This window comes from Nitrospirota bacterium, from assembly GCA_016195565.1.
Taxonomy (GTDB): Bacteria; Nitrospirota; Thermodesulfovibrionia; order Thermodesulfovibrionales; family UBA1546; genus UBA1546.
In genome coordinates this window covers 1-115343 of record JACPZK010000002.1, presented here as the reverse complement: position 1 = coordinate 115343, position 115343 = coordinate 1, and the positions used below count along the sequence as shown (strand labels likewise).

The 115343-nt window shown below is 43.6% G+C and carries 116 protein-coding genes, 2 tRNA genes and 1 pseudogene (1 of these 119 running past the window's edge); 51 read left to right on the top strand and 68 right to left on the bottom strand.

Going from position 1 to position 115343, the window contains the following annotated elements:
- From HY035_00620 to HY035_00590, 7 genes are all read left to right on the top strand, one after another.
- On the top strand, positions 1 to 314 hold the 3' portion of the coding sequence (locus HY035_00620) for a hypothetical protein (protein ID MBI3376893.1). The gene continues 304 nt to the left of window position 1, outside the view; the window shows 314 of its 618 coding nt (coding positions 305-618); its start codon lies beyond the left edge, outside the window; it ends in the stop codon at positions 312 to 314.
- Between the two features lie 148 nt (positions 315 to 462).
- A complete protein-coding gene (locus HY035_00615; GenBank protein MBI3376892.1) occupies positions 463 to 1611 on the top strand; it encodes a tetratricopeptide repeat protein in 1149 nt (382 codons plus the stop codon).
- Between the two features lie 70 nt (positions 1612 to 1681).
- Positions 1682 to 2302: a hypothetical protein gene (locus tag HY035_00610; protein ID MBI3376891.1), complete on the top strand. Its 621-nt coding sequence runs from the start codon at positions 1682 to 1684 to the stop codon at positions 2300 to 2302.
- Between the two features lie 108 nt (positions 2303 to 2410).
- Entirely contained in the window at positions 2411 to 2725 is a 315-nt protein-coding gene (locus tag HY035_00605) for a DUF4258 domain-containing protein (protein MBI3376890.1), read from the top strand.
- Complete coding sequence (locus HY035_00600; GenBank protein MBI3376889.1) at positions 2722 to 2964, top strand: type II toxin-antitoxin system MqsA family antitoxin; 243 nt, start codon at positions 2722 to 2724, stop codon at positions 2962 to 2964. Before HY035_00605 ends, HY035_00600 begins: the two co-directional genes overlap by 4 nt.
- A gap of 104 nt (positions 2965 to 3068) precedes the next feature.
- Positions 3069 to 3263, top strand: coding sequence for a DUF2281 domain-containing protein (locus HY035_00595; GenBank protein MBI3376888.1), 195 nt, complete (start codon positions 3069 to 3071; stop codon positions 3261 to 3263).
- Positions 3248 to 3580 (top strand): type II toxin-antitoxin system PemK/MazF family toxin, encoded by a 333-nt coding sequence (locus tag HY035_00590; GenBank protein ID MBI3376887.1) that lies wholly within the window; start codon positions 3248 to 3250, stop codon positions 3578 to 3580. Before HY035_00595 ends, HY035_00590 begins: the two co-directional genes overlap by 16 nt.
- Positions 3581 to 3737: 157 nt before the next feature.
- On the opposite strand, the gene HY035_00585 is transcribed toward HY035_00590, so the two are convergent.
- Genes HY035_00585 through HY035_00555 form a run of 7 tightly spaced genes read right to left on the bottom strand, consistent with a single transcriptional unit; the run spans position 3738 to position 8767 of the window.
- Positions 3738 to 4097 (bottom strand): DUF86 domain-containing protein, encoded by a 360-nt coding sequence (locus tag HY035_00585; GenBank protein MBI3376886.1) that lies wholly within the window; start codon positions 4095 to 4097, stop codon positions 3738 to 3740.
- Positions 4094 to 4372: a nucleotidyltransferase domain-containing protein gene (locus HY035_00580; GenBank protein MBI3376885.1), complete on the bottom strand. Its 279-nt coding sequence runs from the start codon at positions 4370 to 4372 to the stop codon at positions 4094 to 4096. Before HY035_00580 ends, HY035_00585 begins: the two co-directional genes overlap by 4 nt.
- 14 nt (positions 4373 to 4386) lie before the next feature.
- Entirely contained in the window at positions 4387 to 4569 is a 183-nt protein-coding gene (locus HY035_00575) for a hypothetical protein (GenBank protein ID MBI3376884.1), read from the bottom strand.
- Between the two features lie 8 nt (positions 4570 to 4577).
- Positions 4578 to 5588, bottom strand: coding sequence for an anthranilate phosphoribosyltransferase (gene trpD / locus HY035_00570; GenBank protein ID MBI3376883.1), 1011 nt, complete (start codon positions 5586 to 5588; stop codon positions 4578 to 4580).
- 57 nt (positions 5589 to 5645) lie between these two features.
- Positions 5646 to 5837: a hypothetical protein gene (locus HY035_00565; GenBank protein ID MBI3376882.1), complete on the bottom strand. Its 192-nt coding sequence runs from the start codon at positions 5835 to 5837 to the stop codon at positions 5646 to 5648.
- Position 5838: 1 nt separating this feature from the next.
- Complete coding sequence (locus HY035_00560; GenBank protein ID MBI3376881.1) at positions 5839 to 7527, bottom strand: hypothetical protein; 1689 nt, start codon at positions 7525 to 7527, stop codon at positions 5839 to 5841.
- Positions 7514 to 8767, bottom strand: a complete 1254-nt coding sequence (locus HY035_00555; GenBank protein MBI3376880.1) for a HEAT repeat domain-containing protein — start codon at positions 8765 to 8767, stop codon at positions 7514 to 7516. The genes HY035_00560 and HY035_00555 overlap by 14 nt, the downstream gene beginning before the upstream one ends.
- Before the next feature lie 207 nt (positions 8768 to 8974).
- On the opposite strand from HY035_00555, the gene rsxC reads away from it, so the two are divergent.
- From rsxC to HY035_00510, 9 genes are all read left to right on the top strand, one after another.
- Positions 8975 to 10282, top strand: a complete 1308-nt coding sequence (rsxC, locus tag HY035_00550; protein MBI3376879.1) for an electron transport complex subunit RsxC — start codon at positions 8975 to 8977, stop codon at positions 10280 to 10282.
- A gap of 119 nt (positions 10283 to 10401) precedes the next feature.
- Positions 10402 to 11448: an RnfABCDGE type electron transport complex subunit D gene (locus tag HY035_00545; protein MBI3376878.1), complete on the top strand. Its 1047-nt coding sequence runs from the start codon at positions 10402 to 10404 to the stop codon at positions 11446 to 11448.
- 100 nt (positions 11449 to 11548) lie between these two features.
- Entirely contained in the window at positions 11549 to 12130 is a 582-nt protein-coding gene (locus HY035_00540) for an FMN-binding protein (protein ID MBI3376877.1), read from the top strand.
- The gene (gene rsxE / locus HY035_00535) at positions 12127 to 12765 is read left to right on the top strand and encodes an electron transport complex subunit RsxE (protein MBI3376876.1); all 639 of its coding nucleotides are present in this window, start codon (positions 12127 to 12129) and stop codon (positions 12763 to 12765) included. The genes HY035_00540 and rsxE overlap by 4 nt, the downstream gene beginning before the upstream one ends.
- 9 nt (positions 12766 to 12774) lie before the next feature.
- Positions 12775 to 13362: an RnfABCDGE type electron transport complex subunit A gene (locus tag HY035_00530; GenBank protein ID MBI3376875.1), complete on the top strand. Its 588-nt coding sequence runs from the start codon at positions 12775 to 12777 to the stop codon at positions 13360 to 13362.
- 86 nt (positions 13363 to 13448) lie between these two features.
- Complete coding sequence (locus HY035_00525) at positions 13449 to 14627, top strand: Fe-S cluster domain-containing protein (protein ID MBI3376874.1); 1179 nt, start codon at positions 13449 to 13451, stop codon at positions 14625 to 14627.
- A 245-nt stretch (positions 14628 to 14872) separates the two neighbouring features.
- A tRNA-Ser gene (locus HY035_00520) sits at positions 14873 to 14962 on the top strand.
- A gap of 62 nt (positions 14963 to 15024) precedes the next feature.
- Entirely contained in the window at positions 15025 to 15204 is a 180-nt protein-coding gene (locus HY035_00515; protein ID MBI3376873.1) for a hypothetical protein, read from the top strand.
- Positions 15205 to 15212: 8 nt separating this feature from the next.
- Entirely contained in the window at positions 15213 to 16616 is a 1404-nt protein-coding gene (locus HY035_00510) for an amidophosphoribosyltransferase (protein ID MBI3376872.1), read from the top strand.
- On the opposite strand, the gene purL is transcribed toward HY035_00510, so the two are convergent.
- Entirely contained in the window at positions 16617 to 20726 is a 4110-nt protein-coding gene (gene purL, locus HY035_00505) for a phosphoribosylformylglycinamidine synthase (GenBank protein MBI3376871.1), read from the bottom strand.
- A gap of 417 nt (positions 20727 to 21143) precedes the next feature.
- Between purL and HY035_00500 the strand changes: the two genes are divergently transcribed.
- Positions 21144 to 23273: a HAMP domain-containing protein gene (locus HY035_00500; protein MBI3376870.1), complete on the top strand. Its 2130-nt coding sequence runs from the start codon at positions 21144 to 21146 to the stop codon at positions 23271 to 23273.
- Positions 23274 to 23359: 86 nt separating this feature from the next.
- On the opposite strand, the gene HY035_00495 is transcribed toward HY035_00500, so the two are convergent.
- Both HY035_00495 and HY035_00490 read right to left on the bottom strand, forming a co-directional pair.
- Positions 23360 to 24034, bottom strand: a complete 675-nt coding sequence (locus HY035_00495) for a DUF1573 domain-containing protein (GenBank protein ID MBI3376869.1) — start codon at positions 24032 to 24034, stop codon at positions 23360 to 23362.
- A 43-nt stretch (positions 24035 to 24077) separates the two neighbouring features.
- On the bottom strand, positions 24078 to 24503 hold the full coding sequence (locus HY035_00490) for a rhodanese-like domain-containing protein (protein MBI3376868.1): 426 nt from the start codon (positions 24501 to 24503) through the stop codon (positions 24078 to 24080).
- A 444-nt stretch (positions 24504 to 24947) separates the two neighbouring features.
- On the opposite strand from HY035_00490, the gene HY035_00485 reads away from it, so the two are divergent.
- Positions 24948 to 25151: a hypothetical protein gene (locus tag HY035_00485; protein MBI3376867.1), complete on the top strand. Its 204-nt coding sequence runs from the start codon at positions 24948 to 24950 to the stop codon at positions 25149 to 25151.
- 60 nt (positions 25152 to 25211) lie between these two features.
- A complete protein-coding gene (locus HY035_00480) occupies positions 25212 to 25406 on the top strand; it encodes a YwbE family protein (protein MBI3376866.1) in 195 nt (64 codons plus the stop codon).
- 255 nt (positions 25407 to 25661) lie between these two features.
- Here HY035_00480 and pdxA read toward each other — a convergent pair whose 3' ends face one another.
- Entirely contained in the window at positions 25662 to 26636 is a 975-nt protein-coding gene (gene pdxA, locus HY035_00475; GenBank protein MBI3376865.1) for a 4-hydroxythreonine-4-phosphate dehydrogenase PdxA, read from the bottom strand.
- Between the two features lie 255 nt (positions 26637 to 26891).
- Here pdxA and selB point away from each other — a divergent pair, with 255 nt between their 5' ends.
- Positions 26892 to 28772, top strand: coding sequence for a selenocysteine-specific translation elongation factor (selB, locus tag HY035_00470; GenBank protein ID MBI3376864.1), 1881 nt, complete (start codon positions 26892 to 26894; stop codon positions 28770 to 28772).
- Positions 28773 to 28793: 21 nt separating this feature from the next.
- On the opposite strand, the gene HY035_00465 is transcribed toward selB, so the two are convergent.
- From HY035_00465 to HY035_00405, 13 genes are all read right to left on the bottom strand, one after another.
- Positions 28794 to 29906, bottom strand: a complete 1113-nt coding sequence (locus tag HY035_00465; protein ID MBI3376863.1) for a 3-dehydroquinate synthase — start codon at positions 29904 to 29906, stop codon at positions 28794 to 28796.
- Positions 29896 to 30405 carry a shikimate kinase gene (locus HY035_00460; GenBank protein MBI3376862.1) on the bottom strand — a complete coding sequence of 170 codons (510 nt, stop codon included), beginning with the start codon at positions 30403 to 30405 and terminating at the stop codon, positions 29896 to 29898. Before HY035_00460 ends, HY035_00465 begins: the two co-directional genes overlap by 11 nt.
- A gap of 266 nt (positions 30406 to 30671) precedes the next feature.
- On the bottom strand, positions 30672 to 31865 hold the full coding sequence (gene aroC / locus HY035_00455) for a chorismate synthase (GenBank protein ID MBI3376861.1): 1194 nt from the start codon (positions 31863 to 31865) through the stop codon (positions 30672 to 30674).
- 14 nt (positions 31866 to 31879) lie between these two features.
- A complete protein-coding gene (gene pilQ / locus HY035_00450; GenBank protein MBI3376860.1) occupies positions 31880 to 34093 on the bottom strand; it encodes a type IV pilus secretin PilQ in 2214 nt (737 codons plus the stop codon).
- Positions 34090 to 34638 carry a pilus assembly protein PilP gene (locus HY035_00445; protein MBI3376859.1) on the bottom strand — a complete coding sequence of 183 codons (549 nt, stop codon included), beginning with the start codon at positions 34636 to 34638 and terminating at the stop codon, positions 34090 to 34092. The genes pilQ and HY035_00445 overlap by 4 nt, the downstream gene beginning before the upstream one ends.
- A complete protein-coding gene (pilO, locus tag HY035_00440; protein ID MBI3376858.1) occupies positions 34635 to 35228 on the bottom strand; it encodes a type 4a pilus biogenesis protein PilO in 594 nt (197 codons plus the stop codon). Before pilO ends, HY035_00445 begins: the two co-directional genes overlap by 4 nt.
- 1 nt (position 35229) lies before the next feature.
- Complete coding sequence (locus tag HY035_00435) at positions 35230 to 35772, bottom strand: PilN domain-containing protein (protein MBI3376857.1); 543 nt, start codon at positions 35770 to 35772, stop codon at positions 35230 to 35232.
- Positions 35769 to 36821 (bottom strand): type IV pilus assembly protein PilM, encoded by a 1053-nt coding sequence (gene pilM / locus HY035_00430; protein MBI3376856.1) that lies wholly within the window; start codon positions 36819 to 36821, stop codon positions 35769 to 35771. The genes HY035_00435 and pilM overlap by 4 nt, the downstream gene beginning before the upstream one ends.
- 128 nt (positions 36822 to 36949) lie before the next feature.
- Positions 36950 to 37828: a tRNA pseudouridine(55) synthase TruB gene (gene truB, locus HY035_00425; protein ID MBI3376855.1), complete on the bottom strand. Its 879-nt coding sequence runs from the start codon at positions 37826 to 37828 to the stop codon at positions 36950 to 36952.
- Positions 37829 to 37912: 84 nt separating this feature from the next.
- Entirely contained in the window at positions 37913 to 38383 is a 471-nt protein-coding gene (locus HY035_00420) for a 2-C-methyl-D-erythritol 2,4-cyclodiphosphate synthase (GenBank protein ID MBI3376854.1), read from the bottom strand.
- Complete coding sequence (gene ispD, locus HY035_00415; GenBank protein MBI3376853.1) at positions 38380 to 39105, bottom strand: 2-C-methyl-D-erythritol 4-phosphate cytidylyltransferase; 726 nt, start codon at positions 39103 to 39105, stop codon at positions 38380 to 38382. The genes HY035_00420 and ispD overlap by 4 nt, the downstream gene beginning before the upstream one ends.
- A 183-nt stretch (positions 39106 to 39288) precedes the next feature.
- Positions 39289 to 40233 (bottom strand): TRAM domain-containing protein, encoded by a 945-nt coding sequence (locus tag HY035_00410; protein MBI3376852.1) that lies wholly within the window; start codon positions 40231 to 40233, stop codon positions 39289 to 39291.
- A gap of 148 nt (positions 40234 to 40381) precedes the next feature.
- Positions 40382 to 41851, bottom strand: a complete 1470-nt coding sequence (locus tag HY035_00405) for a DegQ family serine endoprotease (GenBank protein ID MBI3376851.1) — start codon at positions 41849 to 41851, stop codon at positions 40382 to 40384.
- 104 nt (positions 41852 to 41955) lie between these two features.
- On the opposite strand from HY035_00405, the gene HY035_00400 reads away from it, so the two are divergent.
- The 3 genes from HY035_00400 (at position 41956) to HY035_00390 (ending at position 46512) form a co-directional block, all read left to right on the top strand.
- Positions 41956 to 45360, top strand: coding sequence for a DNA polymerase III subunit alpha (locus HY035_00400; protein ID MBI3376850.1), 3405 nt, complete (start codon positions 41956 to 41958; stop codon positions 45358 to 45360).
- A 65-nt stretch (positions 45361 to 45425) separates the two neighbouring features.
- Positions 45426 to 46403, top strand: a complete 978-nt coding sequence (locus HY035_00395) for an acetyl-CoA carboxylase carboxyltransferase subunit alpha (GenBank protein MBI3376849.1) — start codon at positions 45426 to 45428, stop codon at positions 46401 to 46403.
- Positions 46404 to 46425: 22 nt separating this feature from the next.
- A tRNA-Leu gene (locus tag HY035_00390) sits at positions 46426 to 46512 on the top strand.
- A gap of 4 nt (positions 46513 to 46516) precedes the next feature.
- On the opposite strand, the gene HY035_00385 is transcribed toward HY035_00390, so the two are convergent.
- From HY035_00385 to HY035_00360, 6 genes are all read right to left on the bottom strand, one after another.
- Complete coding sequence (locus HY035_00385) at positions 46517 to 47746, bottom strand: HD domain-containing protein (protein MBI3376848.1); 1230 nt, start codon at positions 47744 to 47746, stop codon at positions 46517 to 46519.
- A 1-nt stretch (position 47747) separates the two neighbouring features.
- Positions 47748 to 48101 (bottom strand): STAS domain-containing protein, encoded by a 354-nt coding sequence (locus HY035_00380; GenBank protein ID MBI3376847.1) that lies wholly within the window; start codon positions 48099 to 48101, stop codon positions 47748 to 47750.
- Positions 48094 to 49764 (bottom strand): ATP-binding protein, encoded by a 1671-nt coding sequence (locus HY035_00375; GenBank protein MBI3376846.1) that lies wholly within the window; start codon positions 49762 to 49764, stop codon positions 48094 to 48096. The genes HY035_00380 and HY035_00375 overlap by 8 nt, the downstream gene beginning before the upstream one ends.
- Position 49765: 1 nt before the next feature.
- Positions 49766 to 51772 (bottom strand): diguanylate cyclase, encoded by a 2007-nt coding sequence (locus tag HY035_00370; GenBank protein ID MBI3376845.1) that lies wholly within the window; start codon positions 51770 to 51772, stop codon positions 49766 to 49768.
- A 150-nt stretch (positions 51773 to 51922) separates the two neighbouring features.
- Positions 51923 to 52240, bottom strand: a complete 318-nt coding sequence (locus HY035_00365) for a thioredoxin fold domain-containing protein (GenBank protein ID MBI3376844.1) — start codon at positions 52238 to 52240, stop codon at positions 51923 to 51925.
- A gap of 27 nt (positions 52241 to 52267) precedes the next feature.
- Positions 52268 to 52720, bottom strand: a complete 453-nt coding sequence (locus HY035_00360; GenBank protein MBI3376843.1) for a hypothetical protein — start codon at positions 52718 to 52720, stop codon at positions 52268 to 52270.
- Positions 52721 to 52840: 120 nt separating this feature from the next.
- Between HY035_00360 and HY035_00355 the strand changes: the two genes are divergently transcribed.
- The 3 genes from HY035_00355 (at position 52841) to rpoD (ending at position 57376) form a co-directional block, all read left to right on the top strand.
- Positions 52841 to 53800, top strand: a complete 960-nt coding sequence (locus HY035_00355) for an NGG1p interacting factor NIF3 (protein MBI3376842.1) — start codon at positions 52841 to 52843, stop codon at positions 53798 to 53800.
- Positions 53801 to 54138: 338 nt separating this feature from the next.
- Positions 54139 to 55827, top strand: coding sequence for a DNA primase (locus HY035_00350; GenBank protein ID MBI3376841.1), 1689 nt, complete (start codon positions 54139 to 54141; stop codon positions 55825 to 55827).
- A complete protein-coding gene (rpoD, locus tag HY035_00345) occupies positions 55811 to 57376 on the top strand; it encodes an RNA polymerase sigma factor RpoD (protein ID MBI3376840.1) in 1566 nt (521 codons plus the stop codon). Before HY035_00350 ends, rpoD begins: the two co-directional genes overlap by 17 nt.
- Before the next feature lie 181 nt (positions 57377 to 57557).
- On the opposite strand, the gene HY035_00340 is transcribed toward rpoD, so the two are convergent.
- The 4 genes from HY035_00340 to mnmG form a co-directional block, all read right to left on the bottom strand.
- Entirely contained in the window at positions 57558 to 58217 is a 660-nt protein-coding gene (locus tag HY035_00340) for a bifunctional precorrin-2 dehydrogenase/sirohydrochlorin ferrochelatase (GenBank protein MBI3376839.1), read from the bottom strand.
- Positions 58214 to 58969, bottom strand: a complete 756-nt coding sequence (locus tag HY035_00335) for an outer membrane protein assembly factor BamD (protein MBI3376838.1) — start codon at positions 58967 to 58969, stop codon at positions 58214 to 58216. The genes HY035_00340 and HY035_00335 overlap by 4 nt, the downstream gene beginning before the upstream one ends.
- Positions 58970 to 59056: 87 nt before the next feature.
- Complete coding sequence (locus HY035_00330) at positions 59057 to 60466, bottom strand: diguanylate cyclase (protein ID MBI3376837.1); 1410 nt, start codon at positions 60464 to 60466, stop codon at positions 59057 to 59059.
- 5 nt (positions 60467 to 60471) lie between these two features.
- On the bottom strand, positions 60472 to 62361 hold the full coding sequence (mnmG, locus tag HY035_00325) for a tRNA uridine-5-carboxymethylaminomethyl(34) synthesis enzyme MnmG (protein MBI3376836.1): 1890 nt from the start codon (positions 62359 to 62361) through the stop codon (positions 60472 to 60474).
- Positions 62362 to 62516: 155 nt separating this feature from the next.
- On the opposite strand from mnmG, the gene HY035_00320 reads away from it, so the two are divergent.
- From HY035_00320 to HY035_00290, 7 genes are all read left to right on the top strand, one after another.
- Positions 62517 to 63008, top strand: a complete 492-nt coding sequence (locus tag HY035_00320; protein MBI3376835.1) for an NYN domain-containing protein — start codon at positions 62517 to 62519, stop codon at positions 63006 to 63008.
- Between the two features lie 46 nt (positions 63009 to 63054).
- On the top strand, positions 63055 to 63930 hold the full coding sequence (locus HY035_00315; GenBank protein ID MBI3376834.1) for a phosphatase PAP2 family protein: 876 nt from the start codon (positions 63055 to 63057) through the stop codon (positions 63928 to 63930).
- 200 nt (positions 63931 to 64130) lie between these two features.
- On the top strand, positions 64131 to 65054 hold the full coding sequence (locus HY035_00310; GenBank protein MBI3376833.1) for a sulfite exporter TauE/SafE family protein: 924 nt from the start codon (positions 64131 to 64133) through the stop codon (positions 65052 to 65054).
- Between the two features lie 9 nt (positions 65055 to 65063).
- Positions 65064 to 65507: a hypothetical protein gene (locus tag HY035_00305; protein MBI3376832.1), complete on the top strand. Its 444-nt coding sequence runs from the start codon at positions 65064 to 65066 to the stop codon at positions 65505 to 65507.
- 1 nt (position 65508) lies between these two features.
- Positions 65509 to 66357 (top strand): universal stress protein, encoded by an 849-nt coding sequence (locus HY035_00300; GenBank protein ID MBI3376831.1) that lies wholly within the window; start codon positions 65509 to 65511, stop codon positions 66355 to 66357.
- Between the two features lie 150 nt (positions 66358 to 66507).
- Positions 66508 to 67101, top strand: a complete 594-nt coding sequence (gene recR / locus HY035_00295; protein ID MBI3376830.1) for a recombination protein RecR — start codon at positions 66508 to 66510, stop codon at positions 67099 to 67101.
- Positions 67102 to 67108: 7 nt separating this feature from the next.
- Positions 67109 to 67522 (top strand): hypothetical protein, encoded by a 414-nt coding sequence (locus HY035_00290; protein ID MBI3376829.1) that lies wholly within the window; start codon positions 67109 to 67111, stop codon positions 67520 to 67522.
- A gap of 12 nt (positions 67523 to 67534) precedes the next feature.
- On the opposite strand, the gene HY035_00285 is transcribed toward HY035_00290, so the two are convergent.
- The 9 genes from HY035_00285 to HY035_00245 all read right to left on the bottom strand — a co-directional run bounded on the left by HY035_00285 (position 67535) and on the right by HY035_00245 (position 78093).
- Positions 67535 to 68815: an amidohydrolase gene (locus tag HY035_00285; GenBank protein ID MBI3376828.1), complete on the bottom strand. Its 1281-nt coding sequence runs from the start codon at positions 68813 to 68815 to the stop codon at positions 67535 to 67537.
- A 67-nt stretch (positions 68816 to 68882) separates the two neighbouring features.
- On the bottom strand, positions 68883 to 70463 hold the full coding sequence (gene metG / locus HY035_00280) for a methionine--tRNA ligase (GenBank protein ID MBI3376827.1): 1581 nt from the start codon (positions 70461 to 70463) through the stop codon (positions 68883 to 68885).
- 26 nt (positions 70464 to 70489) lie between these two features.
- Positions 70490 to 71404, bottom strand: coding sequence for a stage 0 sporulation family protein (locus HY035_00275; GenBank protein ID MBI3376826.1), 915 nt, complete (start codon positions 71402 to 71404; stop codon positions 70490 to 70492).
- Positions 71405 to 71454: 50 nt separating this feature from the next.
- Positions 71455 to 72441: a DNA polymerase III subunit delta' gene (holB, locus tag HY035_00270; GenBank protein MBI3376825.1), complete on the bottom strand. Its 987-nt coding sequence runs from the start codon at positions 72439 to 72441 to the stop codon at positions 71455 to 71457.
- A 300-nt stretch (positions 72442 to 72741) separates the two neighbouring features.
- A complete protein-coding gene (locus tag HY035_00265; GenBank protein MBI3376824.1) occupies positions 72742 to 74085 on the bottom strand; it encodes an insulinase family protein in 1344 nt (447 codons plus the stop codon).
- Complete coding sequence (locus tag HY035_00260; GenBank protein MBI3376823.1) at positions 74082 to 75389, bottom strand: insulinase family protein; 1308 nt, start codon at positions 75387 to 75389, stop codon at positions 74082 to 74084. The genes HY035_00265 and HY035_00260 overlap by 4 nt, the downstream gene beginning before the upstream one ends.
- A gap of 149 nt (positions 75390 to 75538) precedes the next feature.
- Positions 75539 to 76831 (bottom strand): adenylosuccinate lyase, encoded by a 1293-nt coding sequence (locus HY035_00255; protein ID MBI3376822.1) that lies wholly within the window; start codon positions 76829 to 76831, stop codon positions 75539 to 75541.
- A 298-nt stretch (positions 76832 to 77129) separates the two neighbouring features.
- Entirely contained in the window at positions 77130 to 77552 is a 423-nt protein-coding gene (gene nusB / locus HY035_00250; protein MBI3376821.1) for a transcription antitermination factor NusB, read from the bottom strand.
- Positions 77553 to 77631: 79 nt separating this feature from the next.
- Positions 77632 to 78093 (bottom strand): 6,7-dimethyl-8-ribityllumazine synthase, encoded by a 462-nt coding sequence (locus tag HY035_00245; GenBank protein ID MBI3376820.1) that lies wholly within the window; start codon positions 78091 to 78093, stop codon positions 77632 to 77634.
- 114 nt (positions 78094 to 78207) lie between these two features.
- On the opposite strand from HY035_00245, the gene HY035_00240 reads away from it, so the two are divergent.
- Positions 78208 to 78906: a diacylglycerol kinase gene (locus HY035_00240; GenBank protein MBI3376819.1), complete on the top strand. Its 699-nt coding sequence runs from the start codon at positions 78208 to 78210 to the stop codon at positions 78904 to 78906.
- Positions 78907 to 79049: 143 nt separating this feature from the next.
- Here HY035_00240 and HY035_00235 read toward each other — a convergent pair whose 3' ends face one another.
- The 3 genes from HY035_00235 to HY035_00225 all read right to left on the bottom strand — a co-directional run bounded on the left by HY035_00235 (position 79050) and on the right by HY035_00225 (position 84726).
- Positions 79050 to 82370, bottom strand: a complete 3321-nt coding sequence (locus HY035_00235) for a diguanylate cyclase (GenBank protein MBI3376818.1) — start codon at positions 82368 to 82370, stop codon at positions 79050 to 79052.
- On the bottom strand, positions 82367 to 83365 hold the full coding sequence (locus HY035_00230) for a response regulator (protein ID MBI3376817.1): 999 nt from the start codon (positions 83363 to 83365) through the stop codon (positions 82367 to 82369). Before HY035_00230 ends, HY035_00235 begins: the two co-directional genes overlap by 4 nt.
- Before the next feature lie 155 nt (positions 83366 to 83520).
- Complete coding sequence (locus tag HY035_00225) at positions 83521 to 84726, bottom strand: 6-phosphofructokinase (GenBank protein ID MBI3376816.1); 1206 nt, start codon at positions 84724 to 84726, stop codon at positions 83521 to 83523.
- 180 nt (positions 84727 to 84906) lie between these two features.
- Here HY035_00225 and HY035_00220 point away from each other — a divergent pair, with 180 nt between their 5' ends.
- The 11 genes from HY035_00220 (at position 84907) to HY035_00170 (ending at position 92363) form a co-directional block, all read left to right on the top strand.
- Complete coding sequence (locus HY035_00220; GenBank protein MBI3376815.1) at positions 84907 to 85635, top strand: DUF72 domain-containing protein; 729 nt, start codon at positions 84907 to 84909, stop codon at positions 85633 to 85635.
- Between the two features lie 123 nt (positions 85636 to 85758).
- Positions 85759 to 87402, top strand: coding sequence for a DNA repair protein RecN (recN, locus tag HY035_00215; GenBank protein MBI3376814.1), 1644 nt, complete (start codon positions 85759 to 85761; stop codon positions 87400 to 87402).
- Entirely contained in the window at positions 87399 to 87659 is a 261-nt protein-coding gene (locus tag HY035_00210; GenBank protein MBI3376813.1) for a ferredoxin family protein, read from the top strand. The genes recN and HY035_00210 overlap by 4 nt, the downstream gene beginning before the upstream one ends.
- A 119-nt stretch (positions 87660 to 87778) precedes the next feature.
- Positions 87779 to 88057 (top strand): integration host factor subunit beta, encoded by a 279-nt coding sequence (locus HY035_00205; GenBank protein ID MBI3376812.1) that lies wholly within the window; start codon positions 87779 to 87781, stop codon positions 88055 to 88057.
- Between the two features lie 300 nt (positions 88058 to 88357).
- On the top strand, positions 88358 to 88762 hold the full coding sequence (gene rpsF / locus HY035_00200; protein MBI3376811.1) for a 30S ribosomal protein S6: 405 nt from the start codon (positions 88358 to 88360) through the stop codon (positions 88760 to 88762).
- 3 nt (positions 88763 to 88765) lie between these two features.
- Positions 88766 to 89170: a single-stranded DNA-binding protein gene (gene ssb, locus HY035_00195; GenBank protein MBI3376810.1), complete on the top strand. Its 405-nt coding sequence runs from the start codon at positions 88766 to 88768 to the stop codon at positions 89168 to 89170.
- A gap of 161 nt (positions 89171 to 89331) precedes the next feature.
- Entirely contained in the window at positions 89332 to 89541 is a 210-nt protein-coding gene (locus HY035_00190) for a 30S ribosomal protein S18 (GenBank protein MBI3376809.1), read from the top strand.
- 3 nt (positions 89542 to 89544) lie between these two features.
- The gene (locus tag HY035_00185) at positions 89545 to 89826 is read left to right on the top strand and encodes a DUF507 family protein (GenBank protein MBI3376808.1); all 282 of its coding nucleotides are present in this window, start codon (positions 89545 to 89547) and stop codon (positions 89824 to 89826) included.
- Complete coding sequence (locus HY035_00180) at positions 89823 to 90107, top strand: DUF507 family protein (GenBank protein ID MBI3376807.1); 285 nt, start codon at positions 89823 to 89825, stop codon at positions 90105 to 90107. Before HY035_00185 ends, HY035_00180 begins: the two co-directional genes overlap by 4 nt.
- Complete coding sequence (locus tag HY035_00175; GenBank protein MBI3376806.1) at positions 90041 to 92080, top strand: GGDEF domain-containing protein; 2040 nt, start codon at positions 90041 to 90043, stop codon at positions 92078 to 92080. The genes HY035_00180 and HY035_00175 overlap by 67 nt, the downstream gene beginning before the upstream one ends.
- Position 92081: 1 nt before the next feature.
- Positions 92082 to 92363: an HNH endonuclease gene (locus tag HY035_00170; protein ID MBI3376805.1), complete on the top strand. Its 282-nt coding sequence runs from the start codon at positions 92082 to 92084 to the stop codon at positions 92361 to 92363.
- Between the two features lie 88 nt (positions 92364 to 92451).
- Here HY035_00170 and HY035_00165 read toward each other — a convergent pair whose 3' ends face one another.
- The 8 genes from HY035_00165 to HY035_00130 all read right to left on the bottom strand — a co-directional run bounded on the left by HY035_00165 (position 92452) and on the right by HY035_00130 (position 99194).
- The gene (locus HY035_00165; GenBank protein MBI3376804.1) at positions 92452 to 93342 is read right to left on the bottom strand and encodes a hypothetical protein; all 891 of its coding nucleotides are present in this window, start codon (positions 93340 to 93342) and stop codon (positions 92452 to 92454) included.
- Between the two features lie 490 nt (positions 93343 to 93832).
- Positions 93833 to 94165 carry a winged helix-turn-helix domain-containing protein gene (locus HY035_00160; protein ID MBI3376803.1) on the bottom strand — a complete coding sequence of 111 codons (333 nt, stop codon included), beginning with the start codon at positions 94163 to 94165 and terminating at the stop codon, positions 93833 to 93835.
- On the bottom strand, positions 94166 to 94375 hold the full coding sequence (locus HY035_00155; GenBank protein MBI3376802.1) for a hypothetical protein: 210 nt from the start codon (positions 94373 to 94375) through the stop codon (positions 94166 to 94168).
- The gene (locus HY035_00150) at positions 94350 to 94985 is read right to left on the bottom strand and encodes a TraR/DksA C4-type zinc finger protein (protein ID MBI3376801.1); all 636 of its coding nucleotides are present in this window, start codon (positions 94983 to 94985) and stop codon (positions 94350 to 94352) included. Before HY035_00150 ends, HY035_00155 begins: the two co-directional genes overlap by 26 nt.
- An 86-nt stretch (positions 94986 to 95071) precedes the next feature.
- Entirely contained in the window at positions 95072 to 95728 is a 657-nt protein-coding gene (locus HY035_00145) for a molecular chaperone TorD family protein (GenBank protein MBI3376800.1), read from the bottom strand.
- Between the two features lie 9 nt (positions 95729 to 95737).
- The gene (locus tag HY035_00140) at positions 95738 to 96313 is read right to left on the bottom strand and encodes a 4Fe-4S dicluster domain-containing protein (protein ID MBI3376799.1); all 576 of its coding nucleotides are present in this window, start codon (positions 96311 to 96313) and stop codon (positions 95738 to 95740) included.
- A gap of 12 nt (positions 96314 to 96325) precedes the next feature.
- Complete coding sequence (locus tag HY035_00135; GenBank protein MBI3376798.1) at positions 96326 to 98827, bottom strand: molybdopterin-dependent oxidoreductase; 2502 nt, start codon at positions 98825 to 98827, stop codon at positions 96326 to 96328.
- Between the two features lie 13 nt (positions 98828 to 98840).
- Entirely contained in the window at positions 98841 to 99194 is a 354-nt protein-coding gene (locus HY035_00130) for a hypothetical protein (protein ID MBI3376797.1), read from the bottom strand.
- A gap of 231 nt (positions 99195 to 99425) precedes the next feature.
- On the opposite strand from HY035_00130, the pseudogene HY035_00125 reads away from it, so the two are divergent.
- The 4 genes and pseudogenes from HY035_00125 to HY035_00110 all read left to right on the top strand — a co-directional run bounded on the left by HY035_00125 (position 99426) and on the right by HY035_00110 (position 102957).
- Positions 99426 to 99587 (top strand): annotated as a pseudogene (locus HY035_00125) (DUF559 domain-containing protein).
- On the top strand, positions 99571 to 102069 hold the full coding sequence (locus HY035_00120; GenBank protein MBI3376796.1) for a methyl-accepting chemotaxis protein: 2499 nt from the start codon (positions 99571 to 99573) through the stop codon (positions 102067 to 102069). The pseudogene HY035_00125 and the gene HY035_00120 overlap by 17 nt, the downstream one beginning before the upstream one ends.
- A gap of 15 nt (positions 102070 to 102084) precedes the next feature.
- Positions 102085 to 102285, top strand: a complete 201-nt coding sequence (locus HY035_00115) for a hypothetical protein (protein ID MBI3376795.1) — start codon at positions 102085 to 102087, stop codon at positions 102283 to 102285.
- 339 nt (positions 102286 to 102624) lie between these two features.
- A complete protein-coding gene (locus HY035_00110; GenBank protein ID MBI3376794.1) occupies positions 102625 to 102957 on the top strand; it encodes an RNA-binding protein in 333 nt (110 codons plus the stop codon).
- A gap of 32 nt (positions 102958 to 102989) precedes the next feature.
- On the opposite strand, the gene HY035_00105 is transcribed toward HY035_00110, so the two are convergent.
- The 6 genes from HY035_00105 to HY035_00080 form a co-directional block, all read right to left on the bottom strand.
- Positions 102990 to 103835, bottom strand: coding sequence for a DUF89 family protein (locus HY035_00105; GenBank protein ID MBI3376793.1), 846 nt, complete (start codon positions 103833 to 103835; stop codon positions 102990 to 102992).
- Positions 103835 to 104329 carry a 5-(carboxyamino)imidazole ribonucleotide mutase gene (purE, locus tag HY035_00100; GenBank protein MBI3376792.1) on the bottom strand — a complete coding sequence of 165 codons (495 nt, stop codon included), beginning with the start codon at positions 104327 to 104329 and terminating at the stop codon, positions 103835 to 103837. The genes HY035_00105 and purE overlap by 1 nt, the downstream gene beginning before the upstream one ends.
- Positions 104330 to 104406: 77 nt before the next feature.
- Positions 104407 to 105693 (bottom strand): phosphoribosylamine--glycine ligase, encoded by a 1287-nt coding sequence (purD, locus tag HY035_00095; GenBank protein ID MBI3376791.1) that lies wholly within the window; start codon positions 105691 to 105693, stop codon positions 104407 to 104409.
- A gap of 2 nt (positions 105694 to 105695) precedes the next feature.
- Positions 105696 to 106298, bottom strand: coding sequence for an IMP cyclohydrolase (locus tag HY035_00090; GenBank protein MBI3376790.1), 603 nt, complete (start codon positions 106296 to 106298; stop codon positions 105696 to 105698).
- The gene (radC, locus tag HY035_00085; GenBank protein MBI3376789.1) at positions 106299 to 107003 is read right to left on the bottom strand and encodes a DNA repair protein RadC; all 705 of its coding nucleotides are present in this window, start codon (positions 107001 to 107003) and stop codon (positions 106299 to 106301) included.
- A gap of 69 nt (positions 107004 to 107072) precedes the next feature.
- Positions 107073 to 108509 (bottom strand): serine/threonine protein kinase, encoded by a 1437-nt coding sequence (locus tag HY035_00080; GenBank protein MBI3376788.1) that lies wholly within the window; start codon positions 108507 to 108509, stop codon positions 107073 to 107075.
- Positions 108510 to 109110: 601 nt separating this feature from the next.
- Between HY035_00080 and HY035_00075 the strand changes: the two genes are divergently transcribed.
- Positions 109111 to 109413, top strand: coding sequence for a BrnT family toxin (locus tag HY035_00075; protein ID MBI3376787.1), 303 nt, complete (start codon positions 109111 to 109113; stop codon positions 109411 to 109413).
- A complete protein-coding gene (locus HY035_00070) occupies positions 109410 to 109679 on the top strand; it encodes a BrnA antitoxin family protein (GenBank protein ID MBI3376786.1) in 270 nt (89 codons plus the stop codon). Before HY035_00075 ends, HY035_00070 begins: the two co-directional genes overlap by 4 nt.
- A 60-nt stretch (positions 109680 to 109739) precedes the next feature.
- Here the strand turns inward: HY035_00070 and prfA are convergent, their stop codons facing one another.
- The 8 genes from prfA to HY035_00030 form a co-directional block, all read right to left on the bottom strand.
- Positions 109740 to 110801: a peptide chain release factor 1 gene (prfA, locus tag HY035_00065; GenBank protein ID MBI3376785.1), complete on the bottom strand. Its 1062-nt coding sequence runs from the start codon at positions 110799 to 110801 to the stop codon at positions 109740 to 109742.
- Positions 110794 to 111672, bottom strand: coding sequence for a DUF1385 domain-containing protein (locus HY035_00060; protein MBI3376784.1), 879 nt, complete (start codon positions 111670 to 111672; stop codon positions 110794 to 110796). Before HY035_00060 ends, prfA begins: the two co-directional genes overlap by 8 nt.
- 238 nt (positions 111673 to 111910) lie before the next feature.
- Positions 111911 to 112120: a 50S ribosomal protein L31 gene (rpmE, locus tag HY035_00055; GenBank protein ID MBI3376783.1), complete on the bottom strand. Its 210-nt coding sequence runs from the start codon at positions 112118 to 112120 to the stop codon at positions 111911 to 111913.
- Positions 112121 to 112205: 85 nt separating this feature from the next.
- Positions 112206 to 112499, bottom strand: coding sequence for a PilZ domain-containing protein (locus HY035_00050; protein MBI3376782.1), 294 nt, complete (start codon positions 112497 to 112499; stop codon positions 112206 to 112208).
- Positions 112496 to 113878, bottom strand: a complete 1383-nt coding sequence (gene accC, locus HY035_00045; protein MBI3376781.1) for an acetyl-CoA carboxylase biotin carboxylase subunit — start codon at positions 113876 to 113878, stop codon at positions 112496 to 112498. Before accC ends, HY035_00050 begins: the two co-directional genes overlap by 4 nt.
- A gap of 99 nt (positions 113879 to 113977) precedes the next feature.
- The gene (locus HY035_00040) at positions 113978 to 114118 is read right to left on the bottom strand and encodes a hypothetical protein (GenBank protein ID MBI3376780.1); all 141 of its coding nucleotides are present in this window, start codon (positions 114116 to 114118) and stop codon (positions 113978 to 113980) included.
- Complete coding sequence (locus HY035_00035) at positions 114115 to 114666, bottom strand: transposase (GenBank protein ID MBI3376779.1); 552 nt, start codon at positions 114664 to 114666, stop codon at positions 114115 to 114117. Before HY035_00035 ends, HY035_00040 begins: the two co-directional genes overlap by 4 nt.
- Positions 114663 to 115343, bottom strand: a 681-nt coding sequence (locus HY035_00030) for a putative metal-binding motif-containing protein (GenBank protein ID MBI3376778.1), incomplete at its 5' end; no start/stop codon positions are given. The genes HY035_00030 and HY035_00035, both read right to left, overlap by 4 nt.

Here is a 115343-nt window from a genome sequence, read left to right as displayed (position 1 = left end):
TGGGCGAATTTATGAGAATAGATTTTTTAGTGGCTAAGTATAAATGGGAATTAGATGCGATTTGTACTGCAGTTAGCATGGAAGGAATTCCTCTAAATGTTGTAACTAAACCTTATCTTACGGCTTTGAAATTAAGGTCTACAGGGTACAAGGATTCAAGTGATGTTGTGACTCTGGTGAGTCTTATGACCGCAGACGAAAAAGAAAAAACTTTTGAACTTGCAAAACTGATTGGCAGGGATAAGAAATTGAGCAAACTGCTTTCTCCTCCAGAAGAAGAGCCCACCGGGGATATCAAAGAGGAGTTAATTTAAAAATTTCTGGAGTCCTTTTTGTCATTGCGAGCAACTATCGGGAGCGTGGCAATCCCATCGGGTTTAAATAGACATTCTCTTTGTTATTTTCACGAAAGTGGGAAGGTGAATTTTACCTTGATTTTTATTCTGGAGGGGATTATATTTCATGAAAGACTACATTAGATATTTGAGGGATGAAATGCGCTATTTCATAAAAATTATTCTCGTAGTTGTTTTCAGCATATTCCTGTTTGCCGGATTATCCCACGCCGAGAAAGTTACCTTTGTAAAAGAATACACATATCAGGCGAGCGAGCTTGACAGCAAGGCGTCATGCAGGACTATTTCGCTTGAGATGGTAAAGAGGTTGCTTCTTGAGGAACTTGGAACATATCTGATAAGCGAGACAGAAGTAAAAGATTTCAAACTCACAAAAGAACAGGTAAAGACTTACAGCGCAGGAATTGTAGGCGCTGAGATTATAGAGGATAAATGGGACGGGAAAACCTACTGGCTTAAAGCAAAAGTCTCGGCAGACCCGAAGGAAGTAGCAAAGGCATTAAAGAAAATAATGGATGAGCCGTTTAAGGGAAAAGAACTTGAGGAGACGAGAAAAAAGGCTGAAGAACTGACAAAAGAAGTGGAGAGACTAAACAAAGAGCTTGCTAAAGCTAACAATAAACAGCCGAGCAAAAAAATTCAGCAGGAATATAAAGCGACGATACAGGGGTTAACTGCGGTTGAGTGGTTTAATAAAGGCTATGAGGCTGCTAGTGCTGAACGATGGAAAGAAGCATTAGATGCATATACCAAAGCCATAGAACTCAAGCCTGATTATGGGGCGGCTTATTTCATTCGGGGAAGGGCTTATTTGGAATTAGGCAATCACCAACAGGCGATTAATGAGTTTTCCAAAGCCATTGAACTGATGCCTGATTATATTGATGCTTATTATACTGAGGCTTATTATGCTGAGGTTTATTACAGTCGTGGCGTAGCTTATAGCAAGCTTGGTAACTATCAGCAGGCAATAAATGACTTTTCTAAAGCCATTGAACTGATGCCTGATTATGCTAATGCTCATCACAATCGGGGAGTTTGTTATGCAATCGTAGGCAACCACCAGCAGGCAATTAATGACTGCACCAAAGCCATAGAACTCAAGCCTGATCATGCAAGGGCTTATTTCATTCGGGGAAGTGCTTATAACGATCTCGGCAACTATCAGCAAGCGACGAAGGATTATCAAATAGCAGCACGACTGGGATATAAGCTTGCACAAGAATTTCTACGCGAAAAGGGCATAAGCTGGTAGCAGGAATAAATGAACAGAGGGCAAATTTGATGACATACAACTTTTCCTTAATTCGAGGAGATAAAACCATATGAATGACAATAATTGTATATCTATCATTGCCGCCATTCTTGGAAGTATTTTGGGAGGAGGCATTACAGGGTATTTTACTTTGCGTGGTGTCAAACAAGCCCATCAAAATGATTTGGAAAAACAAAAGAAAGATAGAGAAACTCTTGTCAGAAGCTTGCTACAATCTTTACATGATGAAATCGAAACGCTATGGGAAACTTATATGAAAGGAATCGGCGTCAAATTAGAAGCTCTTAGTGATAATCAACCATTCCTTTTTTATTATCCTGTAACTCAAGAATATTTTACAGTTTACACTGGAAATTCTTTTTTGATTGGTCAAATAGATAATAATGACCTGCGAAAAGCAATAATCACCACATATACCTATGCAAGGGGTTTGATTGACTCATATCGATTTAACAACGACTTACTTCAAAAATATGAATACTGGTTTTTTCTTTTTCAAGAGACAAAAAATCCACAACATGCAACCAATAGAGATGCGTACATGGATTCCCTGATTAAGTACGCCAAGGACTTGAAAGAATCACATAGCGAACTAAAAGAAGATGCAAATAATGTATTGCGTATGCTTAGGAAGCAAGGCGTTTTATCTGAGCGAAGGCAGGTTACATAAAATATTAAACAAATCCGCCATGCACATTTTTAATCTGCTGCGGGAAGTCGCTGATTTAATCGCTTATCTCATGGCAATACCTCTTGCCATTAAAGTATAATTAAGTAAATGAACAGGGATGTATTGCGAAGCGCAATTGAGAATGGTTATATTGAGTGGCAGAGACACTCTCTTGAGCGAATGTTTGAAAGAGGCATTTCAAGAGAAGACGTTAAGGAGATTCTAAGAAAGGGAGAAATCATTGAGGACTATCCTGATGATAAGCCGTATCCAAGCGCATTGTTTTTAGGATGGATAAACGAAGAACCTCTCCATGTTGTTGCAGCAATTGACTTATTGACAGGATGGGGTTTTGTTATTACAGCATATAAGCCTGATTTAGAGCATTTTGAATCAGATTATAAGACAAGGAGGCAAAAATGACATTCAAGAACTTCCCCGATAAATGCCCGCTTTGCGGAGGCGCAAAAAAGGAAGGGAAAACTACGTTTACTGTTGACTTAGGCTTTGGCGTGGTCGTTGTAAGAGATGTGCCTGCAACAGTATGCTCGCAGTGCGGCGCAGACTGGATCGAAGATGCCATTTCTGCAAGGTTAGAAGGAATTGTGAACGAGGCGCGTAAGAGACATCATCTGGTTGAAGTTACAACGATGACTGCATAGTCATATTTTTAATCTGCTGCGGGAAGCCGGAATGCTAAAGGCAATAAGAGAAAAACTGGTTTTAATCTGTTATAATTAGCTGTAACCGTTTAGGAGGGAAAGCGATGAGCAAGAAGGAATTGCTTTTAAGCGAGATAGAACAGGTTCCAGAACCCTTGCTGGACGAGGTGCTGGATTTCGTTTATTTTTTGAAGGCAAAAATAATCAAGGAAAGGCTTGATACCGCTATTGCAAGCGAGTCGTCACTCAAAAAAGATTGGCTGCTGCCGGAGGAAGACAAGGCGTGGCAGAGCTTGTAAAAGGCGATGTAGTTGTTGTGCCCTTTCCTTTTTCTGACCTCTCTCAAGCAAAAAGGCGCCCTGCCTTAGTCGTTTCAAAATTAGAAGGCGATGATGTGATTCTCTGTCAGATAACCAGCCAATCCATCAAAGATAATTATGCAATACCGCTTGATGATAAGGATTTTGAGGCAGGCAGTTTAAAACAGCCAAGCAATATAAGGCCTAATCGCATCTTTACGGCAGACAGCCATATTGTCCTATACAAAGTCGGCAATCTTACAAAAGAAAAACTCAATGCGATTATTGAAAAGGTGGTTGAAATAATCCGGGGATAAGAAGGCAGGGTATTATAGCCTTCAGTAAAAGCGAATAAATCCAACAGGCACATTTTTTATCCGCTGCGGGACACAAAATCTTCTCCTCACTCTCTTCCGCAATTTTCTAACCGGTAAAACACCTTGTCAAAGCTGAGATTAGTGCTGAAAATGCAGCTTATTTTTTTGACGGGCGAGATGAAATGATTGCCTTCAATTTTTTCTTTAACGCAGGCAGGTTTTCCTGAACAACATACCATACAATCTCAAAATTCACGGTATCATACGCGTGGATAATCCGGTTTCTCATGCCGATTATCTTTCTCCACTCTATTTCACTATGCTTTTTTCTAAAGGAATCGGTTAGCTTTGATGACGCCTCGCCTATTATCTCAAGATTTCTTACGACAGCGTCCATAAGCAATTCGTTCTTCATAAAATCGTCTTTGACGACGCTTTTACAAAACCTGTTTATTTTTGTAATTGCAGAAAGGATGTCATCAACATAAACCAGATTGTCCTGCGTTATTCTTTTCACAGTATAGCGGTCAGATCTTTCTCAATATAATGTTTAAGCCGGGGTTTAATTGCACGCAGTATCACAACATCTATATCTTTACCTGTTTCATCTTCCAGTTCCTGCTCCACGCCTACAAGATCAAGCAGCGAGAATTTACCTTTCGGGGGCTCGATAGCGATGTCTATATCGTTATATCGACCTTTTCTTGCAAAACTGCCGAATAAGTAAGCCTTCTTTATCCCATGCTCGCTTAATACTTCCTTTATTATCTCGATAATCTGTTCGCGTTTCATAGTCTTGCCTCTCATTAACCTGCTAATTTATTACATTTATTTATTATACCAGAAGAGCCTATTGCGTGTTTTATTTCTTTGTCTGTTTCTTTCTCATATGAAATGACCTTAGGCTTTTTCTTTGGAGTCCATCCATGCTTGTGCGGCTTACAGAGTGCACAGCCGTTGGATTTTTTATCTTTATAAACTTTCCCCATTGCATCTTTTAAAGCGAATTCGTAACCTTTTTAATTTCTTCCAGTTTCTTCATAGCCTTTCCCGAATCAAGCGCCTCTGCCGCCATTTCCGCTCCGCTTCTGAAATCTTTTGCTTTCCCTGCAACAACAAGAGCGGCAGAGGAATTCATGAGAACCACATCGCGTTTGGGGCCCTTTTCTCCGTTGAGGATAGAGAGTGTTATGCGTGCATTAGCATCCTTGTCAGCTCCGACAAGGTCTTCGAGTTTGCCTCTTTTGATGCCAAAATCCTCCGGCGAGATAAAGAAGTTTTCAACCGTATTATTTGCATATCTTGAAACCCGCGTCCCGTCAGTCAGTGTTATTTCATCAAGCCCGTCTTCTCCATGCACAACCATTGCATCATAAGCGCCGAGATTGCCTAAAACATTGGCAAGCGGCTCTGTAAGTTTGCCCGCAAACACGCCGAGTATCTGCCTCTTTGCGCCGGCAGGATTTGTCAGCGGGCCGAGTATATTAAATATTGTCCTTAGCCCCAGCTCTCTTCTCGGGCCTATCGCATATTTCATTGCAGGATGAAACAGCGGCGCAAACAGAAACCCGAATCCTGTTTCAAATAGGCATTTTTCAACCTTTTCCGGTGGAAGGTCTATCTTAACGCCGAGCGCTTCGAGCACATCCGCGCTTCCGGACTGGCTTGAGACAGAACGGTTCCCATGCTTTGCAACAGGCACTCCGCACGCAGAGACGACTATTGCAGTTGTTGTTGAGATATTAAATGTATGCGCCATATCTCCGCCTGTGCCGCATGTGTCAAGCACGCCTTCAGGGGCTTTAATAGTCGTTGCCTTTTCGCGCATAATCCGAGCTGCGCCTGTTATCTCATCAACTGTCTCGCCCTTAATGCGCAGGGCAGTAAGGAAGGCGCCTATCTGGGCATCTGTTGCCTTCCCCTCCATAATCTCTCTCATGCACTCCGCCATCTCAGCCTCGGAGAGGTCTATGCTGCTTACAATAATATTAATCGCCTCTTTTATCATGTCGCTTTAAAATCTCCCACTTTTTTGCCATTCCGCATTGATGCGGAATCTATCATTTTATATTCTCTGGATTCCTGCTTCTTCTGTAAGTTCGTTATAGTTTGGCACTAATGGAACATAAGAAACACTGCCTTCCACAATAAACGGTATTTCTCTTATTCTCCATGCCTCTATTCCAAGTTCAACTACATCCTTTGGATAGGCTGAGAGGAAATTTTTAATCTGATTTATATAGTTCAATTGTTTCATTTTAATAACATCGCCATTCTAAAATTTGTTGGAAAGTAACGAATTTGCCAAACATACTTTCATAACCACCACAGAGTGAAAGATAATAACTCTCATCACATACCACTAAAGGTGGTGTCGTATAAGTTGGAGTAATACATTGTAGGGTTGTTGGGCAAGTGTGGTTTGGGGTGTCTGGGTATATACATATTGGATACCACCGTTCAAAATAAGAATATCTGCCTCTTATTTCTGATACATCTATATGGAATCTGGCGATGCACCTACACACCCCAATATCAGCTGTGCATTGGGTTTGGGTTTGACTCAACAGCACCCATTGTCCCCCATCCGCAACCCTTACATCCTGCGTTGCAGAAGTTCCACAAACTGCACAAGTTGCAGTAACAGCAAGTGAACCACAAGCTGTAGCGCCGGCAGTAAGCAATCCGGTTGAACTGATAGTCGCTCCTGTACCAGATACACTCCATTCAACGTTACTCGGACAACCGGTTGTAGTATATTGCTCGCTACTGTTTCTTGTTATTGTTTCAGTACCGGAGATGGTAAGGGGACCCGTGTTAATACTGAATTGATGTTGTGCAACTTCGGAAACATTTCCATCTTCATCTTCAACGCTGACATATAAAGTATGTTCGCCATCAGAAGGATATTGACCATTTGCAAGTTTCCCATCCCATGTTACTGAATAAGCGCCTTCCCAAGGCAAGTCTGTTCCAGAAAACAGATCAAAGGATTTTCCTGTGCCATATTCAGGGCTTATTATCGCCTCACTGTCTACCGTCATAAAAATTTTTACTGTTTTCTTACGGTTTTCAAGTATTTTGAAACTAATCTGGAAGTCAGACTGAGTATTGCAATTTGAAGAAGAGGTAATATCGAGATCCTTTACTAAAGGTGGACGTTTTTCTGAAAATTCTTTTAACTTTGCTTTAGTATCAATATATGCTAAATAAAGCTGCTCATAAGCAATAAAGGCGCTGTTTCCGTCTCCAGTGTACCAATCTTTCCCTTTATCATTCCCGGGGATTAGATCCTTTGGCCATTTTCCTTTACCATAAGTCCCCCAAGTTGATAGAAGATTGTAAGAGTTCGGCCCGTCTTTCTGAGAAGAATCGTTTACGTCGGCAGTAGTTTCATCGCCATCATCATCGTCCTCGTTGTCGGCAAGCCAATATTTCCAATAGCGGCCTTTATTATCATATCCGCCCCACGAAGATATTGTACCTGGAGAGTAAACGTGGTTCGAATCTGCAAAAGACTCCAGACTGTCAGTCCAATGGCCCCAGACCCAATGAGCACATTGTTTCTGATGGGCCGGAACAAACATATCCTGTCTGAGATGCAAATAATAGCCGAAATAATCATAAGCATTTCTGAAGTTTGAAGCCTTATAATTGTTCTTAGCCGTATCTTCCCAGTACTTATAAGGACCTTCCCAATACTCAATGCCCGTTCTTGGATCGGTATGCGATCCTTCGGTAGCGCTTCCCTCAACTACGCCGTTACCTCCATACATTCCTCTATACATATCAAGATCAGGATAATCATATATTCCCAAATCATTGATTGCATCGTTTGTAATGTGTCTGTGGTTTTCATCCCCTATGCTGTTCCATGCGTACACTGTAAAGGGGAAAATCAAAAAGAAAAGTATTAAGATTGTTTTTACAGTTTTATTTGTAGTCATACTTATCCCCTGACGATTCAATCTCTTTTATTAACTCATCCAATGAATATTCTAATAAATAGCCTCTTTCTTGTGCTCTTTTAAGTTCCCTATCTATTTTTCCTTTAAGATGTTCTTTACTGTGTTGTTTTTTTAACCGATTATATTGTTCTTCTCCTAGCTTTTGTCTGTCTTTTTCAAAAAACTCTAATGTAACTTTATCCCTTTTTATTATATTTTTAATATTCTGTTTAAATGAAAAATCTTCTGATTCAATCGTACTGTCCTTCTTATATTTATAAACCTTGCCTGTTATTTTCCATAAGGCCCGTGCCGCCTGATGGCGCATAGATCCATCTTTATGTTCAAGTAATTTTTCCAGCTTCGGAATTGCGCCTTTTTCTTTTAGGTTTCCTATTAGCTCTACAACGCTCCATAAAACACCTTTGTCCTCTTTATCTAAAAGTTCCATTGCAGTCGGAAGGTACTTTTCTTTATTGGCTTTTACTAATGCATAAAGCGTAGCGATACGTACGACATTGTCTTTATCTTTCAGCATCCTTTCAAAATCCGGATATGCTTCCTTAACATCCATTGCAGCAAGCGCTTGAACGGCCGCTAACCTTAAATCATTATCTTCTTCATGCAGCAGTGTCATCAGTGTGGGTATTGCATTCCTATCTCTCATTTTCCCTATAGCATAAGCTGCATTTTTACTTCTTCTGTCTTTTTCCGGCTGTTTCGGGAGAAGTCCTAACAAACTTTTTTCCTTCGCCAATTTAATAAGTTTAGGCAAGGCAGGTGCGCCTATCTTTGCCAAGGGGCTTTGTCCAAACTCCAATATCATGAGATCAGGATTTTCTAATAAAGGTTCAATAGCTCTTTCGTCACCAATTTCTCCTAACATCATGGCTGCTATCGCCTTCACTTTGTCGTCTTTATGCTTTAAGTTTTTAATTATTTTAGGGACCGCCTTTTTTTCTCTTATTTTCCCCAGAACTTCCATAGCAACACATTTATTCTCCACATCTTCGTCATCAAGCAAATCCATTAGCAACTGTATTTCTTTTGCTGTTTTTGGCGTAGTTTCTCTAAGCAGTTCTAAGTATTCTGACTTTTCCTCTTTATCCTTCGACCCTTTAAGCTCTCCTATCAACACGTTGAGGGATTTCCCACCCTGCTGTGCCTGAGTGTCAATCCCGCCTGCAAGTGCAAAAACCAAACCCAAAATCAAAATGCCTGAAAATTTTCTTTTAACCATTTTCCTTCTCCTATTTCTTGGGGGTTTATAAAATCAATCAATTTCACCGCCATTTTATCACAACTCTTGACATATTTCTATTTTTAATGTTATTAATTGTAGGCTTTTTGCCCCGCGGTAGCGCCAGTGATTAGTGCCAGTGTCAGTAATTTTTAAAACCGACACTCTACGCTGACACTAACTACTAAAATGTGGAGGAATTTCATGATGGCTCTTGCAACATTTAAAGGCGGCATACATCCGCCTGATAAGAAAGACATTGCAAAAGACAGTGCCATTAAAGAAGCAAAATCCCCGCAGAGAGTCGTCATTCCTTTAAGCCAGCACCTCGGAGCGCCGTGCAAACCCATAGTCAGCATCGGACAGGAAGTCAAAAAAGGCGAAGTCATCGGAGAGCCCGGAGGCTTTGTATCAGCGCCTGTCCACTCATCCGTTTCAGGAAAGGTGATTGCAATAGCGGAATTTCCGAATACAATGGGCAGGATGGTAAATTCCATAGTTATAGAGAATGACTGCAAAGAAGAATGGACTTCCCTTAAAGATAATCCTGATTACATCAAACTGTCTGCCGATGAACTGAAAGAAAAGGTAAAGGCTGCCGGAATTGTCGGCATGGGCGGCGCTGCTTTTCCGACGCTTGTTAAGCTCTCTCCTCCGAAAGAAAAACCGATTGATACAATAATTATTAACGGCGCTGAGTGCGAGCCCTATCTTACCGCTGATTACAGGCTGATGCTCGAAAAATCCAGCGATATAGTTGAAGGCCTGAAAATACTCATGCGCATCCTCGGAGTGAATAAAGGATTTATCGGGATTGAGAACAACAAACCCGATGCGATTGATAAGATGAAAGATGCGGCAAAGAATGAGCCGAACATTGAAGTCTGCGGGCTTGAAGTTAAGTATCCGCAGGGCGCTGAAAAAATGCTTATAAGCGCTCTCACCGGAAGAGAAGTTCCACCGAGAGGGCTTCCGATGGATGTCAGGGTTGTGGTGCAGAACGTGGGAACTGCGCTTGCTGTATATGAAGCGGCAAGATACGGCAAGCCTTTGATAGAAAGAGTCGTTACTGTAACAGGAGAAGGCATAAAAACCCCTGCGAATTTAATGGTAAAGATAGGCATGCTCATCTCTGATATTGTTGATCAGTGCGGCGGCTTTAAAGACAGCGCAGGCAAGGTAGTGTCTGGCGGCCCGATGATGGGCTTTGCCCTTTCAACGCTTGATGTGCCTGTGACAAAAGGCACCTCAGGAATACTTGTTATTCCTAAGGAAGGCGTTGTGCACACTGAAGAATTCGGGCCCTGCATAAGGTGCGGAAGGTGCATTGATATATGCCCTATGGGCCTTATGCCGTCAATGTTGAGCATCCTTTCTGAGAAGGGACATTACGAGGATGCAAAGGAATATAACCTTTTTGACTGTTTTGAATGCGGCTCATGCGCGTTTGTATGCCCTTCAAAAAGGCCGATTGTACAATTTATAAGACTGGCAAAGTCGCTGACAAAACCATGAAGATGGTTTAAAAAATAGTTGTCTGTTGTCATTCCTGCGAAAGCAGGAATCCAGAGAGGAAAAAACATAGATTCCGCATCAAGTGCGGAATGACAGAAATTAAGGTAATCGGAGATGCGATGGAACCTGTAAAGAAAGAACATGAACTGATAGTAACTGTAAGCCCTCATGTCAGGGATGAAGAGACTACAAGCCGCATCATGTGGACCGTGAACCTGTCTCTGCTTCCTGCATTCTTCATGGGTTTTTATTTCTTCGGCTTAAAGGCGCTCTTTATTACTGCCTTATGCATAATATCATCAGTCCTTTCAGAGTATTTCTTCCAGAAAGCCGTCAAAAAGAAACTGACTGTCAATGACGGAAGCGCATTTCTCACAGGGTTACTGCTCGGCATGAACCTTCCTTCGTCGCTGTGGTCGTTTAATCCGTTCACAATCCATGTCCCGATAATCGGTTCAGTTATTGCAGTGGTCATAACAAAACAATTTTTCGGAGGACTCGGATACAATATCTTTAACCCTGCGCTCATTGGCAGGGCTTTTCTTTTAATCTCATTCCCGAAGGCAATGACTATCTGGACAGAGCCCACAGCGGCATTTCTGGCTCTTGACGCAAAGACAACCGCAACTCCCCTCGGAATATTAAAGGAAGACGGGCTTGCAAAATTAATCGAGGCCTTCGGCGATAAGCTTAATCTTTACGCAGAACTTTTTAACGGGCACAGGGCAGGCTCCATCGGCGAGACATCAGTGCTGGCATTATTAATCGGCGCGGGATTCCTGCTTTACAAGAGATACATCACATGGCACATTCCTTTTTCATTCTTGGGGACAGTTGCCGTGCTTGCATGGATATTCGGAGGCAAAAGCCCTGAGACAGGAAAGATGCTCCTCTTCGCAGGCGACCCTTTGATACACCTTTTGAGCGGCGGCCTTATGCTCGGCGCATTCTTCATGGCAACCGACTATGTGACATGCCCCTCTGTAAGAAAGGGGCAGATAGTATTCGGAATAGGCTGCGGTGCGCTCACAATGCTCATAAGGATAAAAGGCGGCTATCCTGAAGGCGTTATGTTTGCAATCCTTCTTATGAACTGTTTTGCTCCTTTGATTGACAGGGCCATGAAATCCGATGTCTTCGGTGCGGTGAAGGAGAAAAAGAAATGAACCTTCAATGTCATTGCGAGGACGAAGCCCGTGGCAATCTAAGAGAGATTGCTTCGCTTTCAGCTCGCAATGACGGGAAGAGGCGATTTGAGGTGAAAGAATGAAGGAGATGCTTAAGATAACAGCCAGTCTGGTAATTATCTTTGTAGCTGCCGGGCTTGTAATGGCATTTGTCTTTGCCAAGACAGCGCCTATTGTGAAGATTAAGAAAGAGCAAGAAGAAACAGCAGCCAGGAAAAAGATGATGCCTGATGCGGATAATATAATTGAAACCGGGAAATGGGAGCCGTACGGGAAAAAAGGAAAATATTTTGAAGGTAAAAAGGGAGATGAGACAATAGGATACCTCATCTCCACATACGGCAAGGGATATTCAAGCTATATAAATATACTCGTGTCAGTCGGAAAAGATATGAAGGTCAAGGGAATCGGCATACTCGGACACGGAGAGACGCCGGGACTCGGCGATGAGATAGAGCAGGACTACTTCAAGAAACGCTTCGAGGGCAAATCTCTGGAACAGCTTGAAGTGGTTAAGGTGGAAGGCACAGACAAGATTCAGGCAATCTCAGGCGCAACAATTTCAAGCCGCGCAGTTACAAAAGGCGTTAAGGAAGCAGTAAAACTCCTGACTGAAAAATATTCGGCGCCCAAATCAGCAGCCGGTGAGGTGAAAAAATGAGCAACTCTGAAAACAAAATAAGCTATATCAGTTTAATCAAGAACGGAATCTTCTCCGAAAACCCGATATTCAGGGTTGCCCTGAGCCTCTGCCCTGCGGTTGCCGTCACAAGCGGAGTGAAAAACGGTTTTATGATGGGCCTTGCAGTGCTTTTCGTTCAGATAATGGTCAATGTCACTGTTTCCATAGTCAGGAAATTCATACATCCCAAGGTAAGAATCCCGTCCTACATGTTCATAATCGCCACCTGGGTTACCGTGACAGACCTCTCAATGGCTGCATTTGTTCGGGACATATATGCGCAGATGGGGCTTTACATAAAACTCATTGTAGCCTTTGCAATAATACTTTCCAGGGCAGAACTCTTTGCAAGCAAACAAAAGGTTACGCCTTCATTCTTTGACGGCCTTGGGAACGGAATAGGATTCCTCTTTGCGCTTGTCATCATCGGCTTTTTCAGAGAGCTCCTCGGCAAAGGTTCGCTCTGGGGTTACTCGATAGTTAACACAAAACCGTTGTTGATTATGATCCTGCCGACAGGCGGGTTTTTTGCAGTTGGAATTCTCATGGGGCTCTTTAACTGGATAGACACAAAATTCTTCGGAGGCGGCGGCGCTTCCGGGGGCGGACATTAGGAGGCAGAAATGGAATTCGGAAAACTCTTTGAACTATTTATATCAGCCGCCCTTATAAACAACTTTGTTTTTACGAGATACCTCGGCCTCTGCATCTTCTTCGGCGTTACAAAGAAGATGGATACATCGATCGGCATGAGCATTACATTTACATCCGTCATGGTCATAAGCGCTGCGCTCAACTGGATTATTTATAAGTTTATCATGATTCCATTGGGACTCGGATTCCTTGAGATAGTTATATTCATAGGCGTTGTTGCGGGATTTGTTCAGGCAGCAGACACCATAATGAAGAAAGTGTCGCCGGGACTGTATTACAAGCTCGGCATCTACCTTGCTTTGATAACGACAAACTGCATAATTCTTGCCGTGCCTTTGCTTAATGTCAGCGAAGGTTACAGTTTTATAGAGAGCATGTTTTTTGGCTTTGGCTCAGGCGTTGGGTTCAGCCTCGCAATGATAATAATGGCAAGCATAAGGGAAAAACTGGAGCTTGCAGATGTGCCAAAGGCATTTCAGGGACTGCCGATATCATTCATAATAACAGGCTTGATTGCGCTGGCTTTCATGGGCTTCTCTGGCCTGATTACGCTATAGCCGGAGCAGAAGAACAGAAGAGCAGTAGTGCAACAGTTTTTATTTTCTGTTGCTGCTGTTTGTAATAAAAGTTAGAGGAGTGACTTATGTTTAATGATTCCAAAATAAAAAAGATAACTATTATTGCTCTTTCATTCTACTGCTCTATTGCGCTTCTGCTCTTCTGCTCTATTGCTTTTGCCGGAGTCGGCGGTGAGATAGATGTCTCAGGCCCGATAAACATTAAGGAGCTTCTGATTTTTACATTCCTTTTCCTCGGCGGCCTTGGAATCGTATTCGGAGTGGGGCTTGCATTTGCGGCGGCAAAATTCGCCGTAAAAACTGACCCCAAGGTTGAACAGGTGAGGGATGTTCTTCCGGGCGCAAACTGCGGGGCCTGCGGATTTGCAGGGTGTCAGGGATATGCAGAGGCTGTTGTAATAAATCCTGATGTGGCGCCAAATCTCTGCGCTCCGGGCAAAGGCAGCGTTGCCTCAGCAGTTGCAAGGATAACAGGCAAGGCTGCATCTGCGTTAGAGCCTAACTTTGCAAGGATAATGTGTCAGGGCAGCTGGCCTAAGTCAGTCAAGAGATTCAGATACGAAGGCGTTCAGGATTGCAGGGCTGCGATACTTGCAGGAGGCGGTGACAAGGCATGCAGATACGGATGCCTCGGATACGGAACATGCGCAAGGGTATGCCCGTTCGGCGCAATAACAATGAACGATGACCATCTTCCTGTTGTTGATATAGTGAAATGCACAGGCTGCAGGAAATGCGAAGCAGCATGTCCGACAAAGGTCATAGAAGTCCTTCCTGCATCAAGGCAGGTCTTGGTTGCCTGCCATTCAAAAGACAAAGGCGGCGACACAAGAAAGAACTGTCAGGTCGGATGCATTGCATGCGGCATCTGCGTTAAGGTCTGCCCGTTTGATGCGCCTTCTGTTGAGAACAACCTTTCAAGGATTGACCTGAACAAGTGTAAGGTATGCGGCTTATGCGTTCCAAAATGCCCGACAAAGGCAATCAGAGATTACATCCCTCACAGGTCCAAGGCATTCATAATGGACAACTGCATCGGGTGCCACACATGTGCAAAGGTCTGCCCTGTTAATGCGCCTTCAGGCGAGCAGAAGAAAAAGCATTCAATTGATAAAGATAAATGTATCGGCTGCGGAATCTGCACGGCAAGGTGTCCTGTTCAGGCAATAGACGGGACATTCAATGCATCAGAAGTCTTTGCAGCAGCGGCAGAAAAGAAAAAGAAAAAGGCTGAAGCAGCGTAAGTAAAATATCCGATCTGTCATTCCCGCGAAAGCGGGAATCCAGTAATTAAAGGAACTGGATTCCGTGTCAAGCACGGAATGACGAGTAAATGTAAACTAATAATGCCCTCTTTTGAGGGCTTTTTATTTTAGTAGCGTTTAGAATGACTTGTCTTAAAAAAGGTATTTTTGATATTATTAACAATCAGGATTCTTAATTTTCAAATTTTAACTTTAAACTCTTAACTCTCAACTTGTTTTTAAATGGAGGGGTGGCCGAGCGGTTGAAGGCGACGGTCTTGAAAATCGTTGTAGGGGCAACTCTACCGTGAGTTCGAATCTCACCCCCTCCGCCAGTTAATTTTGCCCTTGTAATTCTCCGAAAATTTGTCTTATACTGCTTTTCATGAGAGAGCGTATGGATCATATTAAAAATATGGGGTGTGTCCCCAATTACTACACCCAGTCGGATATGTTTATGGCTCTTGTTGGCGCAATAACAGCATTAATCTTACTATCAAGAGTCCATGACAAAGCGCTATCTTCAGACCTTTCCGGCCCTTCGCATCTGACCACATCGCCGCATTATATATGCTAAAATAAGGAATGAAGTTCCACGATATACACGAGGAATGCGGAGTCTTCGGGGTTTACGGACATTCCGAGGCGTCCAACCTTGCATATCTCGGCTTATATGCGCTACAGCACAGGGGGCAGGAAGGCGCAGGCATCTGCTCTTCTGACGGCAGACATCTTCATCTTGAGAAATCAATGGGGCTTGTCGCCGACATCTTCAGCGAAAAGCGCCTGAAAAAACTTCCCGGCCATATCGCAATAGGTCATAACCGTTATTCAACAGCAGGAAGCAGTGTTCTTAAAAACGTCCAGCCGATACTGGCAAATTTTGCCCTGGGGCCATTGGCCATAGCTCACAACGGCAATCTTGTGAATGCCGGAGAGATAAGAGAAGAACTTGAAAAAGAAGGCGCAATATTCCAGTCAACATCCGACAGCGAGGTTATAGTGCACCTCATAGCGCATTCAAAAACTGGAGACTTTTACGAAAGGGTAATTGAGGCGTTAAGGCAGGTCAGCGGGGCCTTCAGCCTTCTGATACTGAGGGAAAGAGAACTGATCGCTGTGAGAGACCCGTATGGTGTAAGGCCCCTGAGCCTCGGACAGGTTGACGGCGCATACGTCGTAGCATCAGAGACATGCGCACTTGACCTTATCGGCGCAACATATATCCGCGATGTCGAGCCCGGAGAACTCCTTATCATCAATGAGAACGGTTTAAAGTCAATGAAGCCATTGACTGCTCTGAGACAGGCATCCTGCATATTTGAGTTTATATATTTTTCGCGCCCTGACAGCTATATCTTCGGCGGGAAAAATGTTAATGAGATGCGAAAGAAATTCGGAGCCCAGCTTGCGAGGGAATCAGGCGTTGACGCTGACCTTGTGATTGCAGTGCCTGATTCAGGCGTGCCTGCTGCAATAGGATTCGCAGAAGAAAGCAAACTTCCATTCGATTTCGGCCTCATAAGGAACCATTACATCGGCAGGACATTTATAGAGCCGAAACAGAGCATAAGGCATTTCGGCGTTAAGATAAAACTTAATCCCGTAAGACAGCTTCTTGAAGGCAAAAGGGTAATAGTGATAGATGACTCTATTGTCAGGGGCACAACAAGCAAAAAGATCGTTAAGATGCTGCGTGAGGGCGGAGGCGCAAAAGAGGTTCACATAAGGATAAGCTCTCCTCCTACTGTAGGGCCGTGTTTCTATGGCATTGACACACCTACAAGGCAGGAGCTTATTGCATCTTCACATAGTGTTGAAGAGATAAGAAAATTCATGACTGCCGACACACTTGCCTATCTGAGCCTTGAAGGACTGAAGAACATAGTCCCGGAATCACATAACTTCTGCACTGCATGTTTTGATGACAACTATCCGATAAGCTTTCCGGGCGAGCGCCTGGCGCAGATGGAGCTTTTTCTTAAGTAATTATTTTCCCTCGCACCACTGCCTTGCATTCTGAAATAACCTGAGCCACGGCGACGCCTTGAGTTCTTTTTTCCATTCTTCAGGCATCCACGCCCAGTTCCATTTGAGGAAGGTCCTTTCAGGATGAGGCATAATTGCAAGGTGTCTTCCGTCAGGAGTGCATAAAGCAGCGATTCCGTTTACAGAGCCGTTTGGATTAAACGGGTATGTGTTTGTAATATTCCCGCCATCATCAACATAGCGCACAGGCGCAAGGGAGTCTTTTTCTACTTTATTGAGAATGTCTTCTTTTGGGAAATAAGCCCTTCCCTCTCCATGTGCAACCCAGATTCCGAGAGTAGAGCCTTCCATTCCCTTAAGCATAATTGAAGGGCTTGGAAGTATCTTTACTGCTGAAAATCTCGACTCAAATCTTCCTGAGACATTATGGATAAACCTCGGCTGGTATTCGTCTTCAATCCCCTGCCACGGAATCCATCCAAGCAAGGCCGCAAGCTGGCAGCCATTGCATACGCTGAGGCTGAATGTGTCAGGCCTGTTGTAAAATTTCTGAAACTGTTCGTAAATCTCTTTATTGAACTTTATAACACCTGCCCATCCCTTTGCGGAATCAAGGACATCTGCATAGCTGAATCCGCCTACAAATGCTATGCCCCTGAAGCTGTCAAGATTCACCTTTCCTTCAAGGAAATCAGTCATTGTGGTATCCCACACATCAAACCCTGCCTGATAGAAAGCTGACGTCATCTCCCTGTCACTGTTGCTTCCTTCCTCACGGACTATTGCAACAGAGGGCTTTCCCGCCTTTTTTATAATCTCAGGAGAAGTCTGTTCAGGAATGAATGAAAGATTGAAACTGTATCCCTTCCTGTCAAAGATGACCTTTTTCTCCTCATCTGCACAGTCGTGATTCATCTGAAGCCTTTCCAATTGATAACTCGTCTCTTCCCATATCCCTCTGAGAATTCTCATGTCCTCGTCTAAAACAGTTTGGAGTTTGGAGTTTGGAGTTTGGAGTGATATTTTGATTCTTTTTTCGGCAGTGGTTTTACCAATAACCTGATACGGGATTTTCTGTTTCTTGAGTTCTGCTGTTATCTTTTTCTCATTCTTAGGGAGATATTCAATAACCAATCCTAACTCCTCGGAAAAAAGCATTGGTATAATTTCATCTTGAATCTTGAATCTTGAATCCTGCATCTTGAAGTTTATCTCCATTCCGCAATTCCCTGAAAATGCCATCTCAAGAATTGTTGTGATTAATCCTCCGTCGCTCCTGTCATGGCCTGAAAGTATCAGGTCTTTTGATATAAGTTCCTGAACTGCGTTAAATGCCCTCTTCAGTAATTTCGGATCATCAACGTCAGGCGATTCATTGCCAATCTGGTTATAAACCTGTGCAAGTGAAGTTCCGCCAAGCCTGTCTCTGTTGTTCCCGAGATCAATAAATAAAAGTTTGCTCTTCCCGGGCTGCTTGATATCAGGCGTAATAACTTTAGTGATGTCAGGGCATGTCGCATAGGCAGAGATTACGAGCGTGCCGGGTGATTTGACGGTCTCCGTCTTATCCTTTGAGGCTACCTTTGCAGCCATTGAAAGGCTGTCTTTTCCGCCGTCAATTGCAATGCCGAGTTCAAGCATTATCCCTCGCACTGCAACTGCCGCATCATAAAGCCTTGCGCCTTCGCCGTGAAGTTTTGCAGCCCACATCCAGTTGCCAGAGCATTTTATATCTTTAAGTTTGCTTATCTTTGCCCAGACAATATTCGTTAATGCCTCTCCGACAGAAAGCCGAGCAGTAGCAGATGGATTGATGAGGGTCTTTATAGGCTGCTCGCCTATGGAAATAGCTGCCCCTGTAAGCCCGAAATGACTCTGGGCAATTACCGCCGCATCAGATACTGTAAGATGCAAAGGCCCTGCGCACTGCTGCCTTGCAATGAGTCCTGTAACGCTTCTGTCAACCTTGTTTGTAAGGAATCTCTTTGAGCCGACAGAGACAAGCCTCAAAACCCTGTCCAGCGCATCCCTTACAGTAATGTCCTCGGGAAGTTTAAGAGGTTCAAGTTTCGGCTGAACCCTTTCAAGTTTGAATGTCTTCTGCGGCATGTCGCCGAGGATTTTTTCTAAATCGAGATTAACAGGCGCGCCTCCGTCATTTTCATCATGAAGCACAATATATCCGTCGCCTGTAATCTGTCCTATGAATGAGAATGGAACTTTTTCCCTCTTGCAGAGTTCTTCAAATATATCTGCCTTATCAGGTTTGATGAGAAGCGCATTCTGTTCCTGATACTCTGCGCCCCATATCTCAAGCACAGAGAGCGTGTTGTCTCCGATCTGAATCTTTCTTATCTCAATCTTTGCGCCCGCAGGATAGATTATCTCTTTTACGACATTGCAGTTTCCGCCTGCTCCCTGATCGTGGATGCTTATTATCGGATTATCACTGCCAAGCTCAACGCATGCCCTTATTACCCTGTTAAGTTTCTGCTCCATCTCTGCATCACCGCGCTGGACAGCATTGAAATCAAGCTCTGCAATATTTTCTCCCTGAATCATGCTTGAGGCAGCGCCTCCTCCCATTCCTATCCTGTATGCAGGGCCGCCTATCTTTGTGACGAGCATCCCCTTTTCAGGCTGCCCCTTTTCAATATGCCTTGCATCCATCTGGCCGATTCCGGCAGTGAACATGATGGGCTTAATCCATTCCCTTCTTTCGCCGTTAGCAAGCCTCATTCCGAATGACCGCGTAAAGCCCTGAATAACAGGCTCGCCGAATTTGTTGCCATAATCAGATGCGCCGTTGCTTGCCTCAATCTCTATCTGTAAAGGCGATGCGAGGTTGTTCGGATATTCAAATGATTCATCTTCCCATGGGAGTTTATATCCGGGAATTCTGAGATTTCCAACGCAGTATGCTGCTGTGCCTGCTATAACATGGGCGCCTTTTCCTGTTGCCTGAACATCTCTAATCCTTCCGCCTGTTCCTGTCTCAGCGCCGGGGAATGGCGCAACACCGCTTGGAAAGTTATGTGTCTCTGCCGTAAAGATTACGTGATATTTAAGGCTTGCCTCTTTGAATCTTGAATGCCTTCCGACATTTTGAGGGATAATCGTCTTAATCTCGTACCCCTTAATGCCGCTTGAATTATCCTTGAATGCAATCACACTGTTATTTGGATTTGTCTTTAATGGCTGTTTTATAATCTGCATCAGGTTTTCAGGAATTTCTTTCTCGTCTACTATTAATTTCCCCCTGAAAAACCAGTGCCGTGAATGTTCGCTGTTTGACTGGCTTAAATCAAAGCATTCAACATTTGTCGGATTGCGTTTCAGGTCTTTTACAAAGAGGTTGTAGTAATATTCTACGTCCCAGTCATCAAGTCCAAGGCCCATCTCAACGTTTATCTTTCTTAATGCAGATGTGCCTTCCTCAATTAAGGGCACTACATAAGCAGGCTCAGGCTTAATCCCAGTTTCAAATGTTTCCAGAGTCTTTGGATAAGGACATTCGGTCATACGGTCGTGAACTAAACTTAAAAAAGTATTTAGTTCGGAGTTTGGAGTTTGGAGTTCGGAGGTTGTTTTCTGACTCCCGACTCCTGACTCCTGACTCCTGACTAATTTGTATCTCCTCGACCTCTCTATTCTCGTAATCTTCTTTAATCCGCAGGCATGGCATACAGATACAGCATTCGTTGACCATGCTGTTGTGAAATTCATGCGGGGACCGACCTCTATAATCAAGGAATTGTCATTGCGAGTGGAGCGAAGCAATCTCGTTTTATCGCTCAGGGTAGGCTCCGGCGTGGCAATCTTGATGTTTTGAGATTGCTTCGTCGCTTTGCTCCTCGCAATGACATCTTCAGAGATGTAGGCTAAAAAGCTTCTATCCCCAAAATTCTCAGGCTCAAATGTCTCTTCCAAAAGCCATCTGAGGGTATTCAGTTCTTCACTTGTAAGCGGAGCAGTTGTCTCAATATTAAAGCAGTGCTCTGTCTCTATATCATTAATATCAGATGCAACGCACTGTCTGAGAATCGGAAGAAGGTTTTTCTTCTTTGTCTCAGAAAGCGCCGGTTTTCGGTAGAAGTGCAGCAAGCTCATAGTATTGAATTATAACATGGGATAAAAGGCTTTTTGGCTGCTTTTCAAACTCTGAAACTTTGATACTCTGACACTATGCTGCTTAAAGTCTTTTGCTCTATTGCACTTGTTTCCTGCTTGCCTTTTTTGAGGGGAGAGGGATAAGATAGGGGAAATTCAGAGATTTAAAAAATAAGGGGATGTGCCCCGGATTAATTTTTTAAAGCAAAAATTCCATACATTTTTCAACACGCTTTGATGATATGTTTACTTTAATTTTCTTCGAACAGAAAAATTTACACTACCTCCTTGATTTAAAACAGCGTATTCTTTATGAAAATTCATTATAATATAAGTATATAAATATAGATTTCAGTTCCTTTTAGAAAGTAAGCTGATTACTGGATTTAATTCTTTAAAGCTGGAGGAAGAAAAAATATGTTTTTTAAAAAGGTAAAAATATCACAAAAAGTGCTGATTGGGGTTATATTATCGCTTGTTGTATTTATAACCTTTACAATCGGAATAATTATAATGGGGAAAAAACAATTAAATACACTTGAAGAAATTTATTCCCAAAAAGTTGTGCCGCTTGACAACCTCAGAAAGATGCAGCTTATCTTCAGGGAGCTTGAGTATCGCATGGCCGCTGTGACATCAGATTTAGTTGCAGCAATAGGTTCGGGGGAGCATCTAAAGATATCGCTAAATGAAGTGGACAGATTATGGAGCGATGTGAAGGGCAAAATCACTGATGATGCCTTACTAAAAGATAAGGATAATTTTGAGAAGGGGTACAGCGGATTTAAAAAAGTAGCTGTTAAGCTGCAAGGTGTTTACTTTAGTAATAATCCAAAGGGGGTACCAGGCCTTATAGACGAATATCTTGATTTCAGGCCTCTGATATTTAAGTCGATAGATAAAATGGCTGAGGCTCAGGAGAAGGCAGTAATTGAATATTATACGGAGAAACAGAAAGTTATAGCTAATATTAACCGGCTTGTTATAATTACATCACTCTTCCTGATTGCCGTCTTCCTTTTCTTCGGGATTACCATAAATCGTTCTATTACCAGACCTATTAACGATACAGTCGTTGTGCTTAAAGATATAGCTGAAGGCAAAGGTGACTTGACCAGAAGGCTCGCCATCGCCTCGGAAGATGAGATTGGCACCCTTGCCGGATGGTTTAATAAATTTACAGAAGGCATGCAGAATATGGTAAAAGGCCTTCTTGAAGTTTCCCGCGAAGTCTCTTCCGCATCTAATGCTATTGGACGCTCCTCAAAACTGGTTCAGGATTCAGCAAAAACACAGATGGAGGCGATTGAGACAACATCAGCTTCTACCGAAGAGATGTCAGCTTCTATTAAAGCGGTAGCAAATGATATAGAAGAACTCCACAGATTTACAGAAGACACTTCGTCATCGTCTTTTGAAATGGCCGCCGCCGCTACAGAGATTGCGAAACATTCTGAAGAACTTGACTCACTAACGGCCGGAACAGCATCATCTATAAACCAGATAGCAGCATCGTTAAAAGAGGTAGCTTCCGGTGTAGAAACACTCTTCAGAGAAACTGAAGATGTTGTTGCAACCATAACTGAAATGAGTGCATCAATTACTGAGGTCAGCGCATTTTCAAAGGAAGAGGCAGTCATGTCTGCAAAAGTTAAGAATAATGCTTCTGTACTTGGGCTTAAGGCTGTGAAAATAACGAGGAATGGGATAGAAAAAATAAAAGATGAGATTTCTTCAACAGTAGAGGTTGTTGGCAAACTTGGAGATATGTCAATTGACATAGGGAATATAGTAGAAGTTATTAACGGGATATCTGATACTACTAACCTCCTCTCCTTAAACGCTGCTATTCTGGCAGCACAGGCAGGTGAACATGGAAAGGGCTTTGCCGTTGTAGCTGATGAAGTAAAAGGACTTGCCGAGAGGACTGCTGTTTCTACCAAGGAAATCGAAGAATTGATAAAAAAAATACAGGAAAAGGTAGCTGAAGCAGGGAGTTCAACAGGTCGCGTCTTAGAAAGAGTTTCAGAAACCGAAAAATTATCAAAAGATGCTGAGGACGCCCTTACTACAATTATAGACAGCTCAGGAATATCACTTGAGATGGCAAAAAGGATTGAAATTGCAATAGATGAGCAAACGAAAGGTGTTGGACAGATGGCAACAAATATCCAGAGGGTCAATATGATGGCAGAAGGGATTAAAAAGGCTACAAATGAGCAGAATAAGGCATTAGAGCATATTCTGCTTTCAACAGAGAATGTAAGAAGATTTACGCAAATGGTAAAAAAATCTACTGCAGAACAATCGGCAGAAAGCAGTTCGATATCTAAAGTAATAGCTGACGCATCTCAAAGGATGAAGGCTATAACACATGCTACTGCTGAACAGAAGAATGCAGTCGGGAATATTCTAAACGCAATCGAAACCCTGATGGCAGAGGCTGAGAAGAATGTTAGCCTGGCCACAGAACTTGATAGAATGGTAGACAACCTTGAAACTCAGGGGACCTTGTTAAACAGGCAGGTTGAAAGTTTTCGTGTATAGATGCGGCCTGTTGCAAGGAATGATATTATAATCTCAGGGGCCAGCAGGAAATTGTTTGAGCAGTACATTGCCAAAATGCGGGCGCCTTATTTTTGCTTTTTTAAAAAATCTATAAGTGAAGATATTTGTTCAGGCGAGAGCGGCCCCCCATTAGTTTCGGCAAACCCCGGCATTGAAGTATTGGTTATCCCGTCTGAAATTGATTTTTCAAGCGACTCCTTACTCAAATGTTTATAGGTTGAATAGTTTTTATGGCACATAAAACACACAGCGTTATAGAGTATTTCACCCTGTTTTGATTTTATATCCGTTCCTACATGGCATTTTCTGCAGTCTCCATGGAAGATAGCGCCTGCGTTTGCAACTCCGTTGCCGGAATGCTTGACCAATGCCCTCAGCTTAAGAACGAACGGAGTCGCAGAGATATCGGTTACGACCTCGATTGTTTTCATTACCTTGCCTATTTTCCCCGTGGTATCGATAGTAACCCTGATAATACCTGTATCACCTCTGCCGATACTTCCGTTAATTACAACTGCATTAACGCACCCACAGGAAGGTTCAAGAGAAATGATATTCAATGGTTTGGTTGTCGTGTTCTTTAAGGGGATGTCAAATGATAATAAGCGGCCTTCTTCTAATGTTCCTAAATTGTATTCATTCTTATCAAAAATAAAACGGCTATCTTCGCCATAGGCAACATCTCCAATACCCAGAAAACACAGGAGGAATAAAATTATTTTGCAAGAGATATCAATCATTGTTTAAGCAGGGGAGGTATTAACATACACCCCCTGCTTAAGGTTACTCAACAGGATAACCCTTTGATTTCCACCCAACAGAGCCATCATTACGATACCAGTAGACTTTTTTGTACCCTGCCTTAATAAGAAGGACTGATGCTTTATAGGATTTCCAGCACCTTGGTCCATTGCAATACACAATAATAGGCGCATTCTTGTCAGCAGGAAATTTGCTGAGGTCAAGCTCATCCTTTTTTGCATCAAAATCGACTACATGTTCGCTTTTTTCGTCGTATGGAACGGAAACAGCGCCAGGGATGTGTGCCTCAACATATTCTGCCTTCTTTCTGACGTCAAAGACCTTCATCTTGCCATGGTTTGCCTTAACCCAGCCATCATCTACCACGGTTGCGCCCTGAAGGGTTGCAGGGGTAAGAGGTTTTTCCGCCGCCATTACAGATCCTGCAATGAAGACCATTGACACCATTGCCGCGAGTGCTAATAGAGTCTTTTTCATAGTTGCCTCCTTAAGTTAGATATCCTGCGGGATATTGCAGGATCCTTATATGCGATTATTTATTAAAATATACTGCAAATCAATAAAAAATGCAAACACATATATTTGCAAAAAAATTGCTTTTTGTCCTTTTGATGTTATTGTTAACTTTTACGTTAGGTTAAATTTCCCGGTGGCGATACCGAAAAGGCAGGATAACTTCCCGCGCTTCCGCACTATCATATTTTTGAACTTCTTCCGCACTTCTGACTTTTGCTCTATTGCACTTGTTTCCTGCTTGCCTTTTTTGAGCGGGGCGGGATAAGATAAGAAAAAATTTGAGGATTTCTGAAAATATGGTTATTTCTCCGGCATCCTCATCAACGCCTCTACCTTATTTAAACATTCACAGCATTCATTGAAAAAGGAGTGATTATGGCAAAACACACAGTATCAATCGACGAAGACACGCGTCAGAGGATCCACACATTGCCAAGGGGCATAAACTTCTCAGCCTTTATGCGAAAGGCAATCAATATTTTTGTTGAGGAGCTTGAGAAAAATCCTGATCTGGAGCCTGAAAATTTCATCATCACCTGCACTGCACGGAAAGATACATCAGATAAAAAAAGAAGATAAGGGCACAGGAAAATTAAGTAAGATTATGGAGTCAAAAAATGACTCACAGGAGAGCACTTTATGGACGGGACCAGACGCGCAGATATAAAACGTGGATTACGTGTTTCAATCGTGCTGAAAAAAGACCAGCAGACAGGGAAGCTCACTGAAGGAATTGTAAGGGATATTTTAACTAATTCACCCGCACATCCGCATGGAATCAAAGTTCGCATGGAAAGCGGAGAAATAGGCCGCGTAAAAACGATACTTGCTTAAACTGTTCTGCCCCTTTAATACTCTGACACTATTGAATGCGGTCTTGCCTTTTTTGAGGGGTGAGGGATAAGATAGGGAGAAAATTTAGGGATTTAAAAAATAAGGGGATGTGGAGCTTGTCGGGAATCCTTCTTTTAAAAGGGGAAATATTTTGGACAAGCCGGAATGCCACTACATAAAAGTGTAAAGAAGTGTTACGGACAGGACAGTAGAAATACAGAATGGGAAACTTTAAGTTATTAATTCCCTCCAAATCTACACTTCAAGCCTTGATGCCAGTTTTATTGCCTCAAGCATGCTTGAAGGATTGGCTATTCCTTTCCATGCAATGTCATAAGCTGTTCCGTGGTCAGGCGATGTCCTTACAAATGGCAGTCCAACTGTAACATTTACCCCTTTGTCAAAGGCAATCATCTTCAACGGTATCAGCCCCTGGTCGTGGTACATGCATACCACCATGTCAATCTGACCATTATACGCTTTGTTGAATACGGTATCCGGCGGATAAGGGTCTGTAACAGGAATCCCTAATTTTTTTGCCTCTTCAATTGCGGGGATAATCGCATTGCTTTCTTCACTTCCGAATATCCCTGCTTCTCCTGCATGTGGATTTAATCCTGCAACTGCAATCCTCGGATTTTCTATCCCCAACATATCGCATGCTTTCTTTGCAAGCTTTATGGTTTTTAATACGCTTTCTCTTGTAATCATGTCCGGCACGCTCCTGAGCGGAGTATGTATCGTGACAAGAATCACCCTTAAAGGCTCGCCGACAAGCATCATTGCGTAATCTTTTGTGTCTGTAAGCTCAACAAGCATTTCAGTGTGGCCATGCCATTTCATGCCTGCCATCTTCAATGCCTCTTTTGAAATAGGCGCAGTAACAATTCCGTCAACTTTTTTATTCAGAGCGAGTTCAACTGCTTTTTTGATATAAATGACACATGCCTTTCCGTTTTTTGCAGTTGCCTTACCTTTTTCAAAACCTCCAGATGTTCTCTCATCAATAAGCTCAATTGTCCCTATTCCTGATGTGCATTCATCAGGTGATTCGATGATTCTTAATTTCAGAGGAAGGTTAAGCAGGTCTATCGCCTCCTGCATGACAATTCTGCTTCCGATTACGAGGGGAGCGCAGAAGTCTCTTATCTCAGCGCAGTAAAGGGCTTTGGCAATTATCTCAGGCCCTACTCCGGCTGCGTCGCCCATTGTTATCGCAATCTTTTTCATTTGTAAATGTGTCCTTAAATGGAGGCTATAACTGTCTTTCGGCAATATTAAACTGCCTTAACATTAGAGCAATAGCGCAGCAGCTCAGTAGAGCAGTCGTTTTTAGTGAAACTTGTTTTTGACTACTGGACTGCTGCTCTACTGCTCTGTAGCTCAAAAACAGACCCGTGAATCTTGCCTCAATCCAGCCATAGCCCCGGTCTGTTTTTCTTCCTTGTCTTACATATATAAAGATTACTACAATATAGTGAATTTATGCACTATGTAATACTCGGCACAGCAGGACATATCGACCACGGCAAGAGCGCATTGGTCAAGGCGCTGACAGGCATAGACCCTGACAGGCTGAAAGAAGAAAAAGAGCGCGGCATTACGATTGACCTCGGCTTTGCAGACCTTGCTTATCCTGACGGACTTACAGTAGGCATTATTGATGTTCCGGGACATGAGAGGCTTGTAAGAAACATGCTTGCAGGCGCGGGAGGCATTGATATTGTCATCCTTGTTATTGCGGCAGACGAAGGAATAATGCCTCAGAGCAGAGAGCATCTTTCAATATGTAATCTCCTTAAAATCAAATCGGGACTGATTGTTATTACAAAGGCAGACCTTGTTGAAGATGACTGGATAAAACTTGTTTCAGAAGAAGTGAAGGATTTTGTGAAAGGGACATTCCTTGAAGGAGCGTATATAATCCCTGTTTCATCAAAGACAGGGAAGAATATAGAACTCCTAAAGGAAAAAATCAGAGACGTTGCCCTAACAGTAAAACCAAAGCTGACAAAAGGGCTCTTCAGGCTTCCCATTGACAGGGTTTTTACGCTGAAGGGATTCGGCACTGTAGTTACCGGCACTGCCATCTCAGGAAGTATTTCTGTTGATGATCCTGTTGAGGTGCTTCCGGCAAATATAAACAGCAAGGTGCGCGGCCTTCACAGCCACGGGAAATCAATAAAGACTGCTTATGCAGGCCAAAGGGTTGCAATAAATGTTTCCGGAGTAGAAAAAGAAAGCCTGAAAAGAGGGGATGTTGTTGTCGTTCCCGGGAGATTTTCTCCTGCAAAGGCTGTAGATGCAAAAATAGAACTTCTTGAAGATGCGCCTGTTTTAAAAAACAGAAGCCTTGTCCATTTTCATTCAGGAACATCTGAAATGATTGCAAGGGTAATACTGTATAACCTTGAGGAAATAAAACCCGGCGAAGGCTGCTACTGTCAATTGAGGCTTCATGAGCCTGTTATTGTAATGTCAGGAGACAGGTACATTATAAGGAGGTTCTCTCCTGTTGAGACAATCGGCGGAGGCGAAATTCTTGACGCGCATCCGGGCAGGAGGAAGAAGGCTGAGGGGATAGAAGACCTGAAAATTTTGGAACTCGGAACACTTGAGGAGAAGATAGGAGTGAAGATAAAAAAGGCGGGCATAAATGGAATGCCTGTTACTACGCTGGAAGGCTGGATAAATGCGGATGTGCCTGCAATACAGGATGCGGTAAAAGCGCTGGAACAGAAAGGCGTGATAGTGCAGCATGAAAATATTCTTATTCACAGCGTTGCAGTAAATTCAATCAGGGCAGGCATTGATAAAATCCTGAATGCCTTTCATAAACAAAATTCCTTGAAAACAGGCATGCCGAAAGAAGAGGTGAGGGCGCAGCTTAAGATTGACCAGAAAATCTTTAATGCGCTTACAGCAACAATGAACAATGTTGTAATAGACAAAGACCTCATGCGCCTTTCATTCTTTAAAGTCTCATTGTCAGAGGTTGATAAAGGCATTGAGACAAAGATTCTGAATCTGCTTGAGCAGGCAGGCTTTCAGCCTCCGCTGAAAGAAGAGATTGCAAAGACCTTAAATCTTCAGCAGAAACAACTTGATGATATCCTCAAGCTAATGGCAAAACAGGGAAGCCTTGTGAGGGTTAACGAGACAATGTATATAACAAAGTCTGTTTACGAAAAGATAATTGATGCGCTGAAAAACTTCTTCAGCAAAAAGAAGGAGATGACAGTTGCGGAGTTCAGAGACATCCTGAATACCTCAAGAAAATACGCCCTTCCGATTCTTGAATATCTTGATACGCAAAGAATCACAATGCGCGTCGGGGATGCGAGGAAGTTTTTGGGGAAGGGTTGAGAAAAAATAAATGAAAAGTCCTCAGTTTGTCTTTAAGGCCTCTCTTATAATCTTTCCCTCGATTCCATTCTGAATCCTCACCTTTCCAATCCGCTCGGGTAGTATAAATTTCAACTCTCCTGCAACTGCTTTTTTATCAAGCTGCATGGATGCAAGGAGAGTGTTTCGATTTATCCTAACCGGTATTTTAGTTGGAAGCCCATAGGATTCGATCAATGACTTTATTCTCTGAACGGTTTTCTCTTTGAGAAGCTTCAGGCTTTCAGCTATTTCTGCTTCGATAAACATTCCGATGGCAAGAGCCTCACCATGAAGATATTTTTTATATCCGGTCACTGTCTCTATTGCATGGCCTATCGTATGCCCGTAATTCAATATCGCCCTCAACCCTGCTTCCCTCTCATCTTTTGAGACGGCCTCAGCTTTAATCTCGCAGGAGCGTTTGATTATGTGAGTTAATGACTTCTTGTCAAGCCTCAGGATTTTATCTCTGTTATTCTCTAAAAACGCAAACAGTTTCACGTCCCATATCACGCCGTACTTGATTACTTCGGCAAGCCCAGCAAGCAATTCTTTTTGAGGAAGGGTTTTCAATGTATCAATATCTATCCATACAAGTTTTGGTTGGTAGAATGTGCCTATCATGTTTTTGCCGAGCTTGTGATTAACGCCTGTCTTGCCTCCGACTGAACTGTCAACCTGAGCAAGCAGTGTTGTTGGAATCTGGATATAATCAATTCCCCTCATGTATGTTGATGCGACAAAACCTGTTATGTCTCCAATGACTCCACCGCCAAGCGCGATGAGAGCAGATTTTCTGTCAAGCCTGTGTCGGAGAAGTTCTCCATAAATCTTCTGAACTATACTTATGTCCTTGTATTTTTCTCCGTCAAGGATGATTACAGGGATGGCGTCAAATCCTGATGACCTTATGGAATTCAGAACTTTTTTGCCGTAAAGCCTATATACGGTCGGATTGCTTATGATTGCGGTTTTTGGGCTTGAGTTGAAAGATTTCAGCTTAGGACCAATCTTTTCAAGAATCTTGCTTCCGATGCAGATGCCGTAGCTTCTCTCTCCAAGGTTAACTCTTATCTTTTTCACTTTAACATCCTCAAATGCATTAGCCAACATTCTTAACTAATTTTATTATTTCCTCCGCAATCACAAGAGGCGTCTTGTTCTCTGTATCTATCATTATATCCGCTTTTTCATAATAAGGCATTCTGAATTCAAGAAGCTCCCTGATCTTCTTTAAAGGCTCTTCCACCTGAAGCAATGGCCTGTCGTTATTGTTGCTTGTCCGTTTCAGTATGGTCTCAGGTGCGGCTGTAAGACAGATAATTACTCCATTCTCTCTCAAGGCATCCACATTCTCCTGCCTTAAGACAGCGCCGCCTCCCGTTGAGATAATAACATTTTTGTTTTTAGAAAGTTTTTTTATCATCTCCGTCTCAATATCCCTGAACCCAGGTTCTCCGAACTGTTTAAATATCCCGGTGATTTTCATCCTCTGAGATTTCTCTATTTCTGTATCAATGTCTATTACCTTCCAGCCGAGAACTTTTGAAAGTTCTTTGCTCGCCTCGGATTTGCCGGTTCCCATAAAACCGGTCAGCACAATATTTTTCATAGTGTATTTTTCATTATATTTTTGATTATGTCAATCGCATTATTTAAACGCATTTTTGGAGTTAATTTATCGATTATTCAGAAACGGACTAAATGTTTTTACGTTGTCATTACGAGCGACCAACGGGAGCGTGGCAATCTCAAATTATAACTGCGAGATTGCTTCGTCGTTTCACTCCTCGTAATGACACTCTACTTAATGCGTTTGTATTAACATTACCGAAAGACAACCGTCTCTTACAAATATTCCGAGCAGACAAGATTCTGTCAGAATTTAGAAAGATATTTAATGTAGGATTTATAGTTCCTCTTAACCTCTGCTGTGCTGTCGCCGCTGAATTTCTCAAGGAAGGCGTCAGCTATAACAAGCGCTGTCATCGCCTCGCCGACAACGCCTGCAGCAGGCACAGCACAAACATCAGAACGTTCGTAAGCAGCTTTGATCGGCTTCTTTGTATTGATATCAACTGAACCAAGTGGCTTTCTTAATGTGGGTATTGGTTTCATTGCCGCCCTTATTATTATCGGCATCCCGTTTGTCATTCCGCCTTCAATCCCTCCGGCGTTATTTGTTTTCCTATAAAACTTTGGACTTTTATAAAATATCTCGTCCATTACCTCTGACCCGGATTTCCCGCCCATTTCAAAACCCATGCCGATTTCAACACCTTTAATAGCCTGAATGGACATCAATGCCTGAGCAAGTTTTCCGTCAAGCCGTTTGTCCCATTGTATATGGCTGCCGAGGCCGACAGGGATGCCTGTTGCAAAGACCTCAAAGATTCCACCAAGAGAATTTCCTTCTTTTAGAGCCTTGTCTATTAGTTGAACCATATTTTTTGATGAGGGTTTATCAGGACATCTCACAGGAGATATTTCAGCACTCCTGAACGATTCTAAAAGTTCTTTTTCTGAACTTTTAATTTTTAATTTTGAACTTTGAACTTTCCCTATTTGTATGACATAGCTGCCTATCTTGATGCCGAATTCAGATAGAAACCTCTTTGCTATTGCTCCAAGAGCGACCCTCATTGCTGTTTCCCTTGCGCTTGAGCGCTCAAGAATATTCCTTATATCATGCGTGTCATATTTAACTGCGCCGGCAAGGTCAGCGTGCCCGGGCCGTGGGCTGGCAACTAACCCCCATTTGTTTCCCCCCTTATTTAAGGGGGGAGTGAGGGGGGTTACACTCATAATATCCTGCCAGTTCTGCCAGTCTTTATTTTCTATAAGGAGGGCTATTGGAGAGCCGATTGTCTTGCCAAAGCGGGCGCCTGACAGCACTTGAGCGCGGTCAGCCTCTATTTTCATTCGTCCGCCACGGCCGTGGCCTCCCTGTCTTCTTCTTAGGTCACTGTCTATGTCGCCGGAAGAAACAGGAAGCCCTGAGGGAATCCCCTCAAGAATTCCTATAAGGACTTTGCCGTGCGATTCTCCTGACGTAAGGTATCTGAGAGCCATCGCAGAATAAATTTTTACGGCTTAGTTACAATTGTTGGAGTTATGAATATAAGGAGTTCCTTAACATTAGGCCCTGTCTGATCCTTTTTCTTAAATAGCCATCCTAAAATCGGTATCTTGCTTAATAGCGGCACCCCTTCCTCTGTTTCTGTTGTACTTGTTTTATAAATTCCTCCCAGCACTAATGTCTCACCATTTTTTACTAATGCCTTTGTGGTTAAACTCTTTTTATTTATAACAGCAGAAGCACCAGCAGTACCAGCCTGGAGTGCATCATCCGTTGCAAGTATGTCTATCTGTATATAACCATCAGGTGTAATCTTTGGTTTGACTGTTAGGCTTAAAGTTGCAGTTTTTTCCTCTGTCTTTGTCCCTTCAGAGCTTGTGGTCGGAACAAAGAAGGTTTGTCCCTGTTGAATAGTGGCTGATTCATTATCCATTGTCAATATCTTTGGGTTTGATAATGTCCGTGCTTGACTGACTGATTCAAGCGCTGAAAGCGACAGGTTCACCTGCACAGAGTTTGCGCTGCCTAAACTTAAACCTAAGACACCGCCGGGATTTGTGGTAGAGGACCCTGCAGTTACTATAGGAGTATTCACAGAAAATGTCCCGCTGTTAATCTTAACATCGCCGAAACCAACACTAGGCTTCCCGTCTCCGGTTTGTCCTCCCCATCTTATCCCAAGTGATTCGCTGTAATCGCTGCCCACCTCTACTATCTTTGCCTCTATCATAACTTGCGGTTTTGCAATATCCATTATTTTTACAAGCTCTTTTATTTTGTTAATGTTTTTCTGTGTGTCCTTGATAATAAGAGCATTCATCCTTGTATCCATCGTTATACTGCCTCTATCTTTAGTGACCAGTTTGGCATTAGTAATAGCAGCGCTAATATCGCCGGCAGTGGCATAATTTATACGTAATATCTCCTGAGTAATGTCCTCTGCTATTTCTTCGGCTGCCTTAGCTTTTGTCTTGTCTTCAGAGATTTTGGTAAACGTAGCAATCGGCGCAATCCATACTATGTTGCCTTCCACAGATTTCCCAAGGCCGAAGGTCTGCAGTATTATGTCAAGCGCCCGCTCCCACGGCACATTCATGAGTTTCAAGGTAATCTTGCCCTTTACAGAAGGATCAATCACAAAGTTGTACCCGCTTATATCGGCAAGAAGCCTGAATATCGGCCCTATATCTGCATCCTGAAAATCAAGAGAAATTTTCTGCCCTTTGTATTTGCCTTCTTCAGCAGGTTTTTCAGCAGAAGCAGCTGAGTTTTTCATCGCTACCTCAGCAACCTTTGTTTCTCCCTCAGATGTCTTTGCAGCGTATTTTTCTTTTTCGGGAAGTTGGAATAAGACTATCACAGAATCCTCTATTGAGGTGACAGTAAAGCTTGTCTTTTCTTTCATGTCAAGCACAATTCTTGTTTTGTTTTTATATTTTCCTGACCGTATGCCCTTAAGCGGCGACTGTGCTTTCGGTAATGGAGCTTCAAGTGTGACATTAGACATGTCTAAAACTGTTCTGTTGTCAAGTTCAAAAACATTAGGGTTTAGAGAGCCGTTGCCTTTTATTGTCAGCTTCAGGACATCCTGCTCTTTTTCAATGGTTACCTTTACAATTGATGTTGCAGGCGGAAGCTCTTTTTGTGCAGATGGTTTTTCTTCTGGTTGTGCAATTTCTGTTGTTTTGGCTTCCTCTGCTCCGCCTAAGGCGGATGGCGTTTCAGCCGCTTTTTCAGTCGTCTTTGCTTTAAGTTCTTCTTCCAGATTAATTATGTTGAGTGTCAGCAGGGTTCCCTTGTAGGCAGGCACAATACCGGCAGGTGAGGAGAGGAGTATTTCAAGTTTACTTAACAGCGGCTCTTCCGTTTGAGACGGCATAATCTCTGTTATACCCGCTTTCTCTGATTTGATTTTGCCTGAAACAATGCCAAGCCGCACATCCGGAAGTTCCACAATTGCTTTATACGGGTCAGAAGGCTTGTATATTGTATATTTGAATGGCTTATCTGCATTGATATTAAGCGTATTGTCTGTTATGTCTATTGCAGTCAGCGTGGCGATTTGCCTTTCTTCCTTTACGCTGGTTGTAGTTGCGCATCCTGAAGCGAGCATTAGAGTTGCCAACAAGAAGACACAGATAACGGACGGTAGAGAAGATGCCGCCGCCCATTTTTTTATGTTTTCTGGTTTCTGTTTCCTGGTTTTTAATTTTTGTCTCATTTTTCCTCCCCTTCACGGAGTTTCAAAATTGTTTCTTTCGATTTAAGTTGTCCCTTGTAATCTTTTATTTTTTCCATGATAACGATATGATTCTTGTCTATCCTTTGTACCTTCCCTTCGTGCAGCCCGATTGTCATGCCCTCTCTTAAAGTATATGCCTTTCCGTCAGGCAAAACTACCTCTGCAAAATGACCTTTATCATTCCATACAATGCCTAATATCTTGATTGCGCTGATATCATAATTTTCAAGAGGGGCCTGCCCCTTCCTGGGTTTTTCTGCCGCAGTTACAATGAGAGAAACAAACGGATCTCTTTTACCCTTTTTATCGTAAGTGATTACTTCATCCGCTGCTTTAGTCTCTTTTGCCTCGGCGCTCTGTGGAGCGGCCTCCTGAGCAGTTTTTGCAGCAGCTGACTTGGAAGGAGCAGTTTTTTTATCACACGCCCCCAGAAAGAAAAGTGATGCGAGAATAAGGCAAACAATAAGGAATAAATCTTTTCTGCGTTCTGAATTTTGTTCTATGTTTTTTTGATTCTGTATCATTTGGTCTTCTCTTTCACTGCTGAAAAGGTTGTTGCTTTTACTGTTATGTTTAATGCAGCCTCTTCTTTTCGCACCTTCGGGTCCCCGAGTTGTATATCAGAAACATTGACAATCCTGTTTAATCGTGTCAGGCTGCTGAAGAAGGAGCCAAGGTTGTGGTAAGTTCCGGAAAGGGTTAAGGAAAAAGGAATTTCCTCAACTATACCGCTTGCGTGCGCTTTTTTTACCTCTGGTTTCCATGTCAATATATCTATATCCGCTTTTACAGCCATCTCGGCTATCTGCTGAATCAGCGTAGATATCCCTTCTTCTTCCGGAAGTTTTTCCTGAAGTTCTTTGATCTCTTTAATAAGCTTGTCATTTTCTACCTTAAGAACATCCAGTTTTGCCGCCTTTGTTTTATTTTTGGCTATCTCATTTTCCTGTACAGATATTTTAGCGTTTGCATCTTTTATTTCCTTTGTTTTAGGAAAATACACAAGCATTACAAACAGTATAGCAATGATTACTGCCGGAGCAGCGGCTATGGCTATTCTTGCGCCTTTGGGCACCTTTTTTAGATCAAATTTTATGTCAAGTTTAAGGGCCACGTTATCCTTCTTTCACCTTGCACGTTATATTAAACTGATAAGTTACGACTTTGCCTGCAGCTGACTTCTGTGTTCCATGAAGTTTTACGTCGGTAAAAAGCTCTGACTTTTTAAGATTCTTTTCATAGCTGACAACATCCTCATTTGTGAATCCGGTACCGCTTATCTTTATGTCATTGCCTGATACAGACATGGACTGAAGCCAGACGCCATTCGGCAGCACATTGCCCATCTCTGAAAGGATTTTCACAGGGAGGCTCTGGTTTTTTTTGAGTTGCTTTATTATGCCTTTTCTTTTTTCAAGCGTCTGTTTCTGGGTTTCATAGTTTTCTACTTCCTTTATCTTGTTCTTCAGGTCCGCTATTGTAGCCTCGTTAGTCTTTTTTTGCTGTTGGAGCGAGGCCAATTGGGAACTTTTATAGTAGAAAAGATACCCTGAGGCAATGATTGCCGCTAAGGTGAACAGAACGCTATTGATAATAAATACCGGAACCGCCTTGGGCTTTTTCTTGCGCTTTATTTGCAGGAGGTTTACTCTTATCATCTGTCGCCTGCCCTCCTTAAGGCAAGTCCTACGGCAATAGCTGCCATAGGCGCCATTTCCTGTATATATGAAACATCAAATTTTTTAGGTATTGAGATATTTTTAAACGGCTCTGCCGCCTTTGATTCAACCCCGATTTTTTCCGAGAGGACCCTCGGAAAATCTTTTATGAGTGCGCCGCCGCCGCTCAGTATTATCTCATGTATGTCCTCATGCAGTGTAGTGCTTTTGTAATAATCCAACGAGCGTCCTATCTCATTGATTAAATCCTCAGCGGTATTCATAACCACGGAATATGCGTCTCTGGGAGACACGCCTTCTATGGCCTCTCCTCTTTTAAGTCTTTCAGCGTTTTCATAAGTAATGCTGAATTCCTTTTGAATGGCTTCTGTGTACAGATTGCTTCCAAGAGAGCTGTCTCTTGTGAACACGGAAACCCCGTCCTTGAGGATGTTTATATTTATTGTGCTTGCTCCGATATTGACCAGCGCCACATTTCTGTTCGGTTCAATCTCGTAATTGATTTCATACATGTTTTCAAGGGCAAAGGCAGTTACGTCCACTATTATCGGATTCAGGCCTGCCTCTTTTACAGCTGCAACATATTCATTGATTATGTCTTTTTTAACCGCGGCGAGTATAACATCCATCTGCCCGGGCTCTTCTCTGGGGCCGAGTATCTGAAAGTCAAGGTTCACGTCCTCAATGTCAAACGGGACGTACTGTTCCGCCTCAAATTTTATTGATTCGGCAAGCTCATCCTCTGACATCTCATGAAGCGATATACGCTTTATAATCACTGAGGCATGCCCTGAGATTCCTATTACTGCATCTTTTGTTTTTACGCGGGCTTTTTTTGTGAGTTCCTTGAGGGCTTCTACCAGCCTGAGTGAGTCTATGATGGCGCCGTCAACTATAATCTCAGGCGCTATCGGAAGCGTATCAAAAAGTTCCAGCTCGTAGCCCTTCTTAGTGTCTTTGACCTGCACTACTTTGAAATAGCTGGAGCCTATGTCCAGGCCTATAGAGCCTTTGCTGCCAAAAATCATAACTTAATAAATACCAGAAAATACGTAACTTGTCAAGTTATTTTTTTATGTGAATTTTCCAGACATATCGAAAGCTTTCACAGAATTTTTAAGATATTGGTTTAAGAATTGGCAATTCAGCCATACTACTAAAGGATGTGCAGCAGCCGCTCTATTTTTATCCCTGAGCCTGTTGACTTGCCTATTGCAAACAATTTACCGTCAGGATTTTTAAGCCTCAGATACGAATCTGCCGGTAATTCAGGCAAATTCTCCGATGCAATCATGGCCCCGTTTGCCATCCTGATAAAGTCACGGCTGCTGAGGATAATATCTTTAAAATGGCTGAGTGAAGCGTCAATGGAACAAACAGCTTTTTCTTTATGAGGCAATTCGTCAAAAGCGGCTGAGTCCTTAAGCATAAAATCTCCTATTTTTGTCCTCTTAAGTTCAACAACATGCGCTCCCATTCCAAGCGCTGTTCCTATGTCATCACACAGCGTGCGGATATATGTTCCTTTGGAGCATAGCGCTCTTATCTCCAGAAAAGGAGGGGCAAAACCGATCATATCAAGCTTATATATATTTACGCTTCTATGCTGCCTTTCTATTTCTATGCCTTTGCGTGCAAGCATGTAGAGAGGTTTGCCTGAAACCTTTATTGCAGAATACATAGGAGGGATTTGTTCAATATTGCCTCTGAAGCGCTCAAACACGGTTTCTATAAGATTCTTATCCACAGAGAAATCAGGCGCTTTATAAATTATTTTTCCTTCAGAGTCTAAGGTATCTGTGCGTTCTCCGAGTTTCATTACGGCAATATATTCTTTGTCGGCGTCTGCGAGAAATCTTGTTATTTTTGTCGCCTCGTTCAGGCATACAAGCAAGATACCTGTAGCAATCGGGTCAAGCGTTCCTGCGTGCCCGGCTTTTCTGGCAGCGAAGATACGCTTGACCTTTGTGACTGCCTGCTGTGAGGTCAGTCCTTTTGGCTTGTTGAGGTTTATAACTAAATTTTTGTTGTCCATCGGTCAATGACAAAATTAACCCCCTCTTCCCCCCTTAATTTAAGGGGGATGAAAGGGGGTTATTGCAGAGCAGTGTGATATATATCAGGGTTTCCCGAGCAGGCATACAGCGTATGCCGCAATGCCTTCGCCCCTGCCCGTAAAACCCATTCCTTCGTTTGTCTTTGCCTTTATATTAATAAGGTCTGCAGGAAGCCCTGCACCGCTGAGAGCCTTTTTCATGGAATCAATGTATGGCGAGAGCCTTGGTCTTTCCGCAATTATTGTTGAGTCTATCCACAGGACTTCAAACCCACCACGATTTACCATCTCAATTACATTCTTAAGCAAGGCAATGCTTGATGCGTTTTTCCATGCCGGTTCTGTGTCAGGAAAGTGTTTTCCTATGTCTCCGCGGCCAAGGGCTCCGATTAGAGAATCTATTATTGCATGGCAGAGGACATCCGCATCCGAATGCCCTGCCAGCCCCTTTTCAAAAGGTATTTCTACTCCTCCGATAATGAGCTTGCGGTCATTAATAAGCCTGTGTGAGTCATATCCAAAGCCCGTTCTCATGATACGCTTTCAGTCCTCTTTTTTAGAAAAAGTTCCGCTATATCCAGGTCTTCGGGAGTTGTTATTTTTATGTTGCTGTAAGAGCCCATTATTGCTTTTACTTTGCCTCCGTATTTCTCTACTATTGCTGAATCGTCTGTTGAGTAGAACCTCTCGTCCATTGCTTTTCCGTATGCCTTCATCAGCACAGAATATTTAAAGACCTGAGGCGTCTGTATCGCCCAGAGAGATTTCCTGTCTAAAGTTTTTTGGACAAGAACTTCGGTTAACCCCTGAGACCCGAAACTTAGAATTTTTTTAATCGTGTCTTTAAGCGGCACCCCTACAACAACACCGTCAATTCTCCCGAGTTGTCTTATTGATTCTTCAACGATGGATTTTTCAATGAGAGGCCGCACGCCGTCATGTATCAGCACGGCATCTGTTTCCTTGTCTATCAAAGCAAGTGCGCCGTACACAGAGTCCTGCCTCTCTCTTCCTCCAACTGCAATCCTTTTAACCTTTGAGCATTTAAATTTCTCTAACAGATCACATCCAAGCGCCATATCGTCTTTTTTAAAAACAGGCAGTATCTCTGCAATCTCGTTAATGGATTCTAATACCTCAAAAACCCATGCAACCAGCGGTTTATTCCCGAGCATCCGGAACGGCTTGTTGCCTCCCTGTCCGAATCTTTTTCCGAGCCCGGCTGCCGGAACAATGGCTATAACTTTTCCTTTCACTGCATTCCTCTCTACTCTACGAGTCGTAGACTATTTAGTGTCTGTCCATAAATTGCACATTTACATTAATGTCATTCCCCGACTTGATCGGGGAATCCAGTGTTTTCACTATGTTCTGGATTGTCCGGTCAAGCCGGACAATGACAAAAACTTACTTTATGGACAGACACTATTTTACCGCCCTCAATTCTCTCTCTCGTAATCCTCTTTTGTCTTGGAGAATATCATCCTGCCTGCTGTTGTCTGGAGGACACTTGTCACAGTAACGTCAACATTTTTACCGATAAGCCTCTTGCCGTTTTCTATAACAACCATCGTGCCGTCGTCAAGATATGCTACCCCCTGATTATGCTCTTTCCCTTCTTTGATGACAAAGAGTTTTATGGTTTCGCCGGGAAGGACAACAGGTTTCAGGGCATTTGCGAGTTCATGTATGTTCAGGACAGATACTCCCTGAAGTTCGGCAATCTTGTTGAGATTAAAGTCATTGGTTATTACTTTTGCGTCAAGCATCCGCGCAAGCGCTACGAGTTTTGAATCAACTTCTTTTATTTTCGGAAAATCCTCATCAACTATTTTTACAGTCACATTGGACATCTTCTGGAGCTTGTGCAGGACATCAAGCCCTCTTCTGCCCCGCCCCCTTTTAAGAGGGTCAGGAGAATCCGCAATGTACTGCAGCTCCTGTAGAATAAACTGCGGCGTTATAAAGGTCCCTTCTATAAACCCTGCTTCACATACGTCTGCAATACGGCCGTCTATTATTACACTTGTATCCAACAGTTTGAGGTCATCCTCAATCCCCTGTCCTCTGAAAATCCTGAGTATGCCTGATATGGTAAGTTCCTTACCCCGCCTGAGACCTATCAGCAATCCCGTATACCCGAATAATGCATTCAGAAGAAATGCGGTTGTCGCATAATCCGGAACAATTATTTTCAGAGGAAAAAGCGCCAGATTTGCAAATAAAAGGCCTGCTGACACGCCGAATATTCCGCCAAGCACCACACCGATTGAAATTTTTTTAAGAGCGGCTTCCGTAAAAAGGGTAAGCGCTCCGGCTGCCGCACCCCACACAGCGCCGATAACTTGCGAATCATATTTACTGCCAAGCAGATAACCTGCCATTAAAAAGACTGCAAATACAGCTATTCTTAAAACAATAAAAATCACTCTGATTACCTCCTTTCTATTTATAAATAAAACCAAAAAAAGAAAAATTAAAAATTATTATCTCCTAAATTTTACACTTTAAATTTTTAATTTTTCTTTTTCCCTATGATGCCTTTATTGCCGTATAAAATTTTTGCCCGCCTCTGTTAATGAAGAGCAACACTGTTGCGCCCGGCTTTATAGCAGAGGCAATCTTATTAAAATCATTGATAGTGGCTACCTTTTTAGTGTCTATTTCATGGATGACATCCCCTTTCCTTAGTTTAGCCTCATCCGCCGCGCTTCCGGCCTCTACCTTTAAAAGCACCACGCCCTTCTCGTCTCTGTTCAGTCCTAACTGCTGGGCAATCTCCTTTGTCAGTTCTACTACTTCAAGTCCTGCCAGCGCTTCACCTCGTCTGGCATCCTCGGGAACTGACTCAATCTTTGCCTCTTCGGGCTCTTTCGGAGACTCTGTTATTGTTACAGTAATATTATATTCTTTCCCTTTTCTGAGTATTTTGATATTTACCTGCACGCCTGCCTTGGTCTGGGCAACTGTATTCCTCAGGCTATCGGCATCTTTTACTTTTTTACCGTTATATTCAAGGACTATGTCGCCGCGCATTATGCCTGCCTTTTCAGCGGGGCTGCCTTTTACAACATCGCCGACCAGCGCTCCATCCGAGTCCTTTATCCCAAATTTCTCTGCAAGCTCAGGAGTTAATCTTTGTATTGAGACTCCGAGCCAGCCTCTTGTTTTCTTGCCGTACTTTATAAGGTCTTCCATTACAGACCTCACGAGATTGCTCGGCACCGAAAACCCTATGCCCTGATACCCTCCTGTCTTTGAAAATATTGCTGTATTTATGCCGATAACTTCTCCCTTGATGTTTACAAGAGGGCCGCCGGAATTGCCCGGGTTAATAGCAGCGTCTGTCTGTATGAAGTCTTCGTAGTCTGTGATTCCCACGCTTGCTCTTCCCACTGCGCTTATTATGCCCATTGTTACTGTGTGGCTCAGGCCGAACGGATTGCCGATAGCAAGGACGAATTCTCCGACCTGCAGCTTATCGGAGTCTGCCCATGCGGCTGTCGGCAGGTTCTCGGCATTAATCTTTATTACTGCTATGTCTGTTTTCGGGTCCGCGCCGACAATTTTTCCCTTAAAGCTTTTTTTATCATAAAGTGTCACCTTTATCTCTTCAGCCTGCTCAATCACATGATTGTTTGTGATTATATAACCGTCGCCTGAGACAATAACACCCGAGCCCAAGCTCTGCTCTTTCCATTTTTTTGGCGAGCCAAAATCATGAGACGGGCCGAAGAAATTAAAAAACGGGTCGTCAAAAAAAGATGGCGCCTCTCTCTTAACAACCTTTGTTGTTGAGATATTCGCAACAACAGGAGAGATACTGTTTGCTATCTCGGAGAATGCCTTTGAGGTCTCTATTATCTGGCTCGGCACTCTCGGGGATACTGTGACAGCCAGCCGTGACGGGCCGGTAATCCTGCCAAAGATATAAAATGAAATCCCTGCAAGGAGAAATCCTGACAGCAGTACAATTATGCCAATTAATATTTTTCTTTTCATATGTTTTTAATTATAATCGCAATAACGAGTCATTGTAAAGATAATGGGTTATAAGCGTCATAGATAAGGTTGACTTGACAGCTTTCATATAGTTAATATTTTCTATGCATTCACATTCGGACTATGTCCCCTTGCACCTCCACACGGAATACAGTCTCTTAGACGGAGCGATTAAAATAAACGAGCTGGTTGCCCTTGCGTCCTCTTACAGGATGCCTGCCCTTGCCATAACAGACCACGGGAATCTCTTCGGCGCTGTTGAGTTTTATAAAAAGGTCTCAAAGGCAGGGATTAAACCTATCATTGGCTGCGAAGTTTACATTGCTCCTAAAAGCCGCTTTGACAAAAACAGCGCAGAAAACGACGAGAAATCCTTTCATCTCATACTGCTTGCTAAAGATAACGCAGGCTACAAAAACCTTGTCACGTTGGTTACAAGGGCATATACAGAAGGCTTCTATTACAAGCCGCGGATAGACATGGATATCCTTGAGCAGTACAGCGGAGGGCTTATAGGCCTTTCAGCCTGCCTCAAGGGCGAAATACCCTATTATCTGCAGAGAGGAATGCTTGACAGGGCCAGGGAAAAGGCGCTTGTTTATAAACACGTACTCGGCCCTGATAATTTTTATCTGGAGATACAGGCAAACGGCTTGCCTGAACAAATAGAGGTTAACAAACAGCTTATAGAGCTTTCGCGGGAACTCCATATTGGCCTTGTTGCAACAAATGATTCCCATTATCTCAAAAAAAGCGATGCAAAGGCTCACGAAGTTCTCCTCTGCATCCAGACAGGTAAAACACTTAAAGACCTGAACCGCATGAAATTCAGTTCCGATGAATTTTACTTTAAGTCGCCTTCAGAGATGAAAGAGATCTTTAAGAATATTCCGGAAGCTGTTAAAAATACAATAACCATTGCTGAAAGATGCAATGTTGAATTCAAACTCGGGGAAATCCTTCTTCCGCAATACAAGGCCGAAGGCGGCGAAGATCCCTATCTTTTGCTTGCAAAGCTTGCAGCCGCCGGCCTTGAAAGAAAAATCGGGAAAGACGCTCCTCAGCTTTACAGGGAAAGGCTCCAGACAGAATTAAATGTTATAAGAAAAATGGGTTATGCCTCTTACTTCCTGATAGTTTGGGATTTCATACGTTACGCAAGAAGCAATAACATACCCGTAGGGCCCGGAAGGGGGTCAGCTGCCGGAAGCCTTGTCTCTTACTGCCTTGACATAACAGAGATAGACCCCCTTAAATACGGCCTGCTCTTTGAGCGGTTTCTGAATCCTGAAAGAATAAGCATGCCTGATATTGATGTTGATTTCTGTCAGGACAGAAGGGGAGACGTAATATCTTATGTGTCAGACAAATACGGAAAAGAGCATGTTGCCCAGATAATAACATTCGGCACAATGGCTGCAAAAGCGGCTATAAGGGATGTGGGCCGTGCGATGGATATACCCTATGCTGAAGTTGATAAAATCGCAAAACTTGTTCCGAACCAGTTAAAGATAACCATTGAAGAGGCATTAAGGCTTGAGCCGCAGCTTAAACAGGCCTATGACTCAGATGAAGGCGTGAAAGGACTTCTCAACATAGCAGTAAGACTTGAGGGGCTTAACAGACATGCATCTACACATGCCGCAGGCGTGGTAATTTCGCCGGCCCCTCTGACCGATTATACGCCTCTTTACAGAAACCCGGCTGACGAAAGCATCGTGACCCAATTTGATATGGAGTCTCTGGAAAAAATCGGGCTCCTTAAATTTGATTTTCTTGGGCTGAAAACGCTTACGGTCATTGAGAAAACATTGGAGTATATCAAGCAGACAGGCAGAGGCCTTAATCTTAATGACATACCGTTCAATGACAAAAAGACATATGATCTGCTCAGCTCAAGCCATACAACAGGCGTATTCCAGCTTGAAAGCGAGGGGATGAGGGACATTCTCATAAGGATGCAGCCTAACAGGTTTGAAGACCTTATCGCTCTTGTTGCGCTTTACCGTCCCGGGCCGATGGCCTGGATAGATGACTTCATCAAATGCAAGAAGGGAGAGAAAAAGATTAGCTATGTCCTGCCGCAGCTCAAGGAGATACTTGATGAGACCTACGGGATTATCCTGTATCAGGAACAGGTAATGATGATAGCAAATAAGATTGCGAATTTCACCATGGGCCAGGCAGACATCCTCAGGCGGGCCATGGGGAAAAAGAAGCTTGAAGAGATGATGGAACAGAAAGAGAGTTTCGTCAACGGCGCAGTCAAAAACGGCATTGCCGAAAAAAAGGCAGCCAAGCTTTTTGAAAAAATGGAACCCTTTGCCCAGTACGGCTTCAACAAGTCCCACTCAGCTGCCTATGCATTCATCGCGTACCAGACAGCATATCTTAAGGCGCATTATCCTGTTGAATTCATGGCAGCCACTCTCAGTCTTGACGTAAACGACACCGACAAGATAGTAAAGTCAATCAACGAATGCAGGAATATGAAGATTGAGATACTTCCGCCTGACATAAACCTTTCCGGACGGGAGTTCAAGGTTATAGGCAACTCAATACGTTTTGGGCTTGAGGCTGTAAAGGGTGTAGGAGGCGCGGCAATAGAGTCTGTCCTTGAAGTCCGGAAAAGCGGAGAGCCGTTCAAATCAATTGCAGACCTCATCCAAAGAGTTGATTCGCGAAAGGTTAACAAGAAAGTCCTTGAAAGCCTTGTGAAGGCAGGCGCATTTGACTCTATAGGCATTTCAAGAGGGACTGCGATGCGCGCTGTCAACGATATTCTGAGCAGCAACGGCAAGGGTTCAAGGCATAGCGGCCAGCAGAGCATTTTTGGCGATGAAAAATTTGAACCGGAAATTTCATCTGAGGAATGGGATGAAGCAGAACTGCTGAAAAATGAGAAGGATGCCCTTGGTTTTTACATAACCGGCCATCCGCTTATGAAATACAGGGGAAGGCTGGCTGCCCTGAACATAAAAAAGACCTCTGAGACAGGCAGTATGTCTGACAGGGAAGAGGTCCAGATCGCAGGCGTAATAGCATCCATTAAGAAATTTCAAAAAAAGGGCACAACGGATACAATGGCATATCTGACAATAGAAGATGAGGAAGGCAGCGTGGAAGCCATAGCCTTCGCGGACATCTACAGAAACAGCCTTGGACTTCTTAAGAAAGACATGCCGGTGATTGTGAAGGGAACCATTGACAGGACAGAAAAGGGCATTAAGCTCCTGTTGAGAGAGATATCCGGGATTGACAGCATGGCTTCAAAAAATGGCTTAAAATGCGAGATTAGTATAAAATATCCCATTGTTGACAGTTTAACCCTTGAAAATATTCGGGAAGCGCTGTCAGGCAGTTCAGGGGAATGCCCTTTATATTTAAAAATGGATTTGCCTGACTCTGAGGTGTTTATTGCCACAGGGTTTCAGATAGATCCAAGCAGCATGCTGATAGGCAGGCTTGAAGGGATACTCGGGAAAGGAGCAGTGAGGATAACAAGTTGAAAGTTTAAAGTTAAAACCCTTTAACTCTTCACTCTTAACTTATCACTCTTAACTCATAATTTACTATGAGATATTATCTTGAGTTTGAAAAATCCATAGAAGAGCTTGAGCTTAAAATAGAGGAGCTTAAAAGTCTTTCTAACAGGAAAGACATGGATATAACCTCGGCTGTAAAAAAGCTTGAGAAAAAGGCAAAAGAACTCCGCTCTGAAATCTTTTCCAATCTCACCCCGTGGCAGAAAACGCTTCTTGCAAGGCATCCTGACAGGCCGTATACCCTTGACTATATAGACATGCTTTCAGAAGATTTCATAGAGCTTCACGGCGACAGGAGGTTCTCTGATGACCCGGCAATAGCCGGAGGTTTTGCAACTATAAACGGCGTGCATGTAATGATTATAGGCCACCAAAAGGGAAGAGGGACAAAGGAGAGGATATACAGAAACTTCGGGCAGCCGCAGCCGGAGGGCTATAGAAAGGCTCTGAGGCTTATGAAACTTGCAGAGAGATTTAAAAAACCTATAATCACGCTTATAGACACCCCGGGTGCTTATCCAGGCATAGGCGCTGAAGAGAGAGGACAATCAGAGGCAATAGCAACAAATCTCATGGAGATGTCAAAAATGAAGACTCCTATAATCTCTGTTGTCATCGGCGAGGGCGGAAGCGGCGGAGCCCTTGCATTGGGAGTTGCAGACAGGATTTATATGCTTGAGCATTCTGTTTATTCAGTCATATCACCTGAGGGCTGCGCTGCAATATTATGGAGAAAAGACGGAGATCTTACTCCGGAGGAGTTCTCAAAGTCCGCGGATGCGCTCAAGCTTACCGCACAAGACCTTCTCGGGTTTAAGATAATTGACGGGATAATACCTGAGCCGCTTGGCGGCGCCCACAGAGACCCGGAAGCAGTTGCGAAAAATATTTCTGAGATAATAATGCAGTCAATAGAAGAGCTTGGCGGCAAGAGCGGCGGAAAGCTCATAGATGAAAGGTATAAAAGGCTCAGGCGGATCGGAAGTTTTGACGTTGCTGAAGCTTAACCGCAATGCTTTAGAAGATTAAGCCGGTGTGGTGGAACTGGCAGACGCGCCGGACTCAAAATCCGGTGGGGGCGACCCCGTGAGAGTTCAAGTCTCTCCACCGGCACCAATTTTTATGCAGACAGTTCTGCAATAATGCCCTCAAGAAGGGTGATTATGATAGCAGGGTCAAACTCCTTATCAAGATGAGGCAGTATCTGCGCCTCTTTACTCTGACCTTTAAGCTCTTTCTGCAACACCCTGAAAAAGATATTTGATATTTTGCTGTCAAACTGTGTTCCGAGGCATTTCCTTACTTCCTTCAGCGCTTCTGAGAGATGGAGTTTTTTTCTGTAGGGCCTGTCTGTTGTCATTGCATCAAATGCATCCGCTAATGCAAGTATCTTTACGCCGTCGCTCAGTCCTTCTCCGCTCAGTGAATCAGGATAGCCCCTGCCGTCAACCCTTTCATGGTGGTGTTTCACAAAGTGCACGAGGTCTTTCCACGGAAAATTTATCTTTGAAAGTATGTTGTATGAGATCTGGGGATGCCTTTTTATTTCGCTCAGCTCGGACACTGATAGGTCTTCCCCTTTATTTATCACTCCCCTGTCAATTGTTATCTTTCCTATGTCATGGAGCAGGCCTGCCACATATATCGCCTCGACGTCCTTTTCCTTCCAGCCAAGCTCCATTGCTATGGCAACAGCATATCTTGAAACTCTGAATGAATGATTCTTTGTATATACATCCTTGGCGTCGATCGCAGCGGCAAATGCCTGAATGGTGTCATGGTATATATGCCTCATATTTTCATATAGCCTTTTGTTTTCATTGACCTTGCTTGAAAGGCTTTTGAAAAGATTCGAGTTATGAAGTGTAATGGCTATCTGATTGGCTATAATCTTAAGCACATCTTTCTCGGTTTTAAGATAACCCTCTCTCGAAAGCCTTTTACCGAGAATTATCGCGCCTACAAACTCGTCCTTTGCAAACAAAGGGATAAAGGTCTTTGCCTGAGTCTTCTTAAACAAATCTTTGCTTTGGCCGTAAAAAGCATCCTTGCCGGAAGTGTTTATGGCGTGCGGCTCATTCTTTTCAATGGCCTTTACGGCTTTTGTCTTAATCTGCATGCTTATACCGTCAACATCTTTCAGGCCTTTGGATGCAAGAAGTTCGAGTTTATAACGCTGCGGGTTATACCTGAGAAGGGCGGCCTTCGGCACCGAAAACGTTCCAGTTATTACATAAAGGGCTGTCTTCATCCGCCTGCTAAAATTATCAGAAGATGTTACTTCCTGCCCGAGGTCAACCAGTGATGATATGCTGAAGAGCAGCCGCGTTAAATCATCTTTTTTCTTCATCTCAATCTTTATCTTTCAGAAAATCAAGGGCGTCCTTTTCTTCCTTAAAAACTTTTACGTGCCGTGTAATACCAAGCATCTCAAATACATCGCTGTGAACTCTTTTCATATTCGTAAAACAGAGAAGCCCCTTATACTCCGATGCCTTCTGAACAATGCCTGTGAAGATTGACGCTCCAATGCTGTTTATGAACTGCACAGCGGAGAAATTTATTATTATCTTTTTTATCCCTTTATCAAGGAACCTCTCGCATTCATGCTCAAGGCCCTCTGCTCCGAGGTCGTTTACATATCCCTTCGGCGCGATAACAGCCACGTTTTGCGCTGATTTTACGGACACCGAGAAATTATCCACTTGACGCTGTGTCCTCCTTATTAATTCCGGCTGCTCTCAAAAGGTTTTTAACCAAAACCACCTTTGTCCCTCGTTCTGTCTTCTCAAAGCTCACTGAATCAACAAAGTTTTTCATAAGTTTTATACCCCATCCCCTGCCGGCATGCTCCTTAAGCCCTCTTCCAACAAAGGGTTCTCCTGTCTCTTGAGATACAAAATCCCTGCCAGAGCTTTCAATGGATATCTCTGCCAGGTCTTCAGCAAAATTAAAACTCAAATAGATATTCTTATCTTCTCCTTTGCTATGCTCCATGGCATTTATGCATGCCTCGAGGACAGCCATCTGAAGCTGACCGATGACATCCTCATCCAAATGCAGATTTTTACCTATCTGCTCAAGGCACTGAGCCGCAACAAGTTCAGCCTCCCTGACCATTGGTATTGTCATTTCAAAAGATGTGCCCTTAGACTTAGTATCTGCTGCCTTTTCAAGCAGTCCTATTTCAATATCTCTATAGGATTTACCGCGAACCTCCTTCATGTAGAGACAGTCTATAAAGTCTATTAAAACCCTATCTTCAGGCGCTCTGAAGACACCAAATTCTCCTCTAACAAAACCTGCGCGATAAAGGGCGGTAGTGATTACTTCCGTATCTCTCTCGCTTAAAGAAAAGGCCTTTGAAATTCTATGCTGTGTAAGAGATTCTCCTGTATGATAAATCCTCTTGGTGATCTCAAGAACCTTTCTCCTTTTACCTAACTCAGGGAAAAAACTTTTTAGGACTGATAACCAGTAAAAGTATATATTCCCATCACTAATCTCATTTATGTAAATCCTCCAGCAATCTCTCTCTTCTGATTTTTTACTCAGGCCCGCTGCCCTTGCGACACATTTAATGTAAAAGGGGTTGCCTCCAAGATGATTAAGGAAGGTATGGGGCTCTAAACTAATCTTAATGCCGTGCCCATCAAGCCAGGAGGAAAACATCAGAGCAGCATCTTCTAATTGGAGGGGTTGCACATCCATCCTCGTAAGAGCGCCTATGACAGGCATTTCTTGAATCTCAGCCTGATTGCCGGTAATCAAATGCGGCGCCTTTCTAAAAGACAGCGGCATTTCAAAGAGGGCGGCCAGCATCGGGGCAGCATTGCCGCTAATATGGAAATTATTCAGCCGTTGAAACTCGTCTATCATTACTACTACAGGCATCCCTGTAGCAAGGGTTGATTGATGCGGTACATTTAATGCAATGCGAAGGGAATCCATAGGTTCATGATACTGGATATATTCGTCAAGGATCTCAAGCGCCCAAAAGGCATTTCTCTCCTCTAAAATAGAGGTTAAGCCATCTATTGATAAACCCTCGCGATATATCAGTGATGATTCCTTGTTCTCAAAGGCAAGTCTCTGGCAGATATAACGCATTAGATAATCCCTCGAAAACTCTGACACAGACACTATTGCGCTGTTTATAGAATAGTAGAAGGGGGCTATCTTATCCTGTTTCCAAAATAGCTGGTTAAACAACTGCTTGAGAAGCTCTGTCTTGCCAACGCCTCTACTCCCTGAAAGAAAGATGCTTTGTGTACTGCCCCTCTCTACTTCAAGGGACCTGCGGTATAGGCCTACCAGTTCTTCTTTTCTGCCAAAAAAATCTTTTTCAGGGAGTGTTCTTAAGGGCATCTTACGAAAACACCTCTATTCTATTTCCGCCTCTATTTTTAGCAAGATAGAGGGCCTTGTCAACATTTCCAAGAAGCAGTTCACTTATCTTACCATCTTCCGGATAAGAAGCGACGCCGATGCTTATTGTAAGAGTTAAGCCTCCCGGCAGTGATTTGATCTCTGCCACATCACTCCTTAATCTTTCTGCTATACTGACAGCTAATGTCTTGCCTGTTTCCGGCAGTATTATTACAAATTCGTCTCCGCCGTAACGAGATGCTATATCCACAGACCTCACAGATCTCAATATAGATTCTGCTGTAGCCTTAAGCGCCTTGTCGCCAATAGGATGGCCAAATGTGTCGTTATAACCCTTAAACCCATCTATATCCACCATTAGAAGACTTAAAAGCCGGTCATGTCTCTGAGAACGCAATAATTCTTCTTCTAATCTTTCACTCAGGTATCTGCGGTTTAGCAAACCTGTGAGGGGGTCTGTTATAGCTAATTTTCTCAACTCTTTTGTTTGTGTATAAAACACATTCCTCTCCATAACAATAGCGGCCTGGGTTGCAAAGGCTTGAATGAGTTCTAAGTCCTCTTTATTGAAGATCTCACCTGTTGTCTTATCTGATAGATTCAGCACTCCAATGACGCGGCCTTGTATCGTTATAGGCACGCTGACAAATGACCTTGTCTTATACGGCAGTCGGTTTTTCTGGTTAATCCTTGGATCGTTTTCAACATCCTCGACAAGGAATGGTTCACCGAGTTCGGCTACTTTCCCGGCTATGCCCTCACCCTTTTGAATCCTGAGTTTTTCTGTTATGCTGTCATTCATCCCTCTTTTTGCCTTAAGAAGCAGCGTCTCGGTTTCATGGTCAAGCAGCATCAGGGATCCCTGTTCTGCCCTGAGCAACTCAGCAGACTTATCAAGAATTGTCTGTAACAGTGTCTCATAGTTTAGGATAGGTGTTAAGGTCTTTGTTATATCTGACACAGTAGCAAATCTATCAAGTTTTCTATACAGTTTACGGTGTAATCTTTGATTTTCTATGGATATTGCTGTTTGCGTACAGAATCTATTAATAATAGCTATATCGCTCTCTTTAAGCTGGTTGTCAAAGATACCCAAGATACCTTCTAATCTCTGATTGACCAAGATGGGGAAAAAATAAAAGACATTTGTGTCTTCCGGAAAGTCAACCCTGCCGGTCATATAGGGTTCCATTGATGAAACAAACGGCTTACCTTTCAGGAGTTCTTGTACTATGATATCATGCTCGCTGATGCTGAAGGTCTCTGCCGCCCTATCATTCTTCTTCAGGCTGTAAAGGCTCTTATAGCTGCCGCGCTCTTTGTCTAATGAAAAAATTGCAATATACTTAATGTCAAGAAGTGTAAATAGATTAGCTGTCATATATTTATAAAGTGTCTCCGGTTGCTCCTGTGAAGCAACACCCCACATGCCAAGGACTTTTTTCAGGCTATCCACCTTTTTCTTAAGTGTAATGGTTTCCTGAGTGTTTTTTAAAAGTTGAGCTATAGAACTATCCACAAGACTGCATGCATTTCTTGCATCTTCAGCAGTAGTAAATTTAAGGGGACCTGTTACAGGAAAAATTTCAACTTTAGAAAAGCTTAAATGTTTTATAAATTCGCGGAAATCTCCGTAGGTGGGAAATGACCCCTGTCCTAAGATTACTACCTTGTCACCCATATATTCGACTGGGAAGGCAAAACTCATTATTTTTGCATAACACTTGTAGGTTATTGGATGGCATTTACTAAAAGCTTCCATCATAGTGTTGTGGCAGTAGGTATCGCATTTAGACCTAAAATCAGGCGCAGAGAGCAAACCCCTGCACATTGGACAATACTCCTCAGTAGAAAAAATTGGGTTCCCATCCTCTGAATAGATTCTCAGATTAAATCCTGTAGTATCAGAAAGGGCCTTGAAGCGGCCTTTCCAGCTTTCTGATAAAAAAAGGTTTTGCAGGTGTCTTGCCCTATCAGCGCTAAACACTTTTCCTCTGACACATAATAAGTTAGCAAAAGATTATCATAAACTTCACATTGCGTCAACACGAATAAACATAGAACACTCATACCCTCTTAATTACATAGGGTGCATAAAGGAGGCGGACAAAAAAATTATTTGAAAATATTTTGTTGTTTAAGGTTTTCTGTCAATCCGCGAGATTAAGGCATCGGCAGCCATTGCGCCGGGGACGATACTTCCGTCAGGGAATATAATTGCAGGAGTGCCTGTGATACCGAGACTTTCTCCGAGTTTTAGATTTTCATCTATCTCTTTGGTTTTGCATTCAGGAGGAGGAAGTTTTTTGCCGTCAAAGTTGTCTTCCAGAAGTTCTAAGGACTTTTTGCATACTATTGTCATTGATTTTTCATAAGCCTTCGGATGCAGCTTTACCAGAGGAAATAGCTTCAGATAAAATGCTATATCTTTTCTTTTCTCTAAAACCTTCTTCATCTCCAGATGAAGTTTTCCGCAGAATGGTCAATCAGGGTCTGTAAAGACAATCACCTTCTTGGGTGCGTTTGCATCGCCCATTACCAAAGCGCCGTCAAGAGGTATCTTTGATACGTCTATTCTATTGAGATTGGAAAGTCTTTCGCCTGTGAGATTATTTCTTGCCTTGAGGTCAAATATGTCGCCTGAGATGAGAAGTTCTTTTGAAAGGCCAACATAGACTATCCCCTTCTGCCCCCTTACTTCAAAAACTATCTCCCATACACCTTTGACAGGGCCGGGGTTTATTTCAAGAACCTTGGAAGCAGGTATGCCTCCCTGAACTATATTTTGTGCTTCGTCTAAGGATAGCTTATGGCATTTTGTGCAGTCATGGTCAGCATTGCCGCCTCCGTACGACAGCGGCACATTCAGCATAAATGCAGCAGCGAATACAAAAATGAGAATAATATATTTACGCATGACAACATAATATAACATACTTACCCCTGCCGGTGGTAGCATAAAATAAATGCTCAAATTTTTCTCGTTGAGCGATTGACAAACAGAAAAGACAACAAATAGAATAAACCATTCAATCTCCGATAAAAAGGATTAAAAATGACACTTAATGAACTCTACAAAAAGGCTGTATCCACAGGCATTGAGAATGACCCCCGCGGAAAAGATGCTGTCCTGAAAGAACTTGATGCAAGGAAAAAAGATTTTGAGAAACTCAGGGAAGACGAAAAAGAATTTTTTGACAGCGAAACACTTGAAAACCCGTATTCTGATTCAAGGATATTAAACGGCACCGGCGAAGAAAAGATAAAATCCGCCCTTGTCGGAATAGATATAGAGGTCGGAGAGTTATTGCTTGCCGAAAACCTGAAGGCAAAAGGGAAGAGCGTAGACCTGCTAATCTCTCATCATCCTGAGGGCAGGGCATACGCAAATCTCTATTCTGTCATGCAAATGCAGTCGGACATATTGCATAGGTTCGGAGTGCCAATAAATATAGCTGAAGACCTTATGGAGGGCAGGATAAAAGAGGTTGAGAGAAAACTTATGCCTGTTAACCACACAAGGGCGGTTGATGCGGCAAAGCTTTTGGGTGTTCCGTTCATATGCCTTCATACCCCTGCTGACAATATGGTTGCAACTTATCTGCAGAGGCTTTTTGACGAAAAGAAACCTTACAGGGTTTCCGATGTGATGGAGGCTTTGAAGGGCATACCTGAATACAGGACGGCAAGTTTTAACGGCGCAGGCCCTAAGATATTAATCGGCTCTAAAAACAGAAGGGCAGGCAAAATATTTGTTGACATGACAGGCGGAACAGAGGGTTCAAAGGAAATATTTGAAAGCCTCACAGCAGGCGGGGTAAACACAATCGTCGCTATGCATCTCAGCGAAGAACACCGTAAGGAAGCTGAGAAGAATCATCTCAATGTTGTTATTGCAGGGCATATTGCAAGCGATAACGTCGGCATTAACTTGCTTCTGGATGAATTGTCTCGTAGTTCATCGCTTGAGATTCTTGAGTGTTCAGGCTTTAAGAGAGTCAGCAGAATTAAATAATCATGTATTTATTTAAAAAATATATCCAGGGAGGATATAGCATTCTTGCTCATTCCATTTGTGATAAGCAAGGTTGTCTTTCGTTTCCTGCGAGATTTTTCGACAGTTCTAAACTCATTCCGCTACATCCTCGAAACTCGACCTTTGGTCTCAGACAGCCGAGGATGTGGCCGCTGCATTTCGTTAAGAACCGTTACCGAAAAATCCCGAAAGTCACTCAAAACAACCCTGCTTATCAATACTGCCGAGTGATTTTTAGTTGGCTATTGGAATATCGGCAAAAAAAACCGCTCAAATACCATATCCTCCCTGTAATAGTCGTCTGGGGACTATAATTTATGAAAACAGACAGAATCCTTGAGGATATAAAATCACGGCTGGATATAGTAGAACTCGTTTCGGATTATATAGAACTCAAAAAGGCAGGACAGAACTATAAGGCGAACTGCCCTTTCCATGCAGAAAAAACCCCTTCGTTCATGGTAAGCCAGAGCAAGCAGATATTCCATTGTTTCGGGTGCGGAGCAGGAGGAGACATATTCGGTTTTGTTATGAAATATGAAAATCTTAATTTTCAGGAGGCGCTCAAGATGCTTGCCAAAAAGGCAGGCGTACAACTTTCGGGCTACAGGTTTGAGGACGGCCTGGCTGAAAGAAAAGAAAGGCTTTATGTTATTCAGAAAGAGGCATTGAATGCATTTACAGGGAATCTCAAAAAATCAAAGACGGCTCTTGCGTATCTTGACAAGAGGGGAGTGGCTCAAGAAATGACTGAGACATTCTCTATCGGGTATGCGGACAGGGGGAGAAAGGTTCTTTATGACCATTTGAGGGCCAAGGGGTTTGATGATTCGCTCATCACACAATCAGGACTTGTCTTCACCGGAGAAAGCGGAATGCACGATGTTTTTAGAAACAGGATTATGTTCCCGATATTCAATATACAGGGGGATGCTGTCGCTTTTGGCGGAAGGGCTATTGATGACTCAATGCCGAAATATCTCAACTCTCCGGAGACGTTACTGTTTAAAAAGAGCGAAACCCTTTACGGACTTAATGCTGCAAAGGATGAGATACGGAAAAAAGGTTATGCAATGATTGCTGAAGGGTATCTTGATGTAATTATGTGCTACATGCACGGCTTTCTGAATGTGGTTGCTCCTCTGGGCACTGCGCTGACAACAGGACATCTCCAGAAACTTGGAAGGTTTACAAAGAAAGTTCTTCTGGTTTTTGACAGCGATGCGGCAGGTATTGCAGCCGCGAAGCGGTCGCTGTCAATTCTCTATAAGCATGGATTCAGGAGCAAGGTATTGCTTCTTCCCGAGGGAGACGACCCTGACAGTTTTCTCAGGAAAAACGGAAGCCGCGCATTTCAGATTAAACTGTCAAAGGCAGAGTCAATGGTGGATTTTATTCTTAGATTGAAGGGAGATAAGCCAGACAATGTCAGGACAGCTATCGGGATAATAGACAATGCAAAGGATTTAATACTGAGAGAAGAACTGTTCAAGGAATTATCGGAAAAGTCAGGGATACGGGAAGCTGTTCTCAGAGGGGAGACTAAAAGGTATGAGCAAAGAGCAGGTATCGGCAGAGCGCCTGCTGCGGCAAAAACTGCTGGTTTCCTGTACGATGAGGAAGTTTTGCTTCTTAGCGCTATAGTCGCATTCCCTGACAGGGCGCCGTATATTTTTGATAAGCTCAACATTGAAAGAGTGTGCAGTCCCGCAGTAAGACAGATTTTTCAGGAAATTAAACCTTCAGCCGAAAGGTTGAATATGAATACAATGCTCGGTATTCTAAATGATGAAGGAAAGGCGGTTATCACAAGGCTGTCGCTTAATCCCGGGTTTGATATCGAACATGTTGATAATAATATAAGGGATTGCCTGAGAAAGATGGCGCACTGCGAAATAGAAGAAAGAATAAGGGACGCTAAGACCGCGGGTGATTTACGGCTTCTGAGCAGTCTCTTAGCGGAAAAACAAAAAATAACAAGGAGAAAAGATGAGAGAACAGCCTGAGTATTTTGAAGGGGACGAAGACAGGGAAAGGCTTTCTTTACTGGAGGATGCTCTGGAAGACGAGGCAGTAGAAGAGGCGAGAGAAAAGCCTCTCCTTCAGGATATGGAATATGATCCTGTAAAGATATATTTGAAAGAGATGAGCAGTGTCCCCCTTCTCACAAAAGCGGGGGAAGTTGAGATAGCAAAAAGAATTGAAAGCGGCAGAAGGAAAGTAGCTGAGATTATTTTTGCCCTGCCGTTTACAGTCAAGAAACTGATCGAATTGGGAGAGCTGATTGAAAAAGGCAATGCGCCGCTGGCAGAAATAATACAGGACGGCGAGGAGGCATTCGAAGAAAACCTTTCTGCTGAAAGGAAGATATTCTTTAATGTAACAGCTCAGATAAAGAAACTGCATGAAAAGAGAGAGGCGTGCCTAAAAAGGCTTGAAGCTGAAGGCAGTTTGGGAGGGGAAAAAGCGGGTCGTATGCTTGGGGATAATACGACTAAAATACTGGACAATATAGATAAGCTGAGGTTAAAAGAAGGTGCAGTGATTGCTTTTTCCGAGGAAATAAAAAATGCAATTTCCGGCATTGAAGAAACAGACAAAAAGCTGTCAGCTGTCAGAAAAAAGCTCAGACAGAACGGCATTAATGCTGATATAGGCAAAGATATAAAGGCGAAGAAAAACCTGAAGGGCGGCTCCGGAGCTCTAATTAACGCCTACAATGAATGCAGGGAAGAGCTGGCAAAAAAAGAAGAAGCGCTCGGCATTAAGGCGGAAGAGACAAAAAAGACGCTGAAGCTTCTAATGGAAGGGGAACAGCAAATTCTTGAGGCTAAGAAAGCGCTTATAGAAGCGAACCTGAGACTTGTTATCAGCATAGCAAAAAAATACATGGGTAAAGGGTTGAGCTTTTCTGACCTGATACAGGAGGGCAATATAGGCTTAATGAGGGCGTGTGATAAGTTTGAATACCAAAGAGGATACAAATTCAGCACTTATGCAACATGGTGGATAAGACAGGCGGTTACGAGAGCGATTGCAGACCAGTCGCGGACAATAAGAATCCCGGTTCATATGGTTGAGACTATAAACCGCATAACAAAGACAACAAGAGAACTGGTACAGGAACTTGGAAGAGAGCCTGTTACAGAGGAAATTGCTTACAAGGTGGAGTTGCCGGCGGAAAAAGTCAGGAGTATATTAAAGGTGGCAAGAGAACCTGTATCGCTTGAAACCCCTATAGGAGACGATGAAGACAGCTATCTCAGTGATTTTATTGAGGATAAAACTGCGTTGTCTCCCCTCGATGCGGCAATACAAAAGGACCTGAAGGCTCAGATAGACAAAACTCTCTGCACTCTCAATGAAAAGGAACAGAAAATTTTAAGGAAAAGGTTCGGTATAGGAGACGACACAGCGCCTCAAACGCTCGAAGAAGTAGGGAAAGAATTTGAAGTTACGCGGGAGAGGATAAGACAGATAGAGGTAGGCGCAATCCGGAAACTAAGGCATCCTTCAAGAAACCAATGGCTAAGAGAGTTTATAGGCCGTTCGTGAAAGGGATATTACTAATGACCGCATTAATACAAACGCAATAAGTAAGGTGTCATTGCGAGGAGTGAAACGACGAAGCAATCTCATAGCTACAAGTAAGATTGCTTCGCTCCCGTTGGTCGCTCGCAATGACAATCTAAAAGTATTTATTGAGTTTGTATTAGTAATTGCAGGGCTGTAAAAATTATGAACGCAGTTTTTTCCATGCGTTCAATGACAGCCCTCTCAAAAATTTTATCCTTTCCTTGTTGTTCTTAATCCCGGATAAAGCCTTTACACGCATTTTTTTAATATAGTTCAGATGCTTTTCAAATTCATGTCCGCGTCCGTATATCCCTTCAAGCTCTTTCCTGATAGTTCTTGCAAGGGAAGGGCTTATGCCTGATGTTGAGACAGCAATCGTTAATGGGCCCCGCCTTACGACAGACGGCACTATAAAATTGCAGAGCAAAGGTTTATCAACGACATTTACAAGATATGGGGCGTCCTCTGAGATTTTCCTGTTTGTTTCGTTAGAGTCTGTAGCAGCTATGACGAGGAATGCATTTTTAAGGTCGCACTTTTTATATCTGCGGGGGATATATTTTATGTGTCCTCGCAGGTGCTCCTTTTTAAGCCTCCCTGTGCATTCAGGGCTTATTACTGTTATCTTTGCGCCGGACTTGAGCAGCGGCAGCGCCTTCCTTTCCGCTACCCTGCCCCCGCCGGCAACTATGACTTTCTTGCCTTTAAGATTCAGCAATACTGGATAGTAAACAGGCGTGAGGCGTGAGGCGTGAGGCGTAGCAGACGATGAGAGTTCCGGATTTGATTTGCGCTTAACGCTTAACGCTTTACGCTTCACGGTTTAATGGATAACAGCTCTTTCTTTGCCTGAGGGATAAGGCTGTTTTTAGGATGCTTCTCTATGAGGAGTTTAAAATATTCTTCTGCCTTGTCTTTTTCCCCGAGTTTTTTATGAGACATTGCCAGATGATACAGGACGCCGGCCTCTTTTTTAAATTCCGGAAATTTCCGGAGCACTCCCTGAAATCTTTTAATTGCGGCGCTGTAAGAATCCTTTTTGTAATAAAATGTGCCAACCAGAAATTCGTGCTCCGCTATCGTATTTTTGCATTTTTCAATCCTTACCTCTATGAGATCCCTGTAGGGATTTCTCGGGAACATTCTCTTTAGCCTCTCAAATTCTTCAAGCGCCTTTGATGCTCCTCCGTATCCGCGGTCAGGCCCCTCTATCTGATTAAAATAAATCATCGCTATCTGGAACTGGGCATAGGATGCGTATTTATGCTCAGGGTAAATATCCATAAATTTTCTGTATTCTTCAACTGCACGGTCGGGCTCTGCTTCTTTTGTATACGAATCGGCAATCCTGAGCTGCGCCATCGGAGCATACTTTTTTGTCAGGTCCCTGTTTTTAATCTCAAGGAGCGCGGTCCTGGCCTCTTCGTACTCCTGCTTGTCCATCAGTTCATTTGCCTTTGCGAAGGACTTCTGGCCGTCAAATACTTCTGCGGGTTTTGTCACAGGCTTGCCCGAACACGATAATACGGATATCAGAGGTATAAGCATAAGCGCTGTCTTTATTTTTTTCATATTCTTATTTAAGCCTGTAGAAGGGTTTTTAGTCAAGAGAGGTCCGCTGTTCAGAATCCCCCAGCCCCGGGTCTTTAAGAATGGCGTCTATATTTCTTCGGGTATTTCTTTAATTATGCCTGAGATGGTTTCCTGATAAGTGCAGACCACATTTCTGCCGCGGTCCTTTGCAAAATACAGCGCCTTGTCAACTTTTTTTATCAGGTCTTCTTCCAGAGCTGCGTCAGTAGGATAACATGCTACTCCCGCGCTTATAGTAAGCAATAGCCTTTCGCCGCTTTCTGACATGAATTGATGCTCGGCTACTGCGCGCCTTATCCTCTCTGCGACAATCACTGCGCCGTCGCATCCTGTCTCAGGCAATATAATTATAAACTCCTCCCCGCCGTACCTTGCAGGGAAATCAACGGTTCTTAATTCGTTTCTTATAATCTTTGATATTTCTTCCAATGCAAGGTCTCCTGTCTGATGGCCGTAAATGTCATTGAAAGACTTAAAATGGTCGATGTCAAGCATAATTAAGGAGAATGTCTTGAAATACCTCTCTGCCCTGTTTGTTTCTTCAGACAGTTTTTCCTGAAAAGCCCTGTGATTGTATAGCCCGGTAAGCCCGTCTGTTACGGCAAGCCGCGCAAGCACTTCATGAAGGACCAGCGACTGAAAAGCCTGAAACGCAAAACTGAAAAGCGTGTCTTCATCATCCAAAGTGAAACCGCCGTTCTTGTTTATTGTGACCAGGAGCGCCGACATCTTATTTTTTGACGAGCGAAGCGGAACAGCCATAAAATTTCTGACAGCCGGATGATCAGGAGGAAATTCCGCTGTAGCCTCATTTATCCTTAATACGGATGAGGTTTTTGCTGCCTTTCCGAGAGGACCTGCAAGCATTGCCCTGGCACAGTCAAGAGATACGGGAGCATTTCCTTTAATTGTAGTCTTGAAAAGTTTAAGCTTTTTTGATTCTCCTTCAAATATAAAAATTCCACTGTGCTCTGCCTTCAGGAGGCTTCTTGTCATTTCAAGAAATGTCTGGAGAATTGATTCAAATTTAAGTTCTGAGGTTATGAATCCCATCATCTCAGAAAGCATTGTAAGGGACCGTATGACGTTCTGTTCCTTTTCTGATACATCTTTAAGCGCTGCTTCTCTTGTCTGCAATACCGAGGACATCCTGTTAAAATTATCTGCAAGATCTTCAAACTCATCTTCTGTCTTAATATCAATCCTATTGTTGAAATTTCCTTCATTGATTGCGGTTATTATTGCTGAGCTGCCCGAATGTATATTTTTAAGCGGCAGGACGATGTTCTTTGTTACATATTTCTTCAGGAAGATGAGTGCAATTATCGCAATAGCCAAACAGCCGGCAAGGCATAGCATGAGCGCTGTTGTGCCTTCAAACAAGTGATGGGCAAGAAAGTAAAAAGCAACATATGCTGCCGCAAAAACTGCAATGATTATCAGGCTTATGACATTGAATTTTTTTTCTATTCTCATAGGTTTTAAGAGGGTCTTTGCGTCTCTCTATGTCTTCTTCTTTTCTCTATGCTTATCAGCAGAAGCGACAGCGCTGCCGGCGTAATCCCCGGAATCCTGCCTGCCTGCCCTATGTTTGCAGGCATTATCTTCTGAAGTTTTTCAAGAACCTCTGTTGAAAGCCCGTTTATGGAAGCATAGTCAAAATTGTCAGGTATTTTTTTGCCTTCCATCTTTTTGAGCTTTTCTGCCATTTCTGTCTGCTTGAGGATATATCCCTCGTATTTTACCTGTATCTCAACCTGATTCTCTATGTCAGTCGCCAAAGTCTTTTCCGGGGGGGAGAGCGTTCTGATAAGATTATATACAATCTCAGGCCTTTTTAAAAGCTGTTCAAGGCTTATATTTTCTGACACAGGAGAGGCATTAATCGCGGTAAGAGTCTCATTAACCAGCGATGGGTTAAGCCTTGTTTTCTTAAGCCTTTCAATTTCTTCTGAGATACGTTTCTTTTTTTCTTCAAATCTTTTGAAATCACTGTCACTGATAAGCCCTATGCTGAACCCCTTTTCCATCAGTCTCAAATCAGCATTATCATGCCTCAGAAGCAGTCTGTATTCTGCGCGTGAGGTGAACATCCTGTATGGCTCTGAGGTGCCTTTTGTTATGAGGTCGTCAATCAAAACTCCAATATAAGCCTCATGCCTTTCAAGTATTAAAGGTTCTTTTCCCTGAATTTTCAGCGATGCATTAATCCCTGCCATCAGACCCTGCGCTGCCGCCTCCTCATATCCGGAAGTCCCGTTAATCTGTCCTGCAAGGCAAAGCCCGCCAATGCGTTTCGTCTCAAGATTGTGCTTGAGCTGTGTAGGATACACAAAGTCATATTCAATGGCATAGCCCGGCCTCATTATCTCTGCATGTTCAAGTCCAGGAATCGTCCGCACGAGTCTTACCTGTACATCATAAGGAAGGCTTGTGGATATTCCATTTGCATAATATTCTTTTGTCTCCAGCCCCTCAGGCTCAAGGAAGACCTGATGCCTCGGCTTTTCGGAAAAGCGTATAACCTTATCTTCTATTGAAGGGCAGTATCTCGGCCCGACTCCCTGTATCTTTCCGCTGTAAAGAGGTGAACGGTCCAAATTTTCGCGGATTACCGAGTGAGTTTCAGGATTCGTATATGTTATAAAACAGGGAAGCTGCGGATTCGTTATCTTCCCTGTGCTGTGGGAGAACGGAACAGGAGGATCATCCCCATACTGCGGCTCTGTCTTTGAAAAATCTATTGTCTTTGCGTCAAGCCGCGGAGGAGTTCCTGTCTTAAGCCGTCCCATCTCAAGGCCGAGTTTTTTTAATGATTCTGATAAGCCGATAGAAGGGAACTCTCCTGCCCTGCCCGCAGAGAAGTTCTCAAAACCTATGTGCATTAATCCCTTGAGGAAGGTCCCTGTTGTCACTATAACAGCTTTAGCTCCGTAGAATATCCCCAATGAGGTAAGAATGCCTTTTACTTTTCCGTCTTCCACAGTAATTTCATCTACGAATGCCTGCTTTATATCAAGATTTTTTTGAAACTCAAGAACCTTTCTCATTGCAAGTTTATACAAGACCCTGTCTGCCTGTGCCCTCAAGGACCACACAGCAGGGCCCTTTGACTTATTCAGTATCCGGAACTGAATTCCTGCGCTGTCAGTTATCTTTGCCATTTCCCCGCCGAGGGCGTCTATCTCTCTGACGAGATGCCCTTTTGCTAAGCCTCCTATTGCAGGGTTGCACGGCATCTGCGCGATTGTATCAAGGTTAATGGTGAAAAGGCATGTGGAAAGACCCATTCGCGAGGAAGCAAGCGCAGCCTCACATCCCGCGTGTCCAGCGCCGACAACAATTACGTCATAATCACGGTCTTTAAACATAAAGTATATTATACAATGTAAAATACCTTAGCTACACAGTTCTGTCATTCCTGCGGAAGCAGGAATCCAGACGTTGGCATTGTGAAAACAGCGAATTCTGGATTCCGCATCAAGTGCGGAATGACGGAAAGAAACAGAAATAAAGGGAGGGCGCTATTTCTCACATTCTTATAGACGGTTACAATCTCATCGGCATACACCACAGAGACCTTGAAAGCCAGAGGCAGAGGCTTGTGGAGCGGCTTGCTGAATACAGGAAAATAAAAGGGCATGAAATCACTGTTGTATTTGACGGATGGAAAAGCGGAAGCGGTGATGAGTCCCATTCAGTAATAGGGGGTATCAAAGTAATCTACTCAAGGCTCGGAGAAAAGGCAGATGCCGTGATAAAAAGAATCATATCCTCTGAAAAAAAACAGTGGATTGTTATAACCTCTGACAGGGAGATTGCTGACCATGCATGGGCAAATGGCTCTGCTGTTGTCTCATCAGGTGAGTTCTCGGATATACTTGAAAAGCCCTTAAGGGTTGAGACAGGCGAATTTGACCTGATTGACGAAGATGAATATGAAGTGCCTAAAAAGGGAAGCCCCAGAAGGCTTTCTAAAAAAGAGAAGGCAAAAATAAGGGCGCTCAGCAAATTGTAGCCGCTGATGAATAAAAAGGCAGGGTTCCTGCCTTTATTAAAATTGAATGAAAAAGTTATTTAATTTAAGGCCTGCTGATGCTGTGACAGTGGTATTTGTCAGCATATTACTGCTGCTCACAATCGCATTTAACTCTGCTATTCCGAAGAGACTGCTCTTAATCTCAATATACACCGCACTCCTTATTTCGCAATTCATAATTATAAGATTCAGGGACAGGAACAGATTCCTGAGAATAACTTATGACCTTGTATTTCCGATAATATGCGTCATCATACTCTTTGACAGTCTTGAATGGGTTGTCCATTACGTAAATCCCAGGGATATAGACCCGCTGCTTGTAAGGCTTGATTACATGATTTTCGGCAACCATCCTACTGTCATGCTTGAAGCAATAATGAATCCATTTCTGACGGACATTCTTCAGACAGCATACTCTACATATTATTTTCTGCCTGTGGTTTTCGGTATAGCGCTGCTAAGGAACAACCAGAGAAAAGAGTTTGACAGGTCGCTGTTTCTTATCCTGTTCTGTTTTTACCTCTCATATCTTGGTTATATAATCTGGCCTGCGCTCGGCCCGAGATTTGCGCTTGCTCATTTACAGACGCAGAGGCTCGAAGGATTTTTTATGGCGGAGCCGATGCAGAATCTGTTGAACAGGCTTGAAGGCATAAAACGTGATGCGTTCCCGAGCGGGCATACAGGCGTTGCGCTGACAGTGCTGTATCTTGCATATAAATACAAGAGAACTCTATTCCTGATTTATCTGCCTGTTGTAAGCCTTCTGCTATTCTCCACCGTCTATTGCCGGTATCATTATGTTGTGGATGTCATCGCAGGGATTATCCTTGCGGCTGCGGCAATATTTTTCGGAGAGACATATTACAAATGGCGGGAGAAAAGGCCGGATAAAACATGAAGCAAATGTATTCTTATAGGTTCATAAAAATTTAATATCCGCTTTCTCTTGACCCTCTGAATGTCATGGAGTTAATATATAAACCGTTTCAATAATTAAACACGTCATTGCTAAATGAAACAATATTTTTGAGGCAAGGAGGGAATGAATTGATTCATTCAAGGAAAGTTTTAAAGATTTTGATTGTTGTTCTTTCAATAATGGCTATATGCGTCAGCATATCTGCTTTTGCGTCAGAAACTCAGGAGGTTGCAAAGGAAACCGCTTCAGCATCAACCGCTCCATGGTGGGTTTGGCCCTTGGCTTTATTTGTTGTTACCTTTATCTTAGGCATCCTTGCTGTTCTTGGAGGTGTTGGAGGAGGCGTTCTTTTTGTCCCCATCATAGGCGGTTTTTTCCCGTTCAATATTGATTTTGTAAGGGGCGCCGGGTTGCTCGTTGCTCTTGCGGGAGCTCTCGCAGCCGGGCCGGGCCTCTTGAGAAGAAACCTCGCGAGCCTTCGCTTGGCATTGCCGGTGGCGCTTATCGCATCGTCAGCCGCAATCGTTGGTGCAATGATCGGTCTTGCTCTCAAACCAAACGTGGTCAATACCCTTCTCGGAGCGACAATACTGTTCATTGTAGCGATTATGGTCACAGCTAAGAAGTCCGACTTCCCCAATGTTGCGAAACCGGATAATCTGTCACAAAGCCTTCATATTATGGGGATATATAGAGAAGAATCTTTGGGAAAAGACATTGAGTGGCAGGTTCATAGAACTCCTCAGGGGTTGGCTCTATTTATAGTCATCGGTGTAATGGCCGGCATGTTCGGACTTGGCGCCGGCTGGGCCAATGTCCCTGTTTTAAACTTATTGATGGGAGCCCCGCTTAAAATATCTGTTGCAACAAGCAAATTTCTTCTTTCCATAACTGACACTTCAGCAGCATGGGTTTATCTCAATCAGGGTGCAGTATTACCGATGATTGTTGTGCCTTCGATTGTCGGCATAATGCTCGGCTCGATTGTAGGCGTTAAGATACTTGTAAAGTCAAAACCTAAGGCCATTAAATCGATGGTTATCGGCCTGTTGTTTTTTGCAGGGCTCAGGGCACTTCTAAAAGGCCTTGAGATCTGGAAATAGGAGGATAAGATGACAGAAGATAAGAAAAAAGTATCGGAAGAACAGCTTGCATATGCAGGTGTTTTAAATAGCGGGATGTGGATTGGGCTTGCCCTGCTTATAGTTTTCTTTATCGTCTATATATCAGGATTGCTGCCAAGTTACATACCTATCGGGGACCTTTCTAAAACTCCTCCGGGTTCAAAGATAGCATACTGGAGCATGAGAGCTCACGATTTCAATCAGGCATTCAATGTGCCGACCGGCTGGGGCTGGATCAAACTGGCGGGCAATGGGGATTATCTCAACTTTGTTGGAATAGCGATGCTTGGAGGCCTGAGCATTTTATGTTATCTCGTTATATTGCCTATACTTATTAGGAAAAAAGACACTTCATATGTTGTAATTGCAGCGCTTGAAGTGGCTGTCTTGCTCCTTGCAGCAAGCGGCATATTAAAAGCAGGAGGGCATTGATATGAGCAACAGAATGGATTACATGGGGCCGCTTAAAAATATTCTCCTCGCTACAGACGGCTCAGAATACAGTGAAGGCGCAATAAAAGAGGCAATTTATCGGGCAAAATCATGCATTGAAAAGCTTTCGGTGATTTATGTGTTGGAGGTCAATCCCGAGCTTGAGACAGAAGGCCCAAAAATTGTGGAAAAAATGGAAATTGCCGCAAAGGAGCATCTGGACAGGATAAGGAAGATGGCTGCGCAGGATAACGTCGAATGCGAGGTTATTGTAAGGAGGACGGACCAGCCGTATAAGGCGATAGTAGAGGAGGCAGAGAAGATAAAGAGCGATGTAATTGTTATGGGCAGGCGTGGGAGAACGGGTCTCAAAAAGATTCTCATGGGAAGTGTGACTGCAAAAGTGATAGGGTACTCCCCATGCAAGGTTCTTGTGGTGCCAAAGGATTCAGAGATAAAGGTGGACAATATAATGGTCGCCACAGACGGCTCAAAATACTGTGAAGTAGCTGAGAGAGAGGCCGTCAGCATGAGCAAAAGATGCTATCCCAAGGTCAAAAAAACCTTTGCCCTTTCCGTTGCCCCTACCGGCAGTGATCTGCCACGTGCACAGGCAAATGTGGAAAGGGTGATGGAAAAGGCTAAAGAGCAAGGCGTTGAGATAGAACCGCTTACGATAGTAGGAAGACGATACGAGATGATTTTAAAGACAGCAATGGAGAAGAGTGTGGATATAATTATCATGGGGACATATGGCAGAACCGGTATTGAAAAGCTTCTAATGGGCAGCGTTTCCGAGAGGGTGGTCGGTCTTTCCCATTGTCCTGTGCTTGTTGTTAAAGCAAAATAACTGCGCACCATTTTTAGCGATACAATAGCCGCTGAAATAGCCTCGTATATTTTACATTTTGCGTAGAAGAAAACCAGTATCGTTTTTTTAAGAAGCGCTTCTATTGACAACGAAAGATTGTAAACGATATTCTAAAGAGGCTTGGTGATTATGGCGCAGGGAATAATAGAAAACCTCATAAACGAACTTACAAAACTCCCGGGGATAGGAAGAAAGACCGCGCAGAGGCTTGCCTTTTTCATACTTACGCTGTCTGAAGAAAGCGCAAAAGACATAGCCAAAGCTATTAATGATGTGAAGGAAAAGGCAAGGTTCTGCAGCAGGTGTTTTAACATTACGGATACAGAGGTGTGCAGTATATGCAGGGACGAGTCAAGGGACAGAACAAAGATATGCATTGTGGAGGAGCCGAGCAACATCCTTGTCGTTGAAAGGGCAAAGGCATTTAACGGCCTTTATCATGTCCTTCTCGGTTCAATCTCGCCTATAGACGGGATGATGCCGGACAGACTAAAGATAGCCGAGCTTGTGGAAAGGGTGAGAGGCGACAGCGTAGCAGAGGTAATACTTGCGACGAATCCGAATACAAAAGGAGAGATGACGGCACAGTATATAAAAGATGTCCTGAAGCCCTTCAGTGTAAAAGTTACACGAATTGCATACGGCCTTCCCATCGGAAGCGATATTGAATTTGCCGACGAGGTAACTTTAAGCAAGGCGCTTGAGGGAAGAAGGGAGATGTAAAATACCTATGAAAAATAAAATCAGGATTATTTTCTGGAGTATGCTTGCTGCAATTGCACTTTCTGCTTGTATGCCCGCGATGTCTGTGCGTGTGGAATTTGATGACAGTATCAACAAGTATAATAAGTTTTTGTCTTCGCAGAGTTTTGATGCCGCAGGCTTTTTTGCCTCGGAGAGCATTGCAAAGGAATTCAGCGCAAGGGTAAAAGCGGCGAAGAATATTAAAGTGGTAGACCGCCGCATCTTACGAATACAGTATGATGAAGAAAACGGCACTGCTCAGGTTGAAGTAGAAATAGACTACTATTCCCTTTCTTCATATAGAATGAAGACTCTGCTGGACCTTCAGAAGTGGGCGTATGTGACTGAAAACGGCTTTAAGCGCTGGAGGCTGATGAGCCTGTTGCCTGAGTTTCTTTAATACACCCTTCCCTTAGGGTCGCCCTTGTATTCTAATCTTTCCCCGCCAATCTCTGGCTTTAGATAATATCTCCTCTTCATCAGCAGTGCAGAGCCTGCCTTTATCAACAACAAGTTTCCCGTTAACAAATACTGTCTCTACATCTGATGCCCGCGCCGAATAGACTATGTGTGAATAAATATCATACAAAGGCGTAAGATGAGGTTTGTTCAGATTTATTATCGCTATGTCTGCCGCCTTGCCTTTCTCAAGGCTGCCTGTAATGCCTCCAAGTCCAAGGGCATCAGCGCCACATTTTGTCGCCATGAGCAAAGCTTTTTTTGCATCCAGAACAGTAGGGTCATTTGAGACCGCCTTATGCACTTTTGCGGCAGTTGACATCTCGCTCAGGATATTAAGGTCATTATTGCTTGCAGCCCCGTCTGTTCCGAGACTTACCTTTACGCCTGCCCTAAGCATCTCAGGCACAGGCGCAATGCCTGAACTCAGCTTGAGATTGCTCTCTATGCAGTGAGAAACTCCGACTTTATGTTTTGCAATAGCCTCTATATCTTTTTCATCAACCCAGACGCAGTGGGCTGCAATAATGTTCTCATCAAGAAGGCCGATTTTTTTTAGATGCTCAACAGGAGTTAAGCCGTATTTCCCCTTTATCTCTTCAACCTCCCACTTTGTCTCTGAGAGATGCGTGTGAATCATGACATTGTATTTATCGGAAAGTTCCTTTACTTTTTTGAGAGTCTCAGGGCTGCATGCGTAAGCTGAATGAGGCGCAATGCACGGCACAACCAAATCATCGCCTTGCCATTCCTTTATAAATCTTTCCGCCTTGCTTAAATATTCATCTGCCGAATTGCCTGCAATTGTGGGGAAGTCAACTATTCCTGCGCCAAGAACAGCCCTCATGCCGATTTTTTTCGCAGCTATGCTTGAGGCATCCTCAAAAAAATACATGTCATTGTATGTTGTAATCCCAGCCTTAAGCATCTCAAGACAGGCCAACTCTGTTGCATCGGATACAAATTCAGGGCTGAGCCACTTATTCTCAGCAGGCCAGATATGTTCCTCAAGCCATTCCTTTAATGGCAGGTCGTCTGCCATGCCCCTGAAATAAACCATTGCCGCATGGGTGTGCGTGTTTATTAGTCCCGGTAGCACTGCCGTGTTTTTGCCGGTGATTATATTTTTTGAGGAATATTTTTTTGAGACGGTATCATAATCACCGATATCCGAGATATTTCCTTCCAGAATAGCAAGTGCGCCGTTCCTCAGGACAGTCTGGTCTTTGTCCATTGTGATGATATAATCAGCCTGAATAATATAGTCAGCAGTTTGCAAACGATTCACCTATTCACCATACTTATTTCTTTGTCTCAATTCTCGGGAAAAGGTGTTCTGCTTTAGAGACTTTTATTTCATATGATGGTTTCCAGTCCCATTCAAAAATTTCAGGGCTGTACTGTCTTGCCTCATCAACCAAAGATTTTAAGCCAAGCTGTATCCATATCTTCCCGGCGGTATCGGGCATAAAAGGATAAAGCGAGAGCGCTGTGATTCGCAAGGCATTCCAGATATTGAACATAACGATTTTCAATTGATCCGTATTCTCTTTTGCGAGTTTCCACGGCTCTTTCCTTGCTATATAATTATTCGCCTCTCCGATTATATTCCAGATATTTTCAAGCATCAGGCTGAAGTGCAGATGGGACCAATATTCTTTTCTGTGCACATTCATATGTGCATAAGCGCACTGCTCTTCAAGCTCACTTGATGCGCTTGCATCTATGCTTCCAATATCAATTGCTCCTCCAAAATATTTCTCTGCCATTGCACTGAATCTGCTTACGAGGTTGCCGAGGTCATTTGCGAGGTCTGTATTTATACGGTTAATGAGCGCCTGCTCTGAAAAATCTCCGTCAAGCCCGAAAGGCACCTCGCGGAACAGGAAATACCGCAGGGCATCCACACCGTATTTTTCGACCAGGGCATTGGGGTCGACCATGTTTCCGAGAGACTTTGACATCTTCTTTCCATGAACTGTCCACCACCCGTGCGCGAAGATGTTTTTTGGAAGGGGAAGGTTTAATGCCATGAGCATTGTGGACCAATACACAGCATGGGTAGTAAGGATATCCTTTCCCACAAGATGGTGGTCAGCAGGCCACCAATCTCCGGAGTTAAGAGTTAAGAGTTGAGAGTTGAGAGTGGTTGGAGCAAGATATTTTGTTGCCGAAAAATAGTTTACCAAGGCATCAAACCAGACATAGGTGACAAAGTTTTCATCGAACGGCAATGGAATTCCCCATGAAAGTCTGCTCTTTGGCCTTGAGATGCAGAGGTCTCCGAGGACATTATTCCTCAGAAATCCGAGAACCTCATTTCTCCTCGTGTCAGGGAGTATGTAGGAGGGGTTCTCTTCTATATATTTGATGAGCCTTTCCTGATATTTCGACATGAGGAAGAAATAGTTCTCTTCATGTATCCGGTCAACAGGCCGGCCGCAGTCGGGACAGTTGCCTTCCACCAGGTCCTTTTCAGTCCAGAAACGCTCATCAGGAGTGCAGTACCAGCCGGAGTATTCCCTTTTTTCAATCTCTCCTCTGTCCCGGAGCATCTGAAGAAGTCCCTGCACACTCTTGATGTGTGCGTCATCAGTTGTCCGGATAAATGCGTCATTGGATATGTTCAGCCTTTTCCAAAGATTCCTGAAATTGTCCACCATGATGTCTGCATGTTCCTTCGGGGTGCGTTTCTTTTCCGCGGCTGCCTTTTCCACCTTCTGGCCATGTTCGTCTGTGCCTGTAAGAAAAAAAACTTCTTTTCCTTGCAGTCTGTTGTATCGTGAGAGAATATCCGCTGCAATGGTTGTATATGCGTGGCCTATGTGCGGGATATCATTGACATAGTAGATAGGAGTTGTAACGTAGAATCTCTGTTTCATTTAAGGGTTCTTATAGACGGGCTTTATCATTTTTTATGGAATTTTCTCCAGCGCCACCTTTTGCGCTTTCTGTGTTCCTGCCCGGTCTCTTGTTTTTGTCCTGCTGTATTTTCCTTGGCAGTTTCTGTCTGAGGTTTATCAGGAGAAGCAGGGGCAGCGCTCTGGGGAGCAGGGGCTGGTGTTTCTATATGTCTCGAAACAGTTTCTATTACGGTTTCCGGTTGAGACGCACCTTCTCTTTCATCCTCAAGAGGCGTGTTCTCTTCCATGACCATTATCTCATCCTTGGGTTGAATCCCGGCTGATTCATCAGGAATTTCATAGCTCAGGCAGCACATAAGCCTGCCGCAGATTCCTGACAGCTTGCTCATATTAAGCACGAGTTCCTGCTGTTTTGCCATTTTGATGGATATTGGCTCAAATGACGTAAGAAATGTCTTGCAGCATAGTTCTCTGCCGCACATTCCAAACCCTCCGACTATCTTTGCCTCATCCCTTACACCTATCTGTCTCATCTCTATGCGCGTCTTGAACTTTGCAGCGAGGTCTTTTACAAGCTCCCTGAAATCTATTCTCCCGTCCGCTGTGAAATAAAAAACTATTCGTTTTTTGTCCAGAGTAGATTCCGTAAACACAAGCTTCATCGGAAGTCCCCTCGCCATAATCCTCTCAATGCAATAATCCTTCGCCTCTTTCTCAAAAGCCTCGTTGTCCTGTTTTTGCTTAAAGTCTTCCTCTGTTGCTTTTCTCAGCACTTTCTTTAGTTCTCTGGAAGATGTTTCAACTGTGCGCCTCCCTATAATTACGCTCCCTATGCTCAAGCCAAGGTCAGACTCAACTACTACGCAGTCTCCTTTTTTAAATTCCGCGCCTGAACCATTGGCCTCAAAGTCGTAAATCTTTCCGCAGTCCTTAAATCTTATTCCAATAACGTCAGGCATTTATTCCCTCATAAATACAGAGATTAAGCAGCAAGAATTAAACTTATCCATTACTTAGCTCCGGTTTTTAATTTTAAATTCTGCATTATAATTGTTACGTAATTCCATGTAATTGATTTGTTCAGGTTAAAGCCAAGATAACCCTTCAAAAATGACAGCCTGCCGTAAATATCTATTATATCTTTCATCTCTATCGTTTTGCTCATCTCAGTAAATCTGTCTTTAAGGTCTGTATTTATCAGCATGCCGCTTTTCCCTGTTATCTTTAATACAGCAATATCCCTTAAAAGAATGAATGCCTTATTAAACCATAATTCCATCTCTTCCTTGTCTGCCCATGTCTCTTTATTTCTGCCTCCTGACATTTCCCCGAAAAGATTGAAAAACCAGTCCCTCTCTTCCATGAGGTCGCTTGAGACTGCGAGTCCGGGCCTTCCCATGGAAAGCCTTGAAAGAGTTGACAGTTGGGAATCGGTAATCTCCGTATCCTGATTGTCAATGGCCCTTATGACCTCTTTACATTGCTCAGGAGCCAGAGGTGAAAAATTTATCCTTGAGCATCTTGACCTTATTGTTTCAGGCAGCCTGTCAGGGCTTGCTGAGATAAGAATTATGATGCTCTGAGGAGGAGGTTCCTCGAGTGTTTTAAGAAATGCATTTGCGGCAGACGGGTTCATTGTCTCTGCGTCATCAACAATCACGACTTTTCTCTTTCCCTCGTAAGGCGCAAGTGAAATAACCTCTTCAATCATTCTTATTTCATCGACCCGTATCTCTCCCTTTTCAGGCGCTGCCATGAGAAAATCAGGGTGTGTCTGCGAGTCTATTTTCTTGCAAGAAGGGCACTCATCACAACAGTCAATCGGGGTTTTTGGCTTCAGGCAGTTCAAAGTCTTTGCAAGGTTAATCGCAGTGAGCTTTTTGCCTATTCCTGATTCGCCGGCAAAAAGATATGCTGAAGGAATCCTGTTCCTGGCCATTGTGCCAAGCAGGATATTAATCGCTTTCTTCTGTCCTATAATATCTTTAAACGCCATAATTACAAGTTCAAAACTTAAAAAGCAAAATTAAAAATATCGAATCCATTGAGCCTCTTGCAAAAGTATGTTTCCCCTCCCTTGATGGGAGGGGATTAAGGGGAGGGTGAGATAAAACTCATTGATAATTCTTATTTTTCCCCCCTCACCCTAACCCTCTCCCACAAGGGGAGAGGGAATTTTTGAGACTTTTGCAAGAGCTCCATTATTTTGAATTTTGAATTTTAAGTTTTGTTTTTACTTTATTGGGCATTATAACGTTATAGGGAATGAATTGACAAGAGAAATGCAGGGAATTACTTAATATTTCAGTTCAGCCTTCTTCTGATTAGCCACAACAATCAGCACAAAATTTTCCGCATCAAGATATTTTCCGGCAACCCGCTGCACATCTTCTTTGGTTACCGCATTTATGAAAGAAACGTATTTCTCCGCATAATCTAAGCCAAGATTATAAAACTCGACCGTTGCAAGGAAATCCGCAATCTTCCTGCTGGTGTCAAGCCTTCTTGGAAAGCTCCCTGTAAGGTAATCTTTTGCTCCTGAAAGTTCCTCGTCAGAGACTTTCTCCTCTCTGATTTTTCCTATCTGTTTCAATATCTCTTCCGTAGCTGTATTTGCCGATTCATTTTTTGTCTGTACTTCCGCCTGGAATAAACCCTTTTCCTTGCTTGCGGTAAAAAAACTTCTGACATCATAAGCAAGTCCCAGTTCGTCTCGTATCTTCTGCATAAGCCTTGATGAAAAACCGCCGCTGCCGAGTATGTAGTTCATAACAGAAACAGCATAGTAATCAGGATTGTCCCTGCTTATTCCGAGATGCCCGATGATTATAGTCGCCTGTGTAACGTCTTTGTCTATCTTCACGGCCTTTTTTGTTTTCTCCTCGTTCATGGGATGGATTTTTTTCTCGGGCAGTTCAGCTATTTTCCACGGATCAAGATATTTTTTAATGAGAGAGTTTAATTCGCCCGGTGTAAGGTCTCCGACAACTGAAAGCATTGCATTATTGGGGATGAAATATTTTGAATGAAACCTCAAAAGGTCTTCCCTTGTTATTTCTGAAAGGGTTTCTGTCGAGCCTTCCACAAGCCTGCCGTAAGGATGTTCTCCGAAGGCCTCTTTTTTAAATGAACGCTCTGCAAGGAAAGAAGGGTCTTCTTCCTTCTGTTTCAGAGAGCCTTTTATCAGTTCTCTTTTCCTTTCAACTTCTTCCTGAGGGAATACAGGGTTCAGGATTATATCGGAAAAAAGCTCAAAACCCTTTTCTATGTCTTTTTTAAGCACGGATAGCGTTATCGTTGTGTAATCGCCTCCTGCCGAGGCGTCAAGCCCTGCGCCTATAAATTCAATCTCTTCGCTTATCTCTGCTGATTTTCTGTTTTTAGTTCCTTCATCAAGAAGTTCTGCCGTAAGATGAGCAAGCCCTGCCTTTTCTTTCTGCTCGTCAAGCAGCCCGGCTTTTACGATCATGGTAATCATGACAATAGGCAGATTGTGCTTTTCAGAATGCAGAACCGTAAGCCCGTTAGGAAGAATCTTTTTGTTTACATCAAGAGCATGTAACGGAAAGTTAAAAGTTAAAAGTGCAAAGTTAAAAATTATTGAAGAAATTATTATTTTTTTGAATTTTGGATTTTTCATTTTGAATTTTTCGTCGGAATTAATATTCCCACTGTCCTGTTATCTTCATGGAAGTATTTTTTTGCAACCCTGCTTACATCCTCAGGCATTACTTTCTTTATGTTTTCAAGGTACTGCTCCTTAAGCTTCCAATTTCCAAGCATCTCAAACATCCCTGCTATCTGTGCCTGATAATATATTGAGTCCTGTCCCATAACAAACGACGCCTCAATCTGGTTCTTTGCCTTCTGCACTTCACGTTCTGACGGCAGTTCCTTCTTTATCTTTTCTATCTCGGCATACAGCGCGTTTTCAACATCCTTTATGTCTTTGCCGGGCGCTGCTGTTGCATCAAATAAAAAAAGATACTGGTCTTTATTAAAACCGCTGTAGTCAGCAGAAGCGCTGATGGCTAATTTTTTTTCATAGACTATGGACCTGTAAAGCCTTGAGCTTTTGCCGCCTGATAAAATCATTCCAAGCACCTCAAGAGCGTAACTGTCGGGATGGGGAAAACTTGGTGTGTGATATACGGCAATTATATAAGGCAGTTCTGCCTCTCTTTTAAGGCTTATTCTCCGCTCGCCTTTCTGTTCGGTTTCTTTTGAGGTGACAACCGTTCTGCCGGATGCTGGAGAAATGTTTCCGAAAGATGCCTTTATCTTTTTGATAATTTCATCTGCCTGAACATCTCCTGAAACAACAATCACTGCGTTGTCAGGCGAATAATATGCCTTGTAATGACTGAGAAGGCCATCTCTTTCTATTGAAGAAATGTCGGACATCCAGCCTATCACAGGCCAGTGATACGGATGAGACTTAAATGCAGCAGCCAACACCTCTTCGTATAATGAGTTCTGAGGGTCATCCTCATACCGCATCCTCCGCTCTTCCATCACGACATCTCTTTCTGCAATAACCTCTTTTGGATCAAGGATAAGGTTTTGCATCCTGTCAGCCTCAAGCTCTATTGATATGTCTATCCTGTCTGATGCAAGCGTCTGATAATACATCGTGTAATCCTTGGTTGTAAATGCATTGTCAACCCCGCCTTTTTTCTTCACCATCTTTGAAAATGCCTTAGAGCCGTATTTTGGAGTGCCTTTGAACATCATATGCTCAAGCAGATGGCTTACGCCGCTTTTTCCCGCAGGCTCATCCCTTGAGCCGACCCGATACCATATCTGAAAAGTCGCCAGCGAAACCTTATGGTCTTCAATGACCAGAACTTTTAGCCCGTTGTCAAGTTTATATTCCTTTACTCCCGCACTGAGGGATAAGGGGAGAAGGATAATGATGAATATTAAAACTGCCAGTTTTTTCATAATTTTAATGATAGCATAACATAGAGAAAGGGTTGTACAGCACTAAGCGATATGATTTAACGGCGCCTTATCTCGTCGGCTCATGTCGAACTCAAGCCTGCCCCTCATTGATTTTATCTTCTCTATACAATATCAGGCGTTGAACTCAGCTATCCAAACACCCTCTTAAAAATATAATCCACATTCTTGAGGTAATATTTGAGGTCGAAGATTTTTTTTATTTCTTTTGATGAGAGGTATTTTTTGACATCTTTATCTTTCAATAATAATTTTTTGAACTCTATCCCCTTCTTCCAGCTCTGCATAGCATTCCTCTGGACAAGTTCATATGCATCCTCACGGCTCATTCCCTTGCCCGTTAATGCAAGGAGAACTCTCTGTGAATTATAGAGGCCATAACTGCAGTTCATATTTTTAAGCATCCTGTCAGGATATACGTGAAGGCCGTCAAGGATTCCCTTTAATCTGTTAAGCATATAATCAACAAGTATCGTGCTGTCGGGAATAATCACCCGCTCAACAGATGAATGTGAGATATCGCGCTCATGCCATAAGGCAATGTTTTCAAGCCCTGCCATTGCATTTGAACGGACAAGCCTCGCAAGGCCGGAGAGGTTCTCGCATCCGACAGGGTTTCTCTTATGGGGCATTGCTGATGAACCCTTCTGCCCTTTTGTGAACGGCTCCTCTGCCTCAAGAACTTCTGTCCTTTGGAGATGCCTTATCTCAACAGAGATTTTTTCTATTGACCCTGCAATAAGCGAGAGAGTTGTGAGGTATTCTGCGTGTCTGTCTCTTTGCACAACCTGCGTTGCAACAGGTTCAGGCTTCAGTCCGAGTTTTTTACATGCCTTCTCTTCAATCTTTGGAGGTATATTCGAAAATGTGCCGACAGCGCCGGAAAATTTGCCTATGCCTATCACATCCTTAGCCCTCTTCATCCGAACGATGTTCCTCTTCATTTCCTCATGCCAGAGAGCAAATTTAAGTCCGAAGGTCATTGGCTCTGCATGGACTCCGTGGCTCCTTCCTATAGCAGGCGTATTTTTATATTTGTATGCCTGCTTCTTAAGAACAGACATCAGTTCCTTTAGGTCTTTAAGAATAATGTCTGCCGCCTCTTTCATGAGAAGCGAGAGAGCTGTATCAACAACATCGGATGATGTAAGCCCTTTGTGGATGAACCTTGACTCAGGGCCTACATTTTCTGCGACTGATGTGAGGAATGCAATAACATCGTGTTTAACAACACCTTCTATTTCGTCAATTCTTTTTACATCGAACTTTGCCTTTTTCTTTATTTTTACGACTGCATCAACAGGGATCTCCGCAAGCTCTGCCCATGCCTCGCAAACAGCAATCTCGACATCAAGCCATTTCTGGAACCTGCTCTCAGGCTCCCAAAGTTTTCCCATAACCGGCCTTGTATAACGCGGTATCATAATTATCTCCTTCTATTAAAAATTACATAAAAGAATGTCATATTCTACCCTGTATAATCTCAATTTTTCCATCATTAATAACAGCCGAAAAAAGACATAGAACTATAAACGCTTGAATTGCCTGTCATTGCGAGAACCCGAAGGGTTCGTGGCAATCTTATCTCAAAAGGCGAGATTGCGGAGCCTGTTCCGAGTCTGTCATAAGAGATTGCTTCGCTTCGCTCGCAATGACAGACGAGGAATCCTCGCAATGACAACTTTCTATGTCTATTTTTCGGAACAACATAATCTCGGCCCATTACGCCTTTTTCTGCTGAGATTTTATTCCCTTGGCAATTTTGTCCAGAATGCCGTTTATAAATGCCGCCGATTCGGATGTTGAATATCTCTTCGCAATTTCTATGGCTTCGTTTATTGTCACCGCTGTTGGAATATCTTTTCGGTGCAGGAGTTCATAAACGGCAAACCTTAATATGTTCCTGTCAACAGCAGCCATCCTCTGGATTACCCAGTGTTCTGCCGACTTGTTAATTACCGAGTCTATTTCGTCGAGGCTGGAAAGAGTGCCCTTGATAATCTCTGTTGCAAATTTTTTGACTTCATCGTCTTTTTCTTTGTCAGCCCAGAACTGCTTAAGGCTCCTGCCTGTGTCGCTTTTGTTCCCGAAATCAGACTGGAAGAGAAACTGAAGGACATACTCCCTTGCCTTGCGCCGTTTCATAACATAACGACAAGTGAAAAATTGAAAGTTGAGAGTTTAGAGTTTTGGATTTTAAAACTTTTCATTTTTAACTTTAAACTCATAACTTTTTTAATAGCTGCGCCATTTCTATGGCTGTTATTGCTGCATCCCATCCCTTGTTGCCGCTCTTTGTTCCGGCCCTCTCAACTGCCTGTTCGATTGTATCGGATGTGATTACTCCGAATGCAATCGGAACTCCTGTCTCCATCGACGCCGCAGCAACGCCCTTTGACACCTCAGCCGCAACATACTCAAAGTGAGGGGTTGCGCCCCTGATGACTGTGCCGAGGCATATGACCGCATTATATGTTCCTTTTGATGCAAGTTTTTTTGCAATCAGAGGAATCTCGAATGAACCCGGCACCCTTGCGATATCTATGTCTTCCTCCTTTGCTCCATGTCTCAACAGCGCATCCTTCGCTCCGTCAAGGAGTTTGCTCGTGATAAAGTCATTGAACCTGCTTACAACTATCGCAAACTTTAATCCCTTTGCCTGAAGTTCGCCTTCCAATATCTTCATAGAACCTCCCATAATCTCAAATTAGATGCAACTATTATATACTTTAGAGGACAATATTGTGAAGAAACAAAATTTTGGACAATCTTATAGAATATAAAAAACCGGAGATATGATATGCCTCTCAGGAAATTGATAAAGAGCGCGGACTTTGCAATAGAAGGGATTCTTCATGCTGCCAGAACGCAGCGGCATCTGAGGTATCACTTCTACAGCGCTGCCACAGTTCTTCTTGTAAGTTATATCCTTGGCGTTTCACGAATAGAATTTATGTTAATCTCGCTCTCTGTGATAGCAGTACTTCTATCAGAGATGTTTAATACAGCGATAGAGGCGATAGTTGACATCATATCCCCTAACCACACCGAAAAGGCACGCATAGTAAAAGATATCGCTGCAGGCGCGGTGTTCGTAACTGCATTCGGAGCCGCAGTTGTCGGATACATAGTCTTATCCCCTTACATCCGTGATATTTTCCATCAAGGGCTCTACATCGCAAAACACTCAAAAGAAGAGATTGCTATTATCTCATTGATAATAGTCCTTATCCTGGTTGTAATAACAAAGGCGTATTCCGGAAAAGGGCGGCCATTGAGAGGCGGAATGCCGAGCGGCCATGCCGCGCTTGCATTTTCGGCCTGGATAGCAATAACCTTCATAACATCGAGCTTTACCGCGTCCCTGCTGTCTTTTATCCTCGCTGTAATAATCGCTCAGAGCAGGGTTACAGCCAAGGTTCATAACTGGTGGGAGGTATCTCTCGGAAGCCTTATGGGAGCAGTCGTGACGCTTCTGCTATTTAAACTATTTTTGTAACCAACTTTACATCACATTTTTGTCATTCCTGCGGAGGCAGGAATCCAGAACCTTGAAGAATGCTCTCTTTTACTGGATTCCCGCTTTCGCGGGAATGACATTTGGTCTTGTTTAGAGTTTAGAATTTCGGATTTAGGATTTTTTCAGGAGATTGCCTCTACCCTGTTTCTGCCTTTCTCAACAGCAAGCAAAAGCGCCTTCTCCGCAGACCGGAGTAATTCCTCAGCGGACTGCCCGCTGAATTCCAAAATGCCTATGCTTGCGGAAAGCCTGCCATTCGGCTGGTTTTCCTCTTTAAGGAATGGATAATCATGAATTGTTGAGAGGAACCTCTTGCACAAAGCAACTCCGGAGGAAAGATATGTGTTAGTAAGTATCAGGGCAAAGGTATCGCTGCCATACCTTACAGCAACATCGGAGCCCCTGATATCCTTTCTCAAAAGTTCCGCAATCTTCCGCAATGCAAGATTCCCGTAGTATTCTCCGTGTCTGTTCGTATAATGGGTAAAGTAGTCAACCCCGAATATAGCCATTACAAAAGGAAGATTATACCTTCTTGCCCTGCTGGTTTCCTGCGCCAGCCTTATCTGGAAATATCTGTGATTGAATATTCCCGTTATCTCATCAATAAGCCCGGCCCTTTGGGGATGCAAGACTTCGAGATCTCTCAGATGTGTTATAAGCTCCTTTGAACTAAGCGCATCTTTTCTCAATATTTTTTCTATCTGTCCTGTCATAGAAAGGCTTTCATTTTCTGAAAGCGCGCCGGAAGTAAGGGCAAATACAGGTATCATTTTTGTGGCAGGATTTTCCTTAAAACTCTTGATAAGATTAAACCCGCCTTCGGGAATATTCAGGTCTATAATTGCTAAATTGGGATTGGTTGCCAGCGCGAGATTAATCCCCTCCTGAGAATTAGCTGCCGAGTGCACAAGAAATCCTTCGCCTCCAAGGATGTCATGGAAATGCTTTTGAATATCCACATCATTCGTAACAGCAAGGATGGTGACAGGATCGCGCCTCTTTTTTGTTGCTAAAGAGATTTGTTCAAGCCTGCTCAGAATATTCGTCTTGTCCAAGGGCTTTACAATGTAATCTACGGCTCCAAGGGCAAACCCGAGTTCTTTATTGTCTATTATTGAATGGATAATCACCGGAATATCGCTTGTCTCAGAGTCTGATTTAAGGTGCTGGAGAACCTCCCATCCGTTTTTCTTGGGCAGCATTATATCAAGGATTATGGCAAAAGGCTGAAGCTCCCATGCCTTGTTTATCGCCTCTAATCCATCATAAGCATGGGCCACCCTGTATCCTGCCTGAGTAAGATGGATAGTTAATAGCTCTGATGTGGGCAGGTCATCCTCCACTACAAGGATCAACGGGGCATCTTCTGCTGCCCAGGAAAATGCAGGGACGGCTTCTGGTATCACCGGCTTCTCCTCTACAACTATTTCAGGCACAACTACCGGCAGGTATACATTAAATACACTCCCTACGCCATAGGCGCTCTCTACATCTATGATGCCGCCGTGGAGGTCTACAAGTCTTTTTGTCAGAGATAAGCCAAGCCCTGTACCCTCGGTTGACCTTGACGGGTCAAGCTGTTCAAATTCATCAAACACCCTTTCTTTGTCTTCGGCTCTGATGCCGACGCCGGTATCCCAGACCGAGAGTTTCATAAACTCCTGCCCCTTAATAGCCCAGGGGACTAAGTCTCTGCCTATTAATTTTTCTGCCTTTATTCCTACCTTGCCGGATTCCGGCGTAAATTTAATTGCATTGGATAAAAGATTGTAGAGAATCTGCTTGAACTTGACCTTATCCGCAGTAAAATTGGGAAACTCAGGGCTTATATCTGTTTTTAATTCTATAAGTTTTTTATCTGCGAGATGTCTGATGACCATGAGCACCTCATCTGTTACGGCTTTTAAAGAGCACGTCTCCTGTGACAGCTCTATTCTGCCTGCCTCTATCTTTGCGAGGTCTAATATGTTGTTTACGAGATGCAGGAGGTGTTTGCCTGATGTGAGTATATTAGTTATGTGCCTTTGCTGCTTTTCATTTATATCGCCGAAGGTCCTGTCAAGGAGGACTTCCGAGAATCCGACTATAGAGTGAAGCGGGGTCCTCAGCTCATGGCTCATATTTGCTATAAACCGCCCTTTTATTTCGTTGGCCCTTCTGAGCTCCCTGTTTATTTTCTCAAGCTCCCTCGTCCTTTCAAGCACCTTTTCCTCAAGGCCGTGCGTGAGTTCTTCAAGCTCTTTATTTTTATCTTTAAGTTTTTCTCTTAGCTGCTTTTCTTCGGTAATGTCCTTGCTGACGCCGACTGTGCCTATGATATTGCCGGCTTTATCCCTGAGACGGGAGATAGTAAGGCTTATATCCACCTGAGAGCCGTCTTTTTTTAGAAGTTTTGTTTCGTAATTATATACCGCCCCTTCTTCTTTAAGCGCCACAAGAATTTTTGCCCTTTCTTCCTTATCCGCATAAAACCCGGCTGCGTTCTTTCCTATAACCTCATCCACCCTGTAGCCCAGAATCCTTCCCCCGCCTTTTGAGAATTTAACAATCCTGCCCCGGTTGTCAGTCGTGGCAATCATATCCTGTGAATCATCGAGCACTCCCTGAAGATAACCAAGTGATTCCTCAAGCTCATGGAGAAGTTTGAATTTCTCTATTGCCTGCGCAGCAAAAGAAGAGAAAATCTTTATGAGATTTTTATGCCTTTCTGTAAACTCCCTTGGTTTGAAATCATCCAGATAGAGAATCCCGACAATGCCTTCGTCAAGAAGAAGCGGGGATGCAAGCAGTGACTTTATTCCTCCCTGTAATATCTTTGTGCCCTTAAATAGCGGTTCTTTCTCAGTGTCCTGAAACTCAACCGGTTCCTTATCCCTGAGTATGCGGCATGTCAGGCCATCCTTTCTCGGCTTCCATCTCTGCTCTTTAAAGAACTCACGGCTCAATCCCCTATGCGCAGCCATAACCATCTCATCACCGTCAATGAGGGCTATGCTGCCGGCAGGCGCTTCTGTGAGTTTCATGGCAGACTCTAATACTTTATTCAAAACCTCTTTCAGATTTCTGGCTTTCGTAATGCTGATTCCATTCTGGTAGAGAACACCCATATCGTTCTTTGCAAGCTGCTGCCTCCTTACAAGGTCCCAGAGGAATTTTGCGCTTGTGCCTTCAATAATCTCTACAGGATACGGAGCGGCCTGTTTAATGAACTCGCTGACCTTTGGCTCGCCGGTTGAATTTATTACAATCTCAGGGCTCTGACTGAAGAGATCCTTCACATCACTGGCAATAAAAACACCCCATTCTTTTGCAAGGTTAAGCCCGGGGGCTTTATTGTCTTTATCAGTTATGCCGACTACCTTTACCTCTCCGTTTATATGAAATACTTCAAGAAGATAGCTTCCGCCTTTTCCTGCTCCTACTATGGCTACTTTAATCATCCCTTGCCTTCTTTCCCTCTCATCATCTCTACAAACTTCTCAAGGAGTACGGAATCCCACTGGCCGAAGTTTTTTTCTTCTTCCATTTTCTTAGTTGCCTTTTCTATAGAAATAGGCCTTCTATACGGCCTTTCTGATACCATTGCGTCAAAAGTATCCGCGATTGAAAGAATCCTTGCCATAACCGGTATCTGCTCGCCTTTAAGCCCGTCGGGGAATCCCTCGCCGTCCCATCTCTCATGATGATGTCTTATTGCCGGCAGTATTACGCTGAGCGAATGAAGCGGCCTGCATATCTTTTCTCCTATAACAGTGTGCTGCTCGATGGATATTACCTCTTCTTTTGTGAGAATACCGCTTTTACGGAGTATATAGTCTCCTATCCCTATCTTGCCGATATCATGAATAATCCCTGCTTTCCTGATAAGGGCCTGTTCTTTTTCCGGAAACCCGATAAAGGCGGCAAATTCTGCTGAAAGATTTGCTACCCTTTCTGAATGCCCTTTTGTATAAGGGTCTTTTGACTCCAACGCTACCGCCAGCGTAAGGATTACACTCTCTGAATGGTCCAGCTCTTCCTGAAGCTTTTTTAATTTTAGAAGTGAACGGACTTTTGTAGTAAGTTCAATAGATTTAAAAGGTTTAGTTATAAAGTCATCAGCGCCGGCTTCAATGCCGGCTATCTTGTCTTCTAATTCTGACAGTGAGGTTACAAGGATTACAGGAAAGAATCTGGCCCCGCTTTTCTCTTTCAGCCTCTTGCAAAGTTCATAGCCATTCATGCCCGGCATCATCACATCCAGGATAGCCAGATCAGGAGAGGATTTTTCAAGAAGACGGAGCGCTTCATCGGCATTATGCGCAGTCAGGACCTGGCAGCCTTCTCTCTCAAAGATAGCCTCCATCAGTTCTAAGTGAATTTCGAGGTCATCCGCTATGAGGATAGAAGCCTTTTCCTCTTCTATTTCTATCGAACATTCAGGATAGGTTGCCACAAACAATTAAACCACCTGATTGAATCATTTGTCAAGAATCTATAGTAAACGGCAAAAGTAAGTTGTCATTGCGAGGGCGATAGCCCGAAGCAATCTCAAGAAAGGGATTGCTTCGCTCGCAATGACACTTTTTCAGTGGGTCTCAAATTAATCAACTACAGATGTCTTTTTGGTATTCCTTTCACTTCCATAAGTTCGTACTCAAATTTCCGGGGCTTTCTTCCAAAGCAGGTGCCAAGGCTTTCAAACAGCGCTACTTCGCTGATATCCACTTCCCTTCTCTTTATAGCCTCTGATGTAGGGATATAAAATATCTTGCTGCCTTCCACATCAACCACTGTATTGCCTGTCTTGCCTTCAAGCAAAAGCAGGACTGACGCCGCCCCCGCCCTTTGTCCGAAATTAACGTCATAAGCAGACGACGGCCCGGAGCGCACCAGGTGTCCCGGTGTTACCTCTCTGACTTCAGGTATCTCATACACACCCGGCGCATACATCCCCGCTCTCTTCATAAACTCTTTTACGTCAGGGTCTGCCTTCAGCCTTTTTTCAAGCTGCTGTTTCACGTATTTCCCTGCTCCTGCAAGTTTCTTATGGCCGAATGCGTCAACCCCAGCTGATTCGTCATACAAAAGTTCGCCGCCCGCAGTTTTGATGCCCTCAGCTGCTACAATAATATATGTGCCTGCTTTAACATCGCTTCTTTCCACACGCGCAAAATATGTGGTCTTCATGTGGCTGTACACGACATCAAAATCAACCGGTATCTCAGGGAGAAGAATGCAGTCAGCCTCAGCGCCCACGCCCCCGCGCAGGGCAGGGTGTCCCACATATCTGCCAAAAACTTCCATCACAATAATCCGGTTGTGGCTCATCCCTGTTGTTTTTATGTCCCTTGTGAAAAGAGCAATCCTGTTTACCGCAGAATCTCCTCCGACACTGTAGGGCTGAAGGTCCAGGTCCATGGTCTTAGGCACATGAACGCACTGGATACCGTGAGAGGTAAGGTCAATAACAACGCTTCCGGTATCGTCGCCGCCGCTTATAATCAGGGCGTCTATTTTAAATTTTTTAAGCCCTGCCTTAATCCTGTCATAAGTATTTGGATCTTTTATCTTGCTTATCTTTACTCTTGAATGTCCTGCCTCGGAACCTGCAAGGGATGCCTCAATGCGGCTTACCCTCTCCGCATTCAGAACTACAACATTTTCAAGGTCCACGAGATTATAAAGTCCTGCATAACCGTTCGGGATTACTACTGTTTCAATTCCATGCGCGTATGCCTCCCGCGCAGCGCTCTTGATAACTGCATTTAAGCCTCCGCAGTCTCCGCCGCTTGTGATAATTCCGATTCTCTTTATGTCAGCCATAAAACCCTCCTGAATGTATTAATCAGTCATCTATTATAAAACCACTTCCATCTAATTTTCCATCAAAGTCTTCCCTACATAACCCTAAACCCCGTGCTGTTCCCTCTGTTTTGCACTCTCAAGCGAGTAAAAAACCTTTCAATACAGGGCAGTTATATGATACAATGTTTTATGCCTTGTGTGAAGATAGGATGCAGTGGTTTCCTGTACGATAACTGGCAGGGGACATTTTATCCTAATGAACTCTCCAGAAGACAGTGGCTTGAATACTATTGTAAAAAATTCGCAACTGTTGAGCTTGACGTCACTTTTCACAGTGTCCCCGATAAAGAGACATTTTCAAAGTGGTACAGCGAAACACCCAAAGACTTTATAATCTCGCTTAAGGGAAGCAGGTTTATAACCCATGTCAAAAAATTAAAATCTCCTGCCGAGCCTCTGGATGTATTCTTTTCAAGAATAACCGCCCTTAGAGAGAAACTCGGGGTTGTCCTGTGGCAGTTCCCCCCTGAATTTAAGGCGGATACCGGCAAACTGAAAGATTTTCTTGAGGTGCTAAGCCAATATAAAGTAAGAAACACCTTTGAATTCAGGGATAAGAGCTGGATAAATAAACAGGTTATATCGCTTCTCGTAAAAAACAATACTGCTCTGTGCATCGCTGACTGGCCTGATTTTTTATGCAGCGCGCCTGCTACCGCTGATTTCGTATATATCAGGAGGCACGGCGCTGACGGAGAATACGCCTCCGGCTATACGACTGAACAGCTTAGGGCAGATGCAAAGGCAATAAACAAATTCCTGAAAGACGGCAAAGACGTTTTCCTGTATTTCAATAATGAAGCCGGTGGTTATGCTCCGAAAAATGCAAGGGAGCTCAGAAATATTCTTAAAAAGTGAACGAAACCAGTAAAATGCGTCATGCTGAATTCATTTCAGCATCTAATAAAATCAATCCGCATTGAATTAGAATTATGAGACCCTGAAACGAGTTCAGGGTGACAAACATGGGTATTTGCAGAAATGCTTAAAGAACTCAGGATAAAAAATCTCGCTATAATTGATGACCTCAAAATAAGATTTGAAACCGGACTGAATGTCTTAACAGGAGAAACAGGCGCGGGAAAATCGATAATTGTTGACGCCCTCGGCCTTGCGCTTGGAGAAAGGGCTCAGACCGGGATGATTAAAAGCGGAAAAGATGAAGCGTCTGTTGAGGCGTTCTTTGACGTGTCAGGACATCCGATGCTTAGGGAAATGGGCATTATCTCCGAAGACGGGATTGTAATAAGGCGGAATATCTCATCTGCAGGGAAGAGCAGGGCCTATATAAACGATTCTCTTGTTAACATCCAGAGCCTGTCCGCTATAGGCAAAACCCTCGTTGACATGCACGGCCAGCATGAACACCAAAGCCTGCTTTCAACGGACAATCAGAGAACCCTTCTGGATTTTTACGGCAAACTCCATGACAAAAGGGCAGAGGTTGAGGCGATGTTCCATGAAGTTCAGTCACTAAAAAGAGAACTCGGCAAACTTAAGGAAAATGTGAAGGAACGAATGCAGAGGATTGACCTTCTGAGCTTCCAGATAAATGAAATAGACTCTGCTTCGCTAAAAAAAGGAGAAAAGGAAGCGCTGGAAGAAGAGAGGGTTATACTTTTCAACCTTAATAAGCTGAACGAACTTGTAGAAACAGCATATACAATGCTCTACGCATCGGAAGGTGCATGCACAGAAAAACTGGACTCTGTAATCTCAAAACTTCGTGAGATGGCTTCGATAGACCCGATCATTAATGAAACTCTGGGCCTTCTTGTGTCGGCAAAGCCTCTGCTTGAAGATGGGGCTCTATCATTGAGGGGGTTCAAGGAAAAATATGACCTTGACCCAAAGCGGCTTGAAACCATAGAGGAAAGGCTTGAAACCATAAAAAAACTTGAGAAAAAATACGGAGACGGCTCTGACTCAATAATCAGATATAGGGATGAGGCGGAAAAAGAACTCTCGACCTTAAAACATTCTGATGAGAAAATTGATATGCTTGAAAGCCAACTCGGAGAAAAAGAAGAAAAACTCCTGAGTGAAGCAACACATCTGTCAGAAAAAAGAAAACAGACAGCAAAAGACATAAGCAAAGCAGTAGAAAAGATACTGAAAGAGCTTGCATTTGAAAAGGCCGGATTCAGAGTTGACGTCAGGCCGTCTCCGCTGTCCTCTGCAGGTATTGATATAATTGAATTCCTTTTTTCAGCAAACCCCGGAGAGCCTCTTAAACCTCTGGCAAGGGTTGCATCAGGCGGAGAACTTTCAAGGATAATGCTTGCGCTAAAGAATATACTTGCTGATGTTGACAGCATCCCTGTGCTTATATTTGATGAGGTTGACGCCGGCATAGGAGGGAAAACAGCTGAAAGCGTAGGCATAAAATTAAAAAGGCTTTCAAAGGCTCATCAGGTTATATGTATAACTCACCTTCCTCAGATTGCATCAGCAGCGGATTTTCATATAATGACAGAAAAATCTCAGACAAAAGACAGCACTTCCGTAAAAATAAAGGAGCTCACTCCTGATGAACGCATGGCTGAGATAGCGCGCATGCTCAGCGGCAAGATAACTGATGTATCTTTAAAACACGCCAGCGAACTGCTTGAAAGGAGCGCATGAAAGGAAAAATCGTAATAGACAAACAATTGTGCAAAGGCTGCAAATACTGTGTGATGTCCTGTCCTAAAGGAGTTATAGCAATCGAAAGACAATTCAACAAAATGGGATATTTCACTGCTCATCCCGAACACATGGGAAAATGCACCGGATGCGCGTTATGCGCCCAGATGTGTCCTGAACTCGCGATAGAGGTATGGGCAGAAAACAATCCGCACTCGGGTGGACTCGCCGGGGAGAGCAGGAAGAAAAAGGCTTGATTTTATAACACCGGCCAATGTATTTTAAAAAGTAAAAATAAACGGCAAAATCAAAAATATAGAATTCGTTGATTTTAAATTTTTCATTTTAAATTTTGAATTTTCTTAGAGGAGGTATTATGACAAGATCACTTCTTGTAGACAAAGTATCTGAAAAAGTTGAAGGACTTACAAGGAAACAGACAGAGATAGTAATGGAAACGGTTTTTGACAGTATAAAAGAAGCGCTTCAGAGGGGAGAAAAGATAGAGATAAGGGGCTTCGGGAATTTTAGGCTGAAGACAAGGAACCCGAGAAAGGCAAGAAACCCCAAGACAGGCGAAAGCGTTGACGTGCCTGCCAAGAAGGTGCTCCACTTCAAGGTTGGGAAAGAACTCAGGGAACTCCTGAATTCATAAGGAGGCTGTGCCTGTCTTTCGGCAATATTAAACTACCGCTGTAACACTGCCGATGTTAGCACTATATATTAAAGTTTTTGCAAATTCCCATGCGGGGCTATCCGCTCCGAGAGACTTCAGCCCCTATTCTGACAGACCCGTGAATCTTGCCTTAATCCAGGCACAGCCTCCTTAAAGAGTAGATCGGGTTGATTTTATTTTGCCTTCTGTGGTATAAATAACAACTCCTTGCTCTTCCTTAGAGGACAGGGCTACAACCCCCGAGCTGCTCGGGGTGAAAATCCATAAGGAGGTGTTCTTATGAACATCTATGAAAACATCGTAATCCTAAATGCATCTCTCGGCGACGAAGAGATTGAGACAGCCTCAGGCAAGATAAAAGACCTCATAACAAATTCCGGCGGAGAGATCTTGAAGACTGACGTGTGGGGCAGAAGGAAACTCGCCTATGAAATTAAGAAGCAGAAAAAAGGCTTTTATCTTCTCCTTGTCTTTAAGTCGCCTTCAGCAGCAATAAAAAAGCTTGAAGACTATTATAAAGTCTTTGACCCTGTAGTGAAATACATGGTCATTAAACTGGAAAAGAAACAGGCAGAGGCGGCATTGAAGTCATCTTCTGCGGAAGCCGCCGCGTCCGCCGCGGCGGATGAAAAAACAGAGCAAAAAAACGTCGCCTCAGGCGACTCTCCGAGGAGAGAGGCCTAGCCCGTGTTTAATAAAATAATATTAATAGGAAATCTGACAAAAGACCCTGAACTCAGATATACGCCGCAGGGCACGGCAGTAGCTTCATTCAGAATCGCTGTCAATTCAAAAATAAAACAGCACGGCGAACTCAAAGACGAGACTCTTTTCATCGGTGTAGTTGTATTCGGCAAGCAGGCTGAAAGCGCGGGCCAGTACCTTAGCAAAGGCAGATCCGTGCTTGTTGAAGGCAGGCTGCAGGAGAGAAGCTGGGAAAAGGATGGGCAGAAGCATAGCAGGATGGAAGTCGTTGCAAGTTCAGTCAGATTTCTATCAAAGAAAACCGGCGGCGGGGAGGCAGGAGGAGAGTCCGCACCTCCCGAAGATGTTGCTCCGCCTGAAGAAACAACGGACTTAGAGCCGTTCTAAAATAGCATATATACACAGCGACAGAAGTCGTAATGAGTTTATCATTGTCCGGCTTGACCGGACAATCCAGTGTTTTCTGGATTCCCCGATCGAGTCGGGGAATGACGTTATTGATTTATGACGTTATGTATTGAAAGGAGAAAACATTGCAGCAGAGAAGAATGCAAAGGAAAAAATTCTGCAGGTTCTGTTCGGAAAAAGCAGAGTTCATAGACTACAAAGATATCAGGATTATGAGGTATTACCTCACAGACAAGGGTAAAATTCTTCCGCGGCGGATGACAGGGGCCTGCGCAAGACATCAGAGAAGCCTGACCGAGGCTATAAAGAGAGCCCGGAATATAGCGCTTCTTTCGTTCGTGGAAAAATAGGGCATGAGAATCCCCAAAACATGGGTGTCTCTGATAACTAAAAAAGTCGTAGACGGCATTATTTCAAAGCAGCTTATCACTCCGCGCATCCCGATAGAGCAGTTACTATCCAATACAGAGGAACTCATCATGGATGAACTCATGGCAGAGGACAGGCTTAACGATGAGGTAAGAGAAATGCTCAAAAAGCATAACTCGGAGATAGAGCGCGGCAAAGTTGACTATAGGAAACTCTTTGATTTGACCAAACAAAAGATCGTGAAAGAGAGAAATCTCATTCTATGATGCTTTCTGAGGAAAAGATAACACACCTCACACATGTGCTTCTTCAGGGGCTTATCAACAGGAATTTAATCGGCCTTAACGATGAGGAAGGGAAAATAAGGCGCGAGATTAAACGCATCATCGTTAATGAATTAAAGATAGGCGAAGATATAGATTCAGCTGTGAGAAAAAAACTGCAATCCTTTTCAAGAAAATTATCCGAGGGGAGTCCTGAGTGGGAAGTGTTATACAAAAAATTTTTCAGAGAAGAGGAGATAAAAAGGGGCAGGGCTTCTGGATAAAAAAGACTGTCCCCTTGCTTTGTCTTGTCTTAACATGGGCTGGCCTCCTGAGAGATTTCCCTGCAGCAAGGCCGGTCCTGTGGTTCTCGTTCAGCACAGCAACAGCCATCGCATATTCGATACTCCATTTCACATCTAAAAGAAAAAAAGCCTCTGTAGAGTTTCTTTTTTCCATAGCGCTCCTTTTTGCGGGCATAATCAATGCCCTGAACCTCATATGGCTAAAGCCGGTTTATTTCCCCCTTCTTATCTCTGCATCTGTTTTTTATAGCTGGCAGACTGTCGTGCCTCTGTCTTTTCTTGTCATACTTCTAAGGCTTAAGGCTTTATTCATGAATGAGACATTTGTTGCGGAAATTGCCTTTTCATCTTCACTTCTGCTTACAGCGGTCCTTTCCTCTGTAATATTTGACAGGTTCAGGAAGGGAAAAGGCAAAGATTATACTGCACTGAAAACCATTAGGCACGCTGCGGCGGCTATGCCTGAGACAAACACGGAAGCAATAGGCAACAATGAAGCTGTAGCAGACTATTTTACATCGATGCTCAAACCAGATGAAGAAATTAAAGAGCTTCTGCTCACGATAAAACAGGCGGTCTTTGCTGATTCCGTTAATCTTTTCACGCCATACCAGTCCGCCTCAGGCGGAGAATTTTCGCTGAGATGCTCAACTGAAGAAAAGGGCGACATAATTGTTACCGGCAAAGGCATCATCGCTGAATGTCTTAAAAACAAAAAAACTTTCTACTCCGGCGAAATAAACAAAAGCATCTCTGAAATCGGCTATATAAAAAATAAAAAGGTTTTATCCATCCTTGCTGCGCCTGTAAGGGACGGCTATGCACTACTAACAGGAGTCCTTACTGCTGACAGTTCCATTTACCACGCATTTAACGAACCAGTCAGGAATGCAGTGCAGATGTTTGCCGCTCACCTCGCCAGAATTATGGAGAGAGAAAGAATTTATCCAAAACTTAAACGCGACTACAACGGCTTAAAGATATTGAATGAGGAAAGCTCCAAACTTGTTTCATCGCTCAACTTAAACGTGATTGCTGAAAAACTCTGCGAAGGGGCAGAAAAGCTTGCGTCTCTGCATGCGTTTCTCTTTATTGCATCAGGCAAACAGTTTGAGTTAATACACCATACAGGCAGCATATCCGGGAACAAAACCAGCTTTGATCTGAAAGGCACATTCATTAACATTGCGGTTGAAAACAGACTTCCCATTTACATGGCTGACATGAAAGATTACCGCGCTTCAGTGCTGCCGTTCAGCGCAGAAAACATACGCTCCATTTTTGTCATACCCTTGATTTATGAAAGCAAACTGCTCGGGCTATTTGTAATGTCCTCCGAGAAAGCACATTTTCTTGATACATTCCAGACAGAACTGCTGAAAGTAATGTGCAATCAGGCGGCAACATCCATCGCAAACGCCAAATTGCATGCAGAGATAGAAAAACTGGCAACCACAGACGGCCTGACCGGGCTTTTCAATCACAGGGTTTTTCAGGAAAAACTCTCTGAAGAACTTAAAAAATTAAGCAGATACTCGGAACCCAGTTCTCTGCTTCTGGCAGACATTGACTTCTTTAAAAAAATAAACGACACCTACGGACATCCATCAGGAGATCTCGTGCTTAAAGAAGTCTCAAAGATTATAAGAGAAGCAATAAGGGACATAGACATACCCGCGCGGTACGGAGGAGAAGAATTTGCCGCAATACTGCCGCGAACAGACAGCAAAGGGGCAATGGACATAGCAGAGAGATTAAGGAAGGCTGTTATGGATGCATCTTTTTCTTCAGACACCTCATCACTCAGGGTCACGCTGAGTATCGGCATAGCCACCACCCCTTCGGACGCCAAAACCAAAGAAGAACTCATTGAGAAGGCTGATCAGGCGCTTTACTATGCAAAGCACAATGGAAGGAACCGGAGCGTGCTCTGGAGTGAAATCAAAAACTGAAATGGAGTTTTTTATTTCTTGCGTGACAGAGGAGGAGATTAAGAGGGAACGGGCAAAAGCCCGTGAACTCAGAAAATCCCAGTGGTGGAAAAGAAAATGTTCGGAAGGCAGATGTTATTACTGCAACAAAAAATTCAGCCCTAAAGAACTCACAATGGATCACATCGTCCCCATTATCCGCGGAGGAAAATCAACAAAGGGGAATATGGCCGCCTCCTGCAAGGAGTGTAACAGTAAAAAAAAGCACATGCTGCCTTCTGAACTCTTAACTCTCACTTCGTGAGAATTCAATATTCAAAACTCAAAATTCTTGAATCTTGAATCTTGAATCTTGAATTTTATTTTAGAACTCTTAACTCTTTCAAGAGCCGTCACTTCCCGAAAGGACACATAGGATAAGCGCATTTCTTGCAATTAAAGCATAACCCTCCATGTCCAAGCTCTGCCAGCTCTTTCCTGCCGATTATTTCTCCGGCAAGCGCCCGTGGGAGAATTAAATCAAAGATTGTAGTCTTATGATACATACCACAGGCAGGAATGCCGAGGATAGGAATTAGCGCAGTAGAGCAGTAGCGCAGTAGAGCAGTAGTATCTTCTTTTTTTATTCCCTGTTCTGCTGTTCTGCTGCTCTGCTGCGCTGCTGCTCTTTCAAGGTATGCTACTAAAAACATTGCGCCCGGAAGCACTGCAGAGCCATAGACCATAGCGCCGGCGCCGAGTTTCCTTATTGCAAATCTCGTTACATCATCAGGGTCCACAGACATGCCTCCTGTTGTGATGAGCAGTTCTGCGCCTGCTTCCACTAATTCCCTGAGCCTTGCCTCTATCAACGCTTCGTCATCAGGCGCATAATATATCCCCACAATCTCACAGCCATGTTCCTGTATCTTCTTTGTTATTACAGGCGCAAAGGCATCCTTTATCCTTCCGTAATAGACCTCATTGCCTGTAATGACCACGCCGACTTTCAGCTTTCTAATCTCTTTTACTTCAATGACACCAGATGCATGATGACCCCCCTTTAATTCCCCCCTTACCAAGGGGGGATTGTGGGGGGTGGTCTCCTGTATCCTGCATCCTGTCTCTTCGGCGACTCGCCTGAGGCGAGTATCCTGCATCCTGGCGCTATTCGCAATCCTCACCGCTTCCTCAACTACACTCTTTTTAACCACAAGCGGGATTGCCCTCGTTCCTCCGACAAGCTGTCCTTTTTTGACCACTGTATTGCTATGGAGCGTTGCACACATCACGTCCCCGAGCATATTAAACTGTGTGAGGGTATTTTTATCCACCTTTAAAAGCCCGTCTCTTTCAGCAATTATATTAATCTTGCCCTCCTTGGGTTCTCCCTCTATTGCCACTCCATTACCTATAAGAGCCTTCGCCAGAGCATAAGCCGCTTCATCTTCATGCATATCGTCAGGACAAACATTTAAAACAAACAGGTTATCCTTGCCGAGTTTCTGCAGATGGGTTATGTCTTTCTTTTTGATGACATGCCCTTTTTTAAAGGCCCTGCCCTTAAATTCATCCTTCTTTATCTCTGTAATGTCATGCGCCAGCACTGTTCCGACAGCTTCTGTCACAGGGATTGTTTTAACCCCTAACCTGTTCTTTGCATCAGTATCCTGAATATCACACATAGCACAGCCTCCTCTTGTTGTCATTCCGCACTTGATGCGGAATCCAGATGTTAGTTAAATGCCATTTCCTGCTGGATTCCCGTTTTCACGGGAATGACAAAATAGACAATTATTTCCCAAATATCCTACCGAATTTTTTATCAACCATTTCCCTTATTCCCTCTTCCATCTGTTCATATTTTTTCAAGAACTTTCTGGCGTCTTTTGTAAGTGTTGCGCCGCCGCCGTTTTTACCGCCAGCCTGCCTATCTACCAATTTTATGCCGAGCCTCTCCTCCATTGCCTTTATATAGCTCCACGCCTTCCTGTAAGAGATATTTATCTCTTTTGCCGCCTGATTTATAGAGCCGTATTTATCTATCGCGTGAAGCAGAAACCTCCTGCCCCTTCCAAAAACAGGCTCTCCATCAACCTCTATCCATAATTTTGATTTAATTTCCACTTAAAAATCCTCCCACATTGTCATTCCGAGCGCAGCGAGGAATCTCGTCTTTAGAGATTGATTCGCCCCGATTTTATCGGGACTCGCAATGACATCTCCGTTATGACTTTTATGCATAACGCATTGTAATAAAAAACCCTGCCTGTCTGTCAAGCCCTCTTTCAAAGGCTCAGCAGACACCTTATTATTTACCATGAGGCTTGTCTTCAATTGCGTAATACCCTCCTCCTGCGCACGGCCTGCATAATACCTTCCCGCTTTTATGCATCTCCCTCATATCCTGAACATATTCTCCGCACATATCACATGGAATCCTTTTCAGCGGCCTGCCCGGCAGGTCCTCAGGCTTTATCTCAACCTTGACGCTCATCGTTTCGAAAAGTTCCTTATCAGACATTATCTTGTAGGCCTCAAGCTGAGCCTTGTATTTATCCTGTATGTCAGGGAAATACTCTTTTGCCTTTTCCCTTGCTTCCTCTTTTGCCACAACTCTCACTGCCTTGCCTGTCTTGAGATTCAGGAATGTCGCAGCCATTTTCCCGTAGTCCATAAATTTCATTGACCTGTGCCCGAGGCTGCACCCTGTCACTGACTGAACTGCATCAGTAGCGCATCTGTCCATCTCAACAAACACGATAAGGCTTTTCCTGTCTTTGCCCTTCGGGTCTTCAATCCCTACCTCTCTGAGTCCGAGCATGGACATCTTCACTCCAAGCACCTGTCCCGGACAGAGATGTCCGTGGATTTTGACGGATTCATCAAGCAATTTGTCGAAATCAGAACAACCGCTGTCTATGTTTGCTTTTTTCACAGGCTTCATTTTGTGGATTTTATCCGCTCTGCTCTATAGAAAGCCCACAATACTATGTCCGTCTTACTGAAAAATGACATTGGCATGTGGTTTAGTTAATTCTTGCTTTCTGCAGTAAGTTCTAAATCTTTTGTTAAATCTTGGATCATACGTTTCGTTGCCGATGCCAGCATCTTGTAGAATGCCGTATCAGCCGCCTTTTCCATGTCCTCCGCAAATTGCGGCGCCCACTTCAAAATATGCTCAACAAGAAAGCGTTTTGCTAAATCTTCATAATAAGATATTTTTTCAGGATAATCATCCATATTTTCATACAAAACAGCTAAAAAATTTAGTTCAGCGCCAATATGGTCACACATTACATTCTGGTCATTAACAGCAAGTCCCATTTCAGCATAAAATGCGCGGACATCATCATGTGCGTCCTGCATCATCAGCTTTTTAGGGGATGTATAGACTGACTCCCACGGCGGGCAGGGAAGCTTATACGGACCGATAAAAAGCCTCGTGTATTCCCAGAGCAAATCTTCAAGCTCTTTTTTTGAGCGAAGGTCTATTTCATTAACGGCATTTTTAAATTCCGCCAAAAAACAGGGAGTATCTTCAGAGAGCAATTTCTTCCAGTTCTCCAGTGCCTCTTTAGATGGCTTGCATAAATACATGCTGCCCAATAAACTCAATGTTCTTGATAAATCCAGCGTCATGATATTCATCATTTTTAGATGGTGGAGCGGGGTTTCCCGCTCCACCATAAACTCCCTTTACTTGTTTTCAGAGAACTTAACTGACGGTATTGTCAATTTAGGGTCAGCAAACCCCGGCAATTTGTCCTTAAGAGGTCTCTTGTAGACATCCGGACATGCCTTCCCTGATTCAATGTCTGACATCTTACCGTGCCACAGGGCATAACCGGGGCACGTCCTCACGCACGCAGGAGGAAGACCTTCTTTAAGCCTGTGATAGCACAAACTGCATTTATCAACCTTTTTCTTTTTCTCATCAAACTGAGGCGCTCCATAAGGACATGCAGCCATGCATTTCTTGCAGCCGATACATTTCCCCTGATTGTGCAGTACAGCGCCAAACTCAGACTCTTTTGTGTACGCTCCAACAGGACATGCCTTCAAGCATGCAGGCTCCTCGCAATGGTTACATGCTGAAGAGATATATCTGACCTTTACATTCGGATATTTCCCTTCCTCCTTGATTATGACCCTTCTGCGCCTTACCCCTATGGGCAGATCGAATTCCTGCTTGCAGCCGGCCTCACAGGCCCTGCATGCAATACAGTTATTCTCATTGTAATACCAGCCTATCTGATTAGAATTCTTAGCCATTTATATCACCTCCTATGCCTTTATTATCTTCACGCCGATTTCTTTGTGAACTGCCATGCCGGAGAACTTTTCCGCCTTGCCCGGCAGGAACTGTCCGTCGGCAGTCCCGGCAGGAGACCACTTGTTAGTCTTATTTAAAGACCCTTTAGCAATTTTCCCCATAGCCCAGTGGCCGTATCCGTGCTGAAGAGCAACAACCTCCGGATGTATCCTCTCTGTTGCCTGAACTGTTCCCTTGGCCTTAGCAAAGGCTGACTCTATCCAGACTGCATCCCCATCCTTGAGTCCAAGCTTTGCAGCAGTTGCTGAATTAATGATTATGGGGTTATCCGGTTTCATCTCCATCAGATAATCGTTGTTGAATGTTCTGGAGTGTGTATGCTCGTTCTGCTTGAAATTGATAAGATGCAGAGGGAACTCCTTTGTCGGCTTATCCTCAGGGTCGCTGTATTCAGGAAGTCCGCTGTATTTATTGTTCTTCATGAATGTTGAAGTCAGCTCGAGTTTCCTTGTGGGCGTATTAAATCCCTTCATAATTTTATCGCCGATCTTTACGCCAACAGATTTGCCGTCCTTACCTTTTACCAAACCAGTTTTCTCGTCAACGCTGCCGCCTTCAGGTATTGCGACTACCTTCTTAAACTTCTCGTATTCGGTCTTTCCGAACATCCCCAAAGAAACTTTCTTGTACGCTTCCCAATCCATATTGGTCTTTTTCGGGAAGTCGCAAGCATCGTATTCGTCTTTGTACAAGGCTTCATATGTAAAGCTGGCAGGGCTGTGCCCATGATCATCCTTCATGCCCATCTTTTTCATAAGAGCCATGACAAATTCAACCTCGGTCATGCCGTTGATGACAGACTTCACGACAGGCTTCCTCAAACCCATAACCGGCCATGTTACCCAGTGAGAATTAAAATCATACCTCTCAAGGTAGTTCGACCCGGGGATTACAATATCGGCAAGCTCTGCAGTTTCGCTCATATGCGTGTCAACAACTACAACATATTCAAGCTTATTGAAGAAGTCTACATTCTTGCTTGTGCCCGGAACAGACATTATAAAATTCTGGAACACAAATACGCCTGCCTTAGGCACACCGGAGCCTGTCGTTGATTCTTTACCGTTTAAAACTACATCCCTTGTCTCAACATAAATACCTGAGCCGTGACCAAGGATGTATTTGGTCCCTTTACCATCCACTCTCGGCTTTTTCAGCGAGGGAAGGTTCATATCTATGTGGTGGTGCTTGCTTCCCTTCTTGTCCGGCTCCATCATTGTTCCCTTTTTATCGATCATTCCTATTAGCGCCGGAAGAATGGCGATGGCATAGCCTCCAATGGTAGCATTAGTATGATGCCCGGGGCCGCTCCATACATCAATACACACAGATTTCCCGGCCTTTGCAGTCTCACCAATCTCTGTTGCTATCTTCTCAATAGTGCTTGCCGGCACACTGGTTATCTTTTCAGCCCATTCAGGTGTCTTATCGGCAACATACTTTGCATATTCGTCAAAGCCAACGCACCACTCATCAATAAATGCCTTATTAATGAGATTCTTCTTAATCAGGACATGGCCGATGGCAAGCGCCATAGCTCCGTCTGTACCGGGCCTTATAGGCACCCATTCGTCAGCCTTTGCAGCCGTCTGGCTGCATACAGGGTCAACCAGTACCATTTTGGCGCCTTTTGCCCTTCCCCTGTTCCATATACCCGGCAGGAGTATCCATTTCGTGGCGCCGAGCGGGTTCCATCCGAATATGAGGGCGTAAGATGTATCTTCAAAGTCTGCCAACGGACGCTCATTACCCATCAACAGCTTGAAAGACGCTTTCCTCGAAACGTCACAAAGATTCGCATGATTGTGATAGTTCGGAGTCCCGTAAATCTTGCAGAAATCCTGCTGTATATGGGTGAAAGAGTGGTCTTCGCTGAACCACGCAAGACTCTCTGCCCCATGTTTTTCCTTAATCTTTTGCAGGTTCTCTGCAACCTTATTGACAGCTTCATCCCATGAAATTGCCTTCCACTTGCCGCTTCCTCTTTCACCGACTCTTACCATAGGTGTTTTCAGCCTGTCGGGATCGTACAGCGACCTCAAGCCTGAGTTACCCTTTGAACAAAGCCTGCCTGCGGCATCCTTGTCTTTGTATAAAGCTCCGAGTTCGCCTACTGCCTTTTCATAGTTGGATGATATATTCGCAATGTTATTCGGGTTTGCAATCCCTTCAATCTTTACAGCCCTGCCATTGACAACCTTGACCTTAATTCCGGACTGGCCTCCGCACATATTGCAGTTACTGTATATCCATTCGCCCTCTTTCAGGTGCTTCTCCTGTGCACCGGCCTCCCGAAAGATTCCGAGCTTGTCATCCCACATAATGCCGCTGGCAACAGCCGCTCCTGCCAAAGCCGATGCCCATTTGAGAAATGACCGCCTTGTAAACTCCTTACCTGTAGTCTTTTCAAAAATGCCTTTTTCTTCTTCTGTTATAACTCTGTTATCACTCATTCACATCCCTCCTTTACTGTGCAAATAATACTTTTGCGCCTTTTACGCCACCGCTGTGGCATCCGGCGCAAAGCTGCGGGTCAACTTGTTTCCTTAATGCAGCAGAAGAACCTTCCCTTAAATCAACCGACTGATGGCAATTAGCGCATTTCTTTGGCGTTGAGAGTTTTGATTCAAGATGAGTCCTGTGAAGCGTCTTGAATTTTTTATTGAGAGACACATCTTTATTGATGTTTGCATGGCATGAAAGACACTCCTTGTTGCTCATTTTGCCTGCATTTTTATGCATCTCAATAAGATTCTTCTCTGCTGCGGCTGCCACCGAAACAAACATAAGCACAAAACATACAACCAAAAACCTTTTCATAAACCTCCTCCTTTCAAAAAATAAAATTGCTGCCAATGCTGTAGCTTATAGTATTTTATCCCGATGTGCAACTATAAATAATTGCAATAAAGAACCTTAATATAATACAGCGAACCAACTCAGAGATGCCCTTCTTAGCCGTTGCATATTATTTTTATATTCTGCTATATTTACAAGTATATATAAAGGTCTTATAATATATAAAGATTTTATAATATTTAAAGCACGGCTGTTTATTACAATCCAGGATTAAAACAACGTGCAAGAAAACTCAGGAAGCAGGGTGTTCTTTCAGAGGCTCTGCTTTGGTATCGGTTGAAAGGTAAAGAGATGCGTGGTTATCAGTTTTTGAGACAAAAGCCTATAGGCGAGTGTTATGAATTTCATAAATAGACTGAAAATAAGAAACAAGCTTATCCTGATGCTTATCCTTCCGATAGGATGTTTACTCTATTTCTCTCTCAACGGGATGTGGGAGAAGACAGTGCAGGCAGATGCAATGAATGACCTGAAAAATCTTACCCGCCTTTCAGTCAAGATAAGCAACCTTGTGCATGAATTGCAGCGCGAGAGGGGATCCACAGCTCTATTTATAGGCAGTAAAGGGGCTGCATTTGTTACTGAACTCTCTGAACAACGTTTTGAGACAGATAAAAAAATATCTGAACTCCAGACATTTCTGCATGGATTCAAGGCAGAGAGGTTCGGTCCAGAGTTTAAAAAAGCGGTTGACAACGCAATCAGCAGTCTGGATGAGATAAAAACCAAAAGAAGTTCGGCAAGCAGCATGACAGCAGGGGCGGGTGAGATAATAGGCTATTATACAAACATGATTAGCCAGTTTCTGGAAGCCGTCTCTTTTATGACGAAGATAAGCGGGAATGCCGAGCTGTCGACAATGGCTACAGCCTATGTAAACTTTCTCTGGGACAAGGAAAATAGCGGGATTGAGCGGGCCACACTCAGCAATACATTTGCAATGGACAACTTCGGGCCGGGGATGTTTAAAAGGTTTACCTCTGTTGTAACAGCGCAGGAGATATACCTTAATGTCTTTTTATCCCTTGCCGCGTCTGACCAGAGGGATTTTTATAAAAGTAAACTTCAGGGGCAGTTTGTGGATGAGGTGGAAAGGATGAGGGGCCTTGCCTTTGAAAAGGCAAGCGCAGGCAAGTTCGGGATAGATCCTGCATACTGGTTTAAGATGAAGACAGGCCAGATAAAGCTCTTAAGGGAGGTTGAGGATAAGCTTAACATCGATTTGGAAAAAAAAGCTGAAGAGATACACGCACAGGCTCAAAAAACGTTTGTGTTTTATATAGCGCTGAGTATTATAGCCATATTGGCTGCAGTTATCCTTGCGTATGTTGTCATTCGCAATATTACAAAGCCTATAGAGGCTGTCCTTTCAGTTACGACCGAGATTTCCAAGGGAGACCTGACCCGTATAGTCACAACACCGTCAAAGGACGAGATGGGCCAACTTGTAGGCTCCATAGAGGCCATGCGGAAAGGGCTTGTAGAGTTAATACATCATGTCAGGGATTCTATGAAAAAAGTGAAGCTCTCCGTAAGCGGCTTTGTTACAGGAATGAACAAATTAACGGAGGGGTCAGAAAAGCAGGTTGTTGACTCAGCCGAGATAACCACCTCTGTCCTTGAGATAAACACTACCACCGGAGAGATTACCGAGGCTGTTAAACATCTGCATGAATCCGCAGAAGGAACATTAACAACACTCCTTGAGATGAAGGCGTCCGTAAAAGAAGTGGCTGAAAACACTTCATCCTTTGCCTCATTCATAGATGAGACTTCATCTTCCATAGAGGAGAGTTTCGCCTCAATCAAGGCGATAAATGAAAACATAGAGCATTCAAGAAAATCAGTCAGCAATACGCTGGTATCTGCCACACAGATTACTGCAAGCGTTAATGAGGTCAGGGACTCCGCGAAACAGTCTTCACTTCTTGCGAAAGAAGTTACTTCAACCATACGCGAGAAGGGGATAAGCTCCATCCATGAGTCTGTAAAAAGCATAAACGAGATAAAGGATTCCGCTGATGACACAGCCAAGATTGTTAAAGGCATGAGAAAATCATCTGAAAAGATAGATGAAATTGCGCAGGTTATAGCCGAGGTTGCTGATGAGACAAAGCTGCTGGCCCTTAATGCAGCAATCCTGTCCGCTCAGGCAGGAGAGCACGGCAAGGGCTTTGGCGTTGTTGCTGACGAGATAGGAAGGCTTGCAGAGCGCACTGCAAAGAACACGAAGGAAATCACAGCTATAATAGAAGAGGTTAAAGGGTCTATAAACAATGTTGCAACTGCAGAGAAAAAGACTGTGACCCTGATAGAGCAGGGGCTGGAATTAATAACAGATGTCGGTGTTGTATTTAACGGCATCCTTGAAACTTCCACAGCATCAGCCTCTCAAACTGCCTTTATAGAAAAAGCGACCACGGAACAGGCAAAGGCAATAAAGGAAATAAATTCATCAATTGAAGGTATATCCTCAAGAATGGAAGAGATACTAAATGCATCGGAACAGCAGCGCTCCGGCAGTGAGATGATACTCGCAGGCATAGAAAAAGCAAAAGAGATTGCGCAAGGGCTTAAGAATTCCACCTCAGAGCAGTCTAAGGGCGCAGACCTTATTACAAGGTCAGGAGAGGACATACTCTCACGGGTAAGCCGGATAAAAAAAGCAATGGAGGACATGAAGGCAGGAAGCAAAGCCATAACCAAACGCATAGAGGCTATAACAGACATTGCAAAGGATAACCTCGGGCTTGCCAAAGAAATGACAAAGGAATCTTCTTTACTTGGAGACTCGGTAGGAACTTTAGATGGCGAGATTAACAGATTCAGGAGTTGAGAAGGAGGTGAAACTATGAACTGCTGGGAATTTAAGAATTGTCTGGAGGATACCTATAAAAAATGTCCTGCCTATCCGGATGGGGGGCTTAAATGCTGGAAGGTCACAGGGACAAAGTGTGATAGGGGCAAATACGTGATGACAACCCTTGGAGAAAAGATATTGTTCTGCAGAAAGGAGTGTGCCTTCTACAAAGAATATGCAGATAAATATTAGTAGGATCTCTGAGGGGCTGGATACAGTGAAGAACCCGCGGCAGAGACCGCAGGGTATTGAAAAGAGTGATTCCGGTTTTGAATTTTAGTCATTCCCGCTTGTCGGGAATCAATCGGCTGGCTTATAAAGCTCAGATGGATAGGTATCCACAGGAGTAATCATGGAGGCAATGCTTGTCTTATAGACTAAAAGGGCCGCATTATAATTTTCTCTTGACAAAGATTGCAATTACTGGCATATTTAGTTTAGCCATATTCCGTTATTATATGATATTGAGTCAGGTAATATACAAGCATCACCCAGGGCATCAGCTCTGGGATTTTATTTTTTGGAGGAAGCATGGGTAATAGACTTTATGTAGGGAATATCTCGTTTCAGGCGTCGGAAGATGACCTGAGAGAACTGTTTTCAAAGGCAGGAACAGTTGCATCCACAAAGCTGATAACGGATGCCGCTACAGGCAGGCCAAGAGGTTTTGGTTTCGTTGAGATGAGCTCAGACGAAGAGGCACAGAAGGCAATAGAACTGCTGAACAACAGCAGTTTCCTGGATAGGAACATTGTGGTCAACGAAGCAAAGCCACAGGGCGAAAGGGATCGCGGCAGCCGCGGCGGCCCCTCAAGAGAAAGAGGTGGATTCAGCAGGGAAAGAAGGCCCGGCGGAAGAAGATAGACCTATCTAACTTTTCCAGCTATACAGGCAGGTCAGAATTTTTTTAAAAGCATAGACCCCTTAGAAAGTCCCAGTTCTTTTGAAACTGCATCGCATTTGGACTGAAAGAGGAAGAATATTCTTTTTTGAGACCCCATTAACGTCTCAAAATTCCCCTGTCCTTTGCTGATAATAAGGGAGGCGTTTGCGAAATCGCTCTGGAATTTTTCTGACGTCCATTCCAGTATTGTTCCTACGGCGTCAGAACCATTGTCTATGACATGGCAGGTTTCTGTCATATGCGTTTCACGTGCATCCTGCATGGTTGAATCGTTTATAATATCCGAACCTTTTACAACTGCGGTTACTTTTTTGCCGTGAGAAACAAGGGCCTCTATGAGAATCCTGTCAAAGACTATCTCGCCTGCATTGTCAAGCAGATAGAGGATTTTGTCATGTTTTTTGATTTCATCCTTAAACGCCGGATAATCATCAACTGTTATTGGACCTCTTAATGCCCTCTCTGCTGTCCCTTCGATGTCCACGGAAGTGAATATGCCAAAGTCAATAATATTGCCGGCAATTGCAAGGCGTGATGCAGTCCACAAGGGATCCGGGCTCTCCTCAACACGTTTTTTTAAAAAAGGGTAGAGGGTTAAAGCAATCTGATTGTATTCTGCTTTTATGCCTTTAAACGGATCTCTTCCCAGAAGATCCCGTATTTCTCTGTGGAGAAAGGTGGTTGCATGGGCAGGGGTCTTTGAAGTGTCAACTTCTCCGATAGCAGCCGCTATTTTTTTGACAACATATTCTCTTTTTTCATTGTCTTTTGTCCCGAGCCTTGCCGCAATAATAGTCTGCCTGAGGAAACACGGGTAACAGTCCAGATGAACCCGCATTACTTTCTCCTAAGCGCTTTTGCCTTCCTCTCCACTTCCTCTTCAAGCCTTTTTTTATGCTCTTTCAATTGCCTTGCAATCTTTGCATCCTTTCTTCCGATAATCTCTGCGGCAAAGATTGCCGCATTCTTTGCGCCGGCCGTCCCAACAGCCATCGTTGCGACAGGGATTCCCGGCGGCATCTGCACTGTAGAAAAGAGGGCATCAAAGCCCTGGAGAGGAGACGAATTAATGGGGACGCCTATCACAGGAAGTATTGTGTGCGCTGCAATAACTCCGGCAAGGTGCGCTGCCGCGCCTGCGCCTGCAATGATTACTTCAAACCCCTTTTTCTCTGCGCCCTTTGCAAGCTTTACCGCCCTCTCAGGTGAACGATGCGCTGACGCTATTGTTGTTTCAAAGGAGATTCCGAATGCTTTAAATATCTTTTCTGTTTCCTCCATAACCGGCAAATCAGAATCGCTTCCCATTAATATCAGAACCTTTGGTTTCATATATAACCTCCTAAATACAGAGTTAAAAATTAAAAGTGAAAAGTTAAAAGTTTATTTTTTTCTGAAACTCTTAACTTTCAACTTTTACTTAAAGAATTCTTTATTGCCCTGTCGGCAATATCCCTTCTGTAATACATCCCCTTGAAATGAATCTTCTCTATGGCATTATACGCCTTATTTTTTGCATCCCTTATGTCCCTGCCGAGCGCTGTTACTCCGAGCACCCTTCCGCCTGATGTTACAATTTTATTGTCATTAAATGATGTGCCTGAATGAAAAACAAAGACATCCTCCATTTTCTTGACGTCATTGAGCCCTTCTATGACCCTGCCTTTTTCGTATGCGCCGGGATAGCCCTTTGACGCTATTACAATACAGACTGAATGCTCAGGCCTCCATTCAAGATTGACGCTTGATAGCTTTTCATCGGCTATAGCAAGGGCAATATCCACAAGGTCTGTTTTAAGCCTTGCAAGAACAGGCTGGGTCTCAGGGTCTCCAAGCCTGCAGTTAAACTCCAGTGCGTATGGTTTATTTTCTTTTATCATAAGGCCTGCGTAGAGTATCCCTTTGTATTTTATCCCCTCTGACTGCAATCCCTTTATTACCGGGCGCATTACCTTTTCCATCACTGTTGCTTCAAGCTCAGGTGTAATCACGGGAGCAGGGCTGTATGCTCCCATACCGCCGGTATTAGGCCCCTTATCCCCGTCAAAAATCCGTTTATGGTCCTGAGCGCTTACCATCGGAAGTATTGATTTTCCATCAGTGAATGCCATAAAAGACGCCTCTTCGCCCCGGATACATTCTTCAACAAGCACTTTGTTGCCTGCATCCCCAAAGGCCCGGTCTTTCATTATAAGTTTAAGTCCTGCTATTGCCTCATCAACGGTTTCCGCTACAATCACGCCTTTCCCTGCTGCAAGTCCGTCTGCTTTGATGACAATGGGAGCGCCTTTCATACGCACATAATCTTCTGCATGAAGATAGGAAGTAAATGCCTTATACTCTGCGGTTGGTATCCCGTATCGCCTCATAAGGTCTTTCGCAAAAACCTTGCTGCCCTCAAGCTGTGCTGCCTTAATGTTAGGCCCGACTATCTTCCTGCCGTTTTTCTCAAATACATCAACTACGCCTCTTGATAACGGCGCCTCAGGCCCTACAATCGTCAGGTCAATTCCCTCGTATCTGGCAAAATTAACAAGTGAATCAAAGTTGTTGTCATCAAAACTTATGCATTCCGCCAGCTCCGAAATGCCCGCGTTCCCCTGACAGCAGAATATTTTTTCTATATGCCTGCTCTGAGCAAGCTTCCAGACAATGGCATGCTCTCTCCCGCCGCCGCCGATAACAAGAACCTTCATGGTTATTTACCTTCTCCTGCCTTCGTTAAGTAATCAGCGATTGCATTGTCATACCTGGATGTAAGCCTGAAGACCTTTTTCGCAAGTTCAAGCCGCATCCTGTAACTGAGGTCTCCCTTAAGCTCTTTCATCTCCTTAATAATACTGCCATAGTCGTTAAAGTCTGTCACTACCGCAACGTCCTTAAAATTTTTTGATGCAGAACGGAGCATTGTGGGCCCGCCTATATCTATATTTTCTATTGCCTCTGCAAATGTAACATCAGGTTTTGCCACAGTCTCTTCAAAGGGGTAAAGATTTACAACAACCATGTCTATCAACTCTATGCCGTATTCTTTTATATCCTCCATATCCTTCGGGTTGTCCCTCCTTGAAAGAAGGCCGCCATGAATTTTCGGATGGAGCGTTTTGAGCCTGCCGTCAAGCATCTCAGGAAATCCCGTGTAATCAGAGACGTCTTTCACAGGAACGCCTGCATCCCGCAGCGCCTTTGCAGTGCCTCCTGTTGACAGTATCTCAACACCCAATGAATGAAGCGACTTTGTAAATTCAGCCAACCCCTTTTTGTTTGACACACTTACAACTGCCCTCTTTATCTTCGGCATTTAAACCCTCCCCTTGGTATTTTTCATATATCCATCATCCATAAGACTTGTGTGCCTGCTGTCCCCTATTATCACATGGTCCAGAACCTTTATGCCTACGATTTCACCTGTCTGCATAAGCCTCTCGGTTATGGCTATGTCCTCACGGCTTGGCGCAGGGTCTCCGCTTGGATGGTTATGTATAAAGATAACAGATGCTGCCGATTCTTTTATTGCGTTCTTAAACGCCTCCCTCGGATGGATGAGAGAATTTGTAAGCGTCCCCTCGGAAATCCTGCAATCCCTGAATATCCTGTTTTTTGCATCAAGCATAGCGCAAAAAAGAATTTCTTTTTTGAAGTCTCTGACAAGCGGATAATAATAAGAATACACATCATTGCTTGAAGAAAACACAGGGCCCTTAACATCACGTTCCATAAAGAGTCTTCTGCCTAATTCAAATGCCGCCTTAATCTGTGCTGCTTTTGCATTGCCGATTCCTTTAAAGGAAGCAAGTTCTTTTATTGACGCACTTTCCATGTTTTTCATGCTCTTAAAAGAATCAATCATCTCCATTGCGAGATCTATTGCGCTCTTTCCGCCGCCGCCTGTCCTGAGTATAATAGCGAGAAGCTGGGCGCCGGACAGGTTAGCTGCTCCAAGACTGAGAAGTCTTTCTCTTGGTCTTTCTTCTTCGGGCCAGTCCTTTATGCTCTTGTATGACATAAGATTGAGGATTCTAACATCTTCGCGTCTATTTTTCCAGCGCATCGAATGCCCTGTATATTGAAGACTTTACTTCTTTGCGTCTTTAATTGAGACAACATCATCCTTGGGAACACAGAGCTTGCCGTAAGATTCGTTTGTGCAGTAATTGTCGCCTTCCTCAAAATAATTGCTCCAGAAAAGTTTTCTGCCGCTTTTCAGTGTGATGGTGATATCGCGCGAAGACTTGTCCTGAATAACCGGCTTATCCGTAGGAGTTCCAAATTGCTTCTGGTATATATTTTTTATCTTGGCAATAACATCAAGCGCATAAGGAGTAATCTTGTTTTTATAAGACGGGAACAAAAATACGCCGGCTATTATAGAAATAACAAGCGCCAGAAAAATTATGCAGCTGCCCCATCTTCTTGGCATCGAGGCCCTGACAGGTTTAACAGGCCGTTCCTTCTTCCCTGTCTTTGGCTTTTCAGACTCATAACTTTCTTCTTTTGAAGGCGTCAATCCTTCTTCTTTATGGCCCCCTTGTTGCTCTGCCAGTTCCTTTTCAAGCTTTATAGAGATAATCCTTTCAGTCATGCGCTCAGATTCAATTTCGCTTCTGAACAAATCATTCATATATTGTTTAAGAGTCAATACAGGGTTGCCATCAAGAACATTAACCGACGCACCCCAGAGGTCTAATTCCATATCAGAGGCATTTTGATAACGCTCTGACGCCTCCCTTGCCAGCGCTTTTAAAACTTTAGCTTCAAGGCCCGAAGGCATGTCCATATTAACAGCGGAAGGCAGCGGTTCAATCCTTGCCTTTCTGATCATTTCAAGCGTGCCTACCTCCGAATCTCCCTGAAAGAGCTTTCTGCCTGTAAGCATTTCATACAGCACAACACCAAGCGAAAAAATGTCTGACCTGTAGTCAACGGGCTTTCCCCATGCCTGTTCAGGAGACATGTAAGAGAGTTTTCCTTTAAGCATCCCGGTTGTTGTTTTTGAATGGGCGCTTGCCTTTGCAATGCCGAAATCTACAATCTTAACCTCGCCCTCGTAAGAAACAAGAATATTCTGCGGGCTGATATCCCTGTGTATTATATTGAGGTCCTTGCCTGCGCTGTCTTTCTGAATGTGCGCATAACCAAGGGCTGCGGCAACTTCTTTTGCTATGAATACTGCAATACCGGCAGGCAGCTTTCTCCTTTCCAAACTTACTTTTTTGAGTATTGCCTTAAGGTCTTTGCCCCTTATATATTCCATTGAAATAAAATAATTCTGATCTATCCTGCCGAAGTCATATATCTGCGCGATATTTTTATGCGTAAGCTGCGCAACAAGTTTTGCCTCGGCTATGAACATATTTACAAATTCCTCGTCGGATGAAAGGTGGGGCAGAATTCTCTTTACAGCCAATACCTGTTCAAAGCCCTCTATGCCGATTTTCTTAGCCCTGAACAGCTCAGCCATGCCGCCGGCGGCAACCTTTTCAAGCAATATATATTGACCGAATGTTTCCATGTATGCCTACATTTTATCAGATTTTAGATTTTTAAAACCAGAATGGGAAGACATTTTTCCTTGACACTTTCTCATATAATCTCTAAAATCACCACAAAAAGACGCATGCGGCATAAAATATAATGTTATGTCACAAAATTATGAAATAGACATCAGGCCAATTGAGCGAGATTGAATAAAATGGATTCATTACGAAAGAAGATATGGAAGAAAATATTAAGGAATTACGTCATTTGGCTGCTCTTTGTCCTTGCTATTGTGATTTTTCTTTATATTCGTTCGGAAAGTCTGGAAGCTTCACTTACTGTTGGTCTCGCTTTGTCGCTAATTTATTTTCGAAGCGTCTACATTGAATATCAGAATTACAAGAAAGAACTAATGAAGAAAGACTCTATAACAAATAAATCCAGCGAATGCGCAAAAGCGCCCCACTGACTTCAGGCGTAATAGAAAATAGAAATTAATGCATAATCACATTAAGACTTATCGCTCAAGAAGAACACACCATAAAACGGCGCGCCTGTTAGCTCAATAGCCGTTAAGCACTCATTATAGAAAAAGCCCTTGACGAATTGTATATTATAGTCATATACTGAATTACATGGATATCTATCAGAGTTTAGCTGAATGCGAAGGGTTTGAGTGGGATAAAGGGAATATTTTAAAAAGCTGGGAAAAACACAAAGTTTCAGCGTCAGAATGCGAACAGATTTTCTTCAATATACCGCTCATTGCAACGCAGGATGTTCAACATTCACAGAAGGAGCCGCGTTATTTTGCGCTTGGTCGTACAGATGCTGGACGGCATTTATTTATAGTGTTTGCCATAAGAGAAAATCTTATTAGGGTAATTTCTGCAAGAGATATGAACAGAAAGGAAAGGAGGTTATACAAAACATCATGAAAAAGAGAATTCCTAAATTTAAAACTGAAACTGAAGAGCAAGAATTCTGGTCAAAAGCTGATTCTACCGAATATATAGAATGGGAAAAAGCGAAAAGGATGGTTCTGCCAAAACTCAAGCCCTCACTTAAGACAATATCTTTGCGTCTTCCTGAAGCGATGCTTGAAGAATTAAAGCTTTTGGCTAATAAGCGCGATGTTCCATATCAATCTCTTCTTAAAATGTTTCTCTCGGAGAGAATCGGGAAGGAACTTAAATATGTTTAGCGCTAACAACTCACTCCGGCGGATGCGGTGAATCAATCGCCGCACCTGTGAGTTTAAGCGTTACAGTTCCTTCAGCTTCTCCGCCTGATAATGAGCAATAAGATTATCTATTAGCTCATCAATGTTGCCTTCAAGAACGCTCTCCAGCCTGTGAAGAGTCAGCCCTATCCTGTGGTCAGTCACCCTGTTCTGAGGGAAATTATATGTCCGTATCCTCTCGCTCCTGTCGCCCGTGCCGACCTGAGTCTTTCTGTCAGCGGCGCGTTCTTTATCTTTTTTCTCTATCTCAAGGTCAAGAAGCCTTGAACGCAAAACCTTCATTGCCTTTCCCCTGTTCTTTAACTGGGACCTCTCATCCTGACACTGCACAACAAGTCCTGTAGGCACATGGGTAATCCTCACTGCTGAATAAGTCGTGTTTACGCTCTGCCCGCCTGCGCCTGATGAACAGAATGTATCAATCCTGAGATCCTTTTCTTCTATCTTTATATCAACATCTTCAGCCTCAGGCAAAACCGCAACTGTCGCGGCTGATGTGTGAATCCTTCCCGATCCCTCTGTTACAGGCACCCTCTGCACTCTGTGAACACCGCTTTCATATTTCAGCCTGCTGTATGCGCCCTTCCCTGTGATATTTGCAATTATCTCTTTTAACCCGCCGAGGCCTGTCGGGCTGGAATCAATTACCTCCACCTTCCATCTCCTCATCTCAGCATATCTTGAGTACATCCTGAAAAGGTTTGCTGCGAAAAGAGACGCCTCTTCTCCGCCTGTGCCTGCCCGTATCTCAAGTATTACGCTTTTTTCATCCCTCGGGTCTTTCGGCAGAAGCATTGTCTTTAGGTCTTCTTCTATCTTGGGCTTTTTCTCTTTCAGTTCATTAAGCTCTGCCTGCGCAAGCTCCCTGAACTCGTTATCTCCGCCCTTAAGAATTTCTTCCGCTCCTTCCATATCCGTCAAAAGTTTTTTGTACTCACGGATCTTCTCAACAAGGGACTGAAGTTCAGACTGCTCCTTTGAGTATTTCTGATACTCCTGCGGCGCAGACAGTACCTTCGGGTCTACCATCTGGACTGTCAGTTTCTCGTATCTGTCTTCTATTGTCTGGAGTTTTTCAAGCAGCATTTTCCGCCTCTAATTCAAGAACCTCTTTTAATGCTGTGATGGCAACCTCTATCTGCCTGTCATCAGGGTCATGGGCTGTGAGCCTCTGCAAAAGAAGCCCCGGCATAATCATGAGGTTTATAATCGGATTATCTTTCATCTTTGCAGAAAGCTTCAGAATCTCATATGAAAGCCCTGCCACCACCGGAATAAGAATAAGCCTTGAGAGGAACTTATAAACAAAAAACCACGATTGCGGGATGAAAGAAAATACGAAAATGCTTGTTATCATGACTATCAACAGAAAACTCGTGCCGCACCTTGGGTGATGAGGGCTGAAAGGCTTTACATTCTCCACATTAAGCTCTTTGCCATTCTCGTATGCATGTATTACCTTGTGCTCAGCGCCGTGATACTCAAATATCCTCCTCATCTCCTTCCAGAGTCCGATTGCCATGACATAACTCAGGAATATAAAAACTCTTATTATTCCGTCAACAATGTTAAATAAAAACGAATTCTCAGAAACAGAAGCAATCACAATACCGATAAGTTTCGTTGCATACAGCGGAAGCAGCACAAAAAGCGCAATCCCTATGACAAAAGCGAAGCCCATTGTCAGGCTGATGGTTAAAGGGCTCATCGGTTTTTCATCTTCATTGTATGCCTTGCTTGCAGAGAACTCTATTGCCTTCACTCCAAGGAAAAGAGCGTGGAATAATGCAGCAACTCCCCTGAGCATCGGGACCTTCAGCAGATTCGGAAGTTCAGACAGCCCTTCTCTTTTCACATGAATATCCCCCTTCATGTCCCTCACAGCCACTGTCCAGCCTTTTGGGGACTTCATCATCACTCCCTCTATTACCGCCTGTCCACCGATGTTTTTCATTTTCTTTTTAATGTCCTTTCAATAAACCATCCCGCAGCAAGTTGCGAGAGTTGTGGAATTTTTGCAACTGAACTCTATTTCGTCATTCCCGTGCAAACGGGAATCCAGAAAGAACAAAAATCTGGATTCCGCATCAAGTGCGGAATGACAGGAACGAGTTAACTCAGCAGCAAGTCCATTCCAATAAAAAAGTCGTACCGGCGTAACGTCGGGACGACTTTTATCCTCTTAAGCTTATCTACTTCTTGGTTTTTTTTGCGTATTTCTTCTTAAACTTCTCCACCCTTCCTTCAGCATCAAGCATCTTTTGCTTTCCGGTAAAAAACGGGTGGCACATTGAGCAGATATCAACATGAATCTTAGGATTCGTTGACCTTGTGACAAAACTCTCGCCACAGGCGCAGACCGTCTTCACTTCTTTATATTCAGGATGTATTCCTTCCTTCAACTCAATCCTCCTTAAAGTTATTTTATATTATAAAAAATCTTGAATACTTTTAGCAATAAGCTTATGCCGGACGGTAGTGCGGCCTTCAGCCTTCTATGTACTTTCTTATCTTCTCATTATTTTCAGCAGAAAGATCAACAAATTTAACTCCGATGCCGACATTGGGCTGGGCGTGCTGAACATGCGCCATCGCCTTAATGGCATCTTCCCCAATCTTAAAGCTGACCTCAAAAATTGTTCCTGCTATAAAACTGAACTGCGTGTAGATATACATGCCATCTATGCTTATATCAAGCGCCTCTGCTTTTGTTACTCCATTTATCACTACATCTTTGTGAACCAGCGCCCTTCTTGTTTTCCTGTCATCTGCGCCGCTCATTGCTTATCCTCGCTGCGAGTCGAGACCGACTGTCCTGAACCGTTAATCTTATCAACAAACCCTGTATTGAATTCGCCGTTCACAAAGTCAGATTGTGAAAAGACCTTCTTATGAAAAGGTATTGTTGTCTTTATTCCCTCAATAATAAATTCATCAAGGGCGCGCTTCATTCTTGAGATAGCCTCTTCCCTGTTTCTGCCGTGCACAATAACCTTTGCTATAAGCGAGTCGTAATATGAAGGCACTGTCCATCCGCAGTAGACAGCTGTGTCCACGCGCACACCCGGGCCGCCGGGCAGAGAAAGGAATGTAATTTTGCCGGGATTCGGAATAAAACGCTCCGGGTCCTCGGCATTTATCCTGCACTCTATCGCATGGCCGTAAGATTTTATCTGGTGCTGTTTATATTCTATCAGGGAACCTGCAGCAAGTTTTATCTGTTCCTTTACCAGGTCAACACCGCTTACCATCTCTGTGACAGGATGCTCAACCTGAATCCTTGTATTCATCTCCATGAAATATATATTGCCCTCCATATCTACGATAAACTCCATGGTCCCGATATTCCTGTACTTAATAGCCTTTGCCGCCCTTACTGCCAGCTCTCCAATTTTTTTCCTAAACTTCTCTGTTGAGACAGGGGATGGCGCTTCTTCTATAAGTTTCTGATGCCTTCTCTGTATTGAGCAGTCTCTTTCTCCGAAATGCACTGTATTGCCTTTGCTGTCAGCAGCTATCTGGACTTCTATATGCCGTATCTCAGGGATGTACTGCTCAACATAAAGCTCGCCGTTCCCGAATGCGGCAAGAGCTTCCCTTTGAGCCATATGAAATGCCTGTTCAAGCCCGCTTTCTTCATTTACAATTCTCATTCCCCTGCCGCCGCCTCCGGCAGACGCCTTAATAATCACAGGGAACCCTATTTTCTTTGCCACCTTCATGGCAAGCTCTTCTGAAATAACAGGGCCGTCGCTTCCCGGCACAACAGGAATGCCGCGCCTTTTCATCATCTGCCTTGCCTTTGCCTTATCGCCGCCGACTCTTATATTCTCAGGCGTAGGGCCGATAAATGTTATCCCTGATGTGGCGCATGCCTCTGCAAAATGGGGATTTTCAGATAAGAAACCATAACCGGGATGCACTGCCTCTGAATCTGTGATCTCAGCTGCGCTCAGTATTGCAGGGATGTTAAGATAGCTCTGAGCAGAATTCGCAGGCCCGATGCAGACAGCCTCATCTGCAAGCCTGACATGCAGGGCTTCTTTTTCTACGTCTGAATATACGGCTACTGTCTTTATGCCGAGTTCCTTGCAGGCGCTTATAACCCTTACTGCAATCTCTCCGCGGTTTGCTATTAAAACTTTCTTAAATAATTCCATAGTTCGTTCCTCAAAGTTAAGAGTTATAAGTTAAAAATTAAGAGTTACAGATTTAAATCTTGCAACTTGCAACTTTCAACTTTTCACTTCCAACTTCTCCTACACAGGTTCTATTAAAAAGAGCGGTTCCCCGTATTCCACCGAATGCCCGTTTTCAACAAGTATCCTGACAATAACGCCTTCCACCTCTGATTCTATCTCGTTCATAGGAGAGTAAAAGGGGGACAGGCTACTTTTCATGCCCTTTTCTCCTTTCTCGGTCTACCTTTTGGATTTAAAGTAGATTCTAAACCCAGCTCCTTGCACACTTTCATCTGCCAATCGGGCTTCCCATACGGTGACTGCCTGATAACACTCTGCCTGACACTTTCCAGTTCCTTATACGTCAATGGTTCATCTATATATCTTTCCCAGTTTTCAGATAATTCTATCGGTACTTCGCCTGCCAGAATATTTTTCTTCCCTCCAATCATTTCCCGATGTGATGACCATGCCCATTCTTTAGCAGAGCGCACCAATCCGGCCCTTATTGGATTGCCTTCAACATATCTCATAACCATCAAAAGATGTGCATCTTTCTGTATTATAAAACTCTTGTATCTTCCCTGCCATATATGCCCGCTGCTTCCGTAGTGTCTGTGATATCTTCTGACATGGCTTGTCATCAACCACTGCATACACCTGCTTAACTCATCTCCATGCTCTGGCATTAGAACCATATGAAAATGATTCGGCATCAAGTAGTATGAAAATAACTTTATCTGATGTTTTCTCTTTGCCTCTTTCATGATCTCTCGGCATTTTCTATATCCATTCCTACTCTAAAAGTAGCCTGTCCCCTTTTCATCTGTCCCTTTTCATCTGTCCTTTTCATCTCCCCGCATTGATTTCCAAGACAGGTCTCGTCTTTCTGTCCGTCACAGTTGTTGTCTATGCCATCGCATTTTTCTTTAGCGCCGGGATTAATGCTGGCGTCATTGTCATTGCAGTCGTTGCCTTGAGAACAGCTTACTGGGTTATATGCATAGTAGCCGTCTCCATCCTTGTCCTCGCATACAGCGCACCCCTCATCAATATTCCCATCGCAGTTTTCGTCTGTATTGTTTCCGCAGACTTCGGTTGAGGGCAGGATTTCGCCTACGCATGCTCCCCATTGTCCGTTTGTGCAGGTCTGTGTTCCTGCTCTGCATTCGCCGATGCCTTTTGTTTCTGAGGCTCCTGAATAGCAGGATTGAGTCTGGCCGTTGGTGCAGGGAGGGCATTGCCATTCATCTACTTTATTTCCGATGATATGACACACATGAGTAATAAGTGCAGAATAATTACAACATCCACCCCCGCCCCCCACTTCGCCAATAGCAGGCGTTGCTGTCCCCGGATTTCCACATCCTAACTTTGGGTAACCGCAACAAGTATAAGGATAAGAACCAGAACAATTAGAAGAGGGGTCACAAATTCTACCAGT

Coding starts and splice junctions, on each gene's coding strand:
- HY035_00235 (MBI3376818.1), bottom strand. CDS start 82,370: ATGATTAAAGTAGCCATAGTAGGAGCAGGAAAAGGCGGAAGCTATCTT.
- rpsF (MBI3376811.1), top strand. CDS start 88,358: ATGAACATCTATGAAAACATCGTAATCCTAAATGCATCTCTCGGCGAC.
- HY035_00285 (MBI3376828.1), bottom strand. CDS start 68,815: ATGGACAAAGACCAGACTGTCCTGAGGAACGGCGCACTTGCTATTCTG.
- HY035_00465 (MBI3376863.1), bottom strand. CDS start 29,906: ATGTTGGCTAATGCATTTGAGGATGTTAAAGTGAAAAAGATAAGAGTT.
- HY035_00400 (MBI3376850.1), top strand. CDS start 41,956: ATGCATTCACATTCGGACTATGTCCCCTTGCACCTCCACACGGAATAC.
- HY035_00610 (MBI3376891.1), top strand. CDS start 1,682: ATGAATGACAATAATTGTATATCTATCATTGCCGCCATTCTTGGAAGT.
- HY035_00305 (MBI3376832.1), top strand. CDS start 65,064: ATGACAGAAGATAAGAAAAAAGTATCGGAAGAACAGCTTGCATATGCA.
- HY035_00525 (MBI3376874.1), top strand. CDS start 13,449: ATGTTTAATGATTCCAAAATAAAAAAGATAACTATTATTGCTCTTTCA.
- HY035_00080 (MBI3376788.1), bottom strand. CDS start 108,509: ATGGAAACATTCGGTCAATATATATTGCTTGAAAAGGTTGCCGCCGGC.
- purE (MBI3376792.1), bottom strand. CDS start 104,329: ATGAAACCAAAGGTTCTGATATTAATGGGAAGCGATTCTGATTTGCCG.
- HY035_00035 (MBI3376779.1), bottom strand. CDS start 114,666: ATGAAAGAGGCAAAGAGAAAACATCAGATAAAGTTATTTTCATACTAC.
- HY035_00495 (MBI3376869.1), bottom strand. CDS start 24,034: ATGATTGATATCTCTTGCAAAATAATTTTATTCCTCCTGTGTTTTCTG.
- aroC (MBI3376861.1), bottom strand. CDS start 31,865: ATGGCTCTCAGATACCTTACGTCAGGAGAATCGCACGGCAAAGTCCTT.
- HY035_00310 (MBI3376833.1), top strand. CDS start 64,131: ATGGCTATATGCGTCAGCATATCTGCTTTTGCGTCAGAAACTCAGGAG.
- HY035_00210 (MBI3376813.1), top strand. CDS start 87,399: ATGAAAGGAAAAATCGTAATAGACAAACAATTGTGCAAAGGCTGCAAA.
- HY035_00515 (MBI3376873.1), top strand. CDS start 15,025: ATGGATCATATTAAAAATATGGGGTGTGTCCCCAATTACTACACCCAG.
- HY035_00500 (MBI3376870.1), top strand. CDS start 21,144: ATGTTTTTTAAAAAGGTAAAAATATCACAAAAAGTGCTGATTGGGGTT.
- HY035_00335 (MBI3376838.1), bottom strand. CDS start 58,969: ATGAAAAAAATAAAGACAGCGCTTATGCTTATACCTCTGATATCCGTA.
- HY035_00530 (MBI3376875.1), top strand. CDS start 12,775: ATGGAATTCGGAAAACTCTTTGAACTATTTATATCAGCCGCCCTTATA.
- HY035_00410 (MBI3376852.1), bottom strand. CDS start 40,233: ATGGCAGGTTATCTGCTTGGCAGTAAATATGATTCGCAAGTTATCGGC.
- HY035_00595 (MBI3376888.1), top strand. CDS start 3,069: ATGAGCAAGAAGGAATTGCTTTTAAGCGAGATAGAACAGGTTCCAGAA.
- HY035_00260 (MBI3376823.1), bottom strand. CDS start 75,389: ATGAAAAAACTGGCAGTTTTAATATTCATCATTATCCTTCTCCCCTTA.
- HY035_00445 (MBI3376859.1), bottom strand. CDS start 34,638: ATGATACAGAATCAAAAAAACATAGAACAAAATTCAGAACGCAGAAAA.
- HY035_00565 (MBI3376882.1), bottom strand. CDS start 5,837: ATGAAACAATTGAACTATATAAATCAGATTAAAAATTTCCTCTCAGCC.
- HY035_00050 (MBI3376782.1), bottom strand. CDS start 112,499: ATGAGCGGCGCAGATGACAGGAAAACAAGAAGGGCGCTGGTTCACAAA.
- purD (MBI3376791.1), bottom strand. CDS start 105,693: ATGAAGGTTCTTGTTATCGGCGGCGGCGGGAGAGAGCATGCCATTGTC.
- accC (MBI3376781.1), bottom strand. CDS start 113,878: ATGGAATTATTTAAGAAAGTTTTAATAGCAAACCGCGGAGAGATTGCA.
- HY035_00120 (MBI3376796.1), top strand. CDS start 99,571: ATGAATTTCATAAATAGACTGAAAATAAGAAACAAGCTTATCCTGATG.
- HY035_00245 (MBI3376820.1), bottom strand. CDS start 78,093: ATGAAGATATTGGAAGGCGAACTTCAGGCAAAGGGATTAAAGTTTGCG.
- HY035_00145 (MBI3376800.1), bottom strand. CDS start 95,728: ATGGTGGAGCGGGAAACCCCGCTCCACCATCTAAAAATGATGAATATC.
- HY035_00180 (MBI3376807.1), top strand. CDS start 89,823: ATGATGCTTTCTGAGGAAAAGATAACACACCTCACACATGTGCTTCTT.
- HY035_00605 (MBI3376890.1), top strand. CDS start 2,411: ATGAACAGGGATGTATTGCGAAGCGCAATTGAGAATGGTTATATTGAG.
- mnmG (MBI3376836.1), bottom strand. CDS start 62,361: ATGTTTAAAGACCGTGATTATGACGTAATTGTTGTCGGCGCTGGACAC.
- rsxE (MBI3376876.1), top strand. CDS start 12,127: ATGAGCAACTCTGAAAACAAAATAAGCTATATCAGTTTAATCAAGAAC.
- HY035_00170 (MBI3376805.1), top strand. CDS start 92,082: ATGGAGTTTTTTATTTCTTGCGTGACAGAGGAGGAGATTAAGAGGGAA.
- HY035_00490 (MBI3376868.1), bottom strand. CDS start 24,503: ATGGTGTCAATGGTCTTCATTGCAGGATCTGTAATGGCGGCGGAAAAA.
- HY035_00375 (MBI3376846.1), bottom strand. CDS start 49,764: ATGCCCTTAAGAACACTCCCTGAAAAAGATTTTTTTGGCAGAAAAGAA.
- trpD (MBI3376883.1), bottom strand. CDS start 5,588: ATGATAAAAGAGGCGATTAATATTATTGTAAGCAGCATAGACCTCTCC.
- HY035_00545 (MBI3376878.1), top strand. CDS start 10,402: ATGGAACCTGTAAAGAAAGAACATGAACTGATAGTAACTGTAAGCCCT.
- HY035_00040 (MBI3376780.1), bottom strand. CDS start 114,118: ATGAAAAGTAGCCTGTCCCCCTTTTACTCTCCTATGAACGAGATAGAA.
- HY035_00090 (MBI3376790.1), bottom strand. CDS start 106,298: ATGCCGAAGATAAAGAGGGCAGTTGTAAGTGTGTCAAACAAAAAGGGG.
- HY035_00115 (MBI3376795.1), top strand. CDS start 102,085: ATGAACTGCTGGGAATTTAAGAATTGTCTGGAGGATACCTATAAAAAA.
- HY035_00150 (MBI3376801.1), bottom strand. CDS start 94,985: ATGAAGCCTGTGAAAAAAGCAAACATAGACAGCGGTTGTTCTGATTTC.
- recN (MBI3376814.1), top strand. CDS start 85,759: ATGCTTAAAGAACTCAGGATAAAAAATCTCGCTATAATTGATGACCTC.
- HY035_00395 (MBI3376849.1), top strand. CDS start 45,426: ATGAGATATTATCTTGAGTTTGAAAAATCCATAGAAGAGCTTGAGCTT.
- HY035_00190 (MBI3376809.1), top strand. CDS start 89,332: ATGCAAAGGAAAAAATTCTGCAGGTTCTGTTCGGAAAAAGCAGAGTTC.
- HY035_00580 (MBI3376885.1), bottom strand. CDS start 4,372: ATGAAACGCGAACAGATTATCGAGATAATAAAGGAAGTATTAAGCGAG.
- HY035_00420 (MBI3376854.1), bottom strand. CDS start 38,383: ATGAGAACGGGCTTTGGATATGACTCACACAGGCTTATTAATGACCGC.
- HY035_00185 (MBI3376808.1), top strand. CDS start 89,545: ATGAGAATCCCCAAAACATGGGTGTCTCTGATAACTAAAAAAGTCGTA.
- pilM (MBI3376856.1), bottom strand. CDS start 36,821: ATGATTTTTGGCAGCAAAGGCTCTATAGGCCTGGACATAGGCTCCAGC.
- HY035_00460 (MBI3376862.1), bottom strand. CDS start 30,405: ATGAAAAATATTGTGCTGACCGGTTTTATGGGAACCGGCAAATCCGAG.
- selB (MBI3376864.1), top strand. CDS start 26,892: ATGCACTATGTAATACTCGGCACAGCAGGACATATCGACCACGGCAAG.
- purL (MBI3376871.1), bottom strand. CDS start 20,726: ATGAGCTTGCTGCACTTCTACCGAAAACCGGCGCTTTCTGAGACAAAG.
- HY035_00165 (MBI3376804.1), bottom strand. CDS start 93,342: ATGCTCGGGGACGTGATGTGTGCAACGCTCCATAGCAATACAGTGGTC.
- HY035_00555 (MBI3376880.1), bottom strand. CDS start 8,767: ATGGTTAAAAGAAAATTTTCAGGCATTTTGATTTTGGGTTTGGTTTTT.
- HY035_00385 (MBI3376848.1), bottom strand. CDS start 47,746: ATGAAGAAAAAAGATGATTTAACGCGGCTGCTCTTCAGCATATCATCA.
- HY035_00560 (MBI3376881.1), bottom strand. CDS start 7,527: ATGACTACAAATAAAACTGTAAAAACAATCTTAATACTTTTCTTTTTG.
- HY035_00075 (MBI3376787.1), top strand. CDS start 109,111: ATGGATATCTATCAGAGTTTAGCTGAATGCGAAGGGTTTGAGTGGGAT.
- HY035_00350 (MBI3376841.1), top strand. CDS start 54,139: ATGAAAACAGACAGAATCCTTGAGGATATAAAATCACGGCTGGATATA.
- recR (MBI3376830.1), top strand. CDS start 66,508: ATGGCGCAGGGAATAATAGAAAACCTCATAAACGAACTTACAAAACTC.
- HY035_00135 (MBI3376798.1), bottom strand. CDS start 98,827: ATGAGTGATAACAGAGTTATAACAGAAGAAGAAAAAGGCATTTTTGAA.
- pilQ (MBI3376860.1), bottom strand. CDS start 34,093: ATGAGACAAAAATTAAAAACCAGGAAACAGAAACCAGAAAACATAAAA.
- nusB (MBI3376821.1), bottom strand. CDS start 77,552: ATGAAACGGCGCAAGGCAAGGGAGTATGTCCTTCAGTTTCTCTTCCAG.
- HY035_00485 (MBI3376867.1), top strand. CDS start 24,948: ATGGCAAAACACACAGTATCAATCGACGAAGACACGCGTCAGAGGATC.
- HY035_00240 (MBI3376819.1), top strand. CDS start 78,208: ATGCCTCTCAGGAAATTGATAAAGAGCGCGGACTTTGCAATAGAAGGG.
- HY035_00480 (MBI3376866.1), top strand. CDS start 25,212: ATGGACGGGACCAGACGCGCAGATATAAAACGTGGATTACGTGTTTCA.
- HY035_00105 (MBI3376793.1), bottom strand. CDS start 103,835: ATGCGGGTTCATCTGGACTGTTACCCGTGTTTCCTCAGGCAGACTATT.
- HY035_00330 (MBI3376837.1), bottom strand. CDS start 60,466: ATGAGAATAGAAAAAAAATTCAATGTCATAAGCCTGATAATCATTGCA.
- HY035_00130 (MBI3376797.1), bottom strand. CDS start 99,194: ATGAAAAGGTTTTTGGTTGTATGTTTTGTGCTTATGTTTGTTTCGGTG.
- HY035_00140 (MBI3376799.1), bottom strand. CDS start 96,313: ATGGCTAAGAATTCTAATCAGATAGGCTGGTATTACAATGAGAATAAC.
- rsxC (MBI3376879.1), top strand. CDS start 8,975: ATGGCTCTTGCAACATTTAAAGGCGGCATACATCCGCCTGATAAGAAA.
- HY035_00365 (MBI3376844.1), bottom strand. CDS start 52,240: ATGAAGAAGGTTTTAGAGAAAAGAAAAGATATAGCATTTTATCTGAAG.
- HY035_00220 (MBI3376815.1), top strand. CDS start 84,907: ATGCCTTGTGTGAAGATAGGATGCAGTGGTTTCCTGTACGATAACTGG.
- HY035_00435 (MBI3376857.1), bottom strand. CDS start 35,772: ATGATAAGAGTAAACCTCCTGCAAATAAAGCGCAAGAAAAAGCCCAAG.
- HY035_00070 (MBI3376786.1), top strand. CDS start 109,410: ATGAAAAAGAGAATTCCTAAATTTAAAACTGAAACTGAAGAGCAAGAA.
- HY035_00275 (MBI3376826.1), bottom strand. CDS start 71,404: ATGCCTGACGTTATTGGAATAAGATTTAAGGACTGCGGAAAGATTTAC.
- radC (MBI3376789.1), bottom strand. CDS start 107,003: ATGTCATACAAGAGCATAAAGGACTGGCCCGAAGAAGAAAGACCAAGA.
- HY035_00510 (MBI3376872.1), top strand. CDS start 15,213: ATGAAGTTCCACGATATACACGAGGAATGCGGAGTCTTCGGGGTTTAC.
- HY035_00405 (MBI3376851.1), bottom strand. CDS start 41,851: ATGAAAAGAAAAATATTAATTGGCATAATTGTACTGCTGTCAGGATTT.
- HY035_00290 (MBI3376829.1), top strand. CDS start 67,109: ATGAAAAATAAAATCAGGATTATTTTCTGGAGTATGCTTGCTGCAATT.
- HY035_00110 (MBI3376794.1), top strand. CDS start 102,625: ATGGGTAATAGACTTTATGTAGGGAATATCTCGTTTCAGGCGTCGGAA.
- HY035_00600 (MBI3376889.1), top strand. CDS start 2,722: ATGACATTCAAGAACTTCCCCGATAAATGCCCGCTTTGCGGAGGCGCA.
- truB (MBI3376855.1), bottom strand. CDS start 37,828: ATGGACAACAAAAATTTAGTTATAAACCTCAACAAGCCAAAAGGACTG.
- rpoD (MBI3376840.1), top strand. CDS start 55,811: ATGAGAGAACAGCCTGAGTATTTTGAAGGGGACGAAGACAGGGAAAGG.
- HY035_00265 (MBI3376824.1), bottom strand. CDS start 74,085: ATGAAAAATCCAAAATTCAAAAAAATAATAATTTCTTCAATAATTTTT.
- HY035_00540 (MBI3376877.1), top strand. CDS start 11,549: ATGAAGGAGATGCTTAAGATAACAGCCAGTCTGGTAATTATCTTTGTA.
- HY035_00255 (MBI3376822.1), bottom strand. CDS start 76,831: ATGATACCGCGTTATACAAGGCCGGTTATGGGAAAACTTTGGGAGCCT.
- HY035_00205 (MBI3376812.1), top strand. CDS start 87,779: ATGACAAGATCACTTCTTGTAGACAAAGTATCTGAAAAAGTTGAAGGA.
- HY035_00360 (MBI3376843.1), bottom strand. CDS start 52,720: ATGTTATATTATGTTGTCATGCGTAAATATATTATTCTCATTTTTGTA.
- pdxA (MBI3376865.1), bottom strand. CDS start 26,636: ATGAAAAAGATTGCGATAACAATGGGCGACGCAGCCGGAGTAGGGCCT.
- metG (MBI3376827.1), bottom strand. CDS start 70,463: ATGAAACAGAGATTCTACGTTACAACTCCTATCTACTATGTCAATGAT.
- HY035_00300 (MBI3376831.1), top strand. CDS start 65,509: ATGAGCAACAGAATGGATTACATGGGGCCGCTTAAAAATATTCTCCTC.
- HY035_00060 (MBI3376784.1), bottom strand. CDS start 111,672: ATGAAAAACATCGGTGGACAGGCGGTAATAGAGGGAGTGATGATGAAG.
- HY035_00575 (MBI3376884.1), bottom strand. CDS start 4,569: ATGGGGAAAGTTTATAAAGATAAAAAATCCAACGGCTGTGCACTCTGT.
- HY035_00315 (MBI3376834.1), top strand. CDS start 63,055: ATGAAAAAGTTATTTAATTTAAGGCCTGCTGATGCTGTGACAGTGGTA.
- HY035_00615 (MBI3376892.1), top strand. CDS start 463: ATGAAAGACTACATTAGATATTTGAGGGATGAAATGCGCTATTTCATA.
- HY035_00355 (MBI3376842.1), top strand. CDS start 52,841: ATGACACTTAATGAACTCTACAAAAAGGCTGTATCCACAGGCATTGAG.
- holB (MBI3376825.1), bottom strand. CDS start 72,441: ATGGCGTTTAAAGATATTATAGGACAGAAGAAAGCGATTAATATCCTG.